The following is a 115,343-nucleotide window of genomic DNA, read 5'->3' as shown; positions in this document are numbered from 1 at the left end:
AATGGGCGACGGCCGTATCGACCGAAATGACCAGATCGAGCGACAGCATCAGCGCCGCCGTATCCGCGAAATCGCCGAGGTCCTCGTCGAAGCGACGGAGGGGAGTGCGCGAAAGCAACGCCTCGTCGCCCTCGGGGACCGCCTTCTGCAGGCTGATCCATTCGATGTCGAGCTCGAGCAAACGCGCGAGCTGCGCGAAGTCGATCGACCGGTGACGGTCGTTGCGGTGTCGCGGATTGCCGGCCCATGCGAGCCCGACGCGAAGGCGTCGTTGCTCACCGAGGACCTGTGCCCAATGCCGCACGCGTTGCGGGTCGGCAAACAGATAAGGCGTGCCCGCGGGGACCGACATGAGGTCCGCACCCAATGCACGCGGCAAGCTCGCGAGCGGACACTGATAGTCGAACGCCGGTAGCGGTTCGCCGCGTGAGAGGACTTGCACCGGACCACCGTCCAGCGACGCCATCAGCGTACGCAGCGCGGGCTGCACCTCGAGCACCACGCGAGCCCCCTGAGCTGAAAGAACCGATGCGTAGCGACAGAATTGCACGGTATCGCCGAAGCCCTGCTCGGCATGGATCAGGATCGTCTTGCCATCGAGCGGCTCGGTGCCCTGCCATAACGGCTGCGCGAAGCTACGCGCGTGACGGACCACGGCCGGATCGCGCAGGCGCCATTCGTACTCCGGCCACCCGCGCGCGAAGTCACCCTGCGCAAGCCATAGCGAGGCACGCGCGATGTGCGCGTCCACCTGGTCGGCATCCAGTTCGATCGATCGCTCGTAGGCCTGGAGCGCCTCGGCCTCTCGCCCCATCGCGTAGTGCAGATTGCCGCGATTGAGCCAATTCGTCGCGTAGTCGGGTCTCAGCGCCATGGCCCGGTCGAGCGAAGTCATCGCCTCCTGGTAGCGATGCAGATCGCCAAGCACACCGCTGCGATTGGTCCACGCCTCGGCAAACTGGTCGTTGCGGGCAAGCGCGGCATCGTAAGCCTGCAGCGCTTGTTCATCCCGCGTCAGAAACCGCAGTGCGGTGCCCTTGTTGCACAGGAACTCGACCGCATCGGGTGCGATAGCGAGCGCGGACTCATAGCTCGACAACGCCACCTCGTAGCGTCCGAGCTGCAACCACGCGTTGCCTCGACACGCCAGGGCAGCGACATGCCCGGGCGCCTGCGCCAGCACACGTTCGCATCGCGCGATCGCCTCCTCGGCTCGGCCCAGCCGCTCGAGCGCGACCGCGCTGTTGTAGACGGCATCGAGCAGCCCGGGCTCGATGGCGATGGCCTCGTTGAATGCGGCAAGGGCCTCGCTCACCCGGTTCGAGTCGACGAGCGCATGGCCCCGTGCGGCAAGCATCGTGGCATTGCCCGGCCTGATTTCGAGCGCGCGGTCGAAGCACGTCAAGGCCTCGGCCGTGCGCCGCAGATCTTGCATGACGAGTCCGCGGTTGAACCACGATTCGAACGAGCGTGGATCGACGACGAGCGCTCGATCGTAGGTGTCGAGCGCCTCCTGATGCCGGCCGAGCGCCCGCAGTGCGCTGCCTCGATTGCACAGTGCATCGAGGACTAGCGGCGAGACCCGCAGCACCCGATCGAACGCTGCGAGTGCACGCTCGTATTGGCGCGACGCGATCAGCACGTTGCCTTGGCGCACCAGCGTCTGCACGTCGTCGGGGCCGAGTTTCAAGGCGTGGTCGAACTGAGCCAGTGCCTCGTCCACACGGCCGCTCTCGGCCAGGATGGCGCCGAGATCGGAGCAAGCTTGCACGTCGGGGGCGAGCGAGATCGATCGTCGCAGCAGCGTTTGTGCTTGCTCGGTCGCCCCGCGCTGGTACTGCAAGACACCATAAAGATGCAACGCCCGCGCGTTGTCCGGCTCGCTTGCCAGCATGGCTTCGTATTCGCGAGCCGCGTCGTCGAACCGCCCCGCCCCATGCCAGTCCCTGGCCCGCTGCAGGTTCGGCGCGAGCCGCCGTGATCCGGACGCCCCGGTGACGGGCGTGCCCGCTCCCGCATCGCGTGGGTGCTCGACGTCCATGTTCGCCCTCTTGTCGTGTTGGGCAACGCGCTGCCGTCGGATCACCTCCGACTCTCGAGTACAGCGGCCGCTTCTGTGGCGAGACTAGCGGACGAGCGGTAACAATCATATGACCAATGTTACGGACCATTTGCCGAATGGATCGGCGACGCTTGCTCGCGCATGATTGCATCCAAAGCGACGCCCACCGTGTCAGTCCGCTTTCACAAGGGCAAAAACCTGACGTTCGTCCATCAAGCCGGCAATAACCTCACCAGGAGAACATCATGCCGATTAGAATCCTGTCGTGGAACATTTACTATGGCAATGTGAATGGGCTCACTCCCGTACAACGCCTGAATCAAATTGCGGTGATCGCTGAGCAAAATAACGTAGATCTCGTATTCCTGCAGGAGCATCCCGGATCGGGATCGCAGTTTGTCGACGCCAATGGCTTACTTACCGGCGCCAACATCCCCAACGGCTACCAGTACAGTGTATTTCCCGAGATGGCCGGCAACATTGCAAACAGGGTAAGCGCGTCAAACCGCGCCTATGCGGTGTTGTCTCGCAATACGTGTGCGCTTGGCGCGCCGGCATATTTTCAGCAAAATTCATTTATCCAGCAAGTTGGATCCGCACTGAGATGCCCAGTGACGTATCAAGTGGTACATAATCTCACGACTTATAATTTTTTCAATTGGCACAATGAAGTCGGAAACATGGCCACCTTCGGCATGAACGCGTTCACCCACCTGCCACTCCCTCAGAACACGATACTGGTCGGCGATCTCAATTTAACCTCTGCCCAAATAAACGGCTACGCATTCTTTAACCATTGGGATGACGTGGTGGTCACCACCCCTATTCAAGGCGTGGATCACATCATGTCCAGGTTGGCATGTCATCCGGTCATGGGTGGCCTGCTCAACTTCGTAAGCGATGCGAATCACTACCCGATTGCAGCAGACGTAAATTGATCGCCGGTAGTTGCAACTCGCGGCGCCGGCATTGATCACTGACCGATCGGAATCGTGCGTACGTAGGCTTCGTCCTGCTTGCCGATCGTCACCGCAAACCGGATACCGCGTGGCAACGGTGCGCCAAGCGATGTCATGTTGCTGACGCCATGCTGCTCGAGAAAACGCGCGTAGGCCTGCTCGATGGCCGACTGGCTGGACGTCCAACCTCCAGGGGAGATCCACAAGGCCAGCTGCATCGAGCTGGCCTTGTCGCTGACCACGACGCGCGCGAACTTCTCCATGTGATGCAAGGCATCCTCGAGCTCGGCGAGCGACGTAAGCGGCGGCGATGAACTGCGCACGAGCGCGCTGCCATCAAGCTGATAGCGCACGACCTGCAGCAGCGTCTGTCCGCTGCTCGCGTTCAGGTGCCTGACGAATACCAGCTCGTTCTGCCGTATGCGTAATGGCGGCCCGAACACCTCATCGGCCGTCACCAGGTTCAGCAGGTCGTACTGGAGCTGCGCGAAATACCGGCCGAGCAACCGGGTTTGAGCGAGGTTCGTGGCGACATCGTCTCGCCCGCGAATCGCCGCATCGAGACCGCGCCACGACAGCAGCGCAATCACGGCCAGCAGCGCGATCGCAACGAGCAATTCGATCAGCGTGAAGCCTCGCCCCCGCGTCCGCCGCGCAACGCTTGTACCCACGTTAATGTCGCGCCTCATCCTGCACCACCGTCACGACTTCTGCCAGGACGGTACGACTGCCCGCCGACGGAAGAACGGTTACCGAAACTTGACGCACGAGCGGGCTACCAAGCGCGGTCACCGCTTGGCGGCAAACGAATCGATAGCGTCCTTGCGGACAAGCGAACGTACTGTTCCCCACCGGTGGCCAGGCCGAGGAAATGCGCAACGCACTGAGGGCGTTGTCGGCGCTCCACAGGGCAAGCAGCCGCGCTCGCGCGCTGTCGGTGTCCGACGCCAAGGCTCCGATCGCCCGCAACACGGCACCCAGCGCGACCGCGACGATGGCCAGCGCAATCAGCACCTCGATCAGCGTGAAGCCCGGGGAAACTGCATGCACCGATTGACGCCCGCAACGGACCAAACGCACGAACGGGTCAGCGCCGCTCGATACGTCGGTTCGAACGTGGCCCGGTCGTTCGGCCACGCTCCAGGCCTCTAGCCGGGCCGATGGCATGCTCATGGGGGTCTCCGCGCACTACCCGACGGCAGTCGGGGATCGCTGCCACCGTAGCCGGAGCCTGTTGCAAACGCGTGTCGAATGGTGGCCAACATTTTTTGTGGCCACCTGAAGCGCACCTATATTGCCTTGCTCGAAGGCGCGGTATCTATTGCTCCGCGTGCGATGCGGCGCTTGCCAATTCCCGGCACAGTGCGCCCATGCCAGCGGGACAAGAAGACGTGGAAAGCGTCGTGATTTTATCGAGGTCGCCGGTATCGAGCGTCGTATCGATATGGCGCAATACAAAGGCCTTCAGTGGCGGGTTACGCTTAATCAACGCACCGAGTTGCGGTAGCGTTTGCCAATGATCGACTAGCAGTCGAGCGATAGCTTCCGAGTTGCCCTCTGCGATCTCGCCATCGTCACAATGCCCGTACTTGGTGAAAGTGATGTTCACCTTGTCCCAACTGTCGAGTTGATCGACCATGGCGTCCGCCGCGTTGGCCGCACTTTCCGTGCAGACCTTGGCGTGAGCCAACGACGCCCATGCCAGCGTGATAGCCGCAGCCACACGTAGCACCATCATCTTGCGTTCGCCCTTAACCACGAGTGCGCCCCCGAAGATCCGCGTGAAGGTTCCGCTTAGAGGCTTGATGCGCCACCACCGCGCTGTTGTTCGTGACTTCGATCGTGGTGAGGGCATCGTGCCGCATGACGTTGCTGATGGCACTCATCGCATCATCCGACGTACGGATGCACCCCATCGTAGGGTGTTGCGGGCCCGGAAGATGGCGGGCGTTGGCGCGCCCCGAATGCACGCCAATGCCAGGATGGCCGGGCACATTGAAGCGGATGATGCCGTGCAACCCGTATGGACCATTCGCCAATGCCTGGTGCGGGTGCGGCGCGACCCGGTCCTGAACGTGGTAAATCCCGTTAAGGACATGCCGAATTGTCGCCTGGCTGTCCACGTTGTTATACGCGGCCCAAGTGCCAACCGTTTTTCCTTCGGAGTCAACGAGCGATATTTGGTGCGCGTTTCCGTCGAATTTTAATGTAGACATCTGCTGTGGCCCTCTTTTTCTTGTGAAGGAGTCCACTAGATTCTACGTCGCAAATATCAATTTATCAGACGATTTATTGCACTCGAACTGCTGAATGAGTCCACCATCCCGCTGGGTGATGGTGGACTCATGAATCGGCGTATTCAGGCCCTTATTGCAAGCCCTGACCCGCCAGGAAATCCTCGTAATTTCCGCCGAAGTCATACAGCGTGCCGTCCGTGCGCACTTCGATGATGCGGTTCGCGAGCCCGCTCACGAACTCACGGTCGTGCGACACGAAAATCAGCGTGCCTTCGTACTTCTCGAGCGCGATCTGCAGCGACTCGATCGACTCCATGTCCATGTGGTTCGTCGGCTCGTCCATGAGCAGCACGTTGTGACGGCCCAGCATCAGCTTGCCCCAGATCATGCGGCCCTTCTCACCGCCCGACAGCACCTTCACCGACTTCTTGATGTCGTCGGCGTTGAAGAGCAGCCGGCCCAGCGTGCCGCGCATCATCTGCTCGTCGTCACCTTCCTTGCGGTAGTCGTCGATCCAGTCGGTCAGCGTCACGTCGTTCGGGAACTCTTCATACGTGTCCTGCGGCATGTAGCCGATGTTGGCGTTCTCGGCCCACTTCACCGAACCGCCGTCGACCGTCACGCCGCCTTGCAGCGAGCGCAGGAGCGTAGTCTTGCCCGCGCCGTTCTCGCCGATGATTGCGATGCGCTCGCCCGGCTGCACGCTGATGCTGAAGTTCTGGAAGATCGTGCGGTCGTACTTCTTCGTGATGCCTTCGGCCACCACTGCGATGTTGTGCAGCTTCTTCTCGTACTCGAAGCGGATGAACGGGTTTTGCCGCGACGACGGCTTGAATTCCTCGATCTTGATCTTGTCGATCATCTTCAGGCGGCTCGTGGCCTGGCGGGCCTTGGACTTGTTCGCCGAGAAGCGGCGCACGAAGTCCTGCAAGTCGGCGACGCGCTCCTTCGCCTTCGCGTTGGCCGCGGCCTGACGTTCGCGGGCCTGTGCCGATGCGAGCATGTAGTCGTCGTAGTTGCCCGGGTAGACCTTCAGCGTGCCGTAGTCCATGTCCGCCATGTGCGTGCAGACCTGGTTCAGGAAGTGTCGATCGTGGGAGATGATGATCATCGTCGAGTTGTACTCGTTGAGGATGTTCTCCAGCCAGCGGATCGAGTTGATGTCGAGGTTGTTGGTCGGCTCGTCGAGCAGCAGTACGTCGGGGTTCGAGAACAGCGCTTGCGCGAGCAGCACGCGCAGCTTCCAGCCCGGCGCGACGTTGCTCATCGGCCCGCTGTGATCCTCGATGGCGATACCGATGCCGAGCAGCAGCTCGCCCGCGCGCGCCTCGGCCGTGTAGCCACCGTATTCGGCGAACTTCGCTTCGAGCTCGGCCGCGTGCATGTAGTCGTCGTCGGTGGCCTCGGGATTCGCGTAGATCGCATCGCGCTCGCTCATCGCGGCCCACATTTCCGTGTGGCCCATCATCACCACGTCGAGCACGCGCATATCTTCATACGCGAACTGATCCTGGCGCAGCTTACCCAGGCGCACGTTCGGCTCCAGCATGACGTTGCCCGAGCTCTGCTCGAGATCGCCGCCCAAAATCTTCATGAACGTCGACTTGCCGCAGCCGTTCGCGCCAATGAGCCCGTAGCGGTTGCCTTCCCCGAACTTGACAGAGATGTTTTCGAAGAGGGGCTTCGGCCCGAATTGCATGGTAATGTTGGCGGTAGACAGCACGGCGCGTCCTTTTCAGGTGGTGATCGGCGAAACCCGTCATTTTACCAGGACGCGCGGAAAGCTTCCCCATTCATCGGCAGGGCACGATCAATAGCGCGGACGCCGAAGGCGTCCTGTGCAGCGGTGGGCCTCGCCGCCATGAGCGACCTGACGGCCGCCACGCTTACGCGCCCGCGCGCGGCGGCGTCTGCATCTGCGTGATCAGCGCCTCGCACGGCGTCGGCTGGTTATGGCTCGGTGCGATCAGCGGCACCAGTGCCGCAAACGGCGTCAGCAATCCGAGCCCCACCATCGCACCAGCACGCAATGCGAGTGCGCCTTTGTCGACGCCGACATCGGGATGCTTGAGCGTACCCTTGGCGTACAGCGGCGAGCGCAGCGAAAAGATGCGCAGGCCCTTGGTCTTCGGATGAACCGTCAGGTCCAACGACTCATCGCGCAGGTCGACATGGCCGTTCACCACGATCACGCCATCGTCGGTGTCGAACGCGAACGTACGCGCATCGAGCACGCCATGGGTTGCGACGAAATCGGCCGCTGCGCAATGAATGTTGACTTCGCGTTCGCCGAACAGTTTCTCGTACAAGACGTTCGCAACGTTCAAACCGGCCTCCTCCATCAGTAGCCGGCTCACCGTGCCTTGCGTGACGAGCGCCTTGACCTCGCCGTCGGCTGTCGCGCCCAGCGCAGCCGGCGAGTTGCCGAGCGCCGTCAGCTGCGCGTCGCCGTTGATCTCGCCGAGCGCCGATTGCATCGTCTTCTCGGTCGGGAACAACTGCTTGAGCTTCAAATGCCGAGCCGTCATGGTCATGCGCGCCTTCAAAGGCACCGTGCTGCCGTCGAGCCGCCATTGCGAAGCCAGCGTGCCACCCGCCACGCCGAAACGCAGCGGGTCGAACGTCAGCACACCATCCTTGACCACGACGTGCGCGTTCAGGTCCGTGATCGGCAACCGCGGGTCCTTCAGGAGGCGCCGGCCCGTGAACGTCACGTCGGTGTCGATGGCACGCCAGCGATCGGTGTGGAACGTCTCGACCGGCAGCACGCGGTCAAGCGGCTGTCGCACCGACACACCGCGACGGGCCTTGCTCGCATTGGTGTCGGCGCCGATGATCGGCGCGAGATCGGCGAAGCGCAGCAGGTTCGAGACGATGTCGCCGTGCAGGAACGGGCGCGGCTCACGCGCCTCGAAGGTCAGCGTGCCACTCAGGTCGCTGCCGCCTACGCGACCCGCAAAGCCGCTGTACGTGAAGACGTTGCCGCCGGTCTGCAAACGCCCGACCAAGTGGCCGTCGGTGGCATAGGGCGGCGTGTCGGGCAGCGTGATGCCGAGGATCGGATACAGATGCGACAAGCTCGCGCCCTCGAACCAGACCCGCAGATCGAGCGCGGCCAGGTGCGCCGGATCGGTCAGCGTACCCACGAGTGCAAGCCGCGTATCGCCGATCTTCACATCGGCGGCAAGCGGAAACGGCCGCGAAGCATCGCGTAGGGCGAGCACGCTGCCGATCTTGCCCGAGCCTTGCACGCGCGTGTCGCGATAGGTGCCGCGCGCGCTCCAGCCCAGCGCATACGACTGCGGCGCATGCGGTCTGGCCGGGGCCCCCGGCGCGGCGCCGGCCGCCGAGGCCGCCGAGGCAGCCGAAGCCGTCTGCGCCGCGAGTTGGCTCGCCCCGCGCGCGCCGACTACCTGCGCAGCGGCACTGTGTGCGCTCGCTTCCTGCTGCTTGAGCACATCGCCGATCGCCAGCGGCTGGCCCAACGTATCGACGCCGATTCGCAGCGTCACCTTCTTCATCGCATCGGCCAGCGTGATCTGGCCTTTGGCGAAGCTCAGGTCCGACAGACGCAGCGTCCAGCGCGACGGCTGTGTCGACTCGGGCAACGTAAAAGTCCAGTTGTCGCGCCCATCGGCGAGCCGTTCGAGATCGATGGAGGGATTCACGAGGTCGATCGACGGCACGACGATCCTGTGCGCGAGCAACGGCAGCGCTTCGATCTCGAAGCTGATGGCGTCGAACGTCGCAAATTGCGCCGTATGGGTCCATGGCGGGTTGCCGAGCGTGATGCGGTACGCGGTCAAGCGCGGCCACGGCACCCACGCGCGCCCGCCTTGCTCGCCAGGCGGGCGCTGCCAGGCCACGCGCAAGTCCCCATTGATCGCGAACGGGCGGCCCAGCGCTTGGGAGGCCTTATCGTCGATCCACGGACGGGCACGGTTCCAATCGAACTTGGCGATGAAGACGACGAGCACCGCCACGACGAGCGCGAGGCATGCGAACGTCCAGATGGCAATCCTGCCTATCGTGCGACCAATGCTTCTGTCGGAAGGCATAGGGGGCGAGGTATGCGGTTCGGTCGCGACACGCGACCGCCGCGTTGACCAAAGATCGTTGACGAAGAAAGCGCAGCAAGCGCCGTGCCCTCGATTGCTGGCTATGATGACGCACCGCGTCGCGCTTTGCAGCATCGACGCACGCTTCCGAAGGATTCGATTCGATGACTGCTTCCTTTCTGCTCGAAGCGCGCGGCATCGCGCGCCGCGACACGCGCAGCGATACCGTGCTGCTCGAGCCCACCGACTTCGCGCTCGCACCGGGCGAGCGTGTGTCCGTCACAGGTGCCTCGGGCGCCGGCAAGAGCGTGCTGCTGCGCGCGCTGGCCCTGCTCGATCCGCTCGATAGCGGCCACCTCGTCTGGCACGGCCAGCCAGTCGAGCGCCGGGCGATTCCGCGCTACCGCCGCCACGTCGCCTACCTGCGTCAGCGCCCGGCGCTGTTCGACGGCACCGTCGAAGACAACCTGCGTTACCCGTACTCCCTGCACGCCTACCACGACGTGCGCTTCGATCGCGTGCAGGCGGTACGGCTGGCTGAAGCCGCGGGACGCGCGAGCAGCTTTCTCGACAAGCGCGCGAACGATCTGTCGGGCGGCGAAGCCCAACTGACGGCACTGATCCGCGTTTTGCAGCTGTCGCCCGAGGTGCTGCTGCTCGACGAGCCGACCGCCTCGCTCGACCCCGACGCGGCCCGCGCCGTCGAAGCGCTCGTGACGGCCTGGTTCGAGGCCGGACAAGGCGCGCGCGCGTCGGTCTGGGTCTCGCACGACCCTGCCCAGGCCGCGCGCGTGAGCACACGCCGCCTGATCATGCAGGCGGGCCGGCTTTCCGACTCGAAGCAAGTGCAGGTGACACGATGAACGCCGGCTTGCAGAACCTGAGCTTGTTGGATGTCGCGATCGCGACACTCCTGATCGTCGTGAACGGCGCGGTGTCGGCCGCGCTGTCGCTCGGCCTCGGCCGCCAGCTCGCGCTCGCGGCCGTGCGGACCGTCGTCCAGCTGCTGGCTATCGGCTACGTGCTCGGTTGGGTGTTCGCGTTCGATCGGTGGTACGTCGTGTTGCCGTTGATGGCGCTGATGACGGCCGTCGCCGGGCTCGCCGGGGCCTCGCGCGGTGCGCACGGATATCGAGGACAACGCGTCGACAGCATCGTCTCGATCTGGCTCAGCGCGTGGCTCGTCGCCGCCGTGGGGCTCTTTGCAGTCATTCGCATTCACCCCTGGTACGCACCGCAGTATGCGATTCCGATTCTCGGCATGATCCTCGGCAACACGCTGACCGGCGTGTCGCTGGCGATCGAGCGCATGACGGAAGAGCTCACGGCGCGGCGCGACCGCGTCGAAATGGCGCTCGCGCTCGGCGCCACGCGCTGGGAAGCCGCGCAAGGACCCGCACGGCAGGCCGTCCGCGCGGGCATGATTCCGACGTTGAACCAGATGGCCGTGGTCGGCGTCGTGAGCCTGCCAGGCATGATGACGGGCCAGGTACTGGCCGGGCAGTCGCCGTTGCAGGCCGTCCGCTATCAGATCGTCATCATGTTCCTGATCGCGGCGTCCTCGGCGCTCGGCACCGTCGGCGCCGTGCTGCTGACCTATCGCCGGCTGTTTTCGGCCGAGCACCGGTTTTTGGCCACCCGCCTGCGCGAACGCGGCGCGCAACGCTGACGACGACGCACGAGCGTCCAAGGTGATGGCTTAGCGCGACGCCGACACCGTCACCTGGGAACCGTCGCTCAGCGCGACCGTCTTCGCCTTGCCGTCCGTCGACATCGTGAAACGCAGCACCTGGTTCAGCACCGTGCTGCGCGGGCACTGCATCACCTTGCCACTCACTTTGACATTCGCTTTGCCGTGCGGCGCGCTCGCCTGCACACTCATCTGCACAGAGGCCGTGCCATCCTCGGCCACGCTTGGCGCAAGACGGATGCGCATCTCGCGCAGCACTGCACCGTTGCTGTCCACGGGCAGTTGAGCGTAATTCGGACATTGCGGCGGGGCCGCCACGGGACCGCCCGGCGGCACGGTCTTCCACGTGAAGTCGTCGGTTTGCCCCGAGCGGATGATCCGATCGTCCTGCGCATCGCCGAACGTCTTCGAGGTCACTTTGACCGTGTACTTGATGGGCCCGTCGACGGGCGTTTTCGAGGTCACCGTGATCGGGGGAGCCGCATGGGCCGCGCTGGCGAGTACGCCGGCGGCAAGCAGGGTTGCGGAAACGAAAACGGCGAACGGTCTAAGACGAACGCTCATGCTGTCACCTCCTCAAAGTGGCCCCGTGGCGCGCGCCGATCAGCGACATCGGCTACGCTCATGCCAGTCTACGCCAAGCGGCAGGCGCGTAACGCCATCGGGCGATCGGGGCTTGCCCCGCTTGCGCGCGCCACGCGGATGCGGTTGCATACGCCCGCCATACGGCATGCACCAGGCCGTACGGCCGGACCCGGTACAATAGCTGCGATTTTCCGCACGCCACGCGCGTGACGCCATCGGCCATCTTGTCGCATCCCCCATGAATCTCGTCATTCAAAGTCCCGAGCCGCTCGCCGCCGCTCACACCAAACCGCTGCTCGGGCTCGCACGCGGCTCGCGTGCCGAAGCCGTCGATGCCCACGTCCTGCGCATCGCCGACGCCGATCCCGCGCAACGCCCCGATCTTGAGGTGTACTGTGCAACGCATGCGCTCGACTACGCGTTCGTGAAGCCCGGCCTGACACTGCGTGACTTCGGCCTCGTGGCGATGGACATGGATTCGACACTGATCACGATCGAGTGCATCGACGAGATTGCCGACTTCTGCGGCCTCAAAGCCGAAGTCTCTGCCATCACCGAAGCGTCGATGCGCGGCGAGATCAAGGACTTCAATGAAAGCCTCATCGCACGCGTGGCGCTGCTCAAGGGGCTCGACGCGAGCGCGCTCGAGCATGTCTTCGCCGAACGCCTGACCCTGTCGCCGGGCGCTGAGGCGATGCTCGATGCGGTACAGGCGGCGGGCCTGCGCACGCTGCTCGTCTCGGGCGGCTTCACGTTCTTCACCGAGCGGCTCAAGGCGCGCCTGAAGCTCGACTTCGCGTACGCCAACACGCTGGAAGTCGTCGACGGCAAGCTCACTGGCAAGGTGGTGGGCGAGATCGTCAATGCGAGCGTGAAGGCTCGCACGCTGCGCGAGGCGTGCGCAAAGGTCGGCATTCCCGCGTCGCAGGCGATCGTGTTAGGTGACGGCTCCAACGACCTCGAGATGATGGCCGAGGCCGGCCTGTCGGTCGCGTTCCGGGCCAAGCCCGTGGTGCGGGCCTCGGCCAGCGTCGCGTTCAACCACGTCGGGCTCGACGGCCTGCTGCGTCTGTTCTGAAGCGCGGCGCGGTATCACGCGCCAAGGGCGCTCGTCGCGAGCGCCCCGGTTTATCCTAGTCAGCCCAACGCCGACGTGAGCGCGCGCTCGATGTCGGCGCGCAGATCGGCCTCTTCCTCGAGGCCCACGTAAAAGCGCACGAGCATGCCGCCGTACGGCCACTGCGATGCGGTGCGCAGCGCGGCGATGTCGTACGGCATCGCCAAACTCTGTGCCCCACCCCAGCTCCAGCCGATCGCAAACAGGTCCAGCGCATCGACGAACGCATCGATCTGCTCGATGCTGTAACGCGCATCGAACACCACCGAAAACAGCCCGCCTGCGCCCGTGAACTCGCGCATGAACGTCTCGTGGCCCGGGCAGTCGGGCAGCGCCGGGTGCAACACGGACACGACCTCGGGCCGGGTCTTGAGCCAACGCGCGAGCGCGAGCGCGCTGCGGTCGTGTGCTTCGAAACGCACCTTCATGTTCGGCAGGCTACGCAACACGAGCGAGCAATCGTCGACTGATACGCCCAGGCCCAAATGCATGCGCGCACGCTTGAGCTTCAAGTAAATCGCTTCGTCGGCCGTGATCGTCGCCCCCATCAGCACGTCGCTGGCACCCGATTGATACTTCGTCAGCGCCTGTACGGAGATGTCGACGCCGAGTTCGAGCGGACGAAATGCAAGCCCGGCCGAGTAGGTATTGTCGATCGCCGTGATCACGTTGCGTGCACGTGCCGCGGCCGCGATCGCCCGCACGTCGGGCACTTCCATCGTCAGCGAGCCCGGCGCTTCCATCCAGATCAGGCTCGTATTCGGTTGAATCAGATCAGCGATGCCGCCGCCGATCATCGGATCGTAGCGGCGTACCGACACGCCGAAGTCTTCAGCCAGCCATTTGCCGTGATCGTAGTTTGGCGAGTAGACGTTATCGGGAATCAGCACGTCGTCGCCGCTTTTGACGACGCCGAAATAGACATTCGAGATCGACGACAGCCCCGATGGCTGCAACAACGCGTACTTGCCGCCTTCGATCGCGGCGAGGCGCTGCGCAAGCGCCGCCGAGGTCGGCGTCCCCTGCAAGCCATAGCGCCATTGCGTGTCGTCGCGCCAGCTGCCCGTGCGTACGGCTGCGGTGTTGGGAAAGATCACCGTCGATCCGCGCATCACCGGCGTCACGAACGACTCGAAGCCCGGTGCGAGCTCAACTTCGGGGTGGACGATACGGGTTTGCAGAGCGCGGTCGGATGTGGAGTCGGTCATGGTCGATCGGTCGATGAATGGCAAGAGAAACGAGCGGATCTAGCATACCCGCTCGTCATGCCATTGTGCTTGAGAAGCGCGTTTGTCGCCGGGAAGGCGTCGCACGAGCGTGCGGCGGGCCTTACTCGTGCGCAGCCGGCGAACCCGACTGCCGGATGCCGGCACTGGCCGCGCGCGCTTGCGCAGACATCGGACGCAGCGAGAACGGCTGCGGATCGGAATCGTCGACGTTCATGCGATCGCCGGACAAGGAGCCGTCAGCGGCCACCTTGCCGACCCAATTGCCCGAGATCTCGGTGCCGTCATCCGACTCCTCGATCTCGAGTGTACCGTCGACGAGGTCGCCCGCCACGAGCACGACCTGGCCCGTATCGGCGAACTGAAATTCACCGTGCACGCCGCTCGGGTCGTCCGTCTTGCGGCCGAGCCGCAGCACGATCGAGCGGGTGCCGAGCGTCCCCTCATAGCGCGGGAACTGCGCGAACTCAGGGCTCGGCGCCAGCACGGCGTGGGCTGGCGCCTGCGCCGGCACATCTTGCGCAAGCGCCTCACCCAGCATGCCGACCGACAACGACAGCGTAAGCAGCGCGCCGACGAACGCCCGACTCGCCGCCCGCTGGCCATGCGTGATGCGCAGGCCATGCGAGAGCGGACGGATATCGAACAGGGGCGCCACCACTGCTGTCATCGCTTGCCGCATCAGAGCCGCTCGAAGATCATGGCGATGCCCTGACCGCCGCCGATACACATCGTGGCGAGCGCATGGCGGCCGCCCGTGCGTTGCAGTTCGTACAGCGCCTTGACCGTGATGATGGCGCCCGTGGCCCCGACCGGGTGACCGAGCGAGATGCCTGAGCCGTTCGGATTGACCTTGGCCGGATCGAAGCCGAGCTCCGACGACACCGCGCACGCTTGCGCGGCAAACGCCTCGTTCGACTCGATGACATCGAGATCGGCGACCGTCAGGCCTGCACGCTCGAGCGCCTGGCGCGTGGCCGGCACGGGGCCGATGCCCATGTAGGCCGGATCGACGCCGGCATAGCCATACGAGACGATGCGTGCGAGGGGCTTCAGGCCACGCGCCTCGGCGACGCGCCGCTCCATCAGCACGACGGCGGCCGCGCCGTCGTTGATGCCCGAGGCATTGCCGGGCGTCACCGAACCATCCTTCGCGAACGCCGGCTTCAGGCGCGCGAGATCTTCGATCGACGCGTCGTGGCGCACGTGCTCGTCGGTGTCGAACACGACGTCGCCCTTCTTCGACTGACTCACGATGGGCAGGATCTGCTCTTTGAAGTAACCCTCGCGAATCGCGTGCGACGCCCGGCGATTCGATTCGAGCGCGAGCGCATCCTGCATCTCGCGCGTAATGCCATACTTGCGCGCGACGTTCTCGGCCGTCACGCCCATGTGGAACGACTCGAACGGATCGTGCAGCGCGCCGAGCATCATGTCGATGAAACGCGCATCGCCCATGCGCTGACCGAAGCGCGCGGCCGGCGCCGAGTACGGTGCGCGGCTCATGTTTTCGGCACCACCGCCGATTGCGATGTCGGCATCGTCGAGCAGGATGCTCTGCGCGGCGGAGACGATCGCTTGCAAGCCCGAGCCGCACAGCCGGTTCACGGTCAGCGCGGGCGTATGCTGCGCCACGCCGCCATTGATCGCGGCAACACGGGCCAGGTACATGTCCTTGGGCTCGGTGTGGATCACGTTGCCGAACACCACATGCCCCACTTCCTCGCCGCTCACGTGTGCGCGAGCGAGCACTTCGCGGACGACGCGTGCGCCGAGTTCGGTCGGCGAGTAATCCTTCAGACCGCCGCCGAAATCGCCGATCGCGGTCCGCACACCGCTCACCACCACCACTTCTCTTTGCATTGTCTTCTCCAACCTTTTACGTTTCCGAGGTTTATCAAATCTGCAAATCAGGTGGGGAGGTGTCGGTTCGTCAGACGTCTCCCCACAGATCGTGACCGTCGGCGCCGGTGATCTTCACCGAGACGAAATCGCCGACCTTGTAGCGCTTGGACGCCTTCGCGGCTGGCGCGACATAGACGACGCCATCGATTTCGGGCGCGTCCGCCGCCGTGCGACCGATGCCGCCGTCGGCGTTGACTTCGTCGATGAGCACCTTGAGCGTCTTGCCGACCTTGCGCTCCATGCGCTTGGCCGACACCTCTTCGGCAACTTCCATGAAGCGCGCACGGCGTTCCTCGCGCACTTCATCGGGCAAGGCGCCGTCGAGCTCGTTCGCGCTCGCGCCTTCGACGGGAGAGTACGCGAAGCAGCCCACGCGATCGAGATCTGCGGCCCGAATGAATTCGAGCAATGTCTCGAATTGTGCTTCCGTTTCGCCTGGGAAACCGGCGATGAACGTGCTGCGGATCGTCAGATCGGGGCAGATTTCGCGCCACTTCATCACGCGCTCGAGCGTTTTCTCGGCGTTGGCGGGGCGCTTCATGCGCTTGAGCACCTCGGGGTCCGCATGCTGGAACGGCACGTCGAGATACGGCAGCACGTGCCCCTTGAGCGGACCTTCGGCCATCATGGGGATGATCTCGTCGACGTGCGGATACGGATAGACGTAATGCAGCCGCACCCAGGCGCCGTATTGCGCAGCCAGCTCGCCGAGCGCGCCGACGAGCTCGGTCATGCGCGTCTTGAGCGGCCGGCCATTCCAGAAGCCTGTGCGGTACTTCACGTCGACACCGTACGCGCTCGTGTCCTGCGAAATCACGAGCAGCTCCTTGACGCCCGACTTGAAGAGGTTCTCGGCCTCGAGCATGACCTCGGCAACGGGGCGGGAGACGAGATCGCCGCGCATCGACGGAATGATGCAGAACGTGCAACGGTGATTGCAGCCTTCGGAGATCTTCAGATAGGCGTAATGGCGCGGCGTGAGCTTGATGCCGGCCGGCGGCACGAGATCCACGAACGGATCATGCGGCTTGGGCAGATGGCTGTGCACGGCCTGCATGACTTCGCCGACCGCATGCGGCCCCGTGACCGCGAGCACCTTCGGGTGCACTTCCTCGATGAGCCCTGCTCCGCTCGCGCTTTTCTTCGCGCCGAGGCAGCCTGTCACGATGACCTTGCCGTTTTCGTTCAACGCCTCGCCGATCGCATCGAGGCTTTCCTGCACGGCCTCGTCGATGAAGCCGCAGGTGTTGACGACGACGAGATCGGCGCCGTCATAGGTGCCGGAGATCTCATAGCCTTCCGCACGGAGCTGGGTGATGATTTGCTCGGAGTCGACTAAGGCTTTCGGGCACCCGAGCGAAACGAATCCGACTTTCGGAGCGGCGGAGGAAGGAGTGTGCGGCATGAGCTTGATCCGACGAATGACGACGCGGTGGCCCCCAAGCTCGTTTGAGGCTAGGGTGCCAGGCCTGTATGAAACCGCGTATTGTACCGCGTGGGCCCGCCCGCCGCTTCAGAGCCAGTGAAATCCCTTTGCCATCATGCCGGCCAGGCCCAGGGAGGCCGCGATAAGCGCGCCCCACGTCATCCGGAAGTCAGCCAGCATCGACGTGCGCAAATCCCGGATCTCGAGCTTGAGGCCCGATACGTCTCGCTGGATATGCTCGGCTGTTGCCTCTAGCCTGGCGACTCGTGCCTCCATCCTTCTGCCCTCTCGTGAATCCTTTCCCCCGTCAATGCCCTGTCCCTTTCGCGTAGGAAAATTCGAGATCCGCTTCATCAGCTGCCGCTCGGCCTCGTTCATCAATAACATAGCTCACCCATTACGAAACCCCGACTGGCGAGTCTATTGGACCGCGCATTCCAACCGCACAGATCAGCATTTTTCCGGACCAAACCCTGCTCGTCGGCGAGTCCGCGGACTTGCCACGTATCGTTCGGTTCGACGGGATACGACTCGAGCGAGTGGCGCCACGGTGTATGCCAGCGCCACATCGCTGCACGCACACCTTACTTCTTCTCCGGCTCCTATCCCGGATTGGGCTTGTCGAACGGAAACGTATTGAACGTCGACTTGGCCTGGTTCTGCATTTGCTCCTGCCATGCTGATTTACTTCCCGTGGGCCCAGCGCAACAGCGATTGCGCTTCGTGCCGCGCTTCGGCCGGGCTTCTGCAGCCCGACAGCTGCAACCCCAGGCGCAGTTCGTCGGCCAGCAAGCGCACCATGCCGGCGACGCCTTGCTCCCCTCCTGCATTGAGCGCCCAGAGCACGGGACGGCCCATGAAGACCGCATCCGCTCCCAGGGCCAGCGCCTTGAGGACATCCGTGCCGCGGCGCACGCCACCGTCGATGAAAACCGGCACGCGCTTCGATACGGCCTCGACGATGTCCGCCAGCGCGCGGATGGTGGACAGGCTGCCATCCAGCTGCCGCCCGCCATGATTGGACACCATCAGCCCTGCCAGCCCCGCATCCAGCGCCGGCGCGACATCGCGGGCATTCATGATTCCCTTGCCGATTACCGGCAATCGGGTCGCCTCGCACAGCGATCGAATATCCCTCCACGTCACCGACGGATCGAGTTCCGCGTGGGCCAGCGCGGAGATCGGATTGTTGAAATCCGTCGTGCTGCGAAGGGCGAAGTTAGCGGCGCGGATCCCCTCGGGTAACGTGAAGCGGTTGCGCAAATTCATGGGGCGCTTGCCCAGCGCCGGGCAACCCAGGCCGACCGAGATCGCCTCGAATCCCGCCGCCTCCGCGCGCGCGACGAGTTCCCGTGTCACCTCCCGTGACTTGAACAGATACACGTGCAGCCACAATCGCCCGCCTTGCACGCGCGCCGCGATATCTTCCAGCGCGAAGCTGGACATAGCGGAGACGATCATCGGAATATCCGCGGCATGCGCTGCCTGCGCGCTGGCGATTTCCCCCGATGGATGCGCGAGCTGGTGGAAAGCCGACGGACTGAAGCCGAGCGGCAGCTTTGACGTCCGCCCCAGGTAGGTCGCGGTGAGATCGGGCTGCGATACGTCCCGCATCGTCAATGGCAACAGCGACAAGCGATCGAAATCCGCGCGATTGGCACGATACGTCAACCCGTCGCCGGCCCAGCCCTCGATATAGTCGAACACGGCCTTGGGCAGGCGCCCCTTGGCGAGTGCTTGATAGTCGTCGAGCAGGACCTCGAGCGGTGCATCTGCCGTGTCCGAAGGCGTGCCGTCCAGATTGTCGTTCATGCTGACTTCCTGTGAAATCGTCGTTCAAGGCTGGGCGACGCGTCGTCCGGATGCATCGTCAAGTCGTCCCGTACCGCCTGGGCAATGCGCGCTGCCCCGTCCATGCGCAACTCGGCGCGACGATCCTGCACCGGCCCTTTCCTGCCCGCCTCGATTGCCGTTTGCAGCAAGGCCTCGAGGTCGCCGATCTCGGTCGCGATCCGGATGTCGACGTAAGCTTGAAGGCGCGTCGCATGATCGAAAGGCTCGTCTCGGCGATCCTTCCGGTAAGGAATGCAAAGGATGCGTGCTTGCCCCTGGATGGCCTCCAGCAGCGAGTTGTATCCGCCCGCGGTGATCACCACGTCGGCCGCCGCATGCAGGGCCGCGAGCTCCGGGCACGAGGCATGAAGTCTGATGCGCCCGGCCGCATGGGTATCGGGCCGCGACAACCGGGAACGGGGGCCCATCACGATATCGAAATGGACATCGGGATGATCCTGCGCCAGGGCGATACACGCCTCGATCAGCGGCTCCCCCCATTGGCCGCTCCCGGCCGAAGCCACCACCCAGGGCGTCTCGCCGGCGAGGCCCCGCATCGATCTCACCGCCTCGCGCTCAGCCGCCGCTACCGATGGCGCGACGTACCCGGTGGACAGGATCTTGTCGGCCACCTTCGAGGGAAGGTCGTAGCGGCTTGCCAGATCGAACACCCGAGTATCGATCGCGGAGAAGATGCGGTGATAGTCGTCGCCCAACGCGGCCAGGGCCGCCCCACCCAGCACGAGGCGTTGCAGGTCCTCCGTTTCGTTCTGAATCCCGCGCGTGACGAGATATTTGCGGCAAGTTGCGCGATTCAGCACGGGCACCAGTTCCTCGTGCGCACCCAGTGGCAGATGGTCGACGAAGATCACATCCGGCTGGAAGCCCTCGACGACGCCAAGAAGAATCGCACTGCGCAACGCAACCGCCTCATCCAGCGGCACGTCGAGGAATGGCACGCCTCCCCAATACGCGGCCCGGGTCGCAATCAGGTTGTCCCAGGCCGGCAGACGCACGTACTCGCATCCCTGCGGCACGATCCACTGCGGCCCCACGTTGTGGCCGGACACGATCAGGCAGGAGAAATCATCCCTCATGGCTTCGGCGATCCGGGCGAGCCTGCGCAAATGCCCGATTCCGCTGCCGCCGTCGAAGACATAGAACAACGCCCTGCGACGGCCGTTCCGGGAAGCATGGGCCAGGTCCGCAGGCAAGGGTTTCATCGTTTCCATATGAACGCGTTCCGTTTGTGAGAGACCGGGGGTCTTCGGATGGACAGGATGGACCGCCGCTCAGTAGCGCAATTGCGCCGGGGCGTAGCCGAGTTTTTCGAAAAGACGCTCACGCACGGCGGGCCATTCGTTCCTGACGATGCTGTAGAGAATCGAGTCGCGAATGCGCCCGTCCTTGTAAATCAGGTGGTTGCGAATGATGCCTTCCTGCACGGCGCCGAGAATCCTCATGGCCGCGCGTGAATTCAGATTCCGGGGGTCCGTGATCAACTCGACGCGATTGACCTCGAATCGCTCGAACGCGTAAGCGAGGGTCAACAGCCTGACTTCGGCGTTGATCAGGGTGCCGCGTGCTTCCCGGCAGTACCAGGTGGACCCGATCGCGAGCCTGCGATGGTCGTAGGACATGTCGTAAAAACGCGTGGTGCCGATGACTTCCCGGTCGCTTTGCCGTTTCACCGCGAACGGATAGTGGGTCCGCTCGGCGTCACGCGACAGCGTATAGTCGAACCACGGGTCGAAGTCCTCGCCGGCACCGTTGAAGGTGCGGGGGAAGTAAGTCCAGATGGCCTCGTCGTCCTTCGAGGCTTTCCTGAGCGGCTCGCGATGTTCCTCGCTCAGCGGTTCGAGGAAAACGGACGGGCCTGCCAGGGATTCGGGGCGTGCAAAGGTCATGGTCGGCTCGGTCTCGGGTGAGGTCAGCTAAAGCGGCGACGCGAGAACGCGTCGCCGAGGACAGCCAGCAGCCCGGTCATGTCGCTCACGTTGAGCTCCCGGTCGATATAGAACAGCGGCTGCGATGCCAGGGTGTCGCCATCGTCCGACCTCACCGTTACGGGCGTGGCGCCCATGGCTTCGAGCAGCAAAGCCGGGAGGCTGCACAGGCGCACCTTCCCCTTGCTCGTCGGCCTGAACACGGCGCTGCCCGCCCAGGCCTGCACGCTGATGCCAAGAATCGGTGGCGTGGCGATCGCCAGCTGGCCTTGCTTGGCGTGGATCGTCCAGCGCAGATAGCCGGGCAGACACGTGAGGATGGGGTCGTTTTCCAGGTCGCGGTCGCTCTTGATTTCCGCGATGTAATGGATGGCGGCCGCCCATACCTCGCTCAGCATCGCCCGGCGCAATTCTTCCTTGAATCCGGGCACCGCATCGCCCGTGTAGGCATGGAACAGGTGCGTGGTCAGCTCGCGATAGAGATCGGCTCGGCTCTCGTTGCTCAGCCCCGGCAGATCCTGCAGCGACCGGTAGTTCATCGTGTACACGAGCGACTTGAGCAGCGAGACGAAGCGCCCCTCGGGATTGCCCTCTTCGGGATCCAGTTCCGCCTCGATGGCGGCTTTGAACGTGGCGTTCATGTCGTCCGGGTTGAAGATCCGCCCGAGCGTCTCCGAGTAGTCCGTCCGGGCTTGCTCGAACCGCTCCTGCTTGGAATGCCAAACCTCCCGCGGGAGCCCTTCCCGCAGCAGCGACCGGTAGTCGACGATCCGAATGTAGTCGTCGAGCCCGAGAAGCGTCGTCCAGCGAGACAGTTCCTGCTGATACAGCGCGATCTCCGTGCGGGACTTGTTCACCGCTTCATTGAAGCGGAAGCCATCCGCCACGACGGTGAACCTGGCCAGCGGCCCCGCATGGTCCTGCCATTCGGTTCGGTAGATCAGGTCGACCGTTTTGGCGATTTCGTAAAGGCTGAGAAGAAAGCTCACTTCGCCGAGGTCGGGTAACGGCCCGCGCGACTTCAGGGGCGATGGAATCTTGAACGGCAACGCCGGAATGGCCATGTTGATCGGCAGCCGCTCCTGGATCATGGCCTTGATGTATTGGTTGAGCAGCGGCTTTTCGTTGTAGCGGGCACCGCTGCGGGAGAATTCCTTGTCGAGGATCGCTTCCGTGATCGACTCGGACACGCCCAGCGTGTTCGCGCTCGCGTGTCCATATTCCTGCCACCTGGTCAGGGCGCGAGTGCGAGCGGCGTTGGCCCGTTCCTCGCAGAACCGGCTGCTCGCGCCCATCAAGATCGGGATCAGTCCGTCGACGATCTGTGCCCGATCGATCACCAGGCGCCTGGCATGGAACCCCTCTCGCTCATACAGGTGAAGTGCCGGGTCGTGCGACATCCGGTGCATGAAATGAGAGCTGATCACGTCCTCCTGGATCCTGTCCAAGCCGACCTGATACCCCTGTTGATTCGCCTGCCAATTCATCTCGGCTCCTCCGTGTCTGCCGCCTTCAGTCGATACATCACGCTTTCCGCAAGCCATCGCCGATGCCATGCGACAACGCTCACGCTACCGAATAAAGCGCGATTTATTTCACCTGGAGATGAATTGGATGATTTATGGGACGTTATCGCAGGGAATACCAGACAAAGCGCGATTTATTCCATCTGAGGATGAATTGGGTGGTTTATGGGACGCTATTGCAGGCAATACTGAACAAAGCGCGAGTTATTTCACCCGGAGATGAATTGGATGATTTATGGGACGTTATTGCAGGTAATTCGGAGGAAAGGATGGTGCAATAGTCTCGCGGTGTCCGAACAACCTGTTTATGTGCAGGAGTACGACTATGAGGTTTGAGAAGGTTGGCGTGATCGGCGCGGGCGTCATCGGGCAAGGCGTTGCGCAGGCGCTCGCCCAGACCGGGCACGACGTGGTGCTCGTCGATACGGCCAAGGCGACGCTCGACAGCGCCCGGAAGGCCATCGCCGACGGCTTACGGCTCAGCGCGTTCAGCGATCCGGCCATTCGCCGGGCCGATCACCAGGAAATCCTCTCGCGCATCCACGGTACGACCGATTACGGCGATCTGGCCGGCACGCATTTCGTCGTCGAGAACACCACGGAAAACTGGGAGGTCAAGCAAGGCGTGTATCGCTTGCTCGACGAGGTATGCGACCCGGCATGCGTCTTCGCGGTGAACACGTCCGCGATCGGGATCGCCCGGCTTGCCGGGGTGGCGGCCCGGCATCCGCACATCATCGGCATGCATTTCATGAATCCGGTGTCGCTTAAGCGCCATGTCGAGGTGATCGTCAGCGACGTCACCACGCAGTTCGCGGTGGATGCGGCGAACGACCTGCTGGCGCAGCTCGGCAAACGGGCCATCGTGGTTCGCGACCGGCCGGGGTTCGTCTCCAATCGCGTGATGATGCTGATGATCAACGAAGCCATCGCCGCACTGGAAGACGAGACGGCCTGTGCCGCCGACGTGGACGCCATCTTCGTGCATTGCTTCGCGCACAAGATGGGGCCGCTGGCCACCGCCGACCTGATCGGCCTCGACACCATCATGAACACGCTCGACGTACTGCGGGACAGTTACGACGACAGCAAGTTCGAACCGCGTCCGCTGTTGCGCGACATGGTCCGGGCCAAACGGCTGGGACGGAAGTCCGGAGCGGGATTCTTCGATTACGGTAAAGGGAGGTAAGCCATCCATGGATCATAAGCAGCGGATCAGACACTACCTGAGCGTGAATATTGCCGAGCCGGTGGCCGACGACGAGGATATCTTCGGCAAGGGGCTCGTGGATTCCCTCTTCGCCCTGCAGCTGGTGGACTTCATCCAAAACGATTTCAAGCTGACGGTGGAAAACGAGGACCTCGACCTCGACAACTTCTGCTCGATCGACGCGATGGAGTCGTTCGTCACCCGCAAACTCACGAGCGTGGTGTCGTAATGGATCTGTGTCTCACGGAAGCCCAGCACGAGGCCCGAGAGCGCGCACGGCGTTTTGCCTCGGACCATATCGAGCCGGTGGCGGGCGACAGCGATCTCCGAAGCCACCTGCCCGAGGGCCTGGTGGATGCCGTGTGCGCCGCCGGGTGGCTGGGCGCCGCCCTGCCCGCCACCTGGGGTGGCGCAGGCATGGACCCGCTGGCCTATGGGCTGGTCACGGAGGAGATCGGCAAGGCATGTTCGTCCGTGCGCAGTCTCATGACGGCCCACAACATGGCCGCGCATGCGCTGGTGCGCTTCGGCACCGACGAACAGAAGGCGCGATGGCTTCCCGACATCTGCTCAGGAAAAAAGATCGTCGCGTTCGCCTTGACGGAGCCGGAAGCGGGCAGCGCGGGCAAATCCATCAGCACTGTGGCGGAGGATCGGGGCACGCACTATCACGTCACGGGCACCAAGGTCTGGATCACCGCCGGCCTCATCGCGGATCTCTATCTCGTGTTCGCCCGCGATGGCGACAAACCCGTCGCGCTCCTGGTCGAACGCGATCGTGCCGATTTCACGGTCGAACCGATGACCGATACGCTCGGTGTGCGTGCCGCCGAACTTGCGCGCCTGCGTTTCGAGCGTACCGAGGTTCCCGTTTCGCATCGGATCGGCGCGGTAGGGTCGGGCATCGCCTTCGTCGCGAACGCCGCACTCGACCACGGCCGGTTTTCCATCGCGTGGGGCGCTGCCGGCGTCATCCAGGCATGCGTCGATGCTTGTTTGTCGTACGCCACGAAACGAAAGCAGGCCGGGCAGGCACTCACCGAGTTCCAGCTCGTCAGGCGACAGCTCACCGACATGCTGCTGGCCCACACCACCGCACGCGCCCTCTGCTGCCGCAGCGCGTTCTTCCGGATGAAGGGCGATCCGCGCGCGGTGATGGAAACGACGCTCGCCAAATACCATGCGGCGGAGGCCGCCGTGCGCGTCGCCAACGACGCGGTGAGACTGCACGGCGCCAATGGCTACAGCACCGCGTATCCCGTCGAACGCTATCTGCGCGACGCCACGGTCCTCGAGATCATCGAGGGAACAAGGGAAATTCATCAGGTAGGACTTGCCGCCTATGCACTCCAGCGCCCCTATGTCGAATTCTGATCAGCAAGAACGCGTGGACGATCGACGCGCCCGCAAGACGGTCAAGTGCCTGGTCTGGGACCTTGACGATACGCTCTGGCAGGGAACGCTCCTGAACGGGGGCGCGCGCGAACTCAGGGACGATGTCGTCGCCATCGTGAAGGAGCTCGATGCGAGAGGCATCCTGCAGTCCGTTGCGAGCAAGAACGACCACGAGGTCGCGTGGCCACTGGTCGAAGCGTTCGGGCTGTCGGAGTACTTTCTCCATCCACAGATTTCATGGGACAGCAAGGCCGACTCGGTACGCGCCATCGCCGAAACGCTGGGTATCGGCCTCGACACCGTGGCTTTCATCGACGATCAGGCCGCCGAGCGTGACGAGGTTGCGTTCTATCTGCCGCAAGTCCGCGTGATCGACGCCCTGGAACTCGCCGGCCTGCTCGATCGGCCGGAGTTCCGGCCCGACGTCATCACCGACGAGACCCGCATGCGGCGCGTGATGTACCGCACGGATATCGCGCGGACCGAGGCGGAGAAGCATTTCACCGGCACCCGCGATGCGTTCCTGATCACGCTGGGCATGCGCATGACGATTCGGCCCGCCCGTGAAGGCGACCTCAGGCGGGCCGAGGAGCTGACCTTGCGCACCAATCAGCTGAACACGACCGGCCTGACTTATTCCTACCAGGAACTGGAGGATCTGAGCCGTTCGCCGGACCACCTGCTGCTGGTCGCCACGCTCGAGGATCGTTACGGCAGCAGCGGCACGATCGGGCTGGCCCTGGTCGAGACCGGCGCGACGGCGTGGACGATACGGCTCCTGATCATGTCGTGCCGTGTCATCACCCGCGGAGTCGGAACGGTGCTGCTCGGGCATCTGCTGCGGCGCGCCGCCGACGCGGGGGTGCGATTGCAAGCCGCCTTCGTGCATACCGACCGGAACCGGCAAATGTACATCGCCTATAAATTCGCCGGCTTCGTGGAGGTGTCGGAGGATACGGGCGGCGTCCTGCTGGAGCATGGCCTAAAGCAGATCCATCCGCTTCCGGCCTATGTGCAGGTGATATCCGACCTCGACGAGGAAGTCGCCGGCTGACCGATCGAGCACGCCGATGATCCGTGATCCTGCCAGCAGCAATCCGCTCGCCGGCAACCCGCTGACGAACCTCGCCGACATGCGCCGGGGCGTGATCGACCTGTTTGATCCGCTCCTGCCTTATTTCTCGGCAGGCAATGCGCGCGTCCGCATCGATGCAGCAGGCACGCAATTCGATCGCGCCGCCGCCGACCTCGAAGGGTTTGCCCGTCCGCTCTGGGGCCTGGCGCCGCTCGGCGCCGGGGGCGGCGACTTTCGCCATTGGGACCGCTATGCGGAAGGCCTCGCCAATGGCGTCGACCCTCGGCATCCGGAGTACTGGGGCACGGTCAACGGCCGCGATCAGCGCATGGTCGAGCTTGCCGCACTCGGTTTCGCGCTTGCGCTCGTGCCCGAAAAGATCTGGGCGCCGCTCGATCGGCGCGCGCGCGACAATCTGATCGCCTACCTCAAGCACGCGCGCGCCTTCGACTACTCCGACAACAACTGGAAGTTCTTCCGCATCCTCGTGGATATCGCACTCGACCGGCTCGGCGTTGCCTTCGAGCGCGGCTTGACGGAGCGCTACCTGAACGAACTGGACGGCTTCTACATCGCCGATGGCTGGTATCGCGACGGCAATGTCCGGCGCATCGATCACTACGTTGCCTTCGCCATGCATTTCTACGGGCTGATCTATTCGAAGCTCGTAGACGATGCGCGCGCCAGGCGTTATCGCGAACGCGCCATGCTGTTCGCCCGGGATTTCCGTCATTGGTTCGCGCCCGACGGCGCCACGATCCCCTTCGGCCGCAGCCTGACCTACCGCTTTGCCTGCGCAGGCTTCTGGTCGGCGCTCGCCTTCGCCGATGTCGAGGCGCTGCCATGGGGGGAGATCAAGGGCCTGTGCCTGCGGCACCTGCGCTGGTGGGCCGACAAGCCGATCGCCCATCGCGACGGCACGCTACCGGTCGGCTATGCCTATCCCAACCTGCTGATGTCGGAAACCTACAATTCCTCCGGCTCTCCCTATTGGGCCTTCAAGGCTTTCCTTCCCCTGGCGCTGCCCGCCACGCATCCGTTCTGGGCGGCGGAGGAAACACCGCTGGAGGACCGGACGGCTACCGTTGCGCTAAAGCATCCGGGCATGGTCATGATGCGTAGCGAGATGGATGTCGTTGCGTTGTCCTGCGGACAGGAAAACCAGCTGACGCGCTGCGGCGCGGAGAAATACGCGAAGTTCGCCTATTCCGCCCGCTACGGCTTCAGCGTCGAAAGCAACGAACGCATCTTTACCGGCGGCGCCTTCGACAGCATGCTCGCCTTCAGCGACGACGGCCTGCATTACCGCGTGCGCGAAACCAACCAGGAAGCCAAGCTTGCCGGCGAGACGCTCTATGCCAGGTGGTCACCCTATCCGGACGTGACAGTGGAAACCTGGCTGATCCCTGCCCCGCCCTGGCACGTCCGCCTGCACTGGATCAGCACGCCGCGATCGCTGCAGACGGCGGAAGGCGGTTTCGCCATGGCAAGGCACGACTTCGACGCCGACACGCGCGCATCCGCCAGCGGATCCGCCTACGCCATCGGCAACGAGGATTTCAGCGGAATTCTCGATCTCAGATCGACCATCCAACGGGAGGGCCTCGTGCAGCCGGCACCGCCGAACACCAACCTTATCGTTTCGAAGACCTGGGTGCCGCAGCTGCGCGGCACCATTCCCGCGGGCGACACCCTGCTCCGCTGCGCGGTGCTGGCGCAGCGTGCCCCCTCCGCCGTCGACCGGGCCTGGGCAGAACCGCCTGCTCGCCCCGAGCTCGATGCCTTGCGCGCGCTCGTCGCGGACCAAGGCATCACCGTCAGCGCCATCGAGGCGCCGGGTAGCCTGCCATGACGCGATTCCGTTCCAGCCGCCCGGGCATCGCCTTTGCCATGCAGCCGTCCCGCACCCGGCATGTCTTGCCGGCGGCGCTCGTCCAACGCCTCGATACCGTGGGCCGCGTGCTCGACGCCGCACCGATGCAGCGATTCGACGACGAGCGCGCCGGCCAACTCCTTGCCGAAGCGGAAATCCTGGTCACGGGCTGGGGCTCGCCGCCGCTCGACGCGCCAGCGCTGGCGCTGGCCCCCCATCTGAAACTGGTGGCCCACGCAGCCGGCACGGTGAAGGGCATACTCGGCGACAGCCTGTTCGATCGTGGCATATCGGTCAGCCATGCCGCACAGGCCAACGCCCTGCCCGTTGCCGAATTCACGCTTGCCGCCATCCTCTTCGCCGGCAAGAAGGTCTTTCAGTTTCGCAATCGCTATGTCGGCGATCGCAACCGCCAGCGGACGGTGCCGATACAGGCCGAAGCCATCGGCAACTACCGCCGCACCGTCGGCATCATCGGCGCCTCGCGTGTCGGCCGAAGGGTCATCGAACTGCTTTCGCCCTTCGACTATCGCATCCTGCTCCACGACCCGATGGTCGACGAACTCGAGGCCGCCAGGCTGGGCGTCGAGAGGACCGGGCTGGATACCCTGATGGCATCGGCCGACATCGTCTCGCTGCACGCGCCTTCCCTGCCCGCGACACGGCGCATGATCGACGCCGGACGACTCGCGCTGATGAAGGACGGCGCGACATTCATCAATACGGCGCGCGGCGCACTGGTCGACGAAGCCGCCCTGATTGCCGTGCTGAACACCGGCCGCATCGACGCGGTCATCGACGTCACCGATCCGGACATTCCCGAGACGACATCGGCCCTCTTCGATCTGCCGAACGTTTTCCTGACGCCGCATATCGCCGGTGCCGTCGGTCTCGAACGGACCCGCCTCGGCGAGATGGCGGTCGACGAGGTTATCCGCTTCATCGAGGGCAGACCGATGCTCGGTGCGATCCGCCGCGAAGACATGGCGCACATGGCGTGATACGACGCGGCAAAGCGCGCGCCTTGGGATCGGCGCGCGCGGTTATGGATAAATAGACCGATTTTGAAGGCCGATTTTCCGAGCTGACCGAACGCCAGTGTGTCGTTGCAGGGAATATTTTCCAATACTCGCCATCAAGGCATTAATTACCGCAAAATTAGAGCGCAAAATAGAGTACAAATTCTATTTATCATTTTCATCCCCGAGTTCACACCACCTTCGTAGTCCATTATTCTCTAACACATAGGCCGTCTACGAAATCCACGCATAGTGCGAACACGGCACGCGGAATATCCTTCGCCCATCTCATCGCTAACAGATCGAAGAGGATATTGCCATCGCATTACTGGAGCGCATTTCATCGGCCTGTTAGAAAGCTCTCGGAGATTGCCGTGAACGAATCTAGCCCAATCCAGTCATTCCGATTTTCTACGACCGGATTTCCCATATCAGACAGATTTGACGCTTGGCGAATTCAACATGCCGGAATGGTCGACTTGTACCCTCCCGACGACCCCAATGTCGCCTTCGATGCCGAAATGACGGCATTCCAGGTTGATGCGTTGATCATAGGCCGGCGGACATGGTTGAATCCGTCCAAACGAATTGCGCATCGCGCGCGCCGCACCGAGCGACATCTTGGCAAGGGGGATCTCGACTACTACGTATTCCAATTCCAGTTGTCCGAGGCAACGCGAGGCAGCGCCGGCCGGCGGAATATCATCGCCGGGAACGGCGACTTGGTACTTTTGGATCAAACGTCAACAATCGATCTGGAAATTGTTCTTGGCGATGCGATTTATCTGATCGTTCCCCGGGAATTCATGCATCGAGATTTGTCGATGCTGCATGGGAAATGCTTGACCGGGCTATCCGCCGGCCTGTTGGTTGACTACATGTGTTCGCTGAGCAGACGCGCGCATCAGTTGACGCCTGAGGAGATACCGCACGTCGTCCAGGCCACCCGTCACTTGCTTCATGCTTGCGTGCGGCCGGATCCGGAGACGACATCTCAAGTCGACACCGAAGTTTCCTTTATTTTGCGGAAGCGCATCCGATCCTATATCGACGAAAATCTATTCGACCCGAATTTGAATGTGGATCAGATTTGCAAGAATGTCGGTGTTTCGCGATCCACCCTGTACCGCCTGTTCGAATCGAGCAATGGGATTGCGCATGTCATTCAGGAACGGCGTCTTGTCGGAGCGCACCAGGAGTTGACGAACTCTAGCGGTTTGAAATACCGGATCAGTGAAATAGCGCGCCGTCATGGCTTCGTGAGCGAAAATAATTTCAGCCGTGCATACAAAACCTTGTTCGGGCATGCGCCGCGCGATGCACGGAAGCAGCAATTTTTCGGCACCCGCTCGACCCCGACCGCACCCTTGCCATTGAACGCCGATTCCGCCTTGACCTACAGCGCGTGGATCGATCATTGCTTTTCGACCGGCTATGAGTTTCGCGCGGACAGAGCGGTTTCGCAGGGGCTGTCGCAGCGCATGGGAGAGCGAGCAAAAGCTGAGGAGATCGATTTAGTTAGGACTCCATGTCTAATGGCATGATTGCATGGGCTGTCCTGTCCGTTGGCGGGCGGCCGCCTGCCAACGCTGCTCGTGCAGCAAATGGCACACACTCCCTCCCCGGATAGCTTTGCAGCTCCTCGGTGTAGCTTTTTAAAAAAGGGACAGGTAGCGGTGTAGCTTTTCTCGAACACATCGAAAAAGCTACACCGGGGCGGTAGGCGCAGCGAAGACCGATCGCCAGTTCAGCCGTGACCGATGCCGCTGAAACCCTTGCCGTTACTCGGGTTTCTTGTCGCCAGCCTTATCGGGCTGATTGAACGGAAACGTACTGAACATCGACTTGGCCTGGTTCTGCATTTGCTCCTGCATCTGCACGAACATGTTCTTCGACTGCTCGATGTAGCTCGTCATCATCCCCTGCATCATCGGCGCCTGCATGTTCATGAACTGCGACCAGACTTCAGGGTTCAGCGCGTTGCCTTCATACAAATTCTTCGATTGCTCGGCGAGCTTGTTCTGGATCTCGATGAACGCCTGGATGTTCTTCTCCAGATAGGCACCCATCATCCCCTGCATCGCGTGACCGTAGAAACGGATGATCTGCGAGAGCATCGACGACGAGAACATCGGCACACCGCCGCTTTCTTCTTCGAGAATGATTTGCAGCAGGATGCTGCGGGTCAAATCTTCATTGGTCTTCGCGTCGATGACCTTGAAGTCCTCCTGATCGAGCACGAGTTGCTTCACGTCGCTCAGCGTGATGTACGTGCTCGTCTCCGTATCGTATAGCCGACGGTTCGGATATTTCTTGATGAATCGTTCGGCTGTTTTCTTTGTAGTAGACATGTAACGCCTTCTCAGGAACGCAAACGAAGCGCAATGACGGCGCCCTCTAGCCCGACGAGCGCCATGCTCGCGAGCCGGACCCCCGCAACCCAACCCTGTTGACGCTGATCGCGCCGGCCTCGTAGCGATGGCCGGCGCGGCCGGCGTCAGCCCATATGCAAACCGCCGTTCAGCGAAAAATCGGCGCCCGTAGAAAAGCCCGACTCCTCGGAGGCCAGCCATGCGACGATCGAGGCGATCTCCTCCGGCGTGCCGAGCCGGCGCACGGGAATCGTCGCGATGATCTTCTCCAGCACGTCGGAACGGATCGACTTGACCATGTCCGTGCCGATGTAACCCGGCGATACCGTGTTCACCGTCACGCCCTTGGTCGCCACTTCCTGCGCGAGCGCCATTGTGAAGCCGTGAATGCCGGCCTTCGCCGTCGAATAATTGGTCTGACCGAACTGGCCCTTCTGGCCGTTCACCGACGAGATGTTGATCACACGCCCGAAGCCGCGCTCGACCATGCCGTCGATGACCTGCTTCGTGACGTTGAACAGGCTCGTGAGGTTCGTGTCGATCACGGCCGTCCAGTCCTCATGCGTCATCTTGCGGAATACGACGTCACGCGTAATGCCCGCATTGTTGACGAGCACGTCGACTTCGCCGACTTCGGCCTTGACCTTGTCGAACGCTTCCTTGGTCGAGTCCCAATCGCCGACGTTGCCCTCGGAAGCGACGAAATCGTAGCCGAGCGCCTTCTGCTGCTCGAGCCACGTCACACGGCGCGGCGAATTCGGCCCACAGCCCGCGACGACCTTGAAGCCCTGCTTGTGCAGGCGCTGGCAGATGCCGGTGCCGATGCCGCCCATGCCGCCCGTTACGTAAGCAATACGCTGAGTCATGAATCACGCTCCATTCTCGTTTTCGGGGAGCAGCAGCTTCAATGCTCCCCGTGTTGACCGCCGGGCCTCAGCCCTCACGCCCAGCGGCTTATCTGCCTGCCAGGACAGACGCGCTAGATGCGCTCGACCGCAAGCGCCACACCCATGCCCCCGCCGATGCACAGCGAGGCCAGGCCACGCTTGGCCTCACGCTTCTGCATTTCGTGCAGCAGCGTGACGAGGATCCGGCAACCCGATGCGCCGATCGGATGGCCGATCGCGATCGCCCCGCCGTTCACGTTGACCTTCGTGGTATCCCAGCCCATCTGCTTGTGGACCGCCAGTGCCTGCGCGGCGAACGCCTCGTTGATTTCCATCAGGTCGAGATCGCCGGGCGTCCAGCCTGCACGCTCGAGACAGCGACGCGAGGCCGGCACCGGGCCCATGCCCATCACCTTCGGATCGACACCCGCGTTCGCATAGGCCTTGATGCGCGCGAGCGGCTTCAGGCCCAGCGCTTCGGCCTTCTTCGCCGACATCACGAGCACCGCGGCTGCGCCGTCGTTGAGGCCAGAAGCGTTGCCGGCCGTCACCGAGCCCTCCTTCGCAAACGCCGGCTTCAGGCTCCCCAGCGACTCGGCCGTCACGCCGTGGCGCACGAATTCGTCAGTCGCGAACGCAAGCGGCTCGCCTTTGCGCTGCGGCACGTGCACAGGCACGATCTCGTCGTTGAAGCGCCCGGCCTTCTGCGCCGCCTCGGCCTTGTTCTGCGACAACGCCGCGAACTTGTCCTGCTCTTCGCGCGTGATGCCGTACTCCTTGGCGACGTTCTCGGCCGTCACACCCATGTGGTACTGGTTGAAGACGTCCCACAGGCCGTCGACGATCATGGTGTCGACGAGCTTGGTATCCCCCATGCGGAAACCGTCGCGCGAGCCGGGCAGCACGTGCGGCGCCGCACTCATGTTCTCCTGGCCGCCAGCCACGACGATGTCGGCATCGCCGGCGATCACGGCGTTGGCCGCGAGCATGACGGCCTTCAAACCCGAGCCGCAGACCTTGTTGATGGTCATGGCTGGCACGGCGCTCGGCAGGCCCGCCTTGATCAGTGCCTGACGCGCCGGGTTCTGGCCCGAACCCGCCGCCAGCACTTGGCCCATGATGACTTCGCTGACTTGCTCAGGCTTGACGCCCGCGCGCTCGAGCACCGCGCGGATCACCGTCGCGCCGAGATCAGGCGCCGCGACCCGGGCGAGCGAGCCGCCGAACTTGCCGACCGCGGTACGCGCGGCCGATACGATCACTACGTCAGTCATTTGATGCTCCTCCGAGCGAAGCAGCCTAACGGGGCCGCCTCTCCTACAGTTGAAAACTCTTCACGCGCAACGTCGCACACGCGAGGCCGCCGGCTTGCCGGCCGCCTGCGCACGCCTCAGTCGCGCTCCAGCACATAGCGCCCCGGCGCCGGTTCGATGACCGGATATTCAGCCGAACCGAGTTGCGCGCGCGCCTTCACCTTCCTGCCACCGTACTGATCGAGCCAGGCGATCCATTCGGGCCACCAACTGCCCGGCTTCTCCACGGCTTGGTCGAACCAGACGTCAGGGTCCTCCGGCAGCGCCTTTTCCTTGCCCTCATGCGCCCAGTAGCTGCGCTTGCCCTTGGCAGGCGGGTTGATGACGCCCGCAATGTGACCCGACGCGCCGAGCACGAAGCGCTGCGGCCCGGTGAGCAGCGGCGCCGACGCGTAGGCGGTGCGCCACGGCACGATATGATCATCGCGCGAACCGTAGATGAACGTCGGCACGTCGATGCGCGCCAGATCGATCGCCTCACCGCATACGGTCAATGCATCGGGCTCGCGCAGGCGATTCTCCAGGTACGTGTTGCGCAGATACCAGACGTACATCGGCCCCGGCAGATTCGTCGAATCGCTATTCCAGTAAAGCAGATCGAACGGCGCAGGCGTGCGGCCCTTTAGATAGTTGTCGACGACGTAGTTCCATACGAGATCGTTCGGCCGCAGGAACGAAAACGCATTGGCGAACTCGAGGCCGCGCATCAGCGCCGGCGGAGCGCCGTTCAGACCGCCGAGCGTCTGCTCGCGCATGCGCACATGCGGCTCGTCGACGAACACGTCGAGCACGCCCGTGTCCGTGAAATCGAGCATGGCCGTGAGCAGGGTCATCGAAGCGGCCGGATGTTCGCCTCGCGCAGCCAGGATGGCCAGCGCCGTCGCGATCATCGTGCCGCCGATGCAGAAGCCGAACGTATTGATCTGCTCACGCCCGCTCACGCTCTTGACCACGTCGATCGCGGCCAGCACGCCGTCGGTCATGTAGTCGTCCCAGGTCTTGCCGGCCTGCGACGCATCGACGTTGCGCCACGAGATCAGATAAACCTGATGACCGCACTCGAGCGCGTGCGCGACGAGCGAGCTCTCGGGCTGCAAGTCGAGGATGTAGTACTTGTTGATGCACGGCGGCACCATCAGCAACGGCCGCTCGAACACGCTTGCGGTACGCGGCTTGTACTGGATCAGTTGAATCAGTTCGTTCTCGAAGACGACGGCACCCTCGGTCGTCGCGAGATTCTTGCCGACGATGAAGCGTGACTCGTCGCTCTGAGAGATCTTGCCGCGCCGCATGTCGGCGAGCAGATTCATGACGCCTTGGCGCAAGCTCTCACCGTGACTGTCGAGCAGCGTCTTCTGCGCCTCCGGGTTCAGCGCGAAAAAGTTGCTGGGCGACGTGGCCGCTGTCCATTGCTGCACGGCGAAGCGGATGCGTTCGCGCGTTTTCGCATCGGTATCGACCGCATCAGCCAGCGCTTGCAGATAGCGCGCATTGAGCAGATACCAGGCGGCCGTGTAGGCGAATGCCGGCGTCGTCTTCCAAGCCTCTGCGCTGAAGCGCCGGTCAGGCAGCGGCGGCGCCTTTGGATCGGCCGCGTTCGCCTGATTCATGAGTTCGAGGCAGTCGCGCGAGTAGTCGGCCTGCAGCTGTTGGAGCCGCTCGGGCGAAATCGCGGCCACCGGTAGCTTGATGCCCGCCAGCGCTTGCGAAGCCGAATGCGCCGCGTCGGCCATCGACGGCATCTGGGACATCGACGGCATCGGCGGGATCGGGAAAGGAAACGGAAACGGCGGCATGGCCGGGCCGTTCGCGCCGAATGCGGCCGCCGCCGACGGCGCACCGGCAGACTGCCATTGAGCGGGATTGGCGACCGAGCGCCAGGCATTCATCCATGCATCGAACATCCGATGCATGTCGGCATTGCCCATTCCGGCTTGCTGCTCGCGGCTCGAAGAAGTATCGGTTTGAGAGGAAGTCGATGAACGTTTCGATGCAGTCATACCCGCTATTGACCGGTAAGTCTCGGAAGACTGATTGAGAAAGCGGGCTCGACGCGCAATCAGGCGAACCTCACGGCCTCGATGCGCTCACCCTTTGCGAGCGGTCATTCTTGCCCCCGCTGCAAGACGTGTCAATGCTCGGAACCGATTTTGCCGCACTGCGATAGCTTTTTTATTATCGTTTTCCCGAGGTCGATCGATCAGCCCGTCATGCCGATGCGGTGGGCGTGTCACTCCCTCGAAGTGTTTCGTAAGACGCTTGCGTACGCGGCACGTTGCCGATCCGCCGCAGGCCGATTCTTGTGCGGCGCACTGACACCGCCGCGTACCGCCGCACCCGACGCTATCGGCGTTCTGGGCCGTCAGTCGCCAGTCATCAGCGCGCCAGCCATACGAGTGCGGCCATGCGGCCCGTCACGCGATCGCGACGATACGAGTAGAAGCGCGCACGCTCGGTCACCGTGCAGGCATCGCCGCCCGTCACGCGCGTTATGCCAAGACGCAAAAGGCGCAGCCGCGCAAGACCATACAGGTCTGCCCAATATTTGCCGGCCTCGTGCTCGTGCGGAGCGAACGCAGCGGAAGTCGGCGCGCGCTCGGCGCCTTCGGCCGCCGCCATGAAAGCATCGCGCACCTCGCTGCCCACCTCGAACGCTTGCGGGCCGATGGCCGGCCCCAGATAAGCCTGTACGCCCTCGCAGCGCGACCGGGCAAGCTCCGCCACCCTCTGCGCCGTCTTCTCGACAATGCCGCCCACGAGGCCCCGCCAACCGGCATGCGCCGCACCGACGGCCCGCCCCGCTTCGTCGGCAAACAGCACCGGCAGACAATCGGCCACCATCACGAGGCACGCGACGCCCGGCACCTGCGTGACGCTGGCATCGGCGCGCACGGGCGCGTCCAGGTCGATCGCCTCGTCGGCGCGCACGATCACGTCGCCGTGGACTTGCTCGAGCCAGGCCGCCGGCACGCCCGCGAGCGCCAGCAGCCGCGCGCGATTCTCGTGCACGTGCGCCGGGTCGTCGCCCGTATGCAGCCCCAGATCGAGTCCGCCGGGCACGTCCTGTCCATCGCGCCAGCCGCCGTAAGGCGGCTGACTGACCCCGCCCACGCGCGTCGTGACGAGCGCCCTCACGTGCGGCGGCACATGCCATGCGGGTTGCAGACAGTCGGCTAGGGTAAGGGTCGGCTCGCTCATCTCGCGCGTTCCTGATTGCAGTTGTCGTTGCTGTTTTTGTTGCGGCGGTTGTTGCGATATTCGCGCAGCCGCACAGGTTCCCGGTCAGACGTGGCGGTCGCCTTATTCTTCGTCTTCGTCGTCTTCGTCGCCGACGATGTACGGCTCGTACGCATGCGCATCGTCGAATTCGTCTTCGTCACGTTCGGCTTCATCGCCGAGATCGGACTGGGCACCGAACCCGAGCGCCTCGACGAGCGCGGCCAGATCGTCCGGCAGCTCGGCGCGCCAATGCATCGTGCGCCCCGTCTGCGGATGCACGAGACCGAGCCGCCACGCGTGCAGCGCCTGCCGCGCGAAACCGCCCGGCAACGGTACGCTCGAGCGTCGGCCACGCAAACTGCCGTAGACCGGATCGCCGAGCAGCGGATGACCAATATGCGCGCAGTGCACGCGAATCTGGTGCGTGCGCCCGGTTTCCAGATCGCAATGGATCGCCGAGATCCGTTGCTGCTGCCACAGCGTCGCGTCGGCGCTGCGAAAGTGCGTACGGGCAGGCTTGCCGGCAGCGCCCGTCACGACGGCCATGCGTGTGCGCTCACGCGGATCGCGCCCGATCGGCGCATCGATGGTGCCATCCTCCGGCATCGCGCCCCAGACGAGCGCGATGTAGCGGCGCTTGACCGTGCGCGCCTGCAACTGCCGCACGAGGTCCGTCTGCGCCTCGAGCGTGCGCGCGACGACCATGAGTCCCGACGTCTCCTTGTCGAGCCGATGCACGATGCCTGCACGCGGCAGGCCCGCGGCCGCTTCGCCGTAGCGGTGCAGCAGCCCGTTCAGGAGCGTTCCGCTCCAATTGCCGGCAGCCGGATGCACGACGAGGCCCGCCGGCTTGTTGATGACGACGAGCGTGTCGTCTTCGTAGACGATGTCGAGCGGCACCGGCTCGGGCGTGAACGCGAGCTGCTCGGGCAGCAAGTCGGGCTCGAGCTCGATGCGCGCGTCGAGCGGAACAGGCTGGCGCACTTTCGAGGGCTTGCCGTTCACGCGTACGCGCCCCTCCTCGGTCCAGCTTTGCAGGCGGCTGCGCGAAAATTCGGGGAATACTTTGGCGAGGACTTTGTCGAGCCGCTCGCCGGCGAGCTCGGGCGGGACCGATGCCACGCGCGGCGCTTCGTCGCGCGCGGGCGAGACGGCGTGCTCAGCCGCGCTCGCGGCGGTTGCGAGATCATTGTCGAGCCCCTCGCTTTCAAGGGCGTCGGTAGGCGCAACGGTTCGGCTATAATCGTCGCTTCGATCTTTGGCGCCGGACTTGACGCCTGAACGACTGGTGCGGTTCATTGAAAACTGGGTTACTGAGTTACTGAGACAGATAGCTAGGAAATGCGAGCCCTGAACACTACGATGCGATCGGCCTTTCGCGCGGCCACCCGTGTAACGAAAGAAGCGGTCAAACCCGCCACGGCCTCGCTGGCCATCGCCGCTGCCGCAGTGCTCGTGGCAGGCTGCCATGGCCTGCCGCAGAAAACGGACGAAACGGCGGCCTGGCCGAATAGCAAATTATACTCGGAGGCCCAGGACGCGCTCACCGGCGGCGATTACGGCAAGTGCGCGAAGTACTTCGAGTCGCTCGAAGGCCGCGACCCGTTCGGCCATTTCGCGCAGCAAGCGCAAATCAATGTCGCGTACTGCAATTGGAAGGACAACGAAACGGCCGCCGCCGACCAGGCTGTCGACCGCTTCATCAAGCTGCACCCCGATCACCCTGACATTGCCTACGCGTACTACCTGAAGGGGATGATCCACTTCAACGACGACCTCGGTCTGTTCGGCCGCTTTTCGGGCCAGGACATGAGCGAGCGCGATCCGAAATCGCTGCGCGAGTCGTATGACGCGTTCAAGGCCGTCGTCGACAAGTACCCGCAAAGCAAGTACGCGCCCGATGCGGCCGCGCGCATGCGCTACATCGTCAATGCGCTCGCTTCGTATGAAGTCCATGCGGCCGATTACTACTATCGCCGCGGCGCGTATGTGGCCTCGATCAACCGTGCGCAACTGGCCGTCAAGGAGTACCGGAATGCACCGGCCATCGAAGACGCGCTGCACCTGATGATCCTGTCGTACACGAAGCTCAACGAGCCCCAGCTGGCCGAAGATACCCGTCGTGTGCTGGCCGGGACGTTCCCCGACAGCCCGTACATCACTGGCCATGCTCGCGGCGCCGCCAAGAAGGCTTGGTGGCAGTTCTGAGTGATGTGAAGCCTTTTGAAGCGCGTCATGCAAAATGAAAACCGGCCGTGAAGGCCGGTTTTCATTTGAGCGTAAAGCGCCCAATAATCGATCGGGTTAGCTCTGTGCAATAACGCCCGACAATCCATTCCGCCACGGTCAGACTATGGCTTGCCCGGCCACTATGCCGGCTTCGCGACGCTGGGTCGCCGGTTGCTCCAGCGTTTGACCATACGACTCAGGCCGAAGATGTTGCGGGTGAGATATTTGGTTGTCCAAAATTCGACTTTACCCACATCGCATCGCTGCGTATTCACGAACAAATGATCTTCGTGTCCGTGCGATTCCTTGGAAAAATTGATCGAGAGAAACCCAAGGGATCGAAACCGGCTGACTATCCGTGCAACATCGTCTTTGGACACAAGATCACAGAAATCGTGAAACTCGACGGATACCTGCCCGATACCCAGAAGAAAGGAATCCGACAGCGAGTCGAGCAACTCGATTTCCGCACCCTCGACGTCAACCTTCAGTAGATCGATCCGTGTCAGACCGTGAAGTGCCGAAAATTCGTCGAACCGCATCGCGGGCACCGAGATCTCTCGATCACTCTCGGACGTGCGCGTGAACGACGACGCCTCTGAATTGGCGGCCACAAAAAAACGCATCTGGCCGGTACGGTCGGCGATCGCGATATTGAACGATTTGACGTTCCCGAAATTGCGCAGCTGTGCGAAACATTCCGGGTTAGGCTCAATCGCAAAACATGCGCACCCGTATTGACGCGCCATCTCGCTAGAGAAACGACCGATGTTGGCACCGAGATCAACAACGATGCTGTTCTGGTCGACGAATCTATTGAAGAAGGTGTGGCCACTGACACGATTCACGATAGCCCTCGAAGTGATCCATCGTGAACCAGTGTAGGGAGACTTTAAATTAAATCAAGATAAATTAAATCAAGAATATTCGCACTCGAATATTTTTTATGCTATGCGCGTAAATATACTGCGCAGGCAGCCGGCATCGTGAAAATCCGAGCAACGGAAAACCGATGGCCGACCACCAGGCCCCACGCTTGTTCACGCATCATGCGGTGGCATCGCCGTCCGTCGTCAGCGCTCGGGCCGCAAAGAATTCGCGCACGACGTCGATCTCGCGCGTGCGCTTGAAGGGCGGCAGACTCTGCCAGATGCGGCGGCCGTACGGCTTGTCGACGAGGCGCGTATCGCAAATCATCAACACGCCCCGGTCCGTTTCTGCTCGAATGAGGCGCCCCGCGCCCTGCTTCAGCGTAATGACGGCCTGTGGCAGCTGATGGACGGCGAACGGACTCAAGCCCTTCCTCGTCAGCGCATCGAGCCGGGCGGAGAGCACCGGATCGTCAGGCGGTGCGAACGGCAACTTGTCGATGACCACGAGTGACAGTGCGTCGCCCCGTACGTCGACGCCCTCCCAGAAGCTCTGGCTGCCGACGAGAATCGCATTGCCGTAGGCGCGGAAACGGTCGAGCAGTTCGGTGCGGCTCGCATCGCCCTGCATCAGCAACGGCATCGTCCAGCCACGCGCCTCGATCACGTCGCGCAGCTTCGCAGCGATCCGATCGACGGCACGCAGCGTCGTGCACAGCACGAAGACGCCGCCACCGGCGGCCTCGATCGCGGGCAGCGCCGCTTCGAACACGGCATCGGTGAACATGGGCGAGGACGGCTGCGGCAGATTGCGCGGCACGTACAGCAGCCCTTGCGTGCCGTAGTCGAACGGACTCGGCAGCGTCATCGAGCGGCGCGCATCGAGCCCCATCTGCGCGGCGTAATGCGTGAAATCGCCGCGCACCGACAGCGTCGCCGACGTGAAGATCCACGCACGCGGCACGCCGGCACGCTGCTTGGCGAAGATCGGCGCTACCGACAGCGGCGTCTCGTGCAACTGCACGGTTTGTGAGAACACTTCGACCCAGCGAATGCGCTCGTTCGAGTCCGAGGCGCTGGTGCCGTTGGACGGTGCACCTTTACCGTCGGCGGACTTCGTCGGGTCTTCAACTGGCTCGGCGGCCACGGCCGTCCAGCGACCAAGCTGATCCTGCAACTCCCGCGCGCGGCGCAGGCAGGCACCCAGCGATTCGGCGCGCTCGGCCTGACCTGCGAGCGCGGTCGCCAGCGCATCGAGCGCGGTCTCCAGCGCATCGAGCGTATCGAACAACGGATGGTCGACCGGCAACTGAGCCGCCGACACGCGCAGCGTATCTTCCTTGAACGCGAGCCGCACATCGCGCGCCGCGCGCTCGAGCGCCGCGCCGACCTTGACCCATTCGACGGCATCGCGCGCATGCGCCAGCCCCTCCGCGACCGTATCGCGCGCGAGCTCGAGCAGTTGTGACGTCGACAGTGTTTCGCCAAAGAACAGCGTCGCCGTCTCGGGCAGTTGATGCGCTTCGTCGAAGATGATCGTGTTCGCCGTGGGCAGCAGTTCGGCCATGCCTGTATCGCGCAACATGATGTCGGCGAAGAACAGATGGTGATTGACGACGACGATGTCGGCCTGCTGGGCCTCGCGCCGCGCGTGCATCACGAAGCAATCCTTGTAGTTCGGACACTCCTGCCCGAGGCAGTTCTCGCGCGTCGACGTCACCATCGACCAGACCTGCGCGGTCTCGGGCACGCTCGCAAGTTCCGCCTTGTCGCCCGAGCGCGTCACCTTCGCAAAACGCACGATCTCTTGCAAGTACGCTGTCTCTTGCCGCGAGGGCAAGCGTCCATTGTCGGCGGTGCGCTGCAGATAGTAGTGGCACAGGTAATTCGAGCGCCCCTTGAGCATCGCCACGCTGACGGGCACTGCAAGCGCATCGCGCACGGTCGGGATGTCGCGCTGAAACAGTTGGTCCTGCAGGTGCTTCGTGCCGGTCGAGACGATCACCTTGCCGCCCCACAGCATCGCTGGCACCAAGTACGCGTACGTCTTGCCCGTGCCCGTGCCGGCCTCGACGATCAGCGTGTTGTCGCCGGCATCGGCCGGCTCGGGAGCCGCATCCTGAGACGCAGTATCGGCGGGGTCCCTGCCCGCGCCGGCAGCTGGCGCATCGGTCGTGGACAAACGCCGCGCCGGGCGCCGCTGCGCCTCGAACATCGCAGGCTCGGGCATTGCCCGCCCCGATGCTTCCATCGCAGCAGCGACAGCCCGCGCCATGTCGATTTGCGAGGCCCGCGAGTGATAGCCGTCGATCGCGCGTGCAAGCAGCCCATCGGCCGCGAAAATCGCGTCGAGTTCCGCGCTGCGTCGGGCACCGGGAACGAAGGCGGCCGCGCGCGACTGCGCGGCTCCAGCTACGGGCGCCGCAGCACGCGGGTTATCGGAAGAAACGTCGAGCGGTGAATTCAAGGCAAGCGATTCCCTGCAAAGCCGGTGCCGCCGCGGGCACCGGTGCTTGCCGGTGAACCGCTTATGCGTGCTTGTCCGGTTCGAGCTGCAATTGCAGCAACATGATGTTGTCTTTGACCTTGAGTTTGCGCTTTTTCAGGCGCCGCAACTCGAGGTCGGTGATGTCCGACGAGATGGCGAGTTTATTGATCATGCGATCAAGCTCGCTGTGCTCCGATTGCAACTGTACGATGCGATCGCGCAATAGGTTCGGCTGGATCGCTTGATGGTCGCGCATGGTCACCTCCTCGGTTCATTGGCGCGTCCCCTTTCATTCCAGGGGACCACGCCAGAGGTTGCCTTCCGCAAAAGCGCGCAGCGTCACTCGCTATCCTGCTGCTCCTGGCGCAACTGCTTTTGCTGCTCCTGCTGCTGCAACTGCTCCTGCTGCTTCTCCTGCGCCTTTTGCGCAGCCTGCTTCTGCCTGGCCTCGACATCGGCCTTGTGCTGCGCCGCGTCAACCTGCTTTTGGCCGAAGCGCTGCGCGCGCTCGGCGCGCTCCTTCGCATCTTGCGCCGCCTGTGCATGCGCCTGGTCGAGCTTGCGTTGGAAATCAGCCTGTTTCTGGTCGTATGCGGCCTGGTTCTGGGCTCGCTGCGGCGCTTCGGCGTTACGTTTGGCCGCGTCGAGCGCATGCTGGCGCTGCTTCTCCTCGTACGCCTGCGCATTGCGCTCGTCGGCGGCCGCCCGCTGCGGCGCCTCGGACTCGTCCTGCACACGCCGCAGCGCCTCCTGCTCGTCACGCTGCTGTGCCCGTGCCGCACGCCGTTCGTCGTCGAGCGAGAGCTGCTCACTGCGGATCTGCGCCTTTACGTCGCGCATTTTGTCGCGCGCGCGCCCGAGACAGGTGTTCACGAAAAACGTGTCATAGCACTGATGAACGGCCACACCGTACGTGTAGTCGTTTTGCGCCGAGCGCTGATCGAGCGCTTTTTGGCGCGCATCGAAAGCGTTGGACGGCATGCTCGCGGCCAGCGGCGCCTCGGCATGCGTGTCCGGCTGCGACGTAGCGTCAGGGGCAGGCGCCGTTTGCGCCAACGCGATACACGGCAAGGCGAAGACCGCGGCAGCAACCTGCGCGGCGCGCAGAGCGACGGAAAAACGGGAGATCGGCAACGTCGTAGGCGGGGATCGGAACATGGTCGAAATTCTAACACCCCAATCTTGAGCCCCCGGGCATTTATGGCAAAATGCGCCGCTTCAGCAACTCGGCCTAGAGCCCGCTCGCCTCGCCGCATAACGCCGGCTGGCGCCGCACTCGAAGCCTCGCAGCCAGACGCCTCTTCTATGACGGACTCCGTAGCACTCAAGATCGTACAGCGCATCGCCACCGAATTGACGGTCCAGCCACGCCAGGTCGCGGCAGCCGTGCAACTTCTCGACGAAGGCTCCACTGTTCCGTTTATCGCCCGCTACCGCAAGGAAGTCACCGGCAACCTCGACGACACGCAATTGCGCCAGCTCGAGGAACGCCTGCTTTACCTGCGCGAGATGGAAGATCGGCGCGCGACGATCGTCGCCAGCATCGACGAGCAAGGCAAGCTTACCGACGAACTGCGCGCAGCGATCGAAGCCGCCGACAGCAAGCAGGTGCTCGAAGATCTGTACCTGCCGTACAAGCCCAAGCGCCGTACGCGCGCGCAGATCGCCCGCGAAGCGGGGCTCGAACCGCTGGCCCAGGCACTGCTCGCCGATCCGCGCCTCGACCCGCAAACGGAAGCGGCCGCCTACGTGAACGCCGAGAAAGGCGTGGCCGACGTCAAGGCCGCACTCGACGGCGCCCGCGACATCCTGTCCGAGCAATTCGGCGAGACGGCCGAGTTGCTCGGCAAGCTGCGCGAATATCTGCATGAGCGCGGCATCGTCTCGTCGGTCGTCGTCGAAGGCAAGGAAAGCGAGGAAGGCGAAAAATTCCGCGACTACTACGACTACTCCGAAACGCTGAAGACGATCCCGTCGCACCGCGCGCTGGCGCTGTTCCGCGGCCGCAATGCCGGCGTGCTGATGGTCAAGCTGGGCCTGGGCGAGGAGCTCGATACGCAGGTGCCCCACCCGTGCGAAGCGCTCATTGCGCACCACGTGGGCATCGCGAACCAGAACCGTCCCGCCGACAAATGGCTCTCCGACGTATGCCGCTGGTGCTGGCGCGTGAAGGTTCAGCCGCACCTCGAGAACGAACTCCTCACGCAGCTGCGCGAGGATGCCGAGCACGAGGCGATTCGCGTGTTCGCCCGCAACCTGAAGGACTTGCTGCTGGCCGCACCCGCGGGCCCGAAGGCCGTGATCGGCCTCGATCCGGGGCTGCGTACGGGCGTGAAGGTGGCGGTCGTCGACCGCACCGGCAAGCTGCTCGCCACCGATACGATCTATCCGCACGAGCCGCGCCGCGACTGGGACGGCTCGCTTGCAAAACTCGCGCGCATCGCGGCGCAAACGCAGGCCGAGCTCGTCAGCATCGGCAACGGTACCGCCTCGCGTGAAACCGACAAGCTCGCCAGCGAGCTCATCGCGCGCCACCCCGAGCTCAAGCTGCAAAAGATCGTCGTCTCCGAAGCTGGCGCATCGGTTTATTCGGCATCCGAATTGGCGGCGAAGGAGTTCCCTGATCTCGACGTGTCGCTGCGTGGTGCCGTCTCGATCGCACGTCGCCTGCAAGACCCGCTCGCCGAGCTCGTGAAGATCGAGCCGAAGGCGATCGGCGTCGGCCAGTATCAGCACGACGTGAATCAGCGCGAGCTGGCCCGCTCGCTCGATGCCGTCGTCGAAGACTGCGTGAACGCGGTCGGCGTCGACGCGAACACCGCGTCGGCGGCCCTGCTCGCACGCGTGTCGGGGCTCAATTCGACCCTCGCGCGCAACATCGTCGATTATCGCGATGCGAACGGCCCGTTCCCGTCGCGCGAGCAACTGCGCAAAGTGCCCCGCCTCGGCGACAAGACGTTCGAGCAAGCCGCCGGCTTTCTGCGCATCAACGGCGGTGAAAACCCGCTCGACCGCTCGTCCGTTCACCCCGAGGCCTACCCTGTCGTCGAGCGCATTCTCGCCAAGGTGAGCAAGCAAGTCGGCGAGGTGCTCGGCAACCGCGAAGCGCTCGCGGGCTTGTCGCCGGCCGAGTTCGTCGACGAACGTTTCGGCCTGCCCACCGTGCGCGACATTCTGCTCGAGCTCGAAAAACCGGGCCGCGACCCGCGCCCCGAATTCAAGACTGCGACGTTCCGCGAGGGGGTCGAAAAGGTGTCCGACCTGATGCCGGGCATGGTGCTCGAAGGCGTCGTCACGAACGTGGCGGCCTTTGGCGCGTTCGTCGACATCGGTGTGCACCAGGACGGTCTCGTGCATGTGTCGGCCATGTCGACGAAGTTCATCAAGGACCCGCACGAAGTGGTCAAGGCGGGTCAGGTCGTGAAGGTCAAGGTGCTCGAAGTCGACGTCAAGCGCCAGCGCATTGCGCTCACGATGCGACTCGATGACGATGCGACGCCAGCCTCGCGCGGTGGTCAGCAAGAGCGCGGCGGCGCAGGCGCAGGCCGTACCGGTGGCGCCCGAGGAGCGCCGCGTACGCGCGAACCCGAGCCGTCGGGTGCGATGGCGGCAGCCTTCGCAAAGCTCAAGCAACGCTAAGCAGGTTCGTAGATGCTCGGCCGCCGCCCCACTGGCGGCGGCCGCAAAAAAGCCCGTGTTCCTTACAGAACACGGGCTTTTTGTCGTGCGCGCAACCTAAGGCGCGCATGGCGCCCTAGATCTCGTTCGGTCAGATTTCGATCTTCGTCCCGAGCTCGACGACGCGGTTGGCCGGAATACTGAAGAAGTCGGTCGGCTTGGCCGCGTTCTGGTGCATCCATGCGAATACGCGCTCGCGCCACACGGACATGCCAGGCAACTGCGTCGGCACTACCGTTTCACGTGCGAGGAAGAACGAGGTATCCATCAGCTCGAACGACATGTTGTGCATGCGGCTAATTTCGAACAGAACGGCCTTCACGTCGGGCGTTTCATTGAAGCCGTAGGCCGCATTCACGATGAAGAGGCCACCGCCCACCTCCTTGATGGTCACGCGCTCGTCATCCTTCACATACGGAATGTCGCGCGTCACGAACGTCAGGAAGATCGTGCGCTCGTGCAGCACCTTGTTGTGCTTGAGGTTGTGCAGCAGGCTCACGGGTACGAGCGCGTGGCTACCCGTCAGGTAGATGGCCGTGCCCGAGACGCGATGCGGCGGATGCGCAAGCAGGCCCTGCAGGAACGGCGCGAGCGGAATGCCGTCAGCCGCCGTACGTTCCTTGACGAGCAAGCGGCCCTTGTGCCAAGTCATCAGCAGGAAGAACAGCAGCGCACCGATACCGAGCGGCAGCCACCCGCCTTCGGCCACCTTCAGCAGATTCGCACCGAAGAAGCCGACGTCGACGGCCATGAACGCCGCAATGATGACCGCCACGAGCGTCTTGTTCCAGTTCCATACCCTCACCATCACGACGCAGGCCAGCACGGTCGTGATGACCATTGTCGTCGTCACGGCGATGCCGTACGCCGCAGCGAGGTTATCGGAGCTCTTGAAGCCGATCACGATGCACAGAATCACGAACAGCAGCATCCAGTTCACGACGGGTACGTAGATTTGGCCGATGGCCAGATCCGACGTATGGAGCACTTTCATGCGCGGCACGTAACCGAGCTGAATGGCCTGGCTCGTCAGCGAATAGGCGCCCGAGATCACGGCCTGCGATGCGATGACGGTCGCTACCGTCGACAGCACGACGAGCGGCAGCAGTGCCCAGTCGGGAGCGAGCAGGAAGAACGGATTTTCGATCGCCTTCGGATTGCGCATCAGCAGCGCACCCTGCCCGAAGTAGTTGAGCACGAGCGCCGGCATGACGAGTGTGTACCAAGCCAGCCGAATCGGCCGGGCGCCGAAGTGGCCCATATCGGCGTACAGCGCTTCCGCCCCGGTCAGCACGAGGAACACCGAGCCGAGCACGACATACGCTTGCACCATGTGCGCCGACATGAACGAGTACGCGTAATACGGATTGAGCGCCGCAATGATGCCGGGGGCACGCAGGATATGCATGACGCCGAGCACGGCGAGCGTGGCGAACCAGATCACCATGATCGGACCGAACAGCTTGCCGACGAGCGACGTGCCATGCCGCTGGATCCAGAACAGCGCGATGAGGACGACGATCGTGATCGGCAGCACCAGATGCGATAGATGCGGCGTCGCGATCTCCAACCCCTCGACGGCCGAGATCACAGAAATCGCCGGCGTGATCACCGCGTCGCCATAAAACATGCAGGCGCCGAATATGCCGAGCATCATCAACGTGCCGGCTGTGCGTGTCCGCATGTCGAACGAGCGCAGCGACAGCGCCATCAGCGCGAGCACGCCGCCCTCCCCGTTGTTGTCGGCACGCATCACGAACAGCACGTACTTGATCGAGACGACGATCACGATCGCCCAAAAAAGCAGCGAAATGACGCCGAGGATCGACGCGTCGGTCAGCGCGATGCCGTGCGCAGGGCTGAACGCCTCTTTCAGCGAATAGAGTGGGCTCGTGCCGATGTCGCCGAACACGACGCCGATCGCGGCTAGCGCGAGCGCGGGCAAGGAGTGCGAGCGGGAAGGATCGTGATTGTTGTCTGTCATAAAACAAGGAAATTCGTACCGGATACGCCGGCAGCGAGCGCTATTCTAGCGGTGCCCGAGCGCAGCGCCCATATGAAAAAGCGGAGTCCAGGACTCCGCTTGACAGACGACGTGGCAAGCGATACCGCCACGTCATGTTTCGTTTCGCAACTTATGTGCCGCTTGACGCCTCGGACCGTGCGATACCACGCTTGATCCAGGCGCCGAGGTTATGCGGCCGGACCGTATCCCATTCTTCGAACGGCTGGTGAATCCACGGGTTCGTCGGCAGGTGCTGAACGAAGTAGTCGGGCTTGACCTTCGAGCAGCCCTTGTACCAAAGCACGGCTGAGCGCACGGCCGTGATGGCCGGATAGCGCTCTTTCAGATGCTGCTGCACGCGCGCAAGCGTCACGCCCGAATCGACGAGGTCGTCGACGAGCAACACGTTGCCGGTCAGTTCGCCGCGCGTCATCGTGATGTACTGCGCGATGTCTAGATCCCCTTGCTGCGTACCGGCTGCCTCGCGGTACGAGCTCGTCGCGAGAATCGCGAGCGGCAGGTCATAGATGCGGGAAAGCTGGTCGCCAACGCGCAGGCCACCGCGGGCGAGGCACAGAATCTTGTCGAACTTCCAGCAGGATTCGTGCACGGCGAGCGCGAGCAACTCGATCAGCCGGTGGTACTCGTCCCAGCTGACCCAGAGGTGCTTGTCGTCGTTGCGCGGATCGGTCATCGCGATCGTCGTCAGATTCGTCGTCATCGCGTTACACCTTGAACGGATGACGCAACAGGATCGTCTCGTCGCGGTCCGGACCAGTCGACACCATGTCGATCGGCACGCCAGCCACTTCCTGCACGCGCGTCAGATACGCTTGCGCGTTCGCGGGCAGCTTGTCCCACTGCGTAATGCCGATCGTGCTTTCCTTCCAACCGCCGAAGGTTTCGTAGATCGGTTCGCAACGTGCCACTTCGGCAGCGCCGCGCGGCAGCAGGTCGGCATCGTTGCCGTCGACCTTGTAGCCGACGCACAGCTTCACTTCGTCGAGGCCGTCGAGCACGTCGAGCTTCGTGATGCACAGGCCCGACACGCCGTTGATCTGGATCGAGCGACGCAGCGCGGCCGCATCGAGCCAACCCGTACGACGGGGACGGCCCGTGACCGAACCGAATTCCTTGCCGACGTTGGCGAGCGTCACGCCGACAGCTTCCTGACGCTGCGGGTTATCCGCGTCGTAGAGCTCGCTCGGGAACGGCCCCGCGCCGACGCGCGTGCAATAGGCCTTCGTGATGCCGAGGATGTAGTGCAGCTTTTGCGGGCCGACACCGGCACCGGCGGTCGCAGCGCCTGCTACGCAGTTGCTCGACGTCACGAACGGATAGGTGCCGTGATCGATATCGAGCAGCGTACCTTGTGCGCCTTCGAACAGCAGGTTGCGGCCCGCCTCGTTCTCTTCGTAGAGCCGGCGCGACACGTCGGCAACCATCGGCGCGAGACGGTCGGCATAGCCGAGCATCGTGTCGAGGGTTTGCTGGAAGTCGACCGCGGCTGCGCCCAGGTACTGGGTCAGGACGAAATTATGGAAGTCGAGGTTTTCGCGCAGACGCTCGGCAAAAGTTGCCGGCGCGAACAGGTCTTGCACGCGCAGCGCGCGGCGGCCGACCTTGTCTTCGTAAGCCGGCCCGATACCGCGGCCCGTCGTTCCGATCTTGCCCGCGCCGCGGCGCGCTTCGCGCGCCTGGTCGATCGCGATGTGGTACGGCAGGATCAGCGTCGTCGCTTCGGAAATGAACAGACGCTGGCGAACGTCGACGCCCGCTGCCTCGAGCTCTTCAATTTCCTTGAAGAGCGCCTCGGGCGACAACACGACGCCGTTGCCGATGTAGCAGGCGACGCCCGCACGCATGATGCCGGAGGGAATCAGACGCAGGATCGTCTTCTTGCCGCCGATGATGAGCGTATGGCCGGCATTGTGACCGCCTTGGAAACGCACGACGCCTTGCGCGTGGTCCGTCAGCCAGTCGACGATCTTGCCCTTGCCCTCATCACCCCATTGAGTCCCGATGACGACGACATTGCGTCCCGGGGCCACATTCACTGCGCTGGCAGACATGTTGTTTCGTTAGCTGGTTAAAAACGTATTCTACCCATGTTCGGCGAAGCTTCCGAATTTTTCCGTTTCGCTTCAACGGCATGGACCCATTGCGAGCGCGCGGCGGTCATGCGCCGGCCGCGCTCCGACACTTTCAACGCCCGGTCGGCACCGCCTCGACGATCCAGGCACCGTCGCGTTCGACGAGCACACGGTCGCACGCGAATTCGTCGAGCGCGGCGTCGTGTCCGGGCAACGCCTGAATCACGATCTCACCCGCATCGCGCAACGCCGCCACGCTTGCGCGCAACGCCTCGTCATGCTTCCACGGCGCGAGAATCGCGCTACTGCGCGCTTCGACCGGCGAGATTCGCGCCACTTCGCGCAAATCGAGCGAAAAACCCGTTGCCGGACGGGCCCGTCCGTATGCCTGACCGACGTGATCGTAACGGCCGCCACGCGCGACGGCATTGGGCACGCCGTCGACGTAGGCCGAGAACATCGCGCCGCTGTGATAAGCGTAGCCGCGCAAGTCGGCAAGGTCCACCGTCACTTCAGCGCCTTCGACATGCTCGGTCAGAAACGCCAGATCGTCGAGTGCCTGCGTAATCTCGGGCCACTGCGGCAACCGCGCGCGCGCGAGGTCGAGCACCGAACGGTCGCCGTACAGCGCCGGCAGCGCGCGCAGCGCCTCACCCACCACGGGGCTCAAGCTGCGCGTGAGCTCTTCGAGCCGGGCGACGTCCTTGCCCGCCAGGACTTCGTAGAGCTGCTCGCCCATCGCCGCCGCTTGCGCGTCGCGCTCGAACAGCGCCAACAACACGCCCGCATGGCACAAATCGAGGCGCACCTTTTCGAAGCCCGCCAGCCGCAGCACGTCGAGCATCAGCTGCTGGATCTCGAGATCGGCCTCCAGGCCCGCGTGGCCGTAGATTTCAGCGCCCACTTGAATCTGCTCGCGCGTGGCGTGCAGCCCGCGCGGCCGCGTATGCAGCACGTTGCCCGCATAGCAAAGGCGCGTCACGCCTTGGCGGTTCAACAGATGCGCGTCGATGCGCGCCACCTGCGGCGTCGTGTCGGCGCGCAAGCCGAGCGTGCGGCCCGAAAGCTGATCGACGAGTTTGAACGTGCGCAGATTGAGGTCGCTGCCGCCGCTCGTGAGCAGCGATTCGAGATACTCGAGCAGCGGCGGCATCACCATCTCATAGCCATACGTGCGAAAACGATCGAGCAGCGCGCGTCGCAGCTCCTCGATCTTGCGCGCCTCCGACGGCAGCACGTCGGCGATATTCTCGGGAAGCAGCCAGGTCGACATCGGTACAGTCCTACGACATTAATTGACGCGGCACGCGCGAACGCACGTGCCGAAGAAGAGGGTCTGGGCGGGCGGCGCAGGATGGCGCGCCGCTTGCGGGCTCGGGTCGCCTCGCTTATGTCGCCACGACGAGCAGCAGTAGACCCAGCGCCATGACGATGAGCCCGCCGATCCGGATATGATGAGCCGGTCGCGCTGCTATTTTACGAAACGTGTCACGCCATGCCGTCGGAAAAACGAACGGAAACATGCCCTCGATGATAAGCATCAGTGCGATCGCAAGCAGTAACGAACCGGCTATGTCCATTCGAATGCCGACGCCGCCACTCGCGTGCGGCGCCCCAGAAATCAGTGTTTGCGTGAAGCTGCGGCGGCTTGGCCGTTCGACGGCGCACCGCCGTCCGGGCTCCGCATGAAACGGAAAAAGTCGTTATCGGCATCGACGACGACGACGTCGCTCGGCTTGATGACGCTGCGATACGCTTGCAGGCTCTGATAAAACTGATAGAAGCCCGGGTCGCGACCGAACGCATCGGCGGCAATGGCCGCGGCCTTCGCATCGCCCTCACCTTTGATTTGCTGTGCCGTCTTGTAGGCATCGGCGAGCACCGCGTCGCGCTGGCGCTCCGCGTCGGCCTTGATTTGCTCGGCCTCGGCTGCGCCTTGCGCGCGCTCGTCGCTGGCCGCTTGCTCTTGCGCGACGACCATGCGCTTATAGGCCGCTTCGGCCGCCGCCGCCGGCAAGTCGATGCGCGTGAGGCTCACATCGACGACCTCGACGCCCAGTGCGCCCGTGCGCGCCGCAATGGCGCTACGCGCTTCACTGGCGATGTCGTGCTGCTGCGCCAGTGCGTCACTGAGCGAACGCTTGCCGAACGCCTCGCCGAGCGCGGCGCGCGTGAATTCGGCAAGTCGCCCGGGCACGCTTTGCGCGTCGCCTTCGGTTTGCGTAAACAGCTTGAGCGGATCGACGACACGGTATTTAAGCACCGGTGTCACAAGCAGGTCCGCTTTATCCGAGGTCGTATAGCGGTCCGGATTCGACGCCTCGAGCGTCTGCACGCGCGCATCGACGCGCATCGCGCCTTGCAGCGGCGTCGGCAGCTTGAAATGGAGGCCTGGGCCGACGGCGACCGGGTCGACACCGCCACGTGAGTAAACAACGGCCTGATGCCGTTGATCGACGACGAGCAGCGTCGATGAGCCGGCGAACAGCACGGCCACGACGACGATCACGAGCGCAACGATACGATTCATGGCATGCGCTCCTTATGGCTGCAACTCGTCTTCGCGCGAGCGGCTGCGGAACGTCTCGCGCGAGCGCATCGTGTCGCTGGCGGCCGTTGCAGCCTGGCTGGCGGGCGCCGACGCAAGCGCAGGCGTGCGCGCCGGCGCTTGCGCGGCGGCAGAGCTCGAAGCCCCCGCTGCCGCCACAGCCGTGGCGGCGCTGGCCGATGCACCGGCAGCCTCGCCGGCCGCGTGGCCTCGCGCCTCGAGCAGTTTGTCGAGCGACAAATTGATGACGCTGTTGCCGCCCTTGCTCGTCACAAACACCTTCGTGGTATTCGAATAGATTTCGCGCATCGTTTCCAGATACATCCTCTCGCGCACGACGGCTGGCGCCTTCGCGTATTGCGCGTAGACCTGCTTGAAGCGCTCGGCATCGCCCTGCGCCTCGCCGACCACCCGCTCGGCGTACACCTTCGCATCGTCGACGGTACGCGCCGCATCGCCTTGCGCGCGCGGCAGCAGCTCGCTTGCGTACGCCTGCGCGTCGCGCTTGGCCCGCGCGCGGTCCTCGCGGGCACGCGTGACGTCCTCGAATGCGGCCTGCACCGGCTGCGGCGCGGCGACGCTTTGAATCGTCACACCCGTCACGGCCAGACCCGTGCGATAGAGATCGAGCGAGCGCTGAATCGCCTGCGTGAGCTGCCCGCGCATCGCGTCGTGATTTTGATCGAGCAGCTCGCCGGTACGGCGCGTGCCCACGAGCTCGCGCACGGCCGCCTGGGCTGCCTGCGTGACGCTGCGATCGGGATCGACGTCGTGGAACAGGTAATCGGTCGGCGACTTCACCTGATACTGCACGGCAACGCGCACGTCGACGATATCGCCATCGCGCGTGAGCATCGACGCATCCTTGACGTCGGCCTCGCTGACGACATTGCTGCGCCCGACTTCCACGGAGCGCACTTGCGTCACGTTGACGATTTCGCTGGTCTCGAACGGATACGGCATCCGCAGGTGAACACCCGGCCCGACCGTGCTGCGATATTTTCCGAACTGCAGCACGACGCCGGCCTGCCCGTCTTGTACGACGAAAACACCGCTACCGACGTAGATGGCCACGAGTACGCCAATGACGATGCCCACGCCCACGCGTGCCGCGTGACCGTTATCGGGACGACGGTCGCCACCGCCGCCAGAACGCTTGCCGCCGAAGAGCCGCGATAGCCGGCGATTGAATTCGCGCCACATTTCGTCGAGATCGGGCGGCCCCTCCCCATCGCCCGAGGGCCGCTTCGGCTCATTCGGACGCTGCCTGCTGCCGTTGCCGTCGCTGCGACCCCAGCGGGGATCGCTGATCGAAAGGACGGCGCGCGCACGCGTCCAGAAACTCCGCTCGTTGTATTGGTTCACCTTGTGTTCGTTCACTCGAGTTGGGAGAGCCGGTCAATGCAAATCGGAGCGCGACGACGCGTCCGCCCCGGAGATCCGCGCTACGTTGAGGTCTTCGTGCTCGTGCGCCGGCTGATCTTCCGGCAACGCTCGCCCGGTATCAGGAAGATGTTCTGAGGTGGCGATCTCGGCGATGGCTGCGCGCAGCGTATCCAGGCCTTGCCCCGTGCGCGCGCTCAAAAAGACGCGCGAAATATTACCATACTCGTCTCGCTCGACCGCCTCGCCGCGAGCCGCGAGTTCAGGCACCGCGTCGATCTTGTTGAACACGAGAATCTGGCGCACGGTGTCTGCGCCGATCTCGTGCAGCACTTCGTTGACCTGATCGATCTGATCGAGGCGCACGGCGCTCGACGCATCGACGACGTGCAGCAGCACATCGGCGTGAATCGTTTCTTCGAGCGTCGCGCGAAATGCCGCAACGAGCTGGTGCGGCAGTTCGCGAATGAAACCGACCGTGTCCGAGATGATCACCTGCCCGACTTCCTCGCCCAGGTACAAGCGCCGCGAAGTCGTATCGAGCGTGGCGAACAGCTGGTCGGCCGCGTACGCCTGCGCTTTCGTGAGCGCATTGAACAGCGTCGACTTGCCCGCATTCGTGTAGCCGACGAGCGAGATGGACATCGCGCGGTTGCGCTGACGCTGACGTCGCTGCGTGCCATGCTGGCGCCGCAGCTTTTCGAGACGTGACTTCAGCATCTTGATGCGCTCGCCGATCAGGCGCCGGTCGGTTTCGAGCTGCGTTTCGCCAGGGCCGCGCAGGCCGATCCCGCCTTTTTGGCGCTCGAGGTGGGTCCAGGCGCGCACGAGGCGCGTCGCCAGATACTGGAGCTGCGCGAGCTCGACCTGAAGCTTGCCTTCGTGGCTGCGCGCGCGCTGCGCGAAGATGTCGAGAATGAGGCTGGTGCGATCGATGACGCGCCGATTAAGCGCCCGCTCCAGATTGCGCTGCTGCGCCGGCGCCAGCGCGTGATTGAAGATGACGATTTCGACGTCGTTGGCTTCGCACGCGAGGCGCAACTCCTCGGCCTTGCCGCTACCGACGAACAGCGCGGCATCGGGGCTCGAACGACGCCCGGTCAAGGTCACGGCGGGATGAGCGCCCGCGCTTTGCGCGAGCAAATTGAGTTCTTCGAGGCTGGCTTCGAAGTCGATCTTGCCGAAGTCGATGCCGACGAGCGCTGCGTTGATCAAATTGGTGAGTGTCAAAATGAAGTGGCCGGCATGAGTCGCCGGCAAGCGACGTCATGCCGGCCACGACGATGGGTTTCAGGATGTTTCGGAATCCGGATGGAAATTGACCGGACGGGCCGGCACCACCGTCGAGATGGCGTGCTTGTACACCATCTGGGTCACCGTATTCCGGAGCAACACGACGTACTGGTCGAACGATTCAATGTTCCCTTGCAGCTTGATGCCGTTGACCAGATAGATCGAAACCGGCACATGCTCTTTGCGCAGTGCGTTCAAAAACGGGTCTTGTAACAATTGCCCTTTGTTGCTCATAGCAAACTCCGTCGTTTTTTTGCAGGTTAGATCCAAATTGACGTCGAAGAAAAAGAAATCCGACGCCAATCGCTACACTATAGCCGATTTTCGTTACCGCACGCGCCGCCTGGCCGAGCGGCCAAGCCTTTGTCCAAGCGGCGCTCAACCCTTGTCGGCATAAGGGTTGGACGAGGAACGGAACTCTATGCGCAATGGAGTTCCGGACAACGAGAAAGTTTCCCGGAAGCGGTTCTCCAGATAGCGCTTGTATGTCTCGGTCACGGCATCGAGCGCATTGCCGTGAATCACGATGATCGGGGGATTCTGTCCGCCCTGGTGCGCATAGCGCAGTTTCGGTCGCACCGGCCCGCGGCGGCGCGGCTGCTGGAATTCGACAGCCTCGATCAGCGCACGCGTGAGCTTCGGCGTGGGCAGCTTGGCCATCGCAGCCGCGTACGCATCGTCGACCGAACGCATCAGCGCGCCGATGCCCGTCTTCTCCGTCGCCGAAATGAAGTGGAATTTGGCGAATTCGAGGAATTTGAGCTTGCGCATGAGGTCGTGCTTGGTTCGCTCGCGCACGTGCTCGTCGAGCCCGTCCCATTTGTTGACGCCGACGACCAGCGCACGCCCTTGCTCGACGACGAAGCCCGCGATGTGCGCATCCTGCTCGGAAATATCCTGGCGCGCATCGAGCAGCAGGATCACGACGTTCGCATCGGCGATCGATTGCAGCGTCTTCACGACCGAGAATTTCTCGATCGCCTCGAACACCTTGCCGCGCCGGCGCAGCCCTGCCGTGTCGATCAGCGTGTACTTCTTGCCCTGCCTTTCGAAGTCGACATAGATCGAGTCGCGCGTCGTGCCAGGCATGTCGAACGCGATCACGCGGTCCTCGCCGATCAGCGTGTTGACGAGCGTCGACTTGCCCACGTTGGGCCGTCCGACGATCGCGATCTTCACGCCGCGCGGCGCCTTCTCCTCGCTCTCTTCCTCGGGATGGCCGGCGTACGCGATCCCGAGCGCGTCGTTGATCGTCTCGGTCACGCCGTCGCCGTGGGCCGCCGAAATCGCACGCGGATCGCCAAGGCCCAACTCGTAGAAATCGGCCGCGACGGACGTGTACTTCATCCCCTCGGCCTTGTTGACGACGAGCACGATCGGCCGCCCGGTCTTGCGCAGGTAGTCTGCGATCGACTTGTCTTGCGGCGCGAGGCCGTTACGTCCGTCGACGATGAACACGACGACATCGGACTCTTCGACGGCCTGACGCGTTTGCCGCGCCATCTCGTGCAGGATGCCGTCCTTCGCGACGGGCTCGAACCCGCCCGTGTCGACGACGAGATACGGCCGATCGCCCACTCGCCCCTCGCCGTAGTGGCGGTCGCGCGTCAAGCCTGGCAAATCGGCCACGAGCGCATCGCGCGAGCGCGTGAGCCGGTTGAAAAGCGTGGATTTCCCCACATTGGGGCGCCCAACGAGGGCAATTACGGGTTTCATCTGATGTCGTCTATGTGAAGCGCTCGCGCGGGTGTCCCTGCGCCATCGCGGCTCGCCGGCGCGTCGTTCGCGAGCGGCGACAATAGGTCCTTGCGTCAGGCGGACATAATAGGTCCGCCTGACGCGGGACTAGTGGATTGCCGAGCAGCCGATTCGCACGGCCCTCGCAGCAAATTATCACGTTCGGGCGTTGGCCGGCGCATCGTGTCCGCCACCACCCGATATACCGGCGTGCGATGTGCGCGTCGGCATTGAACGCATGCGGCCGGCTTATGCCGGCCAGTGCGTCGAAAGTAGAACGATCACCGCCGCATCAATGCGGGCGGAAACCGTACAGTTCGCCATCGTGCGTTTGCACGACGAGCGTGTCGCCAGCCATCACCGGCGCTGCCGTGATCGGGCTGCCGTCGGTCTTCACACGCGCGACGAACGTGCCATCGTCGCGCGACAGGAAGTGCACGTAGCCTTCGAAATCGCCGACGACGATCGACGGCCCAAGCAGCAACGGAACGCCGAGATCGCGGCTCTTGAGCTTCTCGTTGCGCCACAGCTGCTTGCCGTCCGTCGCGTTGAACGCCGAGACGACCGACCAGTCGTCGCTGGCCGCAACGAGCGTGCCGTCCTGCGTGACGCCGCTGGCGCTCGAGAACGGCTTCTCCCACACCGGACGCCCCGAGTTCGCATCGAAGCAGCCAATCTGGCCTTGGAACGTGACGGCGCACGCTTGCGCGCCGACGAGGATCGGCGCCCCCGTCACGTCGTTGATGCGCTCGACTTCGGTCACGCCCTTCGGATACGAAACCGGCGCCTGCCAGTATTCGTCGCCCGTCTTCAGATTGATCGCAGCCAGACCGCCACCCGGGAAACCGGCCAGTACAGCCGCGTCGCCCGCGAACGTCATGCCCGCCGTCACGCGCAGATTGAGCGGCACGGCACGGTTGCGATAGACCCACTTGAGCTCGCCCGTCTCGGCATTGAAGGCGCTGATCTGGCCGTCGATCGTGCGCACGACCACGTATCCATTGCCCACGAGCGGCGGCGTGATGATTTCGCCGGGCACGTTCGACTTCCACAGCAGCTTGCCGTCGGCGTCCAACGCGTAGACACCGCCGCGCGTGCCGCCCACAGCCGTGAATTTGCCGTCGCTACCGACGCCGGCCGTCAGGTCCGTATCGAGCTTCGCACGCCAGATCTGCTGACCGCTCTTGCCGTCGATCTTCTCGACGCTACCGCTCTTCCCAGCCGCATAGATGGCATCGCCCACGGCGACCGGCGCAAACAGATAGCGACCGCCGCTGCCGACGCTCGTCTTCCACGCGCGCTCCACGTTCAGAGCAGGCTTGAAGTTGGCGAGCGGCGTCGGGATGCGACGCTCATCCTTCGTCGACGAGCAGGCCGTCATCACGAGGACGGTCATCGCACAGGCGGCGGGCACGGCGAAACGTTTCAGCAAATTCATCGGTGGGCGAAGCATCAATCAAGAGTTGGTCAAATGAAGCGAACCGAGCGGGCAGCTTGCGCCGCTCAGCCGCCGAGCGCGTCGAGCTTGAACTGGATCAGTTGACGCATTTGAGCGTCGCCCTTCGCCAGCGAAGCGAGCGCGAGCTGATAGGCCGCACGAGCCTCGTCACGTTTGCCGGCGGCCGCCAGCAGATCGCCGCGGCGATCGGCGACGACGCCAGTGAAGCCTTCCGGCGGCGTGCCCGCAAGCAGCGCGAGCCCGGCGTCATATGCTTTCTCGTCGAGCAGCACAGCCGCGAGGCGCAGCTTCGCGATTTCCTTGTATTCGTCGTCCTTCGCATGGTCGACAGCCCATTGCAGCTGCGCTTTCGCGCCCGCAGCGTCGCCCGCATCGTACAGCACCTTCGCGCTGGCGAGCGCCGTCATCTGCGCGTAGGCCGTACCGCCGAAGCGCGATTCCATCGTGCCAGCATCACGTGCGACGCTTGCCTTGTCGTTGGCCGTCATCGCCTGCTGAACCTGCTCATACAGCACGGCGGCCTGCGCAGCCTGATGCCGTTGCCAGTAATTCCAGCCGTTCCAGCCAGCGGCCGCGACGAGCGCCACGAGCACGATCCAGGTGGTCGAGTTGCCCCATTGCGCCCACCAGGCCTTAAAACTTTCTATCGATTCTTGTTCGTCGTGATAACTCATCGCCAAACGATTCCTTCTTTTCTCGGGCCTTGTGATTGTCGAGATACGGATGGGTGTCGTGACGACACCCCTCTGCCCATCGATTGCCGCGACGCCAGTGCGCCGCCCTCCCAATCCTTGCTCGGCGCGCGTCTCGCGTCAGTCGTCGCCGTCTTCGGCGGTTGCAACCATCGCATTGATTAGAAATTCGGTCAAGTTTTCGACCGGCACGCTCTGTTGTTCGCTCTTTTCGCCTCGTTCGCTCAGATCGCGCAGCGGTTTGATACCGACCGTGCCGTTCGCGATTTCGTCGTCGCCGAGGATCACCGCGAACGCCGCGCCGCTCGCATCGGCACGCTTCATCTGCGACTTGAAGCTGGCCGACGCGCCGTCGGCGCTGCAATGCAGAATCACATCGAGCCCCGTATCGCGCAAACGCTCGGCGATGATGAACGCCTGCTCGCGCGCCACGTCGCCCTGGTGCACGACGTACACGTCGCAGCCCTCTTCCTGCGGCACGAGGCTCTCTTCCTTGAGGAGCTCGAGAATCCGCTCCACGCCCATCGCCCAGCCGCATGCCGCCGTCGGCTTACCGCCCAGTTGCTCGATCAGCGGATCGTAGCGCCCGCCAGCGGCGACGGTCCCTTGCGCACCCAGCTTGTCCGTCACCCACTCGAACACCGTGAGGTTGTAGTAATCGAGGCCGCGCACGAGACGCGGATTGATCGTGAACGGAATGTTGTTCGCCTTCAGCAGACGCTGCAGCCCTTCGAAGTGCGCGAGCGATGCCTCGCCGAGGAAATCGATCAGCTTCGGCGCGTTTTGCGCAATCTCCTGCAGCGCCGGGTTCTTCGTATCGAGCACGCGCAGCGGGTTCGTATAGAGACGGCGCTGCGCATCGGCATCGAGCACGTCGACGTGCTGCTCGAGATACTTGATCAGCTCGACGCGATGCGCGGCACGCTCTTCGGCCAGCCCGAGCGAGTTGATCTCGAGGCGAATGCCCGTCAGGCCGAGGTCGTCCCACAGACGCTGACACATCATGATGATTTCGGCGTCGGCATCGGGGCCGGCAAAGCCGAGCGCTTCGACGCCGACCTGATGGAACTGGCGATAACGGCCGCGCTGCGGGCGCTCGTGGCGGAACATCGGACCGATGTACCAGAGCCGCTTCGGGCCGTCGTAAAGCAGGTTGTGCTCGATGGCCGAGCGCACGACGGCTGCCGTGTTCTCGGGGCGCAGCGTCAGGTTCTCGCCGTTCAGCGCATCGACGAAGCTGTACATCTCCTTTTCGACGATGTCGGTGACCTCACCGATGCCGCGCGTGAACAGCTGCGTGTGTTCGACGATCGGCGTGCGGATGTTCTGATAGCCGTACGCGCGCAGCATCGATTTGACGGTCGCTTCGAAAAACTCCCACAGCGCGGCGTCTTGCGGCAAGACGTCGTTCATGCCTTTGACGCCAGCGAGTTTTTCGGCTTTTCTCTTCTGTTCAGTCATGCTCTATTCGGTGAACGAGTTAGTTCGCGACGCTCGCGCGGCCATAACGGCGCTCGACGTAGTCGCTGACGATTTGCTGGAATTCCTCTGCGATGCGCTCGCCGCGCAGCGTCTTCACTTTTTCGCCGTCGATGAAGACGGGCGCCGCGGGGTTTTCGCCCGAACCCGGCAAGCTGATGCCGATGTTCGCCTGCTTCGATTCGCCGGGGCCGTTCACGATACAGCCCATCACCGCGACGTGCATCTTCTCGACGCCGGGGTACTGATCGCGCCACACGGGCATCTGCGCGCGCAGGTACGACTGGATCTGCGAGGCCAGCTCCTGGAACAGCGTGCTCGTCGTGCGGCCGCAACCCGGGCATGCGACGACCATCGGCGTGAACGAGCGCAGGCCCATCGTCTGCAGGATTTCCTGTCCGACGATGACCTCGCCCGTGCGCGACGCGCCAGGCTCGGGCGTCAGCGAAATGCGGATCGTGTCACCGATGCCCTCTTGCAGCAGCACGCTCAGTGCAGCCGTCGACGCGACGATGCCCTTCGAACCCATCCCCGCTTCGGTCAGGCCCAAGTGCAGCGCGAAACGGCAACGGCGCGCGAGTTCACGGTAGACGGCGATGAGGTCCTGCACCCCACTGACCTTGCACGACAGCACGATGCGCTCACGCGCCAAACCCAGTTCCACTGCACGCTCGGCCGAGCCGATCGCCGACTGGATCAGCGCTTCGTACATCACGCTTTGCGCTTCCCACGGCTGAGCCCGCGAGGCGTTCTCGTCCATCATCTTCGCGAGCAGATCCTGGTCGAGACTGCCCCAGTTCACGCCGATGCGAACCGGTTTGTCATAGCGGGCGGCCGCTTCGATCATCTGCGCGAACTGCGTATCGCGCTTGGCGCCCTGACCCACGTTGCCGGGGTTGATGCGGTACTTCGAGAGCGCCTCGGCGCACGCCGGGTAGTCGCGCAGCAGCAGATGGCCGTTGTAGTGGAAATCGCCCACGAGCGGCACGGTGACGCCCATGCGGTCGAGCTGCTCGCGAACCGCCGGCACGGCCTGGGCCGCTTCGGGCGTGTTCACGGTAATGCGCACGAGCTCGGAGCCCGCCTGCGCCAACTCCTTGACCTGGATGGCCGTACCGATCGCATCGGCCGTATCCGTGTTCGTCATCGACTGCACACGCACCGGCGCATCGCCTCCGATCGTCACGAGGTTGCCGCCCCAACGGACGTCCACCGCGTGCGAAGCGCGCCGCGGCGCATGTCCGCCGAAAATCGGTTCGGAAGAACAAATCTGACTGCTGCTGTCGCTGTCGGAATGCATCGAAAGACCCATTAATCCTGTTTGCAAAGCGCGCCACGCCTCAAGCGGCGTGGCGCAGAATTTGAGAACGCGCCGCGCGTGGCAATCGCGGCGCTTAGCGCTTACGGCAGAGAGAAACGAGCGACGTTGCCCTTGCCCGAGTACTTGGCGGCGTCGACGGGCTGACCGTCGAACGTCATCGACTCGAGCCCGGCCCGGTTGCCCGCCGTCACCTTGAACGGCGGCACGCCCGACACTTCCTTCGTGTCGCCGGCGTGCACGAGGCCGGAGAACACCTCCTTGCCATCCTTGTCGCGGACGCTGAACCAGCTGTCTTGTGTGACCGTCACGCCCACCGTCGCCGTGCCGGCCAAGGCGGGCGCGGCGGCTGCCGATGCCGCTTGCGAAGCGCTCGCCTCTTGCGCCGTTGCGGGCGCCTTCGCTGCCGGGGCCGCCGACGCCGCTTTCGCTGCCGGAGTCTCCGATGCCGTTTGCGCTGCCGGCGTCTTCGCGACGGCGGCGGACGCCGCCGAAGCCGGTGCCGGCGTTTGTGCGGTGGCCGGCTGCGTCGTCGTTTGGACAGCCGTTTGAGCGGCGGCTTGCGTCGTCGTTTGGGCCGACGCGGCCGAAGCCGATGCAGCCGTCGCCGGCGCGGTAGCCGAGGCCATCGCCGCCGCACCGCTAGCCTCGCTCGCCGCCGAGGCTTCGAGCGCGACGCCCGACGCCACCGAGGCGCCTTGTTCGATCACAGGCTGCTGCACGACAGCCTGACTTTGAGCTGCCGCCGAAGCGCTACTGGCGTTGGCCGCGACACCGTTGGCGCTCGCCTTCAAACGCGCCAGCCAGGCATGCGACTCGCCGCCCGAGCGCCACATGACGAGCGCGACCAACCCGACGACCACCGCGGCGACGCCCCACCACCACGAACGATGGCGCTGCGTACTGCCGAGCGATACGGACACGCGTCCGCGCGGCATATCGGCACCCGTCGAAGCGGGCATCGACAGGTCGGGTTCAGGCTCGCCTTTCTCACGGCGCAGCGCTTGCGTGAACGGTGCCGGATCGGTCCCGAGCATCTTCGCGTAGGCACGCACGACGCCGAGTGCGAAGGTCGTGCCCGGCAAATGGCTGATGTCCCCTGCTTCGAGTGCCCGCATCTTCGGCGGCGAGACTTTGAGCCGCGCCGAAACATCGTCGACGGACCAGCCCTTGGCCTCGCGCAGCTGCGCTAGCCGCGCGCCAGCCGCGGCTAGCGACTCGAACGACGTCTGCCCCGCCTGGTGTGCGGCGTAGCCGTCGGCGTCACTACCTGAACGGCCTGCGTTCGGCTGCGTGCCATCTGATTGCGGATGCTGCTGCTCACTCATCCCTGATCCTCTCGCGTCGATTCTTTTCACCTGTGCGCTTAGCGCGGCCATTCATTTCGCCACGCAACGCAAACCGTTATAACAAAACTGCGCGGCAACGCGTACCGCTTATCCACCAGATGTCGCTACTCCCTGCGCGGCGCGACTTGCCGCTTCGTGCCGGCCTACTGCACCCGCCGGACCTCGATGACCTTGCCCGCGCGCCCGGTACGCTCGGCGAGCCGGGTACGATCCATGACCTCGCCGGCGAGCTGGCCGCACGCGGCATCGATATCGTCGCCGCGCGTCTTGCGCACGGTCGTCACGATTCCCGCATCGATGAGGATTTGCGCGAAGCGCTTGATACGCTCGTTTTTGGAGCGCAGCAATCCCGATTCCGGGAACGGGTTGAACGGGATCAGATTGAATTTGCACGGCACATCGGCCGTGACCGCGAGCAGCTCGCGCGCATGCGCGTCGGTATCGTTGACACCGTCGAGCATGCAATATTCGAACGTGATGAAGTCGCGCGGCGCGACCTTCAGATACCGCTGACACGCAGCCATCAGCTCGCGCAGCGGATATTTCTTGTTGAGCGGCACGAGCTCGTCGCGCAGCGCGTCGTTCGGCGCGTGCAGCGATACCGCGAGCGCCACGGGCAGATCGGCGCCGAGCCGGTCCATCATCGGCACGACCCCCGAGGTCGAGACCGTCACGCGTCGACGCGACAGGCCGTAAGCGTTGTCGTCGAGCATGAGGCGCAGCGCCGGCACGACCGCGTCGTAGTTGAGCAGCGGCTCGCCCATGCCCATCATCACGACGTTCGTGATGACGCGCTCGCCTTTGGTATCGGATTGTGCGGGGCGGCCAAGCGCCTCACGCAGCGTGAACTCGGCCATGCGCAGCTGGCTGATGATCTCGCCGGTCGTCAGATTGCGGGAAAAACCTTGCTTGCCGGTCGAGCAGAACCGGCAGTTGACCGCGCACCCTGCCTGCGACGACACGCACAGCGTGCCGCGAGTCTCTTCGGGGATGAACACGGTTTCCACGGCATTGCCGTTGCCGACGTCGACGAGCCACTTGCGCGTCCCGTCCGCCGACTGGTGGTCGCTGACCACATCCGGCATCGTGATCGTTGCGCGCCCTTTGAGCTTGGCCCGCAACGACTTCGCGAGATCGGTCATGCCGTCGAAATCGGCAGCGTTGTACTGGTGAATCCAGCGCTGCAATTGCTTGGCGCGAAACGGCTTCTCACCGAGGCTGTCGCAGTAGGCGACGAGGCCCTCGGCATCGAGGTCGAGAAGGTTGACGGTTGTACTGCTCGTCATTTCGGATCCTGCTGTTTCAGTGCGAAGAGCACCGCGCGTACCGTCGCAACCTCGCGAAGCGAGTGCGACGGCGCGTTTGGGGCCGCTCGCGCCAGATCGGCTTCGGGGCCTTACTCCGGGAATCAGCGCGAGTAGACGTTGACTGCCGGGAAGAAGAAGGCGATTTCGACGCCAGCCGTTTCCGGTGCGTCCGAGCCGTGCACTGCGTTGGCGTCGATGCTGTCGGCGAAGTCGGCGCGGATCGTGCCCTTATCAGCCTTCTTCGGATCGGTCGCGCCCATCAGTTCGCGGTTCTTGAGGATCGCGTTCTCGCCTTCGAGCACTTGCACCATCACGGGGCCCGAAATCATGAACTCGACGAGATCCTTGAAGAACGGACGCGCAGCGTGAACGGCGTAGAATTTCTCAGCGTCAGCACGCGACAGATGCACCATACGCGCTGCGATGACCTTCAGGCTCGCGCCTTCGAAGCGGCTGTAGATCTGGCCAATCACGTTTTTCGCCACTGCATCGGGCTTGATAATCGACAGAGTACGCTCGATCGCCATAAAAACTCCAAAAAATTAAGGGGTTACGGATTCCAAGGAATCTGCAATTGTAGCATGTTCCGGTGTATGATTGCGATCGAACCCTTACACGAACGAAAGGTGCGTGAGCGGGCGCAGCCGCGCAATCCGGTGCGCCGTTGAAACTCCCGTCAACCGTACCTATCTTACTGTGCGGGACCTCGAGGCAGCCCTACCTGCGCCGCCTCGCACGAATCGCTACCCAGTGTGGCTGCGTCTTACGCAAGGAGAAAGCATGAACGACTACCCGTACAACTTCGGTCGCGGCGGACTCGCCACGGCAGAAATCCGCAATCGCGTGCTACGGAACACTTACTGGCTGCTCGCGCTGTCGATGGTGCCCACCATCCTCGGGGCCTGGGTCGGCGTGGCGACCGGCTTTTCGCTGTTCGCCGCCACGAGCCCGGCCATGAGCATGCTGGCCTTCTTCGCGATCGCCTTCGGCTTCATGTTCGCGATCCAACGCACGAAGGACAGCGCCGTCGGCGTCGTCGTGCTGCTCGGCTTCACGTTCTTCATGGGCCTCATGCTGTCGCGGCTGCTGAGCTTCATTCTCGGCTTCTCGAACGGGCCGGCGCTGATCATGCTCGCCTTCGGCGGCACGGGCATCATCTTCACCGCGATGGCTACGATCGCCACGGTCAGCAAGCGTGACTTCACGGGTCTCGGCAAGTGGCTGTTCGTCGGCGTGCTGGTGTTGCTGCTCGCCTCGGTCGCGAACATCTTCCTGCACCTGCCGGCCTTGATGCTGACCGTTTCAGTGCTCGCGATCGTCATCTTCTCGGCTTACATGCTGTTCGACGTGCAACGCGTGGTGAACGGCGGCGAGACCAACTACATCACGGCCACGCTCGCGATTTATCTCGACCTGTACAACGTGTTCGTCAACCTGCTCTCGCTGCTCGGTATCTTCGGCGGCAATCGCAACTGAGCAACTGATCGACGCGCGTACCACGCCACAAAAAAACGGCCCTCGGGCCGTTTTTTTATGGGCGCTGCGATTCCCGGCCGATCAGTCGCGTTCGAACAGTGCGATCGATTCGACGTGGGACGTGTGCGGGAACATGTTGACCACGCCAGCGGCCTTCAGGCGATAGCCGGCCTCGTGCACGAGCAGGCCCGCGTCGCGCGCAAGCGTGGCCGGGTTGCACGAGACATAGACGATACGGCTCGGCAACGGACCTTCGCCGCTTTGCGCAATCTCGGCAAGCGCCTTCGAAACCGCCAGCGCGCCTTCGCGCGGAGGATCGATCAGATACTTGTCGAACGCGCCGAGTGCACGCAAGTCGTCGGCCGTTACCTCGAACAGGTTGCGGCAGGCGAACGACGTATGGCCGTCGACACCGTTGGCCTTCGCGTTGGCGAGCGCGCGCGTCGTCAGGGTCTCGCTGCCTTCGATGCCCATGACCTCGCGCGCCAGCCGTGCCAACGGCAGCGTGAAATTGCCGATGCCACAGAACAGATCGAGCACGCGGTCGGTGCGCGCGGGTGCCAGCAGCCGCGCGGCGCGGCCCACCAGCACACGGTTGATCGCATGGTTGACCTGCGTGAAATCGGTCGGCTTGAACGGCATCCGGATGTTGAATTCGGGCAGCGTGTAGTCGAGCTCGATGTCGAGCGGGTAAAACGGCACCACCGTATCCGGCCCCTTCGGCTGCAGCCAGAACTGCACGCCCTCGTGCTCGTCGGCAAAGGCACGGACGCGCGCCTCATCGTCGGCCGTCAGCGGCTCCAGCACGCGCAGCACGAGTGCCGTCACGCTCGCGCCCACCGCCACCTCGATCTGCGGCAGACGATCGCGAATCGACAAGCTCTCGACCAGCCGGCGCAGCGGCACGAGCATCGCCGAAACATGAGGCGGCAACACTTCGCAGCTCGTCATGTCGGCGACGTAGCTGCTCTTTTTTTCGTGAAAGCCCACCAGCACGCCGCCTTTTTTTGCGACGTGTCGCACGGTCAAACGCGCACGGTAACGGTATCCCCACGACGGGCCGTGGATCGGCCTGAACACCGTCTCGGGCCGCAGCTTCGCGAGGTGCCAGAGATTGTCTTCGAGCACGCGCTGCTTGACCGCGACCTGCGCACGCACCTCCAGATGCTGCATCGAACAGCCGCCGCACGTGCCGAAGAACGCGCATTGAGGGGTCACGCGCTGCGCGCTGGCGCGCAGGACGTCGACGACTTGCGCTTGCTCGAAACTCGGCTTCTTGCGATAACTCGAATACGTGACGCGCTCACCCGGCAACGCGCCTTCGACGAAAATCACTTTGCCGGGCTCGCCATCCTCGGTCACGAGGCGACCGACGCCGCGCGCCTCCATGTCGAGCGAGTCGACGTCGAGAATTGGGGCACTAACGGGAGCAACGGACTGCGCCGCGCGCTTGATCGGCTGCACGGTACTGCGGGGAGATTCGGACACCTGCGGCTTCCTGGCGGTCATGGGACGAAAGGCGAGATTGTAGACGAACGGCGCGGCGCAACGGAGGTTTGCAGATGCGACTGATCAGTTGGAACATCCAATGGGGGCGCGACGCAAGCGGGACGGTCGATCTTGCCCGCACGATCCGTGAAGCGCAGGCCCTGGCCGACTTCGACGTGATCTGCCTGCAGGAGGTCACGCGCGGCTTCCACGTGCTGCCGGGCGGCCCATCGAACGATCAATTTGCCGAGCTCGCCGCGGCTCTGCCCGGCTTTACCGTGCTCGAGGCCATCGGCGCCGATCTGCCGCCGCTTGACGGCACAGGCCCGAGACGCCAGTTCGGCAATGCGATCGCCACGCGCCTGCCCGCCGAGCTCGCCATCCGGCATACACTGCCGTGGCCCGCCGATGCGAGTGCGCCGTCAATGCAGCGCGTCGCGCTCGAAGCGATGGTGCGCGCGCCGAACGGGCCACTGCGCATCGTCGTCACCCATCTCGAATTCTATTCGCTGAAGCAGCGGCTCGCTCAGGTCGACGAACTGCGGCGCTTGCATCTCGAGGCGCTTGACCATGCCGCCCATCCCGCGACGGCCGAGAATACGAGCGGCCCGTTCGCCCCCACGGCACGGCCCTCGAGCGCCATTGTCTGCGGCGACTTCAACAGCGCATTCGATTCGCCGGCCTACCGGCGCTTTCTCGCCCCGATACAAGGGGCACCCGGCTTTGTCGATGCCTGGTGCGCGCTACACCCGGGACAAATGCCGCCGCCGACGGCAGGAGTCTACGACACCGTGCAATGGAGCGAAGGGGCGATCGCGTGCGATTTCGTATTCGTCACGGACGACTTGCGCAGCCGCTTGCGGCGCTGCGAGATCGACGGCGTGACGCAAGCGTCCGACCATCAGCCGATCGTGCTCGAGCTCGATTAAATCGTTTTCAGGGGCAAACTCAATTCGTGAGCGCCGGCGAGCGCGCCATCCAGGCGGTCTGTCTATTCAGCGAAAGCGGCCAGATACTCGCCCCAATGCGCGCCGGCCTCCTGCGCGAGCGACTGTTTGACGAAGGCAATCTCGTCGGCGTATTCGTCGGGCGTGGACGCGCCGCGCATCAACTGAAACCGGCAGTACAGCAGGTACGTGTTGACGACGTCCGTCTCGCAATAATTGCGGATCTCGTCGATGCGGCCTTCGCGGAAGGCATGCCATACCTGACCGCCGTCCATGCCGAGCTTGCCCGGAAACCCGCACAGCTTCGCGAGCGCATCGAGCGGCGCATTGGCGCGCGCCTGATACATCGCGAGCACGTCCATCAAGTCCGTATGACGCGAGTGATAGCGGCTGATGTAGTTGTTCCACTTGAAGTCGCGATCGTCTTCGCCGAGGTCCCAATAGCGCGAGGCGGCAATGCCGTGCACGAGCGCACGATAGTGCAGCACAGGCAGATCGAAACCCCCGCCGTTCCACGACACGAGCTGCGGCGTGTACTTTTCGATCACGCGATAGAACGACTGGATCAAGGTGGCCTCGTCGTCTTCGACGGTGCCCAGCGAACGCACGCGCAACCCGCTACGGTCACGAAAGACGCACGAGATCGCCGCGACGCGCTGCAGGTGGTGCGGCAGGAAATCGCTGCCCGTCTTTTCGCGACGCGCGGCAAACGCATGTTCGGCGACTTCGGCGTCGCTCATTGAAGCCGGCAAATCGTCGAGACGACGAATGCCGGCGACATCGGGAATCGTCTCGATGTCGAAAACGAGAATCGGTGTCATCTGTGTTAAAGCACAGCGTCCTTGCGCACGCCGTTGGACGCGAAAAAGCGCTTCAAACGCACGAGCGCTTCTTGTTGAATCTGCCGCACGCGCTCGCGCGTGAGGCCCATTTCATCGGCCAGCTCCTCGAGTGTCGCAGGCTCGATGTGATTAAGCCCGAAGCGACGCTCGATCACGTGGCGATGTTTGTCCGACAACCGTGACAGCCATGCGCGCGTGAGCGTCTCGAGCTCGCGATGCTGCACTTCGGCGTCGGGCGATTGACTCTGATCGTCCGACAGCAGATCGAGCAGGCTACTCGCCGGATCGAGATCGAGCGGCGCATCGAGCGATGCAGTGTGCTCGTTCAGCGCGAGGATGTCGGTCACCTCGTCGCTGGTCTTGCCGGTCAAATACGCGATATCGTCGATGCTCGCGTCGCGACGCTCGCTCGCCTCACCCGAATTCATCGAGTTTTTCTCGAGATGGCGCTTGGCGCGCAGCACCTGGTTCAACTCGCGGATCACGTGCACGGGCAGCCGCACGGTGCGTGCCTGATTCATGATCGCGCGCTCGATGCTCTGCCGAATCCACCACGTTGCGTAAGTGGAGAAACGGAAACCGCGCGTCGGATCGAATTTCTCGATCGCGTGCATGAGGCCGAGGTTGCCTTCTTCGATGAGATCGAGCAGCGGCACGCCGCGATTCAGATACCCCTTCGCGATGCTCACGACGAGCCGCAGATTGCGCTCGATCATGACCTGCCGAGCCTCGAATTCACCGGCCTTGGCCAGCCTCGAATAGCGTTGCTCTTCCTCGACCGTCAGCAGCGGCTTCACGCTGATACGGTTCAAGTAATGCTGGATCGTGTCGGCCGTGAGCTCCGCCTGCAACAGCGCGCGGAAGTCGTCGGGATCCGGAGCAGCTTCGCCTGCCTCTTCGCGTGCGTCGCTGCCTTCGTCGGCATCGGCCGACGACGCCTCACTCTCGAACTCGCTCTCCGTCTCGGCGGGCTCGTCTTCGGGCTCGATCGAAGCGCCTGAGTCCTGCACCATTTCGTGCCCGACTCGACTGAGCGTGTCCGTTTCGGCTTGCTGGTTGCGACGCTTCGATTTCGGCATGGTCGTATCGCTTATTGCGGAGGCAAGTATTTCTGTGGGTCGACAGGTTTGCCCTGCTGGCGTACTTCGAAGTGCAACATCACTCTATCCGCATCGCTGTTGCCCATCTCGGCGATCTTCTGCCCTTTGGTCACCGAGTCCCCTTCTTTTACCATCAAAGCTCGGTTGTGTGCATATGCGGTCAGATACGTTGCATTGTGCTTGATGATAATGAGATTGCCGTAACCGCGCAGCCCATTTCCTGCGTAGACAACACGTCCATCTGCGGCAGCCTTCACTGGATCGCCAGGTGCCCCGCCGATATTGAGCCCCTTGTTCTTCTGATCGTCGAACCTGCCGACGATCGGGCCATGTGCCGGCCACGCGAACGAAACGTTGCCAACGCCTGCGGTGGTGTCGCTTGCGGCGGGCGGCTGTGCAGGAATCGTCGTGGCCGTCGAGCCTGAACCGTACATCGGCGGCATCGCCTGACTCGCCACTGAAGCAGGCGGTGCACTGGTGGTGGGCGACAGCGGCGCGCTCTGCACCGGTTGTGCGCCCACGACGGGCGCAGTCGCAACGCCCGGCGTCACGGCCGCATTGTTCGCGGCACCCGGCGGCACGACGCGCAGCAGTTGCCCCACTTCGATCCGGTTCGGATCGGCCAAGTTGTTCCACGCGGCGATGTCGCGATAGTTCTGGCCATTGTCGAGCGCGATGCGATACAACGTCTCGCCCGGCTTCACGCGGTAATAGCCCGGCGGCGGAGGCGCGAGCGGCACCGCAGGCTGAGCGGCCGATTGCATCGGCGTACCAGCACCCGGCTGCGTGGCGAGCGTGCCCGAACGATCGACGACGGGAGCCTGATCGAGTCGCGTCGCACAAGCGGCGAGCGTCGACAGAGCTACCGCACACATGACGCGCTGAGCGACGGTCAATCGGACATTTTCTTTATTTCTCTGCATCGCGCGCAACATAGACATCGGTATCAAATTACTCCGGATTTTAAGGGGACAAAGAAAACGCGATCAAGCCGCGACTCTCGCCATTGACTGTTCGAGACGCGCTCGACCAGGGTAAGTACTTGGTTCTGCCCGCTCTGCGCGCCGACCGGCGCCACGAGCCGCCCGCCGATCGCAAGCTGCTCGAGCAGCGCCTGCGGCACGTCGAGCCCGGCAGCCGCAATCACGATCGCGTCGAACGGTGCCGCCGCGGGCAAACCCAGCCGGCCGTCGCCGTAATGCAGGCGAATGTTCGGCACGCGCAGCGGACGCAGATTGATCTTGGCGCGCTCGTACAGCGGCTTGATTCGCTCGATCGAATACACGTCGCCTGCCATGCGGCTCAGCACCGCGGCCTGGTAACCGCAGCCGGTGCCGATTTCGAGCACACGTTGCAGTTCACGCCCCGCCGCGGCGAGCTCGAGCATGCGCGCGACGACGGACGGCTTCGAGATCGTCTGCTGATGCCCGATCGGCAACGCCGCATCCTCATAGGCCTGAGCGGCGAGTCCCGGGTCGACGAACATGTGGCGCGGCACGACCGACATCGCATGAAGCACGCGTGCATCGAGCACGCCATTGGTTCGAAGGCGTTCGACCATGCGCTCGCGCACACGTTCCGACGTCAGGGCAAGCGCGCCTGTCAGCGCGACATTGGGCGCCCCCATTCTGGGCGCGCCCATTTTCTCCAGACCGTGCGACGCTGGCATGTCAGCCCGCAGCAATCCCGCCTCGCGCGGCGCCGCATTCGTGCGCGCGCGTGCGCGCTCGTCGCTGCCTGCCCGCGGCGCAGCCGTGCTGGTGCGCGGCTTGCGTTCGAGGTCGGCAAGCCCTAGGGGAAAACGCTTAGCGCGCTCGCTCGTCATGAACCGTGGCGTCCCGCACGCGCCCATTCGTGCGTCGCGTCCAACATTTGGGTATGCGTCAGATCGAGCTGGAGGGGTGTGATCGACACACGGCCGTTGGCGAGCGCGTGGAAATCGGTTCCTTCGCTCGCGTCGAGCGCGGCGCCCGACGGACCGATCCAGTAGATCGGCTCGCCACGCGGATTGGTTTGGCGAATCACGGGCTGCGACGGGTGGCGCTTGCCGAGACGTGTCACGGCCCACTCGCCCAATTGGTCGTAGGGCCGATTCGGAATGTTCACGTTGAGCAGCGGATGGCCCGGCAGCGGATTCGCGAGGAAATGCTTGACGATGTCGAGCGCAACGCGCGCGGCATCTTCGAGATGAATCCAGTCCTTTTCGACGAGCGAAAACGCGATCGCCGGCACCCCGAACATCACGCCTTCCGTCGCCGCGGCGACGGTGCCCGAGTAGAGTGTGTCTTCGCCCACATTCTGGCCGTTGTTGATGCCCGAGACGACGAGATCGGGCTTGTCGTCGAGCATGCCGGTCAGCGCGATGTGGACCGAGTCGGTCGGCGTGCCGTTCACGTAGTAAAAACCGTTCGCCGAGCGCAGCACCGACAGCGGCCGCGAGAGCGTCAGCGAGTTCGATGCGCCGCTGCAATTTTGCTCGGGCGCCATCACCGTCACCTCGCCGAGGGACTTCAGCGCTTGATAGAGCGCGGCAAGGCCGGGCGCCAGATAACCGTCGTCGTTGCTGAGTAGGATTCGCATTCGTCGATTGTAACCGAGGAGACCGTCGCTCAGAGCGATCGTTCACCCGTCTGACAAGAGCGTGTGGCGCGAGAAAAGGCACGGTCGTTCGCCCTGTTCTACACTGCATCGCATCGGTCCCGACAAGGAGAGACGATGCGCGCGATTCGCTGCAAAGAGTACGGCCCGCCCGAGACGCTCGTGGTCGAGACGTTACCTGATCCGACACCCGGTGCCGGTGAGGTCGTCATCGACGTGAAGGCCGCCAGCGTCAACTTTCCCGATGTGCTCGTCATCGAGAACAAGTATCAATTCAAGCCCGCGCTGCCGTTCACGCCAGGCTCGGAACTGGCCGGCGTGGTACGCGCCGTCGGACCGGGCGTGAGTCATCTGCGGCCCGGCATGGCCGTCTTCGCGTTTACGCGTATCGGCGGGTTTGCCGAGCAAGCACTCGCGCCGGCCGAGGCCTGCTCGCCCATGCCAGAAGGCGCTGATTTCGCGACCGCTGCTGCGTTCACGCTGGCTTACGGCACGTCGCACCATGCCGTTGTCGACCGTGCCGCGCTCAAGGCCGGCGAGACGATGCTCGTACTCGGCGCAGCGGGCGGTGTCGGCCTCGCGGCCATCGAAATCGGCAAGGCCCTTGGTGCGCGCGTCATCGCGGCCGCATCGAGCGACGAGAAACTCGCGGTATGCGTCGCGCACGGTGCCGATGCGACGATCCAGTACGCGCGCGAGGATCTGCGCGCGCGCATCGCCGCGCTGACCGAAGGCCGTGGCCCGGACGTCGTCTACGATCCGGTCGGCGGCATCTACGCCGAGCCGGCGTTTCGCAGCATCGCCTGGCGCGGCCGCTATCTCGTGGTCGGCTTCGCGAACGGCGAGATCCCGAAGCTGCCGCTCAACCTCGTGCTGCTCAAGGGCGCGAACCTCGTCGGCGTGTTCTGGGGGGAATTCGCCAAGCGCGAGCCGCAGCGCAATGCGGCAGCGTTTGGCGAACTGTTCGGGTGGCTCAAGGAAGGCAAGCTGCGCCCGCTCGTCAGCGCGCGCTATCCGCTCGACGAGACGGGCCGCGCGTTGCGCGACATGGCCGAGCGGCGCGTGACCGGCAAAATCGTCATCACACCGTAACGCAGCTGCGTCGAGCGCACGCGCTCCAATGAGCGTTCAAATGATTTTGCGTTCGTGCAGCGAAGCGATCTCGTCGTCGCGATAGCCGAGCCCACGCAAGACTTCGTCGGTGTGCTCGCCGAGCGCCGGGCCCAGCCAGCGCGTGCCGCCCGGCGTCTCCGACAGCTTCGGCGTCACGTTCGGCAATGCGATGTCGAGCTCGCCCTGCCACTTGAAGCGCTGGATCATCTCGCGCGCGGCGTACTGCGGATCGTCGAACATGTCGGCGACGCTGTAGATACGTCCCACGGGCACGTCGGCCGCGTTGAGCACCTCGAGCGCTTCGTCGATCGTCCTCTCGGCCAGCCAAGCCCCGATCGCCTCGTCGATCTCCTTCGTGCGCGGCACACGTCCGTCGTTGTGCGCAAGTCCTGGGTCGTCGGCCAGATCGCTGCGGCCGATGGCCGTCATGAGCCGCTTGAAGATCGGATCGCTGTTGCCGCCCACGACGAGGCCGCCGTCCTTGCATGCATAGGTGTTCGACGGCACGATGCCCGGCAGCGAAGCCCCCGTGCGCTCGCGCACGGCGCCATACACGCCGTACTCGGGCACGATGCTTTCCATCAGGTTGAAAACGGCTTCGTAAAGCGCGACATCGACGACCTGCCCCTTGCCGCCGTTCGCGCGCCGATGGTGCAGTGCCATCATCGCGCCGATTACGGCGTGCAGTGCCGCGATCGAATCGCCGATCGAAATGCCGATGCGCGGCGGCGGCAGCTCGGGATAGCCGGTAATGTGGCGCAAGCCGCCCATCGACTCGGCGATCGAGCCGAAGCCGGGCCGATCGCGGTACGGGCCCGTCTGCCCGTAACCGGACAGACGCACCATGACCAGACCAGGGTTTTGCGCGCTCAGTACGTCATAGCCGAGCCCAAGCTTTTCGAGCAGGCCCGGCCGGAAATTCTCGATGACGATATCGGCCTCGCTTGCCAGGCGACGCACGATCTCCTTGCCCTCCTCGGCCTTGAGGTTGACCGTCACCGATTTCTTGTTGCGAGCCTGCACGGCCCACCACAACGAGGTGCCGCCCGCCTCGGGATACAGCATGCGCCACTTGCGCAGCGGGTCCCCGCCGTTGGGGTCTTCGATCTTGACGACCTCGGCGCCGAATTCGCCTAGAAAGCGCGCAGCGAACGGCCCCGCAATCAGCGTGCCGAGCTCGAGCACCTTGACGCCCGCGAGCGGGCCGGCGGATGCATTCATGTTGACCTCGGATCGAAACGAAAACGGCGCAACGCGTCGCGCCAGCTAGAGCGTGCGCCGATCGAGCATCGCGCGCGCGATCGTGCCTGCGTCGACGTATTCGAGCTCGCCGCCGACCGGCACGCCGCGCGCCAGGCGCGTCACCGACAGGTCGCGCGCCTTCAGCGTCTGCGCCAGATAGTGCGCCGTCGCTTCGCCTTCATTCGTAAAATTGGTTGCGAGCACAACTTCTTTGACGACGCCGTCGGACGCGCGCTTGACGAGCCGGTCGAAGTGAATCTCCTTCGGACCGATACCGTCGAGCGGGCTCAGACGCCCCATCAGCACGAAATAGAGCCCGCGGTAGGTCATCGTCTGTTCGAGCATGATCTGGTCCGCGGGCGTCTCGACCACGCACAGCAACGTCGGGTCGCGCTCCTCGTCACTGCACACATCGCAGATGCGCGCCTCGGTGAACGTGTTGCACTTCTCGCAGTGCTGCAAATGCTCGGTCGCAAAGAGCAGCGAGCGGCCCAGCCGCTCGGCCCCTTCTCGATCGTGCTGCATCAGGTGGTACGCCATCCGTTGTGCGGATTTGGGTCCGACACCGGGCAGCACGCGCAGCGCCTCGACAAGCGCAACGAGAGCGGAAGGCTGTTTCATGGATGGGGTTCGGATGCGTGCGAACGCGAATCGGGCTCGCTCAGAACGGGAGCTTGAAACCCGGCGGCAACGGCAGACCCGCCGTCATGCCGCCCATCTTTTCCTGCGCCGTCGCTTCGGCCTTGCGCACCGCATCGTTGAACGCGGCGGCGACGAGGTCTTCGAGCATGTCCTTGTCGTCGGCCAGCAGGCTCGGATCGATCGTGACGCGGCGCACGTCGTTCTTGCAGGTCATCAATACCTTGACGAGCCCCGCGCCCGACTGCCCTTCGACCTCGATCTCCGCGAGCTGCTCCTGCATCTTCTTCATGTTTTCCTGCATCTGCTGGGCTTGCTTCATGAGCCCTGCGAGTTGGCCTTTCATCATGGACGTGCTCCTTTGATCGTGTGGATGTTCAAGGCGGCATCCGGACGACCGGACGCCGCGAGTGGTAGCGAAAACGTGCGCTGTTTTTTGTTTGCGTTGGCAGTGCTTTACGACGTGTGTGTCAGTGCGCGGCGGCGCCCGCGTCGGGCGATAGCGGCTTGACCGAACCCGGCACGATGCTCGCGCCGAAGTCGCGAATCAGCGCCTGCACGAACGGGTCGGCGTCGATCTCGCGCTCGGCCTCGCGCTGGCGTTCCGCGCGAGCGGCCGCTGCGAGCGCGGCGGCCGTGCGGCGAGCCGGCCCGACCTCGACCGACACCTCGACAGGCTTGCCGAGCCGCTCGGCCAGCGCCGCCTTCAGCTTGGTCACTTGCGCCTGATCGGCATATTGCGGCACCGGCACGCTGAGCTTGAGCGTGGCACCTTCGAGCCCGGTCAGCTCGCTGTTGAAGGCGAGCTGATGCGCGACGCCCGTCAGCGAAAGCTCGGCCGCCAGCGCGGGCCAGTCGCCCGTGAAGCCGATCGAATCGAGCGCGATGCCGGGCGGCAACGTGCTCAGGTCGACCTGCGGAGCAGCAGGCGTCGCGGGCACCGCGGGCCTGGTCTCGAAGCGCAGGTCGTCAGGGCCGCTTTCGAACGCCGGCGCGAAGCCGTCGTCAGGCAGCGCGAAATAAGCGTCTTCGGCCGATGAGGACGGCAGATAGTCGTCGAGCGGCGGCGCATCGTCCCACGGCGGCGTCGATGACGTCGACGACACCGCAGCGGCCACCTGCGCAGGCGGCTCTTCGCGGCGCGCGCGCGGCACCGGCACCTGAACGGCCGGGCGCGGCGCAGCCGGCTTGGGTGCCGGCGCACTGGCAGGCTGGGCGGCAGCCGCACCGCGGTTGCGATCGGTCGACACGCGCAGGCCCGCATTGCGCAGCACATCGAGCGCAGCACTTGCACCGCCGGCGCGGCGCGGCGCTACGTCTTCGGCCGAAGACGCCGCCGGCGCCGGTTCGGCCGCCGGCGTGCCCCCAACCATCGAAGCGGCTTCGCTCGCGCCTGGGGACTCGCCGCGCGCTGGCGGCTCAGCGACAGCGGGCTCAGGCTCGGGTTCGGATTCAGGCACAGCAGCCGCGGCGGCCATCGGCGTTTCGCGCCGCACGCCCTCGGCGGCAGTCGCATCAGCGACACGTGGCACAGCCGAAGCGACATCGTTCGTTTGCATAGCCGACACCGCCGGCTCACGGGGCCGCGCAGGCGCGGCAGACACGCGCTCCGCCGTCGCGGCACTCGCACCGCGGGGCATCGGCGCTCGCGCCGGACTCGACTCGCCCGCGGCAGCCGTTGCCTGCTGGGCGGAAACGGCCGCACCAGCACGGCTTGCCGCGGCTCGCTCGACGGGCGCGACGGCCTTCGGGCCAGGGCCCGCTCCACCTGCCCCCTGCGCGGCCGGCTCGAACGCGAGCATCCGCAGCAAGGTCATCGTGAAACCCGCGTACTCGTCGGGCGCCAGCCCGAGTTCGCTGCGTCCGATCGTGGCGATTTGATAGAACAACTGGACTTCTTCGGGCGTCAGCGTCTGTGCGAAGCGGCGCAGGTCGTTCGCCTCGGGCCATTCGTCGAGCACCGACGCCGGCGCGAACTGCGCCCAAGCGATGCGATGAAAGAGACTGGCCAGATCTTGCAGCGCGGTCGAGAACGACAGACTGCGCAACGCCATCTCGTCGGCGACCGACAGCACCTGCGCACCGTCGCCGGCCACGAGTGCGTCGACGAGGCGGATCAGATAGCTCTGGTCGAGCGCGCCGAGCATGCCGCGCACGGCGTCTTCGGTGACTTCGTTGGCCGAATAGGCGATGGCCTGATCGGTCAACGACAGCGCATCGCGCATGCTGCCTTCAGCCGCCCGCGCGAGCAGCCGCAACGCCTGCAGCTCGAACGGGATGCTTTCGGCTTCGAGGATGCCCTCCAAATGGCTGACGATGTGCCCGGCCGGCATCTGCTTGAGGTTGAACTGCAGACAGCGCGACAGCACCGTCACGGGAATCTTTTGCGGATCGGTCGTCGCGAGGATGAACTTGATGTGCGGCGGCGGCTCCTCCAGCGTCTTCAACATGGCGTTGAACGCATGGTTCGTGAGCATGTGCACTTCGTCGATCATGTAGACCTTGAAGCGCGCATCGACGGGCGCATAGACGGCGCGCTCGAGCAGCGCCGCCATTTCGTCGACGCCGCGATTGCTCGCCGCATCCATTTCGACGTAGTCGACGAAACGCCCTTCGTCGATTTCCCGGCAGGCACGGCACACGCCGCACGGCGTCGACGTCACGCCGGTTTCGCAGTTGAGCGCTTTCGAAAAGATGCGCGAGAGCGTCGTCTTGCCGACGCCGCGCGTTCCGGTGAACAGATAGGCGTGGTGCAGACGCCCGCCGTCAAGCGCGTGCGTCAGCGCACGAACGACGTGTTCCTGTCCGACGAGCGAAGCGAAATCCTTCGGCCGCCATTTGCGTGCGAGAACTTGATAGGTCATCGCGAAATTGTATCAGCAACGATGCAGCGCCAAAGCACGATGCAAGCGCAAAACGGAAACGAACGCTGGAGGTAAAACAGGCGGAAAAGCGAGCGATGCGGGGAGGGAAAAATACGGAAGGCAAAAAGCGAAGGTGACGAGCCCGACCCTCGGCACTGGCGGAAAACGGCTGTGGCTGCTTCGTTCCCGACCTGACCAGGTTGACCGCCCCACCATGCGAGGAGGCCCGTCACGTCGCATTCTATCACCGCTTGCTGCGATGCGCGACTGTTCATTGCATGGAGGCGACCTGCACCCTCGCCTTCGCTATGCTGCGCAACCGAAACGCGACATAGCGAACACGGGTCGGCACACCGTGCGCATGGCGGCTATCGCCGCGCACGACACATAGCGATTTGGGCTAATATGACAGCCGGACGACCCGCGAACGACAACGGTCGGCATTGAGCATCCTCACGGCACCCGGGACAGCATTCGCCATCGGCGTATCGCCTCGCCCCACCGGTGCGAGCGCGCCCGGAACGTTTTCCCGTTTTGGTGTATCGTGCGGGCAATTCAGATGCGGGCTTCGAACCCGAAGAGGTACATATACATGAGCGAACAAATCAAACACATCAGCGACGCGTCGTTCGAAATCGACGTCGTGAAATCCGACAAGCCCGTGCTTCTCGATTTTTGGGCCGAATGGTGCGGCCCCTGCAAGATGATCGCCCCGATCCTCGACGAAGTCGCGAAGGACTACGCCGACAAGCTGCAGATCGCGAAGATCAACGTCGACGACAACCAGGCGACGCCGGCCAAGTTCGGCGTGCGCGGCATCCCGACGCTGATTCTGTTCAAGAACGGCGCAGTGGCGGCCCAGAAGGTCGGCGCGTTGTCGAAGTCGCAATTGACGGCGTTCCTCGACAGCCACCTTTGATCGAACCATCGGGCCTGTTGTGAGACGGCAACAGGCCTGACGCACCGTCCGATCAGCCGCTCAGGCGTGATCCGGCGTATGCTATGCTAGAATCATAAGACGTCAAGAAGACATATAACGTCCTTGAGCGGTTCCGCTCATTCTCCTCCCAAATCTTTCGTCGCACCTTCTCTCCCTGACGGGATCTCCGTATGCATTTATCCGAGCTTAAGTCTCTGCACGTGTCTCAATTGATCGAGATGGCGAATGGCCTCGAGATCGAAAGCGCGAACCGCCTGCGCAAGCAGGAATTGATGTTCGCCATCCTCAAGAAGCGCGCCAAAACCGGCGAGACGATTTTCGGCGACGGCACGCTCGAAGTGCTGCCCGACGGATTCGGCTTCCTGCGTTCGCCGGAAATGTCGTATCTCGCGAGCACCGACGATATCTATATCAGCCCGTCGCAAATCCGCCGTTTCAACCTGCATACGGGCGACACGATCGAAGGTGAAGTCCGCACGCCGAAAGACGGCGAGCGCTACTTCGCACTCGTGAAGGTCGACAAGGTCAACGGTCAGCCGCCCGAGGCCTCGAAACATAAGATCATGTTCGAGAACCTCACGCCGCTGCATCCGAACAAGCCGCTGCTGCTCGAGCGCGAAATGCGCGGCGAAGAAAACGTGACCGGCCGCATCATCGACATGATCGCGCCGATCGGCAAAGGCCAGCGCGGCCTGCTCGTCGCGTCGCCGAAGTCGGGCAAGACGGTCATGCTTCAGCACATCGCGCACGCGATCAAGCAGAACCACCCCGACGTCGTGCTGTTCGTCCTGCTCATCGACGAGCGCCCCGAAGAAGTGACCGAAATGCAGCGCTCGGTGGCGGGCGAAGTGGTCGCCTCGACGTTCGACGAGCCTGCTACGCGTCACGTGCAAGTGGCCGAAATGGTCATCGAGAAGGCCAAGCGTCTCGTCGAAATGAAGCACGACGTCGTGATTCTGCTCGACTCGATCACGCGCCTCGCACGCGCCTACAACACGGTCATTCCGGCCTCGGGCAAGGTGCTCACCGGCGGTGTCGATGCCAACGCGCTGCAGCGTCCGAAGCGTTTCTTCGGCGCGGCGCGCAACATCGAGGAAGGCGGCTCGCTCACGATCATCGGCACCGCGCTGATCGAGACGGGCAGCCGCATGGACGACGTGATCTACGAAGAGTTCAAGGGCACCGGCAACATGGAAGTGCACCTCGAGCGCCGCCTCGCGGAAAAGCGCGTCTATCCGTCGCTCAACCTGAACAAGTCGGGCACGCGCCGCGAAGAACTGCTGATCAAGCCCGAGATCCTTCAAAAGATCTGGGTGCTGCGCAAGTTCATTCACGACATGGATGAAGTCGAGGCAATGGAATTCCTGCTCGACAAAATCCGCCAGACGAAGGGCAACTCCGAGTTCTTCGATCTGATGCGCCGCGGCGGCTGACGCCGCACGCCATCTGCGCCACGAGGCGAGATCCGCCTCGCCTCGTGGCGCCGACCTCCTCGGCCGCCACTCCTCCGATGCTCTCGAAGCTGACTCGCTGGCTCGACACGCGGCGCCGCGAACGTGCGCTGCGCAAGCACCCGATCGCCGACGAACTGTGGCAGGCCACGCTCGACGCGCTCCCGTTCCTCACCCACCTCGATGCACCCGACCTCGCGCGCCTGCGCGAGATGGCGAGCCTGTTCATCGCCCAGAAGGAATTTTCGACGGCCCACGGCCTCGAACTGACCGATGCGATGATCGTCAGCATCGCGGCCCAAGCGTGCTTGCCCGTGCTGAACCTGAGCCTCGATCTGTATCGCGGCTGGGTCGGCGTGGTCGTCTATCCGGGCGAGTTCGTGATTCGCAAGACGGTCGAGGACGAAGACGGCGTCGTGCACGAGGTCGAGCAGGATGCGAGCGGCGAGGCCTGGGAAGGCGGTCCCGTGATCCTGTCGTGGGAAGACGCGCAAATGACCGATGCGCGCGACGCTTACAACGTCGTCATCCACGAGTTCGCCCATAAGATCGACATGCTGACGGGCGAAACGAACGGCCACCCTCCGCTGTTCCGGCGCTGGCACGCACCGCTCGATGCCGCTGCCTGGGCCAACGTGTTCGACCATGCCTACGACAACTTCTGCGGAAAAGTCGATGCCGTGCCGCAACGCCGCTGGGCGCGTTTCGAGCGCGAATCGCTGATCGACCCTTACGCGGCCGATCACCCGTCGGAATTCTTCGCCGTATGCAGCGAAGCGCTGTTCGTGCAGCCGGGCACATTCGAGGCCGAGTATCCCGAACTCTATCGCCTGCTCGCACGCTATTACCGACAGGACCCCGCCCGCACAGGCGTACTCGCCTGACTGTGCCGCAGTGGCTCGCGCACCAAAAATTCGTCAACCGACTGATTTTCTGGCATAATTGCCGTTTTTCGACCTTAGGCAAGTGGCTCGCGCGGCAAAGCAGCGGGTTGGCTACCGCCAGACCAAAGGAAAGACCATGAAAGAAGGCATTCACCCCGATTACCGCGAAGTCCTGTTCATCGACGTGTCGAACGACTTCAAGTTCGTGACGCGCTCGACCATCCAGACGCGCGAAACGGCCGAATTCAACGGCAAGACCTACCCGCTCGCCAAGATCGAAGTCTCGTCGGAATCGCACCCGTTCTACACGGGCCAGCAAAAGATCATGGACACGGCTGGCCGCGTCGAGAAGTTCAACAAGAAGTTCGGCGCACGCGCAACCGGCAAGGCGAAGTAATACCGCGATGTTCGCGTACCGGCCCTGCGCCGGATCGAAAAAGGGCAGCCTACGCTGCCCTTTTTTCATTTGCTGGACATGTCAAGCGACGCTGCGAGTCGATACGCTTCTGACGCACTGCGCCACAGGCGTCTACAATGCCGGTTCTCGCGCCCCACGCGCCGTATAAGTACAACGATCGCCGCCTATCCGCCTCTGTCTGCATGAAACCCGCCGTCCGCCTCACCGCCTCCGCCACCCGTGCCTTGCCGCGCTGGCTGCTGCTCGCGCTCTGCATTATCTATGCAGGCTTTGGCCTGTTCGGCCGCGACCCCTGGAAGAACGAAGATGCGGCCGGCTTTGGCGTCATGTGGACGATGGCCAATGGCGGGCCGAAGGACTGGCTGCTGCCGAATCTGGTCGGCAAGTTCATCACCGATGACGGTCCGCTCGGCTACTGGCCCGGGGCCGTGGCGATCCGCCTGCTCGCGCCGTGGGTCGACGCGGCCGACGCCTCGCGCGTCGCAACGGGCCTGTTCTTTTGTGTCGCCTGCGCGTTCGTCTGGTATAGCGCCTATCTGTTGGGCCGACGGCCGGAAGTGCAGCCGTTCAAGTATGCGTTCGGCGGAGAACCCGAGCCGCGCGACTACGGACGCACGCTCGGCGACGGCGCACTGCTGATCCTCGTCGCGTGCTTCGGGCTTGCCGAGCGCGGCCACGAAACGACGCCGCAGCTCGCGCAATTCATGTGCATCGCGATGCTCGTGTACGGGCTCGTGCGTATCATCGACAAGCCTTTGATCGGCACGCTATGGTGGGGACTGGCGCTCGGCCTGCTTGCGCTGACTGCCAATCCATTGCTGGTCGTCGCGTTGCTGATCGGCACCGGTGTGCTCGCGGCGCTCGTGAAAGAGGTGCGCTCCGTCTGGCTGCTGGTGCTCGGCGTCCCGATCGTGCTGGTGCTGTCCTCGGCATGGCCTGTGACCGTCTTCAAGCTCTATCCGGACGACGCGCCTTGGGTCATCGGCCAATGGATCAACGCCAGCATCAACCGTTTCTCGCCCCCGCCCGGCCACGTCGTGCGCTATGCGTTCAAGAACCTGCCGCTGTTCACGTGGCCGGCCTGGCCGCTGGCGGCCTGGGCATGGGTCAGCTGGGGTGGCTTGCGCCGCAAGCCGCACATCGCGGCGCCGCTGGCCGTCGTCCTCCCCGTGCTCGTGCTGGCCGTGCTGCAAAGCCATCAAACAAACCGGCTCTACTTGTTGCTGCTGCCCGCGCTCGCGACGCTCGCCACGTTCGCCCTGCCGACGCTCAAGCGCGGCGCAATCAACGCGATCGATTGGTTTGCGGTCCTCAGCTTCACGATTCTCGGCACGTTCGTGTGGCTTGTCTGGCTTGCCGCGCAAACGGGGACGCCACGTCAGCTCGCGCATAACCTGGCACGGCTCGTTCCCGGTTTTGCCCCACACTTCAGCGCGCTCTCGCTCGCCTGTGCGATCGCCGCGACGCTCGGCTGGGCCGCCCTCGTGCATTGGCGCCTCTCGCGTCACCCGAAGGTTCTGTGGCGCAGTGTCGTGCTCTCGAGCGCAGGCACGACGTTGATGTGGGTGCTGCTCATGACGCTGTGGCTGCCGATGGTGAACTACAGCCGGACTTATCGCGACGTCGCATTGCAGATCGCCGAGCACCTGCCCGACGACTACACGTGCATCTCGCCGGTGCGCCTCGGCGATGCTCAGCTCGCCTCGTTCGCCTACTTCGGCGATATGCAGTTCTCGTTCAGCCAGGACTGCGACGTGCTGCTGCGTCAGGACACGCAGGACTTCAGCGCACCGAGCCCGATGCTCAGCTACGTCTGGAAGCTCGTGTGGGAAGGCCGCCGCGCTGCCGACCGCGACGAACGGTTCCGCCTCTATGTACGCGTCGACCGGCCCAAGCCGGCCCACGTCGAGCATCGCAAACTGCTCAAGCGCGGACGCTGAAGCCTATGTTCGCCGACATGCGGAAAATCGCCGGCCTCGCCTGGCCGATACTGATCGGGCAGCTCGCGATCATTGCGTTCGGGGTCATCGACACGGTGATGGCCGGCCGCTACTCGGCGGTCGACCTTGCCGCGCTCGGACTCGGCTCATCGATCTATGTCTCGGTGCTCGTCGGCATGACGGGCGTGCTCCTCGCCGTGCAGCCGATCGTGGGACAACTGTTCGGCGCCCGGCGCTACGTCGAGATCGGTGAAGAGGTGCGCCAGGCGCTATGGCTCGCGGCTGCCCTCGCCACCTTCGGTTTCGTCGTCATGTACTTTCCGGAGCCGCTGCTTGCGCTGGCACGCGTGCCGCAGGCGCTGCACGAGCGCACCGAAGCGTACTTGCGCATCGCGGCGTTCGGTTTGCCGGCCAGCCTCGTGTTTCGCGTCTACACGGCGCTCGCCAATGCGGTCGGCAAGCCGCGCCTGGTGATGGTGCTGCAATTGGGCGCGCTGGTCTTGAAGATCCCGCTGAACTACTGGTTCATCTTCGGTGGGTTCGGCGTGCCGGCGCTCGGCGGCCCTGGCTGCGCGCTCGCGAGCACGGTCGTCAATTTCTTGTACGCCGGCACCGGTCTGCTGTTGCTGGCGAAAGTCGACGTGTTCGAGCCGTTCGGCATCTTCAAGCATTTCTGCTGGCCCGAGCGGCAGCGCCTGCTCGCCCTGCTCAAGCTGGGCTTGCCGATGGGCCTGTCGTATCTGATCGAGGTGACGTCCTACACGTTCATGGCGCTCTTCATCGCGCGCTTCGGCACGACGACGCTGGCCGGACATCAAATCACCGGCAATTGGGGAGCGGTGCTGTACATGACGCCACTGTCGATCGGCGTGGCAACGTCGACGCTCGTCGCGCAATCGCTGGGGGCTCGCCAGTACGATGCAGCACGCAAGCTGGCGCGCCACGGCATCGCCATGGCGTGCGGCGTGGGCACCTGCTATGCGCTGATCGGCTTCCTGCTTCGGCCCGTGATCCTCGCCGCGTATACACCCAATGCAGCCGTGATCGCCGCCGCCATGCCGCTCGTGACGATCATGCTCTGCTACCACGTCTTCGATGCGCTGCAGGCCACGACGGCCTTCGTGCTGCGAGCCTATAAGGTGGCTGTCGTGCCGACCCTCATCTACGCCGTGGCGCTATGGGGTGTAGGACTCGGCGGCGGCTATACGCTTGGCTTCGACGTCGGCGGCGCCATACCGTCGTGGCTCACGGGCGCACGCGGCTTCTGGGCCGCGAGCGCGGCGAGCCTCGCGGCTGCCGGCTGCGGCTTGTACGTCTATTGGCACACGGTCAGCGCGCGCCTCTCGCGTGACGCTCAGGCACCAGCCGCGGTCGACGCGGCCTGAGCATCACGGGCGGCGAACACGTCGCGCGCCGCGAACAGGGCGTTCAATGCCGCAGGGAAGCCTGCGTAGACAGCCATCTGCATGAAGATCTCGACGATCTCCTCGCGCGAGCAGCCGACGTTCAGCGCGCCCTCGATGTGTACCTTCAGCTGCGGCTGAGCGTTGCCGAGCGCGGCCAGCGCCGCGATCGTCGCGATCTCGCGCGACTTCAGGTCAAGTTGCGGACGGCTGTAGATGTCGCCGAACGGAAATTCGATCAACAGCCGGGCGAAATCCGGCGCGATGGGCGCAAGCGATTCGATCACGCGCTCGCCGGCTTCGCCGTCGATCTCCTTCAGCTTGTCCCATCCGCGTGCGAAGCGTTCGTTGTCTGCGTGCTTGATCGTGTTGTCCATTGCGTGTCCTTTGTGTTTTGAGGTTCGTCTTCGATGCGTGTCATGTCGTCGGCTGGTGCATTGCCCATCATCGCGTCGTAGTCGATGATCTTTTGCTCGATCGCGGCCAGGTTCGAACGCAACTGAGCCAGCTGCGCACGCACATGCTCGCGATGCTCGAGGATCAGCGCGCGCCGCTCGGCGACCGTCTCCGCGCCTCGGGCACGCAGCGCCGCAAAGGCCTGCATGCCCGCGATCGACATCCCCGTCGCCTTGAGCCGCATCACGAAGCGCACCCAGTCGACGTCGCCGCGCGCATACAGCCGATGTCCCGCGTTCGTACGCGCCACGGGGCGCATCAAACCGGCTTGCTCGTAATAGCGCAGCGTGTGCGTCGATACGCCCACCAAAGCGGCCATGCGGCCAATCGTCAGTGCTTCCGACATGACAACACCCTCAACGTTAAGACTTCGAGTGCGCTCGAAGTCAAGCGCCGGTACGCAAAAAAATGCCGACGCCCTCGAAACCTACGCAACTCATGAAAAAAAACGGCCGGGCGTTTTATCGCCCGGCCGCCATTTGAGCTGCTTGACCGCGTTGCGTCAATGTACGACGCGTTCGAACACGAACCTGCCGTCCTCGATCTCGACCGGGATCACGTCCTTCGGTCCGAAGCGACCGGCGAGGATCAGCTTGGCCACCGGGTTCTCGATCTCCTGCTGAATCGCGCGCTTGAGCGGCCGCGCACCGAACAGCGGGTCGTAGCCGACCTTCGCGATTTGCTCGAGCGCTTCGTCGGACACGACCAGTTGCATCTCGAGCTTGGCCAGCCGTTCGTGCAGACGCTGCAGCTGGATCTTCGCAATCGATTCGATGTTCTTACGATCGAGCGCATGGAACACGACGACTTCGTCGATCCGGTTCAGGAACTCGGGACGGAAATGCTGCTTCACCTCGGTCCACACCGCATCGCGCACCGCCTCCTGCGGCTCGCCCGTCATCGACTGGATCATCTGCGAACCCAGGTTCGAGGTCATGACGATCACGGTGTTCTTGAAGTCGACCGTGCGTCCCTGCCCGTCCGTCATGCGGCCGTCATCCAATACTTGCAGCAGCACGTTGAACACATCGGGATGCGCCTTCTCGATCTCGTCGAGCAGGATCACGCTATACGGCTTGCGGCGCACGGCTTCGGTCAGATAGCCGCCCTCCTCGTAGCCGATGTAGCCCGGCGGCGCGCCGATCAAACGCGCGACGCTGTGCTTTTCCATGAACTCGCTCATGTCGATCCGGATCAGATGCTCTTCCGAATCGAACAGGAACGACGCGAGCGCCTTGCACAGTTCGGTCTTGCCGACGCCGGTCGGCCCAAGGAACAGGAATGAGCCGTACGGGCGATTCGGATCGGCCAAGCCTGCGCGCGAGCGACGGATCGCATCGGCCACCGCGTTGATCGCCTCGTCCTGTCCGACGACACGCTCGTGCAGCTTCGCTTCGATTTGCAACAGCTTCTCGCGCTCGCCCTGCATCATGCGTGCCACGGGAATGCCGGTCGCGCGCGAGACGACCTCGGCAATTTCCTCGGCGCCGACCTGCGTGCGCAGCAGACGCGGCCGCGACGGGTTGTGCTGCTCCTTCGCTTCGGCTTGCGTGACTTGCTTCAGGCGCGTCTCGAGCTCGGGCAGCTTGCCATACTGCAGCTCGGCGACTTTCTCGAGCTTGCCCTCGCGCTGCAAGCGTGCGATCTCCGCACGCGTCCGCTCGATTTCCTCCTTCAGCTGCGCGCTGCCCAGCACGGCCGCTTTCTCGGCCGTCCAGATCTCTTCGAGGTCCGCGTACTCGCGATTGAGCCGCTCGATTTCCTCTTCGATGAGCTGCAGGCGCTTTTGCGACGCTTCGTCCTTCTCCTTCTTCACCGCCTCGCGCTCGATCTTCAGCTGGATCAGGCGACGGTCGAGCCGGTCCATCTCCTCGGGCTTCGAGTCGATTTCCATCTTGATCTTCGAGGCCGCCTCGTCGATGAGGTCAATCGCCTTGTCGGGCAGGAAGCGGTCCGTGATGTAGCGATGCGAGAGCTCGGCCGCGGCGACGATCGCCGGATCGGTGATGTCGACGCCGTGGTGCAGCTCATAGCGCTCCTGCAACCCGCGCAGGATCGCGATCGTGGCCTCGACCGAGGGTTCGTCGACGAGCACCTTCTGGAAGCGCCGTTCGAGCGCGGCGTCCTTTTCGATGTACTTACGATATTCGTCGAGCGTCGTGGCGCCGATGCAGTGCAGCTCGCCGCGCGACAGCGCCGGCTTGAGCATGTTGCCCGCGTCCAGCGCGCCTTCGGCCTTGCCGGCGCCGACCATCGTGTGGATTTCGTCGATGAAGACGATCGTCTGGCCCTCGTCGCGCGCGATGTCGTGCAGCACGGCCTTCAGGCGCTCCTCGAACTCGCCGCGATATTTCGCGCCGGCGAGCAGGGCCGCCATGTCGAGCGACAGCACGCGCTTGCTCTTGAGCGACTCGGGCACTTCGCCGTTGACGATACGCTGGGCGAGACCTTCGACGATCGCTGTCTTGCCCACGCCGGGCTCGCCGATCAGCACCGGGTTGTTCTTCGTGCGCCGCTGCAGGATCTGGATCGAGCGGCGAATCTCATCGTCGCGGCCGATGACGGGATCGAGCTTGCCCACGCGAGCGCGTTCGGTCAGATCGACCGTGTACTTCTTGAGCGCCTCGCGCTGGCTCTCGGCATCCTGACTATGGACCTGCGAGCCGCCGCGCACCGCCGCAATCGCCGTTTCGAGCGCGCGCCGCGTCAGGCCGTGCTGGCGCACGAGCTTACCCGCTTCGCCCTTGTCGTCGGCCACCGCCAGCAGGAACATCTCGCTCGCGATATAGCTGTCGTTCAGTTGCTGGGCTTCCTTGTCCGCCTGATTGAGCAAGCCGCTCAACTCGCGGCTCAGCTGGACGTTGCCGTCGGTCCCCTGGACCTGCGGCAGATGCGCGATCGCCTCGTTCAGCGCCGTTTGCAGCGCCTGCACGTGCACGCCGGCCCGCGACAGCAGCGAGCGCGCCGAGCCGTCTTCCTGCGCGACGAGCGCGGCGAGCACGTGCACAGGCTCCAGATACTGCTGGCCGCGACCGACGGCGAGACTCTGGGCGTCAGCGAGCGCCTCTTGAAATTTGGTGGTGAATTTGTCGATTCTCATGAAGAGACCTCCAATTTTTGACTATCACCAACATGAGGCGCTTTAGCGCGGGTTTCAAGCGTCTTCGTTCACAGGTTGTCGGAGGAAGTAGCGACGGGCGCTACGGGGATCAAAGGCACAACCGGTGCGTCGTTCCCGAGCCCCAGCAGCATAGCGAGCGGTGCGGCTGGCCGGGCCAGATCGGCCAGCGTATGCCGGTCCAATTCCGCAAAGAATGCGCCTTGGGCCGCCTGAAAGACATGCTTGAGCCGGCAGTGCGGCTCGATGACGCAGTCTCGGTGACCGGCACCGTCGCGCGAGAAACATCCGACCAGCGCGAAGTCGCTTTCCGTGGCCCGCACGACCTCGCCGATGCTCAGGCGCAGCGAGCGTTCGTTGAGCCGCAGCCCGCCGTGACGCCCCCGGATCGTCTCGATCCAGCCGAGCTCGCCGAGCCGCTGCACCACCTTCATCAAATGATTCTTCGAGATGCCATACGCATCCGAGATGTCTTGGATCGTCGAGAGCCCATCCTCCCGCACAGCGAGGAACAGCATGACGCGCAGCGCATAATCGGTATAGTCGGTCAGTCTCATGGCAAGAACGCTTGTTGGCGCGCAGCAGCGGCCCGTCGCGAATGGAGCGACGCGTGAAAACCGTACCGCGCGAAGGGTTGTTTGCTCCGCGGCTTGACCATAACATGCATCAGCGATGCGGGTTCGTCTGTTTCGACAAATTCGTAGGGTCGACCGCATCGTCCGCACCGTGTGTCGTGCGCCGCCTTTTCGCAGCTGTTTACCCGCGGTGCACGCTTTTGGATTCACCATGACCACCCAGCCCGTCTCCAGCCCCGATCCCTCTCATCATGGCCAGCGCTACAGCGAGCCGACCGAGGAGAACATTCGCGAGCTCGTCTACGCTTTCTACGACCGCGTGCGCGCGGACGCCCTGCTCGGCCCCGTGTTCGATGCCGTGCTGGCCGGCAAATGGGACGACCATCTGCCCAAGATGTGCACGTTCTGGGGCAGCCTAGTGCTCGGCGACAAGCGTTACCGCGGCAACGTCCAACAGGCCCATCAGCCGCTCGAAGGTATCGAGCCGCGTCATTTCAGCCGCTGGCTGCATCTGTTTCTCGACACCGTGTGCGCGCGCTACGAGCCCGCAGCGGCCGTCCGCTTCATGGAGCCGGCGCTGCGCATCGCGCAGAGCTTGCAGTTGAGCCGGTTCGGCTGGGATTACACGATTCCGCCCGAGCAGCAGGCCCTGCTCGACGCCATCGCGCCGAAACGGGCCGCAGCCGACGAGATGCCGCACCGCCCGCGTGGCGAGCCGTTTCCGGCCAAGATCATCGGACGTGGGACGAATGACTGATCGATAGGCTGATTGCCGTCATGCCGACGTGATGCCATGGCGCGCGTTATGACGTTTCGCCGCCCGCAGCAGCGTTTTTCGTGGTCAAGCCCCAACGCGCGAGCGCCGCATCGTCGGACTCGCGCGCATCGACCCATCGCTCGCCATCCGCCGTCGTTTCTTTCTTCCAGAACGGCGCCTGCGTCTTCAGGTAGTCCATCACGAACTCGCAGGCAGCAAACGCCTCGTGCCGGTGCGCGGCCGTTGCGGCTGCGAGCACGATCTGATCGAGCGGGGCAAGCTTGCCGACGCGATGCACGATCAGCACGTCGATGCCGGGCCAGCGCTTGCGCGCTTCGTCGACGATCGCCTCGAGTGCCTTTTCGGTCATGCCCGGATAGTGCTCGAGCTCCAGCGCCATCACGCTGTCGCCGTCGTTCAGATCGCGTACGGTCCCGACGAAGCAGGCCACGGCACCGACCTTCGGGTTTTGCGCACGGAGCAGCGCCACCTCGGCGGTCAGGTCAAAATCGGCAGTCTGTACGCGCACGGTCATGGCGGGTTCCTCATGAGCACAGCGCTCAACCGCCCGTCACGGGCGGAAAAAACGCGACCTCGCAGCCATCGGTCACGCGCGTGCCCGCGTCGGTCATCGTGTGATTGCAAGCCATGCGCAACGCGCGGCCATCCGCAAGCGCCTCCGCCCACGCCCCGCCGCGCGTACGCAGCCAGGCGCGCACGTCGGCGATGGTGACGATGCCCTCGGGCAACTCGACCACTTCTTGTGCCGTGCCGAGCGCTTCGCGCACGCTGGCGAAATATCTGAGTTCTATCTTCATCTGTGACGATCGGACAACGGTGGCGACGCAGCCTGGGCCAAACCTGGCGAAACGTCAGCCGAGTAGCTCCGAAAAGGGAAGAAAACGCACCGTCTCACCCGCGTTGATCGCTTGGTTCGGCGGATTGTCGATGAGGCCGTCACCCCAAACCGTGGAAGTCAGCACCGCCGAGCTCTGGTTCGGGAACAGATCGAGTCCGCCCGCCGCGTTGACGCGCGCACGCAGGAACTCGTTGCGGCGATCGGCCTTGGCCTGCGTGAAATCGGCACGCAGCGACAACGCACGCGGCGCGACATCGCGCACACCGGCCAGACGCAGCAGGAACGGGCGCACGAACAACAGGAACGTGACGAAGCTCGACACCGGATTGCCGGGCAAGCCGATGAAGAACGCTTCGCCCTCACCCGCTGCGCCTGCGGCCCTGGCCTCGCCGGTTGCGGCATCGCGGCGGACCGCGCCGAACGCGAGCGGCTTGCCCGGCTTCATCGCGATCTGCCACAGCGCAAGCCGCCCCAGCGATTCGACGGCAGGCTTCACGTGATCCTCCTCGCCGACCGACACGCCGCCCGACGTCAAGATCAGGTCGTGCCCACGCGCCGCTACGGCGAGCGCCTCACGCGTGGCATCGAGCCGGTCGGGCACGATGCCGTAATCGGTCACTTCGCAGCCGAGCCGCTCGAGCAGCCCGCGCAGCGTGAAGCGATTGGAGTTGTAGATGCCACCCGGCGCGAGCGACTCGCCCGGCATCGTCAGCTCGTCGCCGGTAAAGAACACGGCAACCTTCACGCGCCGGCTCACTTCGAGCTGCGCGCAGCCTATCGATGCGGCAAGGCCCAGCGCCTGCGGCGTGAGCCGTGTGCCGGCGGGCAGAATCACGGCGCCACGCCGGATGTCCGCGCCTTGCGCGGTGATCCACTCGCCGGCCTTGGGCGTATGCAAAACGTTGACGGCGTCGCCGGCCGTTTCGGTTTGCTCCTGCATCACTACCGCATCGGCACCCTGGGGCACCCAGGCGCCCGTGAAGATGCGCGCTGCCGTGCCAGGCTCGAGCGGCTCCGGCGCATGGCCTGCCGGAATGCGCTGTGAGACGCGGAGACGACGCTCGTCATGCGAAAGATCGGCGACGCGCACAGCGTAGCCGTCCATCGCGCTCGTATGACGCGCCGGCACGTCGAGCGTCGACACGACATCAGCCGCCAGCACGCGGCCCAGGGCATCGAGCGTCGAGACCGTTTCGCGTGCAGCGAGCGGTGTGGCGGCGGCAAGCAGCGTCGCGAGCGCTTCGGCTGTCGAAACAAGCGGTGCGCGCGCGGCGGGAGCAATGGGAGTGGACATCGTTCTGGCGGACGTGTTCGGAAGGAACTCACATTGTAGCGAGGCACGGCTTGGCCGGCGCGTGGCCGGGCAAGCCGCCTCCGCACCTGCCGGTCAGAGACCGGTGTGGGCCGCGATGAAATCCTTCACGCACGTGGCCTCGGCGGGCAGCACGTCGAAGCGCTGCGGCAGCGCCTCGAGGCCGGCGAACGCGGCCGGACGCTCGGGCTCGCGGCCCAGCGCCTCGCGGATCGTTTCGCCGAACTTGAGCGGCTGCGCCGTCTCGAGCACGATCATCGGCACGCCCGGCTCCAGATGTTCGCGTGCGACTTTGAGACCGTCGGCCGTGTGCGTGTCGATCATCAATCCATAGCGCTCGAACACGTCGCGAATCGCGGCGAGGCGGTCGGTGTGATTGCTGCTGCCCGACACGAAACCGAACTGCCGTACACGCGCGAAATCGCCGCTGGCGGCCAGATCGAAACCGCCTTTCTGCTCGACTTCGCGGAACAGCTGCAGCACGCGGGCCGGATCGCGGCCGAGCAGATCGAACACGAAGCGTTCGAAGTTCGACGCCTTCGAGATGTCCATGCTCGGGCTGCTCGTGTGGTAAGTCTGCGCCGCGCCGCGCACGCGATAGACGCCCGTGCGGAAGAACTCGTCGAGCACGTCGTTCTCGTTCGTCGCCACCACGAGCTTCTCGATCGGCAGCCCCATCATGCGCGCGATGTGGCCCGCGCAGACGTTGCCGAAGTTGCCCGACGGTACCGTGAACGACACGCGCTCGTCGTTGCTGCGCGTGGCCGCGAAGTAGCCCTTGAAGTAATAGACGACTTGCGCGACGACACGCGCCCAGTTGATCGAGTTGACGGTGCCAATGTGGTGCTTGGCCTTGAACGCGTGGTCGTTCGAAACGGCCTTCACGATGTCCTGGCAATCGTCGAACACGCCTTCGATCGCGATGTTGACGATGTTCGGCTCTTGCAGGCTGTACATCTGTGCGGTCTGGAACGCGCTCATCTTGCGATGCGGCGAAAGCATGAACACGCTCACGCCGGCCTTGCCTCGCATCGCGTATTCGGCCGCGCTGCCCGTATCACCCGAGGTTGCGCCCAGAATGTTCAGCGTTTGACCATGCCTGGCCAGCGCGTACTCGAACAGATTGCCGAGCAACTGCATCGCCATGTCCTTGAATGCGAGCGTCGGACCGTTCGACAGCGCGAGCAGCGCCAGCGGCGCGCCGTTTTCGACGCCGAGCTGCGTCAGCGGCGTAATGTCGGCAGCTTGCTCACCGGGGCGCACATTGCAGTAAACGTCGGCGCGGTAGGTGCGGCGCGTCAGCTCGCGCAGATCGTCAGCCGGGATGTCGTCGCAGAACTTGGCGAGCACTTCGAACGCGAGCTCCGCATACGACAAAGTGCGCCAACGGGCCAACTCGTCGTCGGAGACTTGCGGGTATTGCGCCGGCAGATAGAGGCCACCGTCCTGCGCGAGGCCCGTGAGCAGGATGTCCGAGAACGTGTGACGCTCGCCGATACCAGCGCCGCGGGTCGAGATGTAATTCATGATGAGGCTTCCGTCAGGGGCTCAGTTCAACGCTTCGATGCGCAGCTTCGTGACTCGCGACACCACGGTCTCGAGCGCTTCGATGCACGCGATGGCGGCGTTCACGTTCTTCTCGAGCGTCTCGTGCGTGATGATGACGATGTCGGTCTCGCCGTTGTCGGCGATCTGCTCCGACTCCTTCTGGAGCAGCGCGTCGATCGAAATGCCGGCGTCGGCCAGGATGCGCGTGATGTCGGCGAGCACACCCGTCACGTCGGCGACGCGCAGACGCAGGTAGTAGCCGCTCGTCACTTCGTCGATCGGCAGAATCGGCGTATCCGACAGGCTTTGCGGCTGGAACGCCAGATGCGGCACGCGATGCTCGGGGTCCGCCGTGTGCAGCCGCGTCACGTCCACCAGATCCGCCACCACGGCCGAGGCCGTCGGCTCCGCGCCCGCGCCCTTGCCGTAATACAGCGTTGCGCCGACGGCGTCGCCATGCACCTCGACGGCGTTCATGGCACCTTCGACGTTCGCGAGCAGACGTTTGGCCGAAATCAGCGTCGGATGCACGCGCAGCTCGATGCCGCGCTCGGTACGGCGCGTGATGCCGAGCAGCTTGATGCGGTAGCCGAGGTCTTCGGCGTATTTGATGTCGATCCCGGCGAGCTTGCTGATGCCTTCGATGTAAGCGCGGTCGAACTGCACGGGCACGCCGAACGCGATCGCGCTCATGATCGTGAGCTTGTGCGCCGCATCGATGCCTTCGATGTCGAACGTCGGATCGGCCTCGGCATAGCCGTGCGCCTGAGCGCCCTTCAGCGCCGTCGCGAAATCGAGGCCACGCTCGCGCATCTCCGACAGGATGTAATTGGTGGTGCCGTTGATGATGCCGGCGATGCACTGGATGCGGTTGGCCGTCAGCCCTTCGCGCAGCGCCTTGATGATCGGGATGCCGCCCGCCACGGCCGCCTCGAATGCGACCATCACGCCTTTCGCCCGCGCGGCTGCGAATATTTCGGTGCCATGCACGGCGAGCAGTGCCTTGTTGGCCGTCACGACGTGCTTGCCGCTCGCGATCGCGCGCAACACGAGCTCGCGTGCGATGCCCGTGCCGCCGATCATCTCGGCGACGATGCCGATCGACGGATCATCGACGACGGAGTTGAAGTCGTCGCCGACCTGCACGCTACCGGCCGCATCGCCCAGCGCTGCAATCGCCTTGGCCGGGTTGCGCACGGCGATACGCGCGACTTCGATGCCGCGGCCCGCGCGACGCTTGATTTCTTCCTGGTTGCGGCGCAGCACCGTGAAGGTGCCGCTGCCCACCGTACCGAAGCCCAACAGGCCAACTTTGATCGGATCCATGCAGCGTGTGTATTTCTTGAAAGGTGGTGTGTTGAGTAGGAGCGGCGCGCCGAGCGCGCATCGCATCAGGTGCCGTGACGTTTGCGGTAGCCGTCCAGAAAGCGCGCAATACGGTTGATCGAATCCGTCAGATCGTCGGCGTTCGGCAGGAACACGACGCGGAAGTGATCGGGACTCGGCCAATTGAAGCCCGTACCCTGCACGAGCAGTACGCGTTCCTCGAGCAGCAGATCGAGAATGAATTGCTGATCGTTCTGGATCGGGTACACCTTCGGATCGAGCCGCGGGAACATATACAGCGCGGCTTCGGGCTTGACGCAGCTCACGCCGGGAATCGCGTTGAGCATGTCATAGGCGATCTGGCGCTGCTTATACAGCCGCCCGCCCGGCACGATCAGGTCGTTGATGCTCTGATAGCCGCCGAGCGCGGTCTGGATCGCGTACTGGCCGGGGACGTTCGGGCACAGGCGCATCGAGGCGAGGATGCCGAGGCCCTCGAAGTAGTCCTTGCCGCGGCGGCGGTTCTCGCCCGTCAGACCCGAGATGTACATCCACCCCGCGCGGTAGCCGCACGCGCGGTAGCTCTTCGACAAGCTGTTGAACGTAACGGTCAGCACATCCTCGGACAGCGAAGCCAGCGACGTGTGCTTCTTGCCGTCGTAGACGATCTTGTCGTACACCTCGTCGGCGAAGACCACGAGACCATGCTCGCGTGCGATCTCGAGGAGATCGAGCAGCAATTCGTCCGAATACAGCGCGCCGGTCGGGTTGTTCGGGTTGATGACGACGATCGCGCGCGTGCGCGGCGTGATCTTCGCGCGGATATCGTCGGGATCGGGCATCCAGGCGTTCGACTCGTCGCACAGGTAGTGCACGGGCTTGCCGCCCGAGAGGCTGACCGCGGCCGTCCACAGCGGGTAGTCGGGCGCGGGCAGCAACACTTCGTCATCGTCGTTGAGCAGCGCCTGCATCGCCATCACGATGAGCTCGGACGCCCCATTGCCGATGTAGATGTCGTCGAGCTCGACCCCGGCCACGCCTTTTTGCTGGCTGTAATGCATGATGGCCTTGCGAGCCGCGAACACGCCTTTCGAATCCGAATAGCCCGACGACGCCGGCAGGTTGCGGATCATGTCCTGAATGATCTCGTCAGGCGCGTCGAAGCCGAACGGCGCGAGGTTGCCGATGTTGAGCTTGATGATGCGATGGCCGTCTTCCTCGAGGCGCTTGGCGTGCTCGAGTACGGGACCGCGGATGTCGTAGCAGACGTTCTGTAGCTTGTTCGATTTCAGGATCGGTTTCACGGCGGACACGGTTCCTAGGGGTTCCTGGAAGAGAAGCCAGCAAGACGGAAGAGCAAAGGCCGCGGGCGCGTGGCTTTACGGCACACGTGCGCGCTTTGAAGATGCCCGGATGCTGCGGCGGGTTCGCCGGATGGGAAACACGCGCGCGGCTTGTGGCGCGGCGCGAGGCAAAAAACGCAGCCGGGCGGCTAAAAAGTTATAATTTAGCGGATTTCGGCCGACTTTCGCAATGCACCATCGTGCAGCGCACGCGCGTTTCGGCCTCGATCCGGCTCGCGTTGCGCCCGCTACCACGAAAAGCGGCCCTCGTGCCTGGTTTGATCCGCGCGTCTCGTGCGGCAGGCAAGCGAGTCCGGCGGAACTACGGATAAACGAATTTGAAATTACACCAGGACTCGAGCGGCGCCCTGAATACCGTCACTGCGTATGGCGCCCAATACGTCGAAATCAATCTTGAGCGCTACGAGAGCAGCATCGTGGTGATGCCCGACACGCCGGTCATGCCCTGGCCGGTCTCGTCGTTCGACGCCTTGACCCCCGAGCATTTCGAGCTGCTGCTTGCCGCCGCGCCCGAACTCGTCGTGCTCGGCACCGGTTCGCGCCTGCGTTTCCCGCATCCACGGCTGACCGCGGCGCTCGCCGCGCGGCGCATCGGCGTGGAGTCGATGGACTTCATGGCCGCCTGCCGCACCTACAACATCCTGATGGCCGAAGGCCGCCGCGTCTGCGCGGCGCTCCTGATCGAGCAATGAGCGCCGTGTCGCGTCGCCCTGCCCGGCCGCGGCCCGCATGCGCCCGCTGCACGGCGCATGCCGCCACCCCGCCGCACACGCGGCTCCGATAAAACGGACTCCCATTCATGCCGCTTCAACGCTATTCCCGCGCCGCCGGCACCGCGCCGGCAGAGACGTTCGCGCCGCCCCACGATGCGTCTTCGCCGTGGCCGGTCGGGCGCCTGGCCCTCCTGCTGCTCGTCATCGCCCTCGGCATCATCTGGTTCGGGCCGCTCGGCTGGCGTCATCTCGTGCCCAGCGACGAGGGCCGCTACGCCGAAATGGCGCGCGAGATGTTCGTGACCGGTGACTGGATCACGCCGCGCTACAACGGCTACAAGTACTTCGAAAAGCCGCCGCTGCAAACCTGGGCCAATGCGCTGACGTTTGCGTGGTTCGGCATCGGCGAGTGGCAGGCGCGCCTCTACACGGCGCTGACGGGCTTCGTGGGCGTGCTGCTGGTCGGCTACACGGGCAAGCGCGTGTTCAACGCGGCGGCCGGCTTCGGCGCGGCGCTCGTGCTCGCAAGCGCGCCGTACTGGCAGCTGATGGGCCACTTCAACACGCTCGACATGGGGCTGTCGTTCTGGATGGAAGCGACGCTGTGCTCGATGCTGCTCGCGCAGTGTCCCGGCACCAGCGTGCGCGCGGCACGCGGGTGGATGTGGCTGTGCTGGGCCTCGATGGCGCTCGCGATGCTCTCGAAGGGACTCATCGCGATCCTGCTGCCCGGCGCCGTGCTCGTGCTCTATACGCTGATCGAGCGCGACTGGGGGTTATGGAAGCGCCTTCGACTGGGGAGCGGGCTCGTCATCTTCTTCGCGATCGCGACGCCCTGGTTCGTGCTCGTGCAGGAGCGCAATCCCGAGTTCCTGAACTTCTTCTTCATCGTGCAGCAGTTCGCGCGCTATCTGACGCCCGAGCAGAACCGCCCGGGGCCGTTCTACTACTTCGTGTGGGTCCTGCTGGTCGGCTTCCTGCCGTGGCTGTCGCTCGCCGTGCAAAGCGTGCGCCACGCACGCGCGCTGCCGCGCCACGCGAGCGGCTTTGCGCCCGTCACGCTGCTGCTCGTCTGGGCCGGCTTCATCTTCGTGTTCTTCAGCGTGTCGCATTCGAAGCTCGTGTCGTACGTGCTGCCGATCGCGCCGGCACTCGCGCTCGTGATCGGTGCCTATCTGCCGCAGGTCTCGCGCGCCACCTGGCGCCGCCATCTGATCAGCTATGCCCTGCTGCTCGTGGCGGCCGCGATCGGCTCGATCTTTATTGCCCGCTTCGGCGATGCGCGCACGCCCAATGCGCTCTACCGCGAATTCCGCGTCTGGGTGTTCGCGGCCATCGGGGTCGCCTTCGCGCTCACGCTCGTGGCGCTGGGGCTCGAGCGCCGTTGCCGCCGTCTCGCGCCGTCTGCCATCGCGTTCGGGCTAGCCTGGGTCATGCTCGCGACGATCGCCGGAACGGGCCACGACACGTTCGGCCGGCAAAGCTCGGGCGCGCTGCTCGCGCCCGCCGTCAAGGCCGCGCTCGCCCAGCTGCCGGCAGATACGCCGTTTTATGCGGTCGACGTACTCGACCATACGCTGCCGTTCTATGTCGGCCATACGACGATCATGGTCGCCAGTCCCGACGAATTGCGCTTCGGCGTGACGCAGGAGCCGCAAAAATGGGTTCCGACCATCGACGAATGGGTACGCCGCTGGAACGCAGACCGTTACGCCGTGGCTGAGATGCGGCCCTCGCGTTACGACGCGCTCGTCGCCGAGCACGTGCCCATGCGCGTCATCGTGCGCGACGAGCGGCGTGTCGTCGTCGAAAAGCCGTGAACGGCCGCCCGCCCTTTCCTGCCCTGACTATCGACTGATGAATCCGATTTCGCTTTTTTGCATCCTCTTCGGCGTCGCCCTCAACGCCACGGCCCAATTGCTGCTCAAGGCCGGCGTAAACGCCGTTGGACACTTCGAATTCACCCGTGCGAACATTGTCCCCGTCGGCCTGAAGCTCGCGCTGCAAATGCCGATCATCGGGGGCCTCGCCTGCTACGTGATCAGCGTCGGCGTGTGGATCGTCGGCCTGTCGCGCGTGGACGTCTCGATCGCCTATCCGATGCTCTCGCTCGGCTACGTCGTGAACGCGTTCGCCGCGTGGTATCTATTCGGCGAGGTGCTGTCGGTGCAACGGCTCGTCGGCATCGGCATCATCCTGATCGGCGTGTTCGTGCTGGCGCGCAGCTGATGCGCCTCGCCCCATTCTCATACCAACTTCAACTCGAGCTCAGCCTAAACCCATGACCCAGGCATCCCTTCCCTTTTTGCCGTTCGTGCGGCCCGACATCGACGAAGAAACGATCCAGGGCGTCGCGGACGTGCTGCGCAGCGGCTGGATCACGACGGGCCCGCAAAACCAGGCGTTCGAGAAGCAGCTTTCCGAATTCTGCGGCGGCCGCCCGGTGCGCACGTTCAACTCGGGCACGGCCACGCTCGAGATCGGCCTGCGCATTGCCGGTGTCGGCGCAGGCGACGAGGTCATCACCTCGCCCGCGTCCTGGGTCGCCACGAGCAACGTGGTGCTCGAAGTCGGCGCGACGCCGGTGTTCGTCGATATCGACCCCGTCACGCGCAATCTCGACCTGAACCTGCTCGAGAAGGCGATCACGCCGCGCACCAAGGCCATCATTCCGGTCTATCTCGCAGGGCTGCCCGTCGACATGGACCGGCTCTACGAAATCGCCCGGGCCTATAAGCTGCGCGTGATCGAGGACGCTGCCCAAGCATTCGGCTCGACGTGGCGCGGCGAGCGCATCGGCAAGCTCGGCGACATCGTCTCGTTCAGCTTCCATGCGAACAAGAACCTCACGTCGATCGAAGGCGGCGCGCTCGTGCTCAACAACGAGGAAGAAGCCGAACTCGCGCGCAAGTACCGCCTGCAAGGCATCACGCGCACGGGCTTCGATGGCATGGACTGCGACCTGCTCGGCGGCAAGTACAACCTGACGGACGTCGCCGCGCGCGTGGGCCTCGGCCAGCTCGCGAACTTCGAGCGCTTCCTCTCGCAACGCAAAGCGCTCGCACGCGCCTACTTCGAAGGCTTCACCGGCGGCTCCGCGCACCAGCTCGGCATGGGCCTGCCCGTGGCCGACTTCGAGAACAGCAACTGGCATATGTTCCAGATCACGCTGCCGCTCGAGCAGCTCACGCTCGATCGCGCCAGCTTCATGAAGAAGTTGCACGATGAGTACGGCATCGGCACGGGCGTGCATTACCCGGCCATTCATCTGTTCACGCTCTACCGCGCGCGCGGCTTCGCGCCGGGCATGTTCCCCCATGCCGAGCGGTTCGGCGTCTCGACGGTCACGCTGCCGCTGTTCACGCAGATGACCGAACACGATGTCGCGCGCGTCTGCGCTGCCGTCAACGAAATTTGCGAACAAAACCGGAAGTAAGCGTCATGAGTCACACCGAACATCGCCCGACGCCCCCAGAAGTCTCGATCGTCATTCCCGTCTACAACGAGGAAGCCGGGCTGCCGGCCCTGTTCGCGCGCCTGTACCCGGCGCTCGACGCGCTCGGCACGAGCTACGAAATACTCCTCGTCAACGACGGAAGTCGCGACAAGTCGGCCGCACTGCTGGCCGCACAGTTTCGCGCGCGCCCCGATACCACGCGCGTCGTGCTGCTGAACGGCAACTACGGCCAGCACATGGCGATCCTCGCGGGCTTCGAGCAATCGCGCGGCGAGATCGTCATCACACTCGATGCCGATCTGCAAAATCCGCCCGAGGAAATCGGCAAGCTCGTCACCAAGATGCGCGAGGGCTACGACTACGTGGGCTCGATCCGCAAGGAGCGTCAGGACAGCCTGTGGCGCCGCAAGGCCTCGCGCGCCATGAACGGCCTGCGCGAGCGCATCACGCGCATCAAGATGACCGATCAGGGCTGCATGCTGCGCGCCTACAGCCGGCAGATCATCGACACGATCAACCGCTGCGGCGAAGTCAACACGTTCATTCCCGCGCTCGCCTACACGTTCGCGCAGAACCCGATCGAAGTCGAAGTGGCCCACGAGGAGCGCTTTGCCGGCGAATCGAAGTACTCGCTGTATAGCCTGATCCGTCTCAACTTCGATCTCGTGACGGGCTTCTCCGTCGTCCCGCTGCAGTGGCTCTCGTTCATCGGCGTGCTCCTGTCGATGGGCTCGGCCGGGCTGTTCGTGCTGCTCGTGATCCGCCGCTTCGTGGTCGGCGCCGAAGTCCAGGGCGTGTTCACGCTGTTCGCCATCACGTTCTTCATGCTCGGCGTGATCATCTTCGCGCTAGGCCTGCTCGGCGAGTACATCGGCCGCATCTACCAGCAGGTGCGGGCGCGTCCGCGCTATCTGGTGCAGACGGTGCTCGAGGCGCGCCCGCAAGACCTGCACGCCGGTGAGCGGCATGCCGAACGCGTCGTCGGCCAGGACCTGAACCGATGAAGCCGCGCGCCGTCGTCTTCGCCTACCACAACGTCGGCGTCCGCTGCCTGCAAGTGCTGCTCGCGCGCGGTGTCGATGTCGCGCTCGTGGTCACGCACGAGGACAACCCGAACGAGAACATCTGGTTCGGCAGCGTCGCGTCGGTGGCCGCCGAGCACGGCATCGAGGTCATCCGGCCCGCCGACCCCGCCGGCGCCGAGCTGAGCGAGGCGGTGCGCCGCGCCCGGCCCGACTTCATCTTTTCGTTCTACTATCGGCACATGCTGCCCGTCGAGGTGCTCGGGCTCGCGCCGCGCGGCGCCTACAACATGCACGGCTCGCTGCTGCCGAAATACCGCGGCCGCGTGCCGACCAACTGGGCCGTGCTCCACGGCGAAACGGAAACGGGCGCGACGCTGCATGAAATGGCCGTCAAGCCCGACGCCGGCGCGATCGTGGCGCAGACCAGCGTGCCGATCCTGCCCGACGACACCGCGCAGCAAGTGTTCGACAAAGTGACGGTCGCTTGCGAGCAGACGCTGTGGCGCGTGCTGCCGGCGCTCATCGCCGGCGAGGCGCCGCACCTGCCCAACGACCTCGCCAGCGGCAGCTACTTCGGCGGACGCAAGCCCGAAGACGGCCGCATCGACTGGTCGCAACCGGCCGAGCGCGTCTACAACCTGATTCGCGCGGTGGCGCCGCCCTACCCGGGCGCCTTCACCGACATCGGCACGGCCCGCTTCGTCGTGGCCCGTGCCCGGCTTGCTACACCCGGCACCATGGCACGGCTCTCGACGGCCAATTTGCCGCCGGGTCTGCACGTAAGCGATAATGCGTTTTTTGGCGTATGCGGCGACGCGCGCGCCATCGCCATTTCCGAACTGCGGATCGAACGCGACGGTCAGCAGACCGCCGTCACCCCCGCGCAGTTCGTCCAGCTCACTCATTCTTCCCGTCATTCATGAAAACCGAAGGTTCCCGCAAAAAAGTCCTGATTCTTGGCGTCAATGGCTTCATTGGCCATCATCTGTCCAAGCGCATTCTCGAGACGACCGATTGGGAAGTCTTCGGCATGGACATGCAGACGGATCGCCTCGGCGAGCTCGCCAATCACGAGCGCATGCACTTCTTCGAAGGCGATATCACGATCAACAAGGAGTGGGTCGAATATCACGTCAAGAAGTGCGACGTCATCCTGCCCCTCGTGGCGATCGCAACGCCCGCAACCTACGTGCAGCAGCCGCTGCGCGTGTTCGAGCTCGATTTCGAAGCGAACCTGCCGATCGTGCGTTCGGCGGTCAAGTACCGTAAGCATCTGGTATTCCCGTCGACGTCCGAGGTCTACGGCATGTGCGCCGACGACGAGTTCGACCCGGAAAACTCGCCGCTCACCTACGGCCCGATCAACAAGCCGCGCTGGATCTACGCGTGCTCGAAGCAGCTGATGGACCGCGTGATCTGGGGCTACGGCATGCAGGAAGGCTTGAACTTCACGCTGTTCCGCCCGTTCAACTGGATCGGCCCGGGCCTCGACTCGATCTACACGCCGAAGGAAGGCAGCTCGCGCGTCGTCACGCAGTTCCTCGGCCACATCGTGCGCGGCGAGAACATCAGCCTCGTCGACGGCGGCTCGCAAAAGCGTGCGTTCACCGACATCGACGACGGCATCAGCGCGCTGATGAAGATCATCGAGAATGCGAACGGCATTGCGTCGGGCAAGATCTACAACATCGGCAATCCGAAGAACAACTTCTCGGTGCGTGAGCTTGCGCACAAGATGCTGGCGCTCGCGGCCGAGTACCCCGAGTACGCCGAATCCGCCAAGGCCGTACAGCTCGTCGAAACATCGTCGGGCGCCTACTACGGCAAGGGCTATCAGGACGTGCAGAACCGGGTGCCGAAGATCGAAAACACGATGGACGAGCTCGGCTGGGCGCCGCAGGCAACGTTCGACGAAGCACTGCGCAAGATCTTCGAAGCGTACCGCGGCCACGTGGCCGAGGCACGCGCGCTGGTCGAGCAGCAGCAATAAGACGAGGACCGCTCGTTGGCTCGTATCGTCCTGAAGATCGACGTCGACACGCTGCGCGGCACGCGTGAAGGCGTGCCGAATCTCGCGCGCATGCTCGATCGCTTCAAGGCGCGCGCGACGTTTCTGTTCAGCCTCGGCCCCGATCACACGGGCTGGGCACTGCGCCGCGTGCTGCGTCCGGGGTTCCTCAAGAAGGTGTCGCGCACGTCGGTGGTCGAACATTACGGCATCAAGCAGCTGATGTACGGGGTGCTGCTGCCGGGGCCCGACATCGGCATGCGGGCGCAAGCGCAGATGCGGGCCATTCACGAAGCCGGCTTCGAGTGCGGCATCCATACGTGGGACCACGTCTACTGGCAGGACAACGTGCGTCAGCGTGGCCATGACTGGACGGTCCGCCAGATGCAACAGAGCTTCGAGCGCTTCGTCGACATCTTCGGCGCCCCGCCCGTCACGCATGGCAGCGCGGGCTGGCAGATGAACGAGCACGCGTTCCGGCAGCTCGATGCGTGGGGCATGCGCTACGCGTCCGACGGACGCGGCCACTCGCCCTATTGCCCGGTGGCCGACGGCAAGACGCTCGCCCACGTGCAACTGCCGACGACGCTGCCGACGCTCGACGAGCTGCTCGGCGTGGACGGGTTTGATGCGACCAACGTCGAACGGCGGCTGCTCGCGTGCACCGAACGCAATCCGCACGATCAGGTGTTCACGCTGCACGCCGAGCTCGAAGGCCAGAAGCTCGCCCCGGTATTCGAACGGCTGCTCGCAGGTTGGCAAGCGCAAGGCCACACTTTCGCCACGATGGGCGACTACCATGCTGCGCTGGACCGCGACACGCTGCCATCGTACCCTGTCACCTGGGGGGAAATCCCGGGCCGCTCCGGCGAGCTGATCGTCCAGCCCGACTGAGCCCTGCCGGGTGCCGGTCGTTGCCGGCGGGTCGTCGTCACAGAGAAGCCCCTCGAACGCTTTGCGCGATAACAACAGGAGAACCAAGTGCACATTGCAGTCGATCAAGCCGTCCCTGATTTCACCGCTGCCGCGACCGGAGGCGATTTCACGCTGTCCGGCCTGCGGGGCAAGAAGGTCGTCTTGTACTTTTATCCCAAGGACAACACGCCGGGCTGCACGACCGAGGGCCTGCAGTTTCGCGACCTGTATCCGAAGTTCAAGAAGGCCGGCGCCGAGATCGTCGGCGTGTCGCGCGACAGCCTGCGCTCGCATGAAAATTTCAAGGCCAAGCTCGAGCTGCCGTTCCCGCTGATCGCCGATACCGACGAAGCGTTGTGCACGCTGTTCAGCGTCATCAAAATGAAAAAGATGTATGGCAAAGAAGTGCGAGGCATCGAGCGCTCGACGTTCCTGATCGACGCCGAAGGCGTGCTGCGCCGCGAATGGCGCGGGATCAAGGTGCCCGGTCACGTGGACGAAACGCTCGAAGCTGTACAAGGACTTTGACGCGCGTTATATTGCGTTGCAATGAGTTCCCGTTCACTTAGTTTCCTCCGCTGCCGCGCCGGCACGATTGATGCAAGACATCAAACGAACCGTCAGGCGCCGCGCGATGCTCGAAGGCGAGCCGCTTGCTCCGTTGCAACTGGGGCGGCGGCTTTTTTATTTGTGCGCGGCCAACCGGCTTCGCGGCCCTTCTTTCTTCGCAAGGAGTCGATCGAAAACTAGGCGAACCGGCGTTTCGAAATTTCACACGCGCCGCCCGGCGCCGACACGCAGCACGCCGCCCTCGCGGCGGCCGGCATGAAGCAACGACGCGGCGCACGATATGCGACCCGATTTTTTGAGGGAAACCATGCCTTTGCCTACCCCGCCCAGCAAACTCGGCACGCTGTTGCCGGCAGATGAATTCAAGGCCAAAGCACGGCCAGCCAAAAGTGCTAGAAAACAGGGCAGCGTTGGGGAGCAAGCGGAAGCTGCTGACTATCAGGCAGCCGGTTCGACAAGCGTCGCAAAACCGATGACGCGGGCGGCCAATACCGCGGCCACGCTCAAGCCTATACAGGTGCCCGCCACTGCCGCACCTGGCGCCAGCCAAGCTGAGCCCGCCACACGCGCTCGCAAATCGAAACAGACGGCGGCTTTGCTGACGCCCGTACCGGCAGCCACGCCCGCGCCCGCGCCGGTCGCGCGGCAGAAGGAACCTGCCAGCGAGCCGCCAGCGGCCGCACCGGCCGCGACGCCTACGGCCGCAAAATCGCGTACGCGCAAGAGCGAGCCCGCAGCCGAGATCCGCAAACTGTTCGTGCTCGATACGAACGTGCTGATGCACGACCCGACGTGCTTGTTCCGCTTCGAGGAGCACGACGTCTACCTGCCGATGATGACGCTCGAGGAGCTCGACAACCACAAGAAAGGGATGTCGGAAGTCGCGCGCAACGCCCGGCAGGTCAGCCGCACACTCGACTCCCTCGTCGCGAACGTGGGGCCGATCGCCGAAGGCTTGCCGCTTTCGCGTCTGGGCAGCCGCGAAGCGCTCGGCCGCCTGTTCTTCCAGACCAAGCTTACCGACATCGAGCCCGTCGAGGGCCTGCCGCAAGGCAAAGCCGACAATCAGATCCTCGGCGTCGTTCGTGCGTTGCAGCGCGACCGCGCGGATCGCCAGGTCGTGCTCGTGTCGAAAGACATCAACATGCGCATCAAGGCGCATGCGCTGGGCTTGCCGGCGGAAGACTACTTCAACGATCAGGTTCTCGAAGACAAGGACCTGCTGTTCTCCGGCGTCCGCGCGCTGCCCCAGGATTTCTGGACCAAGCACGGCAAGGGCATGGAGAGCTGGCAGGACACGAAGACGGGCACGACCTATTACCGCGTGACCGGCCCGCTGTGCCCGTCGCTGCTCGTGAACGAATTCGTGTACCTCGAGCCGCAAAACGGCGAGCCCACGTTCCACGCGCTCGTGCGCGAGATCAACGGCAAGACGGCGCTGCTGCAGACGCTGCGCGACTACAGCCATCACAAGAACAACGTGTGGGGCATTACGGCGCGCAATCGCGAGCAGAACTTCGCGCTCAATCTGCTGATGAATCCCGACATCGACTTCGTGACGCTGCTCGGCCAGGCGGGTACGGGCAAGACGCTCGTCGCACTCGCGGCCGGTCTCGCGCAAGTGCTCGACGAGAAGCGCTACAACGAGATCATCGTCACGCGGGCGACGGTGCCGGTCGGTGAGGACATCGGTTTTCTGCCGGGCACCGAGGAAGAGAAGATGCAGCCCTGGATGGGCGCGTTCGACGATAACCTCGAAGTGCTGCAAAAGACCGACGACAGCGCCGGCGAATGGGGCCGCGCGGCGACGCAAGAGCTCATTCGCTCGCGACTGAAGGTCAAGAGCATGAACTTCATGCGTGGACGCACGTTCGTCGACAAGTATCTGATCATCGACGAAGCGCAGAACCTGACGCCCAAGCAGATGAAGACGCTCGTCACGCGCGCCGGCCCTGGCACCAAGATCGTGTGCCTCGGCAACATCGCGCAGATCGACACGCCTTATCTGACCGAAGGCAGTTCGGGCCTCACTTACGTCGTCGATCGCTTCAAGGGCTGGTCGCACGGCGGCCACGTGACGCTGGCTCGCGGCGAACGCTCGCGGCTCGCCGACTACGCGTCCGACATTCTCTGACGCGCCGTCACAGGGCTTCGACTTTGACGCCTGGCCTTTGCGCCAGGCGTTTTTTCTTTTTGGGGCAGAAATGGCACCGCCGGCGTAGGCGGACCGCAACAATGTGCCGCGAACTTCAAGTCATTTCTTAGGAAAGGTTGCTAAGTCCCTATCTGCAGGGCTACTATCGGGCGCATCGTTCGTCAGACCACGGCGAGCTTTGCTTCGCCCCCTACTCGTCCATGCGCCGATTCGGATTTGTCCTGCTGACTCTGCTCACGCTCGCCGCATGTTCGAGCGCCCCGCCGCGCTATTCGCGTTCATCGAGCGTGTCGCCCAGCGCGAGCGCCGGCAATGCACTGCGCACGATGCCGCCCGGTTCGCCGAATTTCGTCGATCACAGCATTGGCAGAGAAGAAATTTCGATCCAGGCGATGAGCCTCGTCGGCGTGCCATACCGGTGGGGAGGCAATACGCCCGAGAGCGGCTTCGATTGCAGCGGGTTTGTGCGGTATGTCGTTGCGCGGTCCGCCGACGTCAATCTGCCACGCACGACGGCGGACATGAGCGAACGCGGCAAGGCCATTGAGCCCGACGAGATCGCGCCGGGTGACCTCATTTTTTTCAACACGACGGGGCGAGCGCATTCGCACGTCGGCATTTACGTCGGCAAACTGCGCTTCGTGAACGCGCCGTCGACGGGCGGCACGGTGCGCCTCGACTATTTGACCAATTCGTATTGGGCCAAGCGGTTCGACGGCATTCGGCGGGTCGCACCGCCGCTCGATCGCCCTGCGCCGTTCGACACGCCGACTTACCTCGCAGCGCCCAAACAAACGCCTGTACCGGTTGCCACGGCGGCTGAACCGGTTACGCCTGTATTAGCGCGCCCGGCGACACCGGCCACACCGGCCACACCGGCGATGCCGGCGATGCCTGTGGTGCCCACAGTGCCGACGCCAGCGCTAGCGCTAGCGACACGATCCGCTATACCGACCAATGCAGCGCCCGACGCAATCGACGCCTCCGCCGATGCATTCGAGCCGCCTCCATCAGCAGCCGCCTTGGCAGAGCGTCAGGCCCGACAAGCGGGTGCGCAATCCGTCTCGCCGACCACGCAAGCCCCAGCTGACGGCATGCAGATCATGCGCGCATCGACGGGACTCGTCGCCACCCCAGCACCGACGACGACCAGCGACGACCCGATCGCCCGCTTCGCAAACAGCAGCGAGTGAGGCCATTGAGCGCGAAATGCGAAACGCATTCCGCGCTCAACAGCCTGATCGACATTACAGAATGCGCACGCCGACCCACCAGGCCGCTGCCGCCAGCAGCGCCGACGCGGGAATCGTGAGAATCCACGCCCAGACGATGTTGCCAGCCACGCCCCAGCGGACGGCCGACAGCTTGCGCGTGGCGCCCACGCCGACGATGGCGCCCGTGATCGTGTGCGTCGTCGAGACGGGCACACCCATCGCCGACGCGATGAACAGCGTAATGGCCCCACCCGACTCGGCACAGAAGCCACCGACGGGCTTGAGCTTCGTAATCTTCTGTCCCATCGTGCGGACGATGCGCCAACCACCGAACAGCGTGCCGAGGCCCATCGACAGATAGCACGCGCCGATGACCCAGACCGGCGGCGCATCAGCCGTCGCCGACGCATAGCCCGTTGCGATCAACAGCATCCAGATGATGCCGATCGTTTTCTGAGCATCGTTGCCGCCGTGGCCGAGACTGTACAAGCCCGCAGACAGGAACTGCCAACGCCTGAAGCGGCGGTCGACCTTGCTCGGCGGCGTGCGGAAGTAGATCCACGAGACGGCGAGCATGAAGAACGAGCCGAGCACGAAGCCGAGCAGCGGCGAGATGAAGATGAAGGCGACGGTTTTCAGGATCCCATCGAGGTTGAGTGCCCACCAGCCCGATTTCGCGAGCGCCGAGCCGACGAGCCCGCCGATCAGCGCGTGCGACGAGCTCGACGGAATACCGAAGCGCCAGGTCAGGATGTTCCAGACGATCGCGCCGACGAGCGCACCGAAGACCACATAGTGGTCGACGATATGCGGGTCGATCGTGCCCTTGCCGACCGTTTGCGCAACCTTCAGGTGAAAGATGAAATAGGCGATGACGTTGCAGGCCGCAGCAAACGCGACTGCCTGCTGAGGCTTCAGCACGCCTGTGGAGACGACCGTGGCGATCGAATTCGCCGCGTCGTGAAAGCCGTTCATGAAGTCGAAGACGAGCGCGACGACGATTAGCGTCGCGAGCGCCCACGTGGCGATCTGTATCGAGTGCATCGGTTCAGGTCCGCCTGCTTATGCGTTTTCCAGCACGATGCCTTCGATGATGTTCGCGACATCCTCGCACTTGTCGGTGATCGCCTCGAGCAGCTCGTAGATAGCCTTGAGCTTGATCAGCGTCTTCACGTCGTCTTCTTCGCGGAACAGCTTCGACATCGCCGCGCGCAGCAGGCGGTCGGCTTCTGACTCGAGCCGGTCGATTTCCTCGCACGCAGTCAGGATCTGACGCGCCTGGCTCATGTCCGACAACATATTGACGGCCTTCTCCACCTGCTTGACCGTGCTCGTGCAGACGTGCGCGAGCTGGCTCGCCTCGGACGTCACCGATTGCACGTCGTACAGCGAGATCGCAGTGGCGACGTCTTCCATCAGGTCGAGGATGTCGTCCATCGTGGTGATCAGCTTGTGGATCTCGTCGCGATCGAGCGGCGTGATGAACGTCTTGTGCAGCAGGTCGATCGTTTCGTGCGTGAGCTTGTCGGCGGTCTTCTCGCTTGCCTGCACGCGCTGCTTGTGCACCTCGGCCTCGCCGAGGTTGTCGATCAGGAGCTCGAGCTCCTGGCTCGCGGTGACGAGACACTTCGCGTGCTCGTTGAAGATTTCAAAGAACTTGCCCTCGGTGGGCATGAAACGGCCGAACATTGAGATCCCGATAGATGGTCAGATTGGGGGCCCCGGCTGGGATGCGGCGCCGCGCGCGCCCAAAAACGGGCCCGAAAAAGGAGGCGACTCTCACGCGTGACCGAAGGGGCTGACATAAAACCGCAACATTGTACCGGTTGACGGATTTGCCCCAAAGTCACTCCGCGCAAACCGGACGCGAATCCAACAGCCGCGTGACGAAGCTTTACACGGCCAATTGCACCCGCTACTCGCCGCCGTAGAAGTTCTGCGCGCCTGCGAAATTGTCGAACTTCGTATATTGCCCCAGGAACGTGAGCCGAACGGGACCGATCGGCCCGTTACGCTGCTTGCCGATGATGATTTCGGCCGTGCCTTTGTCGGGGCTGTCGGGGTTGTACACTTCGTCGCGATAGATGAACAGGATCACGTCCGCATCCTGTTCGATAGCGCCCGATTCACGCAAATCCGACATCACGGGGCGTTTGTTGGGCCGCTGTTCGAGGCCACGGTTCAGCTGCGACAGCGCGATCACGGGCACGTCGAGCTCCTTCGCGAGCCCCTTGAGCGAACGCGAAATTTCCGAGATTTCGGTCGCGCGATTTTCGCCCTGCGAGGAGCCGCTCATCAGCTGCAAGTAATCGATGATGATGAGGCCGAGCTTGCCGCACTGGCGCGCGAGCCGGCGCGCACGCGAGCGCAGTTCCATCGGGTTCAGGCCACCTGTCTCGTCGATGAACAGCTGCGCCTCGCTCATCTTCTGCACGGCGTGCGTGAGCTTGGGCCAATCCTCGTCGGTCAGGCGGCCCGTCCGCATACGATGCTGATCGAGGCGGCCGACCGAACCGAGCATCCGCATGACGAGCTGCGAGCCCGGCATTTCCATCGAGAACACGGCCACGGGCAGCCCGTATTCGACGGCGACGTACTCGCCGATGTTCATGGAAAATGCGGTCTTACCCATCGACGGCCGTCCGGCCACGATGATGAGCTCGCCACCATGCATGCCCGAGGTCATGCGGTCCAGATCGACGAAACCCGTCGGGGTGCCCGTCACGTCGCTCGGATTAGCCGTGTGGTACAGCGTATCGATCCGCTCGACGACCTGCGTCAGCAACGGGCCGATTTCGAGAAAGCCCTGCGTGCCGCGCGCGCCGTCCTCGGCGATCGAGAACACTTTCGACTCGGCCTCGTCGAGCAGCTGACGCACTTCCTTGCCCTGCGGGTTGAAGGCATCGGCGGAGATTTCGTCGGCGACCGACACGAGCCGGCGCAGCACCGCGCGATCGCGCACGATTTCCGCATAGCGGCGAATGTTCGCGGCGCTCGGGGTGTTCTGCGCGAGCGCGTTCAGATAGGCCAACCCGCCCACGTCCTCGGCCTTGCCTGAGGTCGTGAGCGCCTCGTAGACGGTCACGACGTCGGCCGGCCGCGTCGAGGCGATCAGACGGCCGATGTGCTCGAAGATGACGCGATGGTCAAAGCGATAGAAATCGCTGGCCGCTAGAAAATCGGCGATGCGGTCCCATGCGGCGTTGTCGAGCAACAGGCCGCCCAGCACTGACTGCTCGGCCTCGATCGAATGCGGGGGGACTTTCAGCGACTCGAGTTGGGGGTCTTTGGACGGTGCGTTCATGGGGTGGAATTATCGCGGAAATGCCTATACGGCCGCCACATGAAAAAAGGCAGGAGCCCGGTTGCCCGGTTCCCGCCCTTTTTAGGTACTGCGCGTGTACTGCAGACTAGCTCGCGCCAAGCCGGACAGGTGCCGGCTCGACCGATACGGCTATGAAGCGTCAGGCGTGTTCGCCGCGCACCGACACCGTGATGTCGACGAGCACGTCGGTGTGCAGCGACACTTGCACCGGATGGTCGCCAACGACCTTCAGCGGGCCAACCGGCAGGCGCACTTGTGCCTTCTCGACCGCGAAGCCTTGCTTGGTCAGCGCTTCGGCCAGGTCGGCGTTCGTCACCGAACCGAACAGACGGCCGTCGACGCCGGCCTTCTGAGCGATCTGGACCGTCAGGCCGGCCATCTTTTCGCCTTGCGCTTGCGCGGCTGCGAGCTTTTCGGCAGCCAGCTTCTCGAGCTCTGCACGGCGCACTTCGAATTCGGCGATTGCGTCCTTCGTTGCACGGCGAGCCAGCTTCTTCGGGATCAGGAAGTTACGCGCGTAGCCATCCTTCACCTTGACGATGTCGCCGAGGTTGCCGACGTTGACGACTTTTTCCAAAAGAATGATTTGCATTCGGATTCTCCTTGTAGCGTCGTCTGATTAGGCCTTGTGCAGATCGGTGTACGGCAGCAGCGCGAGGAAACGCGCGCGCTTGATCGCCGTGTCGAGCTGACGTTGATAGTGGGCCTTCGTACCCGTCAGACGAGCCGGCGTGATCTTGCCGTTTTCGCCGATGAAGTCCTTCAGCGTTTCGAGGTCTTTGTAGTCGATCGACTCGACACCAGCTGCCGTGAAGCGGCAGAACTTCTTGCGCTTGAAGAGCGGGTTTTGTTGCTGACGGCGCTTGTCGAATTTCTTACCAGTGGGACGGGGCATGTTCAGTCCTTTCCAATGTCCTGCAATTCTGTGATGTGAAACACCAAGGTTCTCGCGTTGCGGCTCTTCTTCGCCAGAAAGCCCGTGAAAAGCGTTTCGACGCCCATTTCACAGCCTTCGAGCTTGCCGCTCGCCGCGCCTGCGGCCAGTGCGGGCAACGTCAGTTCGACTTGCCGGACGATGCCGGCTTCGACGACTTGCGCCTGATGGTGCAACGTACAGCTCGCGATCGGAACGCCTGCCGGCGTATAGCGCAGCGGTTCGCGTTCGACGATGCTGGCCGTCAGTTGCAACCTGTTCACGAGAGCGGCAAAAAAACCGGGAAACCTTGGTGGCTTAAACCGTAAATACCGTTAAGCCTGCGCTTCGGACGGTTGCGATGCAGCCGCCTTCTTGGCTTCTTCGCGCTGCACTTCCTTCATCATCGGCGACGGGCCGGTCTCGGCCTTCTTCATCTTGACGATCAGGTGACGCAGCACAGCGTCGTTGAACTTGAATGCGTGCTCGAGCTCTTCAAGCGTAGCTTGATTGCACTCGATGTTCATGCAGACGTAGTGAGCCTTCGCGAGTTTCTCGATCATGTAGGCCAGCTGGCGACGGCCCCAGTCTTCGATGCGGTGGATCTGGCCACCGTGCGTAGCAATCGTGGACTTGTATCGCTCGATCATCGCGGGCACTTGCTCGCTTTGGTCGGGATGCACGACGAAGACGATTTCGTAATGACGCATTACACACTCCTTGTGGATAGAAGCCACCCGGGCGTCGATACCGGTGTGGCAAGTGAGAAGCCCGAAAGTGTAACCCAAGCTGGGGCGGGATGCAATCAAAGCCGTCGTCTGCCGGCGCATTTCGGGCGCATTTTCAACGGCTTAGCCCCGCTGCCTCGGTCGATTTGCGCGCACCTGCCCAGCCCGGCACGCAGGCTCCTGCCGTGACGTCAAGCCCCGCCGCCGCTCCAGTAGCCGGGCCGCGCATAGGCCTCCTTCAGGTAATCGATGAAGTAGCGCACCTTGGCCGGCACGTAGCGTTGCTGTGGGTACACGGCCAGGATGTCGTAATCGGGCAACGCGAATTCGTCGAGCACCGTTTCGAGCTCGCCGCGCGCGAGCTGCTCGGCAATCTCCCAGGTCGAGCGCCAACCGAGCCCCAGCCCCTCGGATGCCCAGCGGTGCAGCAGCTCGCCGTCGTTGCAGTCGAGCGTGCCGGCCACCCGCATCGTCACGAGCTTGCCGTTGCGTCGGAAATACCAGCCGCGGTTTTGCCCGCCTTGCAGATTGAACGCAAGGCAGTTGTGCTCGAGCAGGTCGTCGAGCGTTCTTGGCCTGCCATGCTTCGCAAAATAGCCGGGCGTGCCGCAGACCACACGCCGGTTCGAGGCGAGCTTGACGGCGACGAAGTTCGGATCGACCGCGCCGCCGATGCGAATCGACAGGTCATAGCCCTCACGCACGAGATCGACGACGCGGTCGGTCAGGTTGAACGACATGCGCAACTCGGGCTTGTCGGCCAGAAAGGCCGGCGCCAGCGGCGCCACGTGCTTGCGGCC

The 115,343-nt window shown here is 64.0% G+C and carries 106 protein-coding genes and 1 other RNA gene (2 of these 107 only partly in view); 34 read left to right on the top strand and 73 right to left on the bottom strand.

All coding sequences use genetic code 11. From position 1 onward, the window contains the following. A protein-coding gene (locus D7S89_RS02835) for a tetratricopeptide repeat protein (RefSeq protein ID WP_121275386.1) crosses the window boundary here: on the bottom strand, positions 1-2,041 show its 5' portion. It extends 185 nt beyond the left edge of the window; 2,041 of the gene's 2,226 nt are visible here — the first part of the coding sequence; its start codon is at positions 2,039-2,041; its stop codon lies off the left edge, out of view. 266 nt (positions 2,042-2,307) lie between these two features. On the opposite strand from D7S89_RS02835, the gene D7S89_RS02830 reads away from it, so the two are divergent. After that, positions 2,308-3,000, top strand: coding sequence for an endonuclease/exonuclease/phosphatase family protein (locus D7S89_RS02830; RefSeq protein WP_121275384.1), 693 nt, complete (start codon positions 2,308-2,310; stop codon positions 2,998-3,000). Between the two features lie 35 nt (positions 3,001-3,035). Here D7S89_RS02830 and D7S89_RS02825 read toward each other — a convergent pair whose 3' ends face one another. The 6 genes from D7S89_RS02825 to D7S89_RS02800 all read right to left on the bottom strand — a co-directional run bounded on the left by D7S89_RS02825 (position 3,036) and on the right by D7S89_RS02800 (position 9,316). Then, on the bottom strand, positions 3,036-3,692 hold the full coding sequence (locus D7S89_RS02825) for a PulJ/GspJ family protein (protein ID WP_245982615.1): 657 nt from the start codon (positions 3,690-3,692) through the stop codon (positions 3,036-3,038). Position 3,693: 1 nt separating this feature from the next. Continuing rightward, on the bottom strand, positions 3,694-4,194 hold the full coding sequence (gspI, locus tag D7S89_RS02820) for a type II secretion system minor pseudopilin GspI (RefSeq protein ID WP_245982613.1): 501 nt from the start codon (positions 4,192-4,194) through the stop codon (positions 3,694-3,696). A gap of 145 nt (positions 4,195-4,339) precedes the next feature. Next, on the bottom strand, positions 4,340-4,759 hold the full coding sequence (locus tag D7S89_RS02815; RefSeq protein WP_245982611.1) for a hypothetical protein: 420 nt from the start codon (positions 4,757-4,759) through the stop codon (positions 4,340-4,342). Between the two features lie 13 nt (positions 4,760-4,772). After that, a complete protein-coding gene (locus D7S89_RS02810; RefSeq protein WP_121275380.1) occupies positions 4,773-5,237 on the bottom strand; it encodes a L,D-transpeptidase in 465 nt (154 codons plus the stop codon). Positions 5,238-5,388: 151 nt separating this feature from the next. Beyond that, positions 5,389-6,981, bottom strand: a complete 1,593-nt coding sequence (locus tag D7S89_RS02805; protein ID WP_121275378.1) for an ABC-F family ATPase — start codon at positions 6,979-6,981, stop codon at positions 5,389-5,391. Between the two features lie 163 nt (positions 6,982-7,144). Next, positions 7,145-9,316 carry an AsmA family protein gene (locus D7S89_RS02800; RefSeq protein ID WP_121276030.1) on the bottom strand — a complete coding sequence of 724 codons (2,172 nt, stop codon included), beginning with the start codon at positions 9,314-9,316 and terminating at the stop codon, positions 7,145-7,147. A 164-nt stretch (positions 9,317-9,480) separates the two neighbouring features. Between D7S89_RS02800 and D7S89_RS02795 the strand changes: the two genes are divergently transcribed. Further along, positions 9,481-10,179 carry an ABC transporter ATP-binding protein gene (locus tag D7S89_RS02795; protein WP_121275376.1) on the top strand — a complete coding sequence of 233 codons (699 nt, stop codon included), beginning with the start codon at positions 9,481-9,483 and terminating at the stop codon, positions 10,177-10,179. After that, entirely contained in the window at positions 10,176-10,985 is an 810-nt protein-coding gene (locus D7S89_RS02790) for an ABC transporter permease (protein WP_121275374.1), read from the top strand. The genes D7S89_RS02795 and D7S89_RS02790 overlap by 4 nt, the downstream gene beginning before the upstream one ends. 30 nt (positions 10,986-11,015) lie before the next feature. Here the strand turns inward: D7S89_RS02790 and D7S89_RS02785 are convergent, their stop codons facing one another. After that, complete coding sequence (locus tag D7S89_RS02785; RefSeq protein WP_121275372.1) at positions 11,016-11,570, bottom strand: DUF6013 family protein; 555 nt, start codon at positions 11,568-11,570, stop codon at positions 11,016-11,018. Between the two features lie 259 nt (positions 11,571-11,829). On the opposite strand from D7S89_RS02785, the gene serB reads away from it, so the two are divergent. After that, complete coding sequence (gene serB, locus D7S89_RS02780) at positions 11,830-12,669, top strand: phosphoserine phosphatase SerB (protein WP_121275370.1); 840 nt, start codon at positions 11,830-11,832, stop codon at positions 12,667-12,669. Between the two features lie 59 nt (positions 12,670-12,728). On the opposite strand, the gene D7S89_RS02775 is transcribed toward serB, so the two are convergent. From D7S89_RS02775 to D7S89_RS02735, 9 genes are all read right to left on the bottom strand, one after another. Continuing rightward, positions 12,729-13,916, bottom strand: coding sequence for a cystathionine beta-lyase (locus D7S89_RS02775; RefSeq protein ID WP_121275368.1), 1,188 nt, complete (start codon positions 13,914-13,916; stop codon positions 12,729-12,731). 121 nt (positions 13,917-14,037) lie between these two features. Then, positions 14,038-14,616 (bottom strand): hypothetical protein, encoded by a 579-nt coding sequence (locus D7S89_RS27700; RefSeq protein WP_245982608.1) that lies wholly within the window; start codon positions 14,614-14,616, stop codon positions 14,038-14,040. Beyond that, a complete protein-coding gene (bktB, locus tag D7S89_RS02765; RefSeq protein WP_121275366.1) occupies positions 14,616-15,797 on the bottom strand; it encodes a beta-ketothiolase BktB in 1,182 nt (393 codons plus the stop codon). Before bktB ends, D7S89_RS27700 begins: the two co-directional genes overlap by 1 nt. A 70-nt stretch (positions 15,798-15,867) precedes the next feature. Continuing rightward, positions 15,868-17,244, bottom strand: coding sequence for a 30S ribosomal protein S12 methylthiotransferase RimO (rimO, locus tag D7S89_RS02760; protein ID WP_121275365.1), 1,377 nt, complete (start codon positions 17,242-17,244; stop codon positions 15,868-15,870). A gap of 108 nt (positions 17,245-17,352) precedes the next feature. Next, a complete protein-coding gene (locus D7S89_RS27340) occupies positions 17,353-17,541 on the bottom strand; it encodes a hypothetical protein (RefSeq protein ID WP_183085079.1) in 189 nt (62 codons plus the stop codon). Positions 17,542-17,949: 408 nt separating this feature from the next. Then, positions 17,950-19,077, bottom strand: a complete 1,128-nt coding sequence (locus D7S89_RS02750) for an alpha-hydroxy acid oxidase (RefSeq protein ID WP_121275363.1) — start codon at positions 19,075-19,077, stop codon at positions 17,950-17,952. Then, positions 19,074-20,330: a hypothetical protein gene (locus D7S89_RS02745; protein WP_147426581.1), complete on the bottom strand. Its 1,257-nt coding sequence runs from the start codon at positions 20,328-20,330 to the stop codon at positions 19,074-19,076. The genes D7S89_RS02750 and D7S89_RS02745 overlap by 4 nt, the downstream gene beginning before the upstream one ends. A gap of 60 nt (positions 20,331-20,390) precedes the next feature. Then, positions 20,391-21,005 carry a GNAT family N-acetyltransferase gene (locus tag D7S89_RS02740; RefSeq protein ID WP_121275359.1) on the bottom strand — a complete coding sequence of 205 codons (615 nt, stop codon included), beginning with the start codon at positions 21,003-21,005 and terminating at the stop codon, positions 20,391-20,393. A gap of 23 nt (positions 21,006-21,028) precedes the next feature. Further along, positions 21,029-22,531 carry an L-tyrosine/L-tryptophan isonitrile synthase family protein gene (locus D7S89_RS02735; RefSeq protein WP_183085078.1) on the bottom strand — a complete coding sequence of 501 codons (1,503 nt, stop codon included), beginning with the start codon at positions 22,529-22,531 and terminating at the stop codon, positions 21,029-21,031. Between the two features lie 385 nt (positions 22,532-22,916). Here D7S89_RS02735 and D7S89_RS02730 point away from each other — a divergent pair, with 385 nt between their 5' ends. The 7 genes from D7S89_RS02730 to D7S89_RS02700 all read left to right on the top strand — a co-directional run bounded on the left by D7S89_RS02730 (position 22,917) and on the right by D7S89_RS02700 (position 30,686). Beyond that, positions 22,917-23,759, top strand: coding sequence for a 3-hydroxyacyl-CoA dehydrogenase family protein (locus D7S89_RS02730; protein ID WP_245982605.1), 843 nt, complete (start codon positions 22,917-22,919; stop codon positions 23,757-23,759). Positions 23,760-23,766: 7 nt separating this feature from the next. After that, entirely contained in the window at positions 23,767-24,009 is a 243-nt protein-coding gene (locus tag D7S89_RS02725) for an acyl carrier protein (RefSeq protein WP_121275353.1), read from the top strand. Beyond that, positions 24,009-25,154, top strand: coding sequence for an acyl-CoA dehydrogenase family protein (locus tag D7S89_RS02720; protein ID WP_121275351.1), 1,146 nt, complete (start codon positions 24,009-24,011; stop codon positions 25,152-25,154). Before D7S89_RS02725 ends, D7S89_RS02720 begins: the two co-directional genes overlap by 1 nt. A gap of 13 nt (positions 25,155-25,167) precedes the next feature. Continuing rightward, positions 25,168-26,229: an HAD-IIIC family phosphatase gene (locus D7S89_RS02715; protein ID WP_245982603.1), complete on the top strand. Its 1,062-nt coding sequence runs from the start codon at positions 25,168-25,170 to the stop codon at positions 26,227-26,229. A gap of 16 nt (positions 26,230-26,245) precedes the next feature. Continuing rightward, the gene (locus D7S89_RS02710; RefSeq protein WP_121275348.1) at positions 26,246-28,102 is read left to right on the top strand and encodes a DUF2264 domain-containing protein; all 1,857 of its coding nucleotides are present in this window, start codon (positions 26,246-26,248) and stop codon (positions 28,100-28,102) included. Further along, the gene (locus D7S89_RS02705; RefSeq protein WP_121275346.1) at positions 28,099-29,124 is read left to right on the top strand and encodes a hydroxyacid dehydrogenase; all 1,026 of its coding nucleotides are present in this window, start codon (positions 28,099-28,101) and stop codon (positions 29,122-29,124) included. The genes D7S89_RS02710 and D7S89_RS02705 overlap by 4 nt, the downstream gene beginning before the upstream one ends. Positions 29,125-29,621: 497 nt before the next feature. After that, positions 29,622-30,686, top strand: coding sequence for a helix-turn-helix domain-containing protein (locus tag D7S89_RS02700; RefSeq protein ID WP_183085077.1), 1,065 nt, complete (start codon positions 29,622-29,624; stop codon positions 30,684-30,686). A gap of 237 nt (positions 30,687-30,923) precedes the next feature. Here the strand turns inward: D7S89_RS02700 and phaR are convergent, their stop codons facing one another. From phaR to D7S89_RS02670, 6 genes are all read right to left on the bottom strand, one after another. Next, complete coding sequence (gene phaR / locus D7S89_RS02695) at positions 30,924-31,493, bottom strand: polyhydroxyalkanoate synthesis repressor PhaR (protein WP_121275342.1); 570 nt, start codon at positions 31,491-31,493, stop codon at positions 30,924-30,926. Between the two features lie 146 nt (positions 31,494-31,639). Further along, positions 31,640-32,380 (bottom strand): 3-ketoacyl-ACP reductase, encoded by a 741-nt coding sequence (locus tag D7S89_RS02690; RefSeq protein ID WP_121275340.1) that lies wholly within the window; start codon positions 32,378-32,380, stop codon positions 31,640-31,642. Positions 32,381-32,493: 113 nt separating this feature from the next. Next, positions 32,494-33,675 carry an acetyl-CoA C-acetyltransferase gene (locus D7S89_RS02685; protein ID WP_121275338.1) on the bottom strand — a complete coding sequence of 394 codons (1,182 nt, stop codon included), beginning with the start codon at positions 33,673-33,675 and terminating at the stop codon, positions 32,494-32,496. 116 nt (positions 33,676-33,791) lie between these two features. Next, positions 33,792-35,714 (bottom strand): class I poly(R)-hydroxyalkanoic acid synthase, encoded by a 1,923-nt coding sequence (gene phaC / locus D7S89_RS02680; RefSeq protein ID WP_121275336.1) that lies wholly within the window; start codon positions 35,712-35,714, stop codon positions 33,792-33,794. Between the two features lie 376 nt (positions 35,715-36,090). Continuing rightward, positions 36,091-36,912, bottom strand: a complete 822-nt coding sequence (gene pgeF, locus D7S89_RS02675) for a peptidoglycan editing factor PgeF (RefSeq protein ID WP_121275334.1) — start codon at positions 36,910-36,912, stop codon at positions 36,091-36,093. Positions 36,913-37,014: 102 nt separating this feature from the next. Beyond that, positions 37,015-38,232, bottom strand: a complete 1,218-nt coding sequence (locus D7S89_RS02670; protein ID WP_121275332.1) for an RluA family pseudouridine synthase — start codon at positions 38,230-38,232, stop codon at positions 37,015-37,017. A 42-nt stretch (positions 38,233-38,274) separates the two neighbouring features. On the opposite strand from D7S89_RS02670, the gene D7S89_RS02665 reads away from it, so the two are divergent. Then, a complete protein-coding gene (locus D7S89_RS02665) occupies positions 38,275-39,141 on the top strand; it encodes an outer membrane protein assembly factor BamD (RefSeq protein WP_121275330.1) in 867 nt (288 codons plus the stop codon). A 161-nt stretch (positions 39,142-39,302) separates the two neighbouring features. On the opposite strand, the gene D7S89_RS02660 is transcribed toward D7S89_RS02665, so the two are convergent. The 4 genes from D7S89_RS02660 to D7S89_RS02645 all read right to left on the bottom strand — a co-directional run bounded on the left by D7S89_RS02660 (position 39,303) and on the right by D7S89_RS02645 (position 43,677). Beyond that, entirely contained in the window at positions 39,303-40,010 is a 708-nt protein-coding gene (locus D7S89_RS02660; RefSeq protein WP_121275328.1) for an FkbM family methyltransferase, read from the bottom strand. A 199-nt stretch (positions 40,011-40,209) separates the two neighbouring features. Further along, a complete protein-coding gene (yoaA, locus tag D7S89_RS02655; protein WP_121275326.1) occupies positions 40,210-42,498 on the bottom strand; it encodes a DNA repair helicase YoaA in 2,289 nt (762 codons plus the stop codon). A gap of 61 nt (positions 42,499-42,559) precedes the next feature. Then, complete coding sequence (locus D7S89_RS02650) at positions 42,560-42,775, bottom strand: DUF465 domain-containing protein (protein WP_121275324.1); 216 nt, start codon at positions 42,773-42,775, stop codon at positions 42,560-42,562. Positions 42,776-42,858: 83 nt separating this feature from the next. Further along, positions 42,859-43,677: a colicin transporter gene (locus D7S89_RS02645; RefSeq protein WP_121275322.1), complete on the bottom strand. Its 819-nt coding sequence runs from the start codon at positions 43,675-43,677 to the stop codon at positions 42,859-42,861. Between the two features lie 147 nt (positions 43,678-43,824). Here D7S89_RS02645 and D7S89_RS02640 point away from each other — a divergent pair, with 147 nt between their 5' ends. Next, positions 43,825-46,158, top strand: a complete 2,334-nt coding sequence (locus D7S89_RS02640; RefSeq protein ID WP_121275320.1) for a Tex family protein — start codon at positions 43,825-43,827, stop codon at positions 46,156-46,158. 130 nt (positions 46,159-46,288) lie between these two features. On the opposite strand, the gene D7S89_RS02635 is transcribed toward D7S89_RS02640, so the two are convergent. The 17 genes from D7S89_RS02635 to ndk all read right to left on the bottom strand — a co-directional run bounded on the left by D7S89_RS02635 (position 46,289) and on the right by ndk (position 65,387). After that, positions 46,289-48,181 carry a potassium transporter Kup gene (locus D7S89_RS02635; protein ID WP_121275318.1) on the bottom strand — a complete coding sequence of 631 codons (1,893 nt, stop codon included), beginning with the start codon at positions 48,179-48,181 and terminating at the stop codon, positions 46,289-46,291. 151 nt (positions 48,182-48,332) lie between these two features. Beyond that, entirely contained in the window at positions 48,333-48,923 is a 591-nt protein-coding gene (locus tag D7S89_RS02630) for a phosphoribosyltransferase (protein WP_121275316.1), read from the bottom strand. Positions 48,924-48,927: 4 nt separating this feature from the next. After that, positions 48,928-50,274 (bottom strand): adenylosuccinate synthase, encoded by a 1,347-nt coding sequence (locus tag D7S89_RS02625; protein WP_121275314.1) that lies wholly within the window; start codon positions 50,272-50,274, stop codon positions 48,928-48,930. A 133-nt stretch (positions 50,275-50,407) separates the two neighbouring features. After that, entirely contained in the window at positions 50,408-51,568 is a 1,161-nt protein-coding gene (locus tag D7S89_RS02620; RefSeq protein WP_121275312.1) for an ATP phosphoribosyltransferase regulatory subunit, read from the bottom strand. A gap of 115 nt (positions 51,569-51,683) precedes the next feature. After that, positions 51,684-51,875 (bottom strand): DUF2065 domain-containing protein, encoded by a 192-nt coding sequence (locus tag D7S89_RS02615; RefSeq protein WP_121275310.1) that lies wholly within the window; start codon positions 51,873-51,875, stop codon positions 51,684-51,686. A 41-nt stretch (positions 51,876-51,916) separates the two neighbouring features. Further along, a complete protein-coding gene (hflC, locus tag D7S89_RS02610; protein WP_121275308.1) occupies positions 51,917-52,825 on the bottom strand; it encodes a protease modulator HflC in 909 nt (302 codons plus the stop codon). Between the two features lie 12 nt (positions 52,826-52,837). After that, positions 52,838-54,208: an FtsH protease activity modulator HflK gene (gene hflK, locus D7S89_RS02605; RefSeq protein WP_121276026.1), complete on the bottom strand. Its 1,371-nt coding sequence runs from the start codon at positions 54,206-54,208 to the stop codon at positions 52,838-52,840. 33 nt (positions 54,209-54,241) lie between these two features. Next, entirely contained in the window at positions 54,242-55,441 is a 1,200-nt protein-coding gene (gene hflX, locus D7S89_RS02600; RefSeq protein ID WP_183085095.1) for a GTPase HflX, read from the bottom strand. A 75-nt stretch (positions 55,442-55,516) separates the two neighbouring features. Continuing rightward, positions 55,517-55,753 (bottom strand): RNA chaperone Hfq, encoded by a 237-nt coding sequence (hfq, locus tag D7S89_RS02595; RefSeq protein ID WP_028224456.1) that lies wholly within the window; start codon positions 55,751-55,753, stop codon positions 55,517-55,519. Between the two features lie 144 nt (positions 55,754-55,897). Then, entirely contained in the window at positions 55,898-57,235 is a 1,338-nt protein-coding gene (gene der / locus D7S89_RS02590; protein WP_121275306.1) for a ribosome biogenesis GTPase Der, read from the bottom strand. Positions 57,236-57,548: 313 nt separating this feature from the next. Further along, on the bottom strand, positions 57,549-58,694 hold the full coding sequence (bamB, locus tag D7S89_RS02585; protein ID WP_121275304.1) for an outer membrane protein assembly factor BamB: 1,146 nt from the start codon (positions 58,692-58,694) through the stop codon (positions 57,549-57,551). Between the two features lie 65 nt (positions 58,695-58,759). Beyond that, positions 58,760-59,389 carry a tetratricopeptide repeat protein gene (locus D7S89_RS02580; protein ID WP_121275302.1) on the bottom strand — a complete coding sequence of 210 codons (630 nt, stop codon included), beginning with the start codon at positions 59,387-59,389 and terminating at the stop codon, positions 58,760-58,762. Between the two features lie 138 nt (positions 59,390-59,527). Beyond that, complete coding sequence (gene hisS, locus D7S89_RS02575) at positions 59,528-60,868, bottom strand: histidine--tRNA ligase (protein WP_121275301.1); 1,341 nt, start codon at positions 60,866-60,868, stop codon at positions 59,528-59,530. Between the two features lie 19 nt (positions 60,869-60,887). Further along, positions 60,888-62,198: a flavodoxin-dependent (E)-4-hydroxy-3-methylbut-2-enyl-diphosphate synthase gene (ispG, locus tag D7S89_RS02570; RefSeq protein ID WP_121275299.1), complete on the bottom strand. Its 1,311-nt coding sequence runs from the start codon at positions 62,196-62,198 to the stop codon at positions 60,888-60,890. An 89-nt stretch (positions 62,199-62,287) separates the two neighbouring features. Beyond that, positions 62,288-63,532: a helix-turn-helix domain-containing protein gene (locus D7S89_RS02565; RefSeq protein WP_121275297.1), complete on the bottom strand. Its 1,245-nt coding sequence runs from the start codon at positions 63,530-63,532 to the stop codon at positions 62,288-62,290. 164 nt (positions 63,533-63,696) lie between these two features. Next, a complete protein-coding gene (gene rlmN / locus D7S89_RS02560; RefSeq protein ID WP_121275295.1) occupies positions 63,697-64,839 on the bottom strand; it encodes a dual-specificity RNA methyltransferase RlmN in 1,143 nt (380 codons plus the stop codon). A gap of 122 nt (positions 64,840-64,961) precedes the next feature. Then, the gene (gene ndk, locus D7S89_RS02555) at positions 64,962-65,387 is read right to left on the bottom strand and encodes a nucleoside-diphosphate kinase (protein WP_121275293.1); all 426 of its coding nucleotides are present in this window, start codon (positions 65,385-65,387) and stop codon (positions 64,962-64,964) included. A 253-nt stretch (positions 65,388-65,640) separates the two neighbouring features. Between ndk and D7S89_RS02550 the strand changes: the two genes are divergently transcribed. Further along, positions 65,641-66,336, top strand: a complete 696-nt coding sequence (locus tag D7S89_RS02550; RefSeq protein WP_121275291.1) for a Bax inhibitor-1/YccA family protein — start codon at positions 65,641-65,643, stop codon at positions 66,334-66,336. An 81-nt stretch (positions 66,337-66,417) separates the two neighbouring features. Here D7S89_RS02550 and rlmD read toward each other — a convergent pair whose 3' ends face one another. Next, positions 66,418-67,725 (bottom strand): 23S rRNA (uracil(1939)-C(5))-methyltransferase RlmD, encoded by a 1,308-nt coding sequence (gene rlmD, locus D7S89_RS02545; RefSeq protein ID WP_425470731.1) that lies wholly within the window; start codon positions 67,723-67,725, stop codon positions 66,418-66,420. A 173-nt stretch (positions 67,726-67,898) separates the two neighbouring features. On the opposite strand from rlmD, the gene D7S89_RS02540 reads away from it, so the two are divergent. Beyond that, positions 67,899-68,753 carry an endonuclease/exonuclease/phosphatase family protein gene (locus D7S89_RS02540; RefSeq protein WP_121275289.1) on the top strand — a complete coding sequence of 285 codons (855 nt, stop codon included), beginning with the start codon at positions 67,899-67,901 and terminating at the stop codon, positions 68,751-68,753. Positions 68,754-68,815: 62 nt separating this feature from the next. Here the strand turns inward: D7S89_RS02540 and D7S89_RS02535 are convergent, their stop codons facing one another. The 5 genes from D7S89_RS02535 to surE are packed head-to-tail and all read right to left on the bottom strand — an operon-like array spanning position 68,816 to position 73,293. Then, a complete protein-coding gene (locus D7S89_RS02535; protein WP_121275287.1) occupies positions 68,816-69,592 on the bottom strand; it encodes a 3'-5' exonuclease in 777 nt (258 codons plus the stop codon). 5 nt (positions 69,593-69,597) lie between these two features. After that, entirely contained in the window at positions 69,598-70,692 is a 1,095-nt protein-coding gene (rpoS, locus tag D7S89_RS02530) for an RNA polymerase sigma factor RpoS (protein ID WP_121275285.1), read from the bottom strand. Between the two features lie 11 nt (positions 70,693-70,703). Further along, positions 70,704-71,654, bottom strand: coding sequence for a peptidoglycan DD-metalloendopeptidase family protein (locus D7S89_RS02525; protein ID WP_121275283.1), 951 nt, complete (start codon positions 71,652-71,654; stop codon positions 70,704-70,706). Between the two features lie 5 nt (positions 71,655-71,659). Further along, positions 71,660-72,538, bottom strand: coding sequence for a protein-L-isoaspartate(D-aspartate) O-methyltransferase (locus D7S89_RS02520; protein WP_121276021.1), 879 nt, complete (start codon positions 72,536-72,538; stop codon positions 71,660-71,662). Beyond that, positions 72,535-73,293 carry a 5'/3'-nucleotidase SurE gene (gene surE / locus D7S89_RS02515; RefSeq protein WP_121275281.1) on the bottom strand — a complete coding sequence of 253 codons (759 nt, stop codon included), beginning with the start codon at positions 73,291-73,293 and terminating at the stop codon, positions 72,535-72,537. Before surE ends, D7S89_RS02520 begins: the two co-directional genes overlap by 4 nt. Positions 73,294-73,428: 135 nt before the next feature. Here surE and D7S89_RS02510 point away from each other — a divergent pair, with 135 nt between their 5' ends. Continuing rightward, positions 73,429-74,403, top strand: coding sequence for an NADPH:quinone oxidoreductase family protein (locus D7S89_RS02510; protein WP_121275279.1), 975 nt, complete (start codon positions 73,429-73,431; stop codon positions 74,401-74,403). Between the two features lie 36 nt (positions 74,404-74,439). Here the strand turns inward: D7S89_RS02510 and D7S89_RS02505 are convergent, their stop codons facing one another. From D7S89_RS02505 to ffs, 5 genes are all read right to left on the bottom strand, one after another. Next, on the bottom strand, positions 74,440-75,645 hold the full coding sequence (locus tag D7S89_RS02505) for a CaiB/BaiF CoA transferase family protein (protein WP_121275277.1): 1,206 nt from the start codon (positions 75,643-75,645) through the stop codon (positions 74,440-74,442). Between the two features lie 45 nt (positions 75,646-75,690). Beyond that, positions 75,691-76,287: a recombination mediator RecR gene (recR, locus tag D7S89_RS02500; RefSeq protein WP_121275275.1), complete on the bottom strand. Its 597-nt coding sequence runs from the start codon at positions 76,285-76,287 to the stop codon at positions 75,691-75,693. 40 nt (positions 76,288-76,327) lie between these two features. Continuing rightward, positions 76,328-76,654: a YbaB/EbfC family nucleoid-associated protein gene (locus D7S89_RS02495; protein ID WP_121275273.1), complete on the bottom strand. Its 327-nt coding sequence runs from the start codon at positions 76,652-76,654 to the stop codon at positions 76,328-76,330. Positions 76,655-76,775: 121 nt separating this feature from the next. Further along, the gene (locus D7S89_RS02490; RefSeq protein WP_121275271.1) at positions 76,776-79,169 is read right to left on the bottom strand and encodes a DNA polymerase III subunit gamma/tau; all 2,394 of its coding nucleotides are present in this window, start codon (positions 79,167-79,169) and stop codon (positions 76,776-76,778) included. A 132-nt stretch (positions 79,170-79,301) separates the two neighbouring features. Next, positions 79,302-79,400, bottom strand: an RNA gene (gene ffs / locus D7S89_RS02485) — signal recognition particle sRNA small type. 361 nt (positions 79,401-79,761) lie between these two features. Here ffs and trxA point away from each other — a divergent pair. The 6 genes from trxA (at position 79,762) to D7S89_RS02455 (ending at position 86,187) form a co-directional block, all read left to right on the top strand. Further along, positions 79,762-80,088 (top strand): thioredoxin TrxA, encoded by a 327-nt coding sequence (gene trxA / locus D7S89_RS02480; protein ID WP_121275269.1) that lies wholly within the window; start codon positions 79,762-79,764, stop codon positions 80,086-80,088. A gap of 191 nt (positions 80,089-80,279) precedes the next feature. Then, positions 80,280-81,542, top strand: coding sequence for a transcription termination factor Rho (rho, locus tag D7S89_RS02475; protein ID WP_121275267.1), 1,263 nt, complete (start codon positions 80,280-80,282; stop codon positions 81,540-81,542). A 77-nt stretch (positions 81,543-81,619) separates the two neighbouring features. Next, positions 81,620-82,444, top strand: a complete 825-nt coding sequence (locus tag D7S89_RS02470; RefSeq protein ID WP_121275265.1) for a M90 family metallopeptidase — start codon at positions 81,620-81,622, stop codon at positions 82,442-82,444. A 136-nt stretch (positions 82,445-82,580) separates the two neighbouring features. Continuing rightward, positions 82,581-82,841, top strand: coding sequence for a type B 50S ribosomal protein L31 (locus D7S89_RS02465; RefSeq protein WP_121276019.1), 261 nt, complete (start codon positions 82,581-82,583; stop codon positions 82,839-82,841). A gap of 203 nt (positions 82,842-83,044) precedes the next feature. Further along, entirely contained in the window at positions 83,045-84,802 is a 1,758-nt protein-coding gene (locus D7S89_RS02460) for an ArnT family glycosyltransferase (RefSeq protein ID WP_121275263.1), read from the top strand. Positions 84,803-84,807: 5 nt separating this feature from the next. After that, positions 84,808-86,187: an MATE family efflux transporter gene (locus D7S89_RS02455; protein ID WP_121275261.1), complete on the top strand. Its 1,380-nt coding sequence runs from the start codon at positions 84,808-84,810 to the stop codon at positions 86,185-86,187. On the opposite strand, the gene D7S89_RS02450 is transcribed toward D7S89_RS02455, so the two are convergent. The 4 genes from D7S89_RS02450 to D7S89_RS02435 form a co-directional block, all read right to left on the bottom strand. Continuing rightward, the gene (locus D7S89_RS02450) at positions 86,157-86,582 is read right to left on the bottom strand and encodes a carboxymuconolactone decarboxylase family protein (RefSeq protein ID WP_121275259.1); all 426 of its coding nucleotides are present in this window, start codon (positions 86,580-86,582) and stop codon (positions 86,157-86,159) included. The genes D7S89_RS02455 and D7S89_RS02450 overlap by 31 nt on opposite strands. Then, positions 86,522-87,007, bottom strand: a complete 486-nt coding sequence (locus tag D7S89_RS02445) for a MerR family transcriptional regulator (RefSeq protein WP_121275257.1) — start codon at positions 87,005-87,007, stop codon at positions 86,522-86,524. The genes D7S89_RS02450 and D7S89_RS02445 overlap by 61 nt, the downstream gene beginning before the upstream one ends. Before the next feature lie 156 nt (positions 87,008-87,163). Next, entirely contained in the window at positions 87,164-89,761 is a 2,598-nt protein-coding gene (clpB, locus tag D7S89_RS02440) for an ATP-dependent chaperone ClpB (protein ID WP_121275255.1), read from the bottom strand. 68 nt (positions 89,762-89,829) lie between these two features. Next, on the bottom strand, positions 89,830-90,336 hold the full coding sequence (locus tag D7S89_RS02435; RefSeq protein WP_121275253.1) for an RrF2 family transcriptional regulator: 507 nt from the start codon (positions 90,334-90,336) through the stop codon (positions 89,830-89,832). A gap of 229 nt (positions 90,337-90,565) precedes the next feature. On the opposite strand from D7S89_RS02435, the gene D7S89_RS02430 reads away from it, so the two are divergent. After that, a complete protein-coding gene (locus D7S89_RS02430; protein ID WP_121275251.1) occupies positions 90,566-91,111 on the top strand; it encodes a group III truncated hemoglobin in 546 nt (181 codons plus the stop codon). 46 nt (positions 91,112-91,157) lie between these two features. Here D7S89_RS02430 and moaE read toward each other — a convergent pair whose 3' ends face one another. The 6 genes from moaE to D7S89_RS02400 all read right to left on the bottom strand — a co-directional run bounded on the left by moaE (position 91,158) and on the right by D7S89_RS02400 (position 97,469). Further along, complete coding sequence (gene moaE, locus D7S89_RS02425) at positions 91,158-91,646, bottom strand: molybdopterin synthase catalytic subunit MoaE (protein ID WP_121275249.1); 489 nt, start codon at positions 91,644-91,646, stop codon at positions 91,158-91,160. A gap of 25 nt (positions 91,647-91,671) precedes the next feature. Continuing rightward, the gene (gene moaD, locus D7S89_RS02420; protein ID WP_121275247.1) at positions 91,672-91,929 is read right to left on the bottom strand and encodes a molybdopterin converting factor subunit 1; all 258 of its coding nucleotides are present in this window, start codon (positions 91,927-91,929) and stop codon (positions 91,672-91,674) included. A gap of 54 nt (positions 91,930-91,983) precedes the next feature. Next, positions 91,984-93,264, bottom strand: a complete 1,281-nt coding sequence (locus D7S89_RS02415) for a molybdopterin molybdotransferase MoeA (protein ID WP_121275245.1) — start codon at positions 93,262-93,264, stop codon at positions 91,984-91,986. A 93-nt stretch (positions 93,265-93,357) separates the two neighbouring features. Continuing rightward, positions 93,358-94,809: a threonine synthase gene (thrC, locus tag D7S89_RS02410; RefSeq protein WP_121275243.1), complete on the bottom strand. Its 1,452-nt coding sequence runs from the start codon at positions 94,807-94,809 to the stop codon at positions 93,358-93,360. A 21-nt stretch (positions 94,810-94,830) separates the two neighbouring features. Beyond that, on the bottom strand, positions 94,831-96,156 hold the full coding sequence (locus tag D7S89_RS02405; RefSeq protein ID WP_121275241.1) for a homoserine dehydrogenase: 1,326 nt from the start codon (positions 96,154-96,156) through the stop codon (positions 94,831-94,833). Positions 96,157-96,221: 65 nt separating this feature from the next. Beyond that, a complete protein-coding gene (locus D7S89_RS02400) occupies positions 96,222-97,469 on the bottom strand; it encodes a pyridoxal phosphate-dependent aminotransferase (RefSeq protein WP_121275239.1) in 1,248 nt (415 codons plus the stop codon). A gap of 368 nt (positions 97,470-97,837) precedes the next feature. Between D7S89_RS02400 and D7S89_RS02395 the strand changes: the two genes are divergently transcribed. From D7S89_RS02395 to D7S89_RS02345, 11 genes are all read left to right on the top strand, one after another. Next, positions 97,838-98,212: an Mth938-like domain-containing protein gene (locus D7S89_RS02395; RefSeq protein WP_121275237.1), complete on the top strand. Its 375-nt coding sequence runs from the start codon at positions 97,838-97,840 to the stop codon at positions 98,210-98,212. Positions 98,213-98,319: 107 nt separating this feature from the next. Continuing rightward, positions 98,320-100,053 (top strand): glycosyltransferase family 39 protein, encoded by a 1,734-nt coding sequence (locus D7S89_RS02390; protein ID WP_121275235.1) that lies wholly within the window; start codon positions 98,320-98,322, stop codon positions 100,051-100,053. 37 nt (positions 100,054-100,090) lie between these two features. Further along, the gene (locus tag D7S89_RS02385; RefSeq protein WP_121275233.1) at positions 100,091-100,462 is read left to right on the top strand and encodes an EamA family transporter; all 372 of its coding nucleotides are present in this window, start codon (positions 100,091-100,093) and stop codon (positions 100,460-100,462) included. Positions 100,463-100,514: 52 nt separating this feature from the next. After that, entirely contained in the window at positions 100,515-101,669 is a 1,155-nt protein-coding gene (locus D7S89_RS02380) for a DegT/DnrJ/EryC1/StrS family aminotransferase (RefSeq protein WP_121275231.1), read from the top strand. Between the two features lie 5 nt (positions 101,670-101,674). Continuing rightward, positions 101,675-102,694 (top strand): glycosyltransferase, encoded by a 1,020-nt coding sequence (locus D7S89_RS02375; protein WP_245982598.1) that lies wholly within the window; start codon positions 101,675-101,677, stop codon positions 102,692-102,694. Then, a complete protein-coding gene (locus D7S89_RS02370; RefSeq protein WP_121275229.1) occupies positions 102,691-103,638 on the top strand; it encodes a formyltransferase in 948 nt (315 codons plus the stop codon). The genes D7S89_RS02375 and D7S89_RS02370 overlap by 4 nt, the downstream gene beginning before the upstream one ends. Further along, the gene (locus tag D7S89_RS02365; RefSeq protein ID WP_121275227.1) at positions 103,635-104,705 is read left to right on the top strand and encodes a bifunctional UDP-4-keto-pentose/UDP-xylose synthase; all 1,071 of its coding nucleotides are present in this window, start codon (positions 103,635-103,637) and stop codon (positions 104,703-104,705) included. Before D7S89_RS02370 ends, D7S89_RS02365 begins: the two co-directional genes overlap by 4 nt. Before the next feature lie 15 nt (positions 104,706-104,720). After that, positions 104,721-105,617: a polysaccharide deacetylase family protein gene (locus D7S89_RS02360; protein ID WP_121275225.1), complete on the top strand. Its 897-nt coding sequence runs from the start codon at positions 104,721-104,723 to the stop codon at positions 105,615-105,617. Between the two features lie 87 nt (positions 105,618-105,704). Beyond that, positions 105,705-106,166 (top strand): peroxiredoxin, encoded by a 462-nt coding sequence (locus D7S89_RS02355; RefSeq protein WP_121275223.1) that lies wholly within the window; start codon positions 105,705-105,707, stop codon positions 106,164-106,166. A gap of 349 nt (positions 106,167-106,515) precedes the next feature. After that, a complete protein-coding gene (locus D7S89_RS02350) occupies positions 106,516-108,342 on the top strand; it encodes a PhoH family protein (RefSeq protein ID WP_121275221.1) in 1,827 nt (608 codons plus the stop codon). Between the two features lie 221 nt (positions 108,343-108,563). Then, positions 108,564-109,556: a C40 family peptidase gene (locus tag D7S89_RS02345; RefSeq protein WP_121275219.1), complete on the top strand. Its 993-nt coding sequence runs from the start codon at positions 108,564-108,566 to the stop codon at positions 109,554-109,556. Positions 109,557-109,610: 54 nt separating this feature from the next. Here the strand turns inward: D7S89_RS02345 and D7S89_RS02340 are convergent, their stop codons facing one another. From D7S89_RS02340 to D7S89_RS02305, 8 genes are all read right to left on the bottom strand, one after another. Then, entirely contained in the window at positions 109,611-110,621 is a 1,011-nt protein-coding gene (locus D7S89_RS02340; RefSeq protein ID WP_121275217.1) for an inorganic phosphate transporter, read from the bottom strand. An 18-nt stretch (positions 110,622-110,639) separates the two neighbouring features. Continuing rightward, positions 110,640-111,266, bottom strand: coding sequence for a DUF47 domain-containing protein (locus D7S89_RS02335; protein ID WP_121275215.1), 627 nt, complete (start codon positions 111,264-111,266; stop codon positions 110,640-110,642). Positions 111,267-111,492: 226 nt separating this feature from the next. Further along, positions 111,493-112,881, bottom strand: coding sequence for a replicative DNA helicase (locus D7S89_RS02330; protein ID WP_121275213.1), 1,389 nt, complete (start codon positions 112,879-112,881; stop codon positions 111,493-111,495). A 160-nt stretch (positions 112,882-113,041) separates the two neighbouring features. Further along, the gene (gene rplI / locus D7S89_RS02325) at positions 113,042-113,494 is read right to left on the bottom strand and encodes a 50S ribosomal protein L9 (RefSeq protein ID WP_121275211.1); all 453 of its coding nucleotides are present in this window, start codon (positions 113,492-113,494) and stop codon (positions 113,042-113,044) included. A gap of 27 nt (positions 113,495-113,521) precedes the next feature. After that, positions 113,522-113,797, bottom strand: a complete 276-nt coding sequence (gene rpsR, locus D7S89_RS02320; protein ID WP_121275209.1) for a 30S ribosomal protein S18 — start codon at positions 113,795-113,797, stop codon at positions 113,522-113,524. Between the two features lie 2 nt (positions 113,798-113,799). Further along, on the bottom strand, positions 113,800-114,099 hold the full coding sequence (gene priB, locus D7S89_RS02315) for a primosomal replication protein N (RefSeq protein WP_121275207.1): 300 nt from the start codon (positions 114,097-114,099) through the stop codon (positions 113,800-113,802). Positions 114,100-114,150: 51 nt separating this feature from the next. Continuing rightward, complete coding sequence (gene rpsF / locus D7S89_RS02310) at positions 114,151-114,525, bottom strand: 30S ribosomal protein S6 (RefSeq protein WP_121275205.1); 375 nt, start codon at positions 114,523-114,525, stop codon at positions 114,151-114,153. Between the two features lie 209 nt (positions 114,526-114,734). Next, positions 114,735-115,343 carry the 3' portion of a substrate binding domain-containing protein gene (locus D7S89_RS02305; RefSeq protein WP_121275203.1) on the bottom strand. It continues 306 nt past the right edge of the window, so only the last 609 of its 915 coding nucleotides appear in the window; its start codon lies off the right edge, out of view — the gene reads right to left on this strand; it ends in the stop codon at positions 114,735-114,737.

Origin of the sequence: Trinickia fusca, assembly GCF_003628145.1 — a bacterium.
Classification (GTDB): Bacteria; Pseudomonadota; Gammaproteobacteria; order Burkholderiales; family Burkholderiaceae; genus Trinickia; species Trinickia fusca.
Note: the sequence above shows the minus strand (reverse complement) of the source record. Positions and strands in the feature narration are given on the sequence as shown.

Bases quoted from the DNA above. Each gene is read 5' to 3' on its own strand.
- D7S89_RS02720 (WP_121275351.1), top strand. From the start codon at position 24,009: ATGGATCTGTGTCTCACGGAAGCCCAGCACGAGGCCCGAGAGCGCGCA.
- D7S89_RS02370 (WP_121275229.1), top strand. From the start codon at position 102,691: ATGAAGCCGCGCGCCGTCGTCTTCGCCTACCACAACGTCGGCGTCCGC.
- rpsR (WP_121275209.1), bottom strand. From the start codon at position 113,797: ATGCCCCGTCCCACTGGTAAGAAATTCGACAAGCGCCGTCAGCAACAA.
- D7S89_RS02510 (WP_121275279.1), top strand. From the start codon at position 73,429: ATGCGCGCGATTCGCTGCAAAGAGTACGGCCCGCCCGAGACGCTCGTG.
- hisS (WP_121275301.1), bottom strand. From the start codon at position 60,868: ATGACTGAACAGAAGAGAAAAGCCGAAAAACTCGCTGGCGTCAAAGGC.
- trxA (WP_121275269.1), top strand. From the start codon at position 79,762: ATGAGCGAACAAATCAAACACATCAGCGACGCGTCGTTCGAAATCGAC.
- ndk (WP_121275293.1), bottom strand. From the start codon at position 65,387: ATGGCGATCGAGCGTACTCTGTCGATTATCAAGCCCGATGCAGTGGCG.
- D7S89_RS02430 (WP_121275251.1), top strand. From the start codon at position 90,566: ATGACCACCCAGCCCGTCTCCAGCCCCGATCCCTCTCATCATGGCCAG.
- rpoS (WP_121275285.1), bottom strand. From the start codon at position 70,692: ATGCCGAAATCGAAGCGTCGCAACCAGCAAGCCGAAACGGACACGCTC.
- rlmN (WP_121275295.1), bottom strand. From the start codon at position 64,839: ATGACGAGCAGTACAACCGTCAACCTTCTCGACCTCGATGCCGAGGGC.
- D7S89_RS02385 (WP_121275233.1), top strand. From the start codon at position 100,091: ATGAATCCGATTTCGCTTTTTTGCATCCTCTTCGGCGTCGCCCTCAAC.
- serB (WP_121275370.1), top strand. From the start codon at position 11,830: ATGAATCTCGTCATTCAAAGTCCCGAGCCGCTCGCCGCCGCTCACACC.
- D7S89_RS02335 (WP_121275215.1), bottom strand. From the start codon at position 111,266: ATGTTCGGCCGTTTCATGCCCACCGAGGGCAAGTTCTTTGAAATCTTC.
- D7S89_RS02790 (WP_121275374.1), top strand. From the start codon at position 10,176: ATGAACGCCGGCTTGCAGAACCTGAGCTTGTTGGATGTCGCGATCGCG.
- D7S89_RS02710 (WP_121275348.1), top strand. From the start codon at position 26,246: ATGATCCGTGATCCTGCCAGCAGCAATCCGCTCGCCGGCAACCCGCTG.
- rplI (WP_121275211.1), bottom strand. From the start codon at position 113,494: ATGCAAATCATTCTTTTGGAAAAAGTCGTCAACGTCGGCAACCTCGGC.
- D7S89_RS02565 (WP_121275297.1), bottom strand. From the start codon at position 63,532: ATGAGTGAGCAGCAGCATCCGCAATCAGATGGCACGCAGCCGAACGCA.
- D7S89_RS02685 (WP_121275338.1), bottom strand. From the start codon at position 33,675: ATGACTGACGTAGTGATCGTATCGGCCGCGCGTACCGCGGTCGGCAAG.
- D7S89_RS02635 (WP_121275318.1), bottom strand. From the start codon at position 48,181: ATGACAGACAACAATCACGATCCTTCCCGCTCGCACTCCTTGCCCGCG.
- D7S89_RS02520 (WP_121276021.1), bottom strand. From the start codon at position 72,538: ATGACGAGCGAGCGCGCTAAGCGTTTTCCCCTAGGGCTTGCCGACCTC.
- D7S89_RS02450 (WP_121275259.1), bottom strand. From the start codon at position 86,582: ATGGACAACACGATCAAGCACGCAGACAACGAACGCTTCGCACGCGGA.
- D7S89_RS02540 (WP_121275289.1), top strand. From the start codon at position 67,899: ATGCGACTGATCAGTTGGAACATCCAATGGGGGCGCGACGCAAGCGGG.
- D7S89_RS02625 (WP_121275314.1), bottom strand. From the start codon at position 50,274: ATGTCTGCCAGCGCAGTGAATGTGGCCCCGGGACGCAATGTCGTCGTC.
- pgeF (WP_121275334.1), bottom strand. From the start codon at position 36,912: ATGAGCGAGCCGACCCTTACCCTAGCCGACTGTCTGCAACCCGCATGG.
- D7S89_RS02670 (WP_121275332.1), bottom strand. From the start codon at position 38,232: ATGAACCGCACCAGTCGTTCAGGCGTCAAGTCCGGCGCCAAAGATCGA.
- D7S89_RS02815 (WP_245982611.1), bottom strand. From the start codon at position 4,759: ATGATGGTGCTACGTGTGGCTGCGGCTATCACGCTGGCATGGGCGTCG.
- D7S89_RS02445 (WP_121275257.1), bottom strand. From the start codon at position 87,007: ATGTCGGAAGCACTGACGATTGGCCGCATGGCCGCTTTGGTGGGCGTA.
- D7S89_RS02735 (WP_183085078.1), bottom strand. From the start codon at position 22,531: ATGAATTGGCAGGCGAATCAACAGGGGTATCAGGTCGGCTTGGACAGG.
- D7S89_RS02800 (WP_121276030.1), bottom strand. From the start codon at position 9,316: ATGCCTTCCGACAGAAGCATTGGTCGCACGATAGGCAGGATTGCCATC.
- D7S89_RS02455 (WP_121275261.1), top strand. From the start codon at position 84,808: ATGTTCGCCGACATGCGGAAAATCGCCGGCCTCGCCTGGCCGATACTG.
- surE (WP_121275281.1), bottom strand. From the start codon at position 73,293: ATGCGAATCCTACTCAGCAACGACGACGGTTATCTGGCGCCCGGCCTT.
- D7S89_RS02580 (WP_121275302.1), bottom strand. From the start codon at position 59,389: ATGAGTTATCACGACGAACAAGAATCGATAGAAAGTTTTAAGGCCTGG.
- D7S89_RS02375 (WP_245982598.1), top strand. From the start codon at position 101,675: ATGAGTCACACCGAACATCGCCCGACGCCCCCAGAAGTCTCGATCGTC.
- D7S89_RS02705 (WP_121275346.1), top strand. From the start codon at position 28,099: ATGACGCGATTCCGTTCCAGCCGCCCGGGCATCGCCTTTGCCATGCAG.
- D7S89_RS02640 (WP_121275320.1), top strand. From the start codon at position 43,825: ATGACGGACTCCGTAGCACTCAAGATCGTACAGCGCATCGCCACCGAA.
- D7S89_RS02830 (WP_121275384.1), top strand. From the start codon at position 2,308: ATGCCGATTAGAATCCTGTCGTGGAACATTTACTATGGCAATGTGAAT.
- D7S89_RS02690 (WP_121275340.1), bottom strand. From the start codon at position 32,380: ATGACTCAGCGTATTGCTTACGTAACGGGCGGCATGGGCGGCATCGGC.
- D7S89_RS02775 (WP_121275368.1), bottom strand. From the start codon at position 13,916: ATGACCGACTCCACATCCGACCGCGCTCTGCAAACCCGTATCGTCCAC.
- moaD (WP_121275247.1), bottom strand. From the start codon at position 91,929: ATGAAGATAGAACTCAGATATTTCGCCAGCGTGCGCGAAGCGCTCGGC.
- D7S89_RS02390 (WP_121275235.1), top strand. From the start codon at position 98,320: ATGCCGCTTCAACGCTATTCCCGCGCCGCCGGCACCGCGCCGGCAGAG.
- recR (WP_121275275.1), bottom strand. From the start codon at position 76,287: ATGAAACAGCCTTCCGCTCTCGTTGCGCTTGTCGAGGCGCTGCGCGTG.
- D7S89_RS02630 (WP_121275316.1), bottom strand. From the start codon at position 48,923: ATGACGACGAATCTGACGACGATCGCGATGACCGATCCGCGCAACGAC.
- bamB (WP_121275304.1), bottom strand. From the start codon at position 58,694: ATGAATTTGCTGAAACGTTTCGCCGTGCCCGCCGCCTGTGCGATGACC.
- D7S89_RS02525 (WP_121275283.1), bottom strand. From the start codon at position 71,654: ATGTCTATGTTGCGCGCGATGCAGAGAAATAAAGAAAATGTCCGATTG.
- D7S89_RS02785 (WP_121275372.1), bottom strand. From the start codon at position 11,570: ATGAGCGTTCGTCTTAGACCGTTCGCCGTTTTCGTTTCCGCAACCCTG.
- hflC (WP_121275308.1), bottom strand. From the start codon at position 52,825: ATGAATCGTATCGTTGCGCTCGTGATCGTCGTCGTGGCCGTGCTGTTC.
- rpsF (WP_121275205.1), bottom strand. From the start codon at position 114,525: ATGCGTCATTACGAAATCGTCTTCGTCGTGCATCCCGACCAAAGCGAG.
- D7S89_RS02645 (WP_121275322.1), bottom strand. From the start codon at position 43,677: ATGTTCCGATCCCCGCCTACGACGTTGCCGATCTCCCGTTTTTCCGTC.
- D7S89_RS02740 (WP_121275359.1), bottom strand. From the start codon at position 21,005: ATGACCTTTGCACGCCCCGAATCCCTGGCAGGCCCGTCCGTTTTCCTC.
- D7S89_RS02620 (WP_121275312.1), bottom strand. From the start codon at position 51,568: ATGTCGACCTGGCTGCTTCCCGAGAATATCGCCGACGTGCTGCCGTCG.
- D7S89_RS02470 (WP_121275265.1), top strand. From the start codon at position 81,620: ATGCTCTCGAAGCTGACTCGCTGGCTCGACACGCGGCGCCGCGAACGT.
- rimO (WP_121275365.1), bottom strand. From the start codon at position 17,244: ATGCCGCACACTCCTTCCTCCGCCGCTCCGAAAGTCGGATTCGTTTCG.
- D7S89_RS02460 (WP_121275263.1), top strand. From the start codon at position 83,045: ATGAAACCCGCCGTCCGCCTCACCGCCTCCGCCACCCGTGCCTTGCCG.
- D7S89_RS02340 (WP_121275217.1), bottom strand. From the start codon at position 110,621: ATGCACTCGATACAGATCGCCACGTGGGCGCTCGCGACGCTAATCGTC.
- der (WP_121275306.1), bottom strand. From the start codon at position 57,235: ATGAAACCCGTAATTGCCCTCGTTGGGCGCCCCAATGTGGGGAAATCC.
- D7S89_RS02365 (WP_121275227.1), top strand. From the start codon at position 103,635: ATGAAAACCGAAGGTTCCCGCAAAAAAGTCCTGATTCTTGGCGTCAAT.
- bktB (WP_121275366.1), bottom strand. From the start codon at position 15,797: ATGCAAAGAGAAGTGGTGGTGGTGAGCGGTGTGCGGACCGCGATCGGC.
- phaC (WP_121275336.1), bottom strand. From the start codon at position 35,714: ATGACTGCATCGAAACGTTCATCGACTTCCTCTCAAACCGATACTTCT.
- D7S89_RS02650 (WP_121275324.1), bottom strand. From the start codon at position 42,775: ATGCGCGACCATCAAGCGATCCAGCCGAACCTATTGCGCGATCGCATC.
- D7S89_RS02745 (WP_147426581.1), bottom strand. From the start codon at position 20,330: ATGGAAACGATGAAACCCTTGCCTGCGGACCTGGCCCATGCTTCCCGG.
- D7S89_RS02435 (WP_121275253.1), bottom strand. From the start codon at position 90,336: ATGAGACTGACCGACTATACCGATTATGCGCTGCGCGTCATGCTGTTC.
- D7S89_RS02465 (WP_121276019.1), top strand. From the start codon at position 82,581: ATGAAAGAAGGCATTCACCCCGATTACCGCGAAGTCCTGTTCATCGAC.
- moaE (WP_121275249.1), bottom strand. From the start codon at position 91,646: ATGACCGTGCGCGTACAGACTGCCGATTTTGACCTGACCGCCGAGGTG.
- D7S89_RS02405 (WP_121275241.1), bottom strand. From the start codon at position 96,156: ATGGATCCGATCAAAGTTGGCCTGTTGGGCTTCGGTACGGTGGGCAGC.
- D7S89_RS02495 (WP_121275273.1), bottom strand. From the start codon at position 76,654: ATGATGAAAGGCCAACTCGCAGGGCTCATGAAGCAAGCCCAGCAGATG.
- ispG (WP_121275299.1), bottom strand. From the start codon at position 62,198: ATGGGTCTTTCGATGCATTCCGACAGCGACAGCAGCAGTCAGATTTGT.
- D7S89_RS02350 (WP_121275221.1), top strand. From the start codon at position 106,516: ATGCCTTTGCCTACCCCGCCCAGCAAACTCGGCACGCTGTTGCCGGCA.
- D7S89_RS02550 (WP_121275291.1), top strand. From the start codon at position 65,641: ATGAACGACTACCCGTACAACTTCGGTCGCGGCGGACTCGCCACGGCA.
- D7S89_RS27340 (WP_183085079.1), bottom strand. From the start codon at position 17,541: ATGGAGGCACGAGTCGCCAGGCTAGAGGCAACAGCCGAGCATATCCAG.
- D7S89_RS02795 (WP_121275376.1), top strand. From the start codon at position 9,481: ATGACTGCTTCCTTTCTGCTCGAAGCGCGCGGCATCGCGCGCCGCGAC.
- D7S89_RS02505 (WP_121275277.1), bottom strand. From the start codon at position 75,645: ATGAATGCATCCGCCGGCCCGCTCGCGGGCGTCAAGGTGCTCGAGCTC.
- D7S89_RS27700 (WP_245982608.1), bottom strand. From the start codon at position 14,616: ATGCGGCAAGCGATGACAGCAGTGGTGGCGCCCCTGTTCGATATCCGT.
- gspI (WP_245982613.1), bottom strand. From the start codon at position 4,194: ATGAGCATGCCATCGGCCCGGCTAGAGGCCTGGAGCGTGGCCGAACGA.
- D7S89_RS02415 (WP_121275245.1), bottom strand. From the start codon at position 93,264: ATGTCCACTCCCATTGCTCCCGCCGCGCGCGCACCGCTTGTTTCGACA.
- hfq (WP_028224456.1), bottom strand. From the start codon at position 55,753: ATGAGCAACAAAGGGCAATTGTTACAAGACCCGTTTTTGAACGCACTG.
- D7S89_RS02345 (WP_121275219.1), top strand. From the start codon at position 108,564: ATGCGCCGATTCGGATTTGTCCTGCTGACTCTGCTCACGCTCGCCGCA.
- D7S89_RS02490 (WP_121275271.1), bottom strand. From the start codon at position 79,169: ATGACCTATCAAGTTCTCGCACGCAAATGGCGGCCGAAGGATTTCGCT.
- D7S89_RS02750 (WP_121275363.1), bottom strand. From the start codon at position 19,077: ATGAACGACAATCTGGACGGCACGCCTTCGGACACGGCAGATGCACCG.
- phaR (WP_121275342.1), bottom strand. From the start codon at position 31,493: ATGTCTACTACAAAGAAAACAGCCGAACGATTCATCAAGAAATATCCG.
- D7S89_RS02665 (WP_121275330.1), top strand. From the start codon at position 38,275: ATGCGAGCCCTGAACACTACGATGCGATCGGCCTTTCGCGCGGCCACC.
- rlmD (WP_425470731.1), bottom strand. From the start codon at position 67,725: ATGGAGGCGCGCGGCGTCGGTCGCCTCGTGACCGAGGATGGCGAGCCC.
- D7S89_RS02725 (WP_121275353.1), top strand. From the start codon at position 23,767: ATGGATCATAAGCAGCGGATCAGACACTACCTGAGCGTGAATATTGCC.
- D7S89_RS02810 (WP_121275380.1), bottom strand. From the start codon at position 5,237: ATGTCTACATTAAAATTCGACGGAAACGCGCACCAAATATCGCTCGTT.
- D7S89_RS02615 (WP_121275310.1), bottom strand. From the start codon at position 51,875: ATGGACATAGCCGGTTCGTTACTGCTTGCGATCGCACTGATGCTTATC.
- D7S89_RS02330 (WP_121275213.1), bottom strand. From the start codon at position 112,881: ATGAACGCACCGTCCAAAGACCCCCAACTCGAGTCGCTGAAAGTCCCC.
- D7S89_RS02380 (WP_121275231.1), top strand. From the start codon at position 100,515: ATGACCCAGGCATCCCTTCCCTTTTTGCCGTTCGTGCGGCCCGACATC.
- thrC (WP_121275243.1), bottom strand. From the start codon at position 94,809: ATGAATTACATCTCGACCCGCGGCGCTGGTATCGGCGAGCGTCACACG.
- clpB (WP_121275255.1), bottom strand. From the start codon at position 89,761: ATGAGAATCGACAAATTCACCACCAAATTTCAAGAGGCGCTCGCTGAC.
- rho (WP_121275267.1), top strand. From the start codon at position 80,280: ATGCATTTATCCGAGCTTAAGTCTCTGCACGTGTCTCAATTGATCGAG.
- D7S89_RS02535 (WP_121275287.1), bottom strand. From the start codon at position 69,592: ATGACACCGATTCTCGTTTTCGACATCGAGACGATTCCCGATGTCGCC.